The 103,547-nt window shown below is 73.6% G+C and carries 92 protein-coding genes and 1 pseudogene; 46 read left to right on the top strand and 47 right to left on the bottom strand.

Going from position 1 to position 103,547, the window contains the following annotated elements; genetic code table 11:
- Positions 1 to 121 precede the first annotated feature (121 nt).
- The 5 genes from ABT158_RS32575 to ABT158_RS32555 all read right to left on the bottom strand — a co-directional run bounded on the left by ABT158_RS32575 (position 122) and on the right by ABT158_RS32555 (position 9,830).
- Positions 122 to 2,086, bottom strand: coding sequence for a glycosyl hydrolase family 8 (locus tag ABT158_RS32575; protein ID WP_352359987.1), 1,965 nt, complete (start codon positions 2,084 to 2,086; stop codon positions 122 to 124).
- A gap of 375 nt (positions 2,087 to 2,461) precedes the next feature.
- Complete coding sequence (locus ABT158_RS32570; RefSeq protein WP_352359985.1) at positions 2,462 to 3,067, bottom strand: DUF305 domain-containing protein; 606 nt, start codon at positions 3,065 to 3,067, stop codon at positions 2,462 to 2,464.
- 85 nt (positions 3,068 to 3,152) lie between these two features.
- Entirely contained in the window at positions 3,153 to 3,554 is a 402-nt protein-coding gene (locus tag ABT158_RS32565) for a DUF6153 family protein (RefSeq protein WP_352359983.1), read from the bottom strand.
- 153 nt (positions 3,555 to 3,707) lie between these two features.
- Positions 3,708 to 4,166 carry a hypothetical protein gene (locus ABT158_RS32560; RefSeq protein WP_352359981.1) on the bottom strand — a complete coding sequence of 153 codons (459 nt, stop codon included), beginning with the start codon at positions 4,164 to 4,166 and terminating at the stop codon, positions 3,708 to 3,710.
- Positions 4,167 to 4,331: 165 nt separating this feature from the next.
- Positions 4,332 to 9,830, bottom strand: coding sequence for an ATP-binding protein (locus ABT158_RS32555; protein WP_352359979.1), 5,499 nt, complete (start codon positions 9,828 to 9,830; stop codon positions 4,332 to 4,334).
- A 347-nt stretch (positions 9,831 to 10,177) separates the two neighbouring features.
- Here ABT158_RS32555 and ABT158_RS32550 point away from each other — a divergent pair, with 347 nt between their 5' ends.
- On the top strand, positions 10,178 to 11,008 hold the full coding sequence (locus ABT158_RS32550; RefSeq protein ID WP_352359977.1) for a glycerophosphodiester phosphodiesterase: 831 nt from the start codon (positions 10,178 to 10,180) through the stop codon (positions 11,006 to 11,008).
- A 198-nt stretch (positions 11,009 to 11,206) separates the two neighbouring features.
- Here ABT158_RS32550 and ABT158_RS32545 read toward each other — a convergent pair whose 3' ends face one another.
- A complete protein-coding gene (locus tag ABT158_RS32545; RefSeq protein ID WP_352359975.1) occupies positions 11,207 to 12,622 on the bottom strand; it encodes a sensor histidine kinase in 1,416 nt (471 codons plus the stop codon).
- Positions 12,623 to 12,965: 343 nt separating this feature from the next.
- Between ABT158_RS32545 and ABT158_RS32540 the strand changes: the two genes are divergently transcribed.
- From ABT158_RS32540 to ABT158_RS32530, 3 genes are read left to right on the top strand one after another with little or no spacing between them, the layout of a single operon-like run.
- A complete protein-coding gene (locus ABT158_RS32540; protein WP_352359973.1) occupies positions 12,966 to 13,943 on the top strand; it encodes an ABC transporter substrate-binding protein in 978 nt (325 codons plus the stop codon).
- Complete coding sequence (locus ABT158_RS32535) at positions 13,940 to 14,716, top strand: ABC transporter permease (RefSeq protein WP_352359971.1); 777 nt, start codon at positions 13,940 to 13,942, stop codon at positions 14,714 to 14,716. Before ABT158_RS32540 ends, ABT158_RS32535 begins: the two co-directional genes overlap by 4 nt.
- Positions 14,713 to 15,519 carry an ABC transporter permease gene (locus ABT158_RS32530; RefSeq protein ID WP_352359969.1) on the top strand — a complete coding sequence of 269 codons (807 nt, stop codon included), beginning with the start codon at positions 14,713 to 14,715 and terminating at the stop codon, positions 15,517 to 15,519. Before ABT158_RS32535 ends, ABT158_RS32530 begins: the two co-directional genes overlap by 4 nt.
- A gap of 3 nt (positions 15,520 to 15,522) precedes the next feature.
- On the opposite strand, the gene ABT158_RS32525 is transcribed toward ABT158_RS32530, so the two are convergent.
- The 5 genes from ABT158_RS32525 to ABT158_RS32505 form a co-directional block, all read right to left on the bottom strand.
- A complete protein-coding gene (locus ABT158_RS32525) occupies positions 15,523 to 16,515 on the bottom strand; it encodes a nitrilase-related carbon-nitrogen hydrolase (RefSeq protein WP_352359967.1) in 993 nt (330 codons plus the stop codon).
- 1 nt (position 16,516) lies between these two features.
- Positions 16,517 to 16,960, bottom strand: coding sequence for a hypothetical protein (locus ABT158_RS32520; protein WP_352359965.1), 444 nt, complete (start codon positions 16,958 to 16,960; stop codon positions 16,517 to 16,519).
- 3 nt (positions 16,961 to 16,963) lie between these two features.
- Positions 16,964 to 18,373: an aldehyde dehydrogenase family protein gene (locus ABT158_RS32515; RefSeq protein ID WP_352359963.1), complete on the bottom strand. Its 1,410-nt coding sequence runs from the start codon at positions 18,371 to 18,373 to the stop codon at positions 16,964 to 16,966.
- Between the two features lie 149 nt (positions 18,374 to 18,522).
- On the bottom strand, positions 18,523 to 19,977 hold the full coding sequence (locus ABT158_RS32510) for a serine/threonine-protein kinase (protein ID WP_352359961.1): 1,455 nt from the start codon (positions 19,975 to 19,977) through the stop codon (positions 18,523 to 18,525).
- 147 nt (positions 19,978 to 20,124) lie between these two features.
- Positions 20,125 to 21,126: a hypothetical protein gene (locus ABT158_RS32505; protein ID WP_352359959.1), complete on the bottom strand. Its 1,002-nt coding sequence runs from the start codon at positions 21,124 to 21,126 to the stop codon at positions 20,125 to 20,127.
- Between the two features lie 152 nt (positions 21,127 to 21,278).
- Between ABT158_RS32505 and ABT158_RS32500 the strand changes: the two genes are divergently transcribed.
- Positions 21,279 to 24,248 carry a S8 family serine peptidase gene (locus tag ABT158_RS32500; protein ID WP_352359957.1) on the top strand — a complete coding sequence of 990 codons (2,970 nt, stop codon included), beginning with the start codon at positions 21,279 to 21,281 and terminating at the stop codon, positions 24,246 to 24,248.
- Here the strand turns inward: ABT158_RS32500 and ABT158_RS32495 are convergent.
- Positions 24,241 to 25,110 (bottom strand): SDR family NAD(P)-dependent oxidoreductase, encoded by an 870-nt coding sequence (locus tag ABT158_RS32495; RefSeq protein WP_352359955.1) that lies wholly within the window; start codon positions 25,108 to 25,110, stop codon positions 24,241 to 24,243. The two genes, ABT158_RS32500 and ABT158_RS32495, sit on opposite strands and share 8 nt — an antisense overlap.
- Positions 25,111 to 25,230: 120 nt before the next feature.
- Here ABT158_RS32495 and ABT158_RS32490 point away from each other — a divergent pair, with 120 nt between their 5' ends.
- Both ABT158_RS32490 and ABT158_RS32485 read left to right on the top strand, forming a co-directional pair.
- Entirely contained in the window at positions 25,231 to 26,148 is a 918-nt protein-coding gene (locus ABT158_RS32490) for a LysR family transcriptional regulator (RefSeq protein ID WP_352359953.1), read from the top strand.
- Positions 26,149 to 26,186: 38 nt separating this feature from the next.
- Positions 26,187 to 26,867 carry an HAD family hydrolase gene (locus tag ABT158_RS32485; RefSeq protein WP_352359951.1) on the top strand — a complete coding sequence of 227 codons (681 nt, stop codon included), beginning with the start codon at positions 26,187 to 26,189 and terminating at the stop codon, positions 26,865 to 26,867.
- Between the two features lie 59 nt (positions 26,868 to 26,926).
- On the opposite strand, the gene ABT158_RS32480 is transcribed toward ABT158_RS32485, so the two are convergent.
- Positions 26,927 to 28,513 carry an FAD-dependent oxidoreductase gene (locus tag ABT158_RS32480; RefSeq protein WP_352359949.1) on the bottom strand — a complete coding sequence of 529 codons (1,587 nt, stop codon included), beginning with the start codon at positions 28,511 to 28,513 and terminating at the stop codon, positions 26,927 to 26,929.
- A 91-nt stretch (positions 28,514 to 28,604) separates the two neighbouring features.
- Here ABT158_RS32480 and ABT158_RS32475 point away from each other — a divergent pair, with 91 nt between their 5' ends.
- Positions 28,605 to 29,195: a helix-turn-helix domain-containing protein gene (locus tag ABT158_RS32475; RefSeq protein WP_352359947.1), complete on the top strand. Its 591-nt coding sequence runs from the start codon at positions 28,605 to 28,607 to the stop codon at positions 29,193 to 29,195.
- Positions 29,196 to 29,292: 97 nt separating this feature from the next.
- Here ABT158_RS32475 and ABT158_RS32470 read toward each other — a convergent pair whose 3' ends face one another.
- The gene (locus tag ABT158_RS32470) at positions 29,293 to 29,748 is read right to left on the bottom strand and encodes a VOC family protein (RefSeq protein ID WP_352359945.1); all 456 of its coding nucleotides are present in this window, start codon (positions 29,746 to 29,748) and stop codon (positions 29,293 to 29,295) included.
- A gap of 306 nt (positions 29,749 to 30,054) precedes the next feature.
- On the opposite strand from ABT158_RS32470, the gene ABT158_RS32465 reads away from it, so the two are divergent.
- The 8 genes from ABT158_RS32465 to ABT158_RS32430 all read left to right on the top strand — a co-directional run bounded on the left by ABT158_RS32465 (position 30,055) and on the right by ABT158_RS32430 (position 38,686).
- Positions 30,055 to 30,453: a hypothetical protein gene (locus ABT158_RS32465; protein WP_352359943.1), complete on the top strand. Its 399-nt coding sequence runs from the start codon at positions 30,055 to 30,057 to the stop codon at positions 30,451 to 30,453.
- A gap of 187 nt (positions 30,454 to 30,640) precedes the next feature.
- Positions 30,641 to 31,750, top strand: coding sequence for a S1 family peptidase (locus ABT158_RS32460; protein WP_352330681.1), 1,110 nt, complete (start codon positions 30,641 to 30,643; stop codon positions 31,748 to 31,750).
- Positions 31,751 to 32,014: 264 nt separating this feature from the next.
- Complete coding sequence (locus ABT158_RS32455) at positions 32,015 to 33,025, top strand: cucumopine synthase-related protein (RefSeq protein WP_352359942.1); 1,011 nt, start codon at positions 32,015 to 32,017, stop codon at positions 33,023 to 33,025.
- On the top strand, positions 33,022 to 34,131 hold the full coding sequence (locus ABT158_RS32450; protein ID WP_352359940.1) for an NAD(P)/FAD-dependent oxidoreductase: 1,110 nt from the start codon (positions 33,022 to 33,024) through the stop codon (positions 34,129 to 34,131). Before ABT158_RS32455 ends, ABT158_RS32450 begins: the two co-directional genes overlap by 4 nt.
- A gap of 116 nt (positions 34,132 to 34,247) precedes the next feature.
- Positions 34,248 to 35,384, top strand: a complete 1,137-nt coding sequence (locus ABT158_RS32445; protein WP_352359938.1) for a 2,5-dihydroxypyridine 5,6-dioxygenase NicX family protein — start codon at positions 34,248 to 34,250, stop codon at positions 35,382 to 35,384.
- 26 nt (positions 35,385 to 35,410) lie between these two features.
- Complete coding sequence (locus ABT158_RS32440) at positions 35,411 to 36,634, top strand: cytochrome P450 family protein (RefSeq protein ID WP_352359936.1); 1,224 nt, start codon at positions 35,411 to 35,413, stop codon at positions 36,632 to 36,634.
- 149 nt (positions 36,635 to 36,783) lie between these two features.
- Complete coding sequence (locus ABT158_RS32435; RefSeq protein WP_352359934.1) at positions 36,784 to 38,097, top strand: cation:proton antiporter; 1,314 nt, start codon at positions 36,784 to 36,786, stop codon at positions 38,095 to 38,097.
- Between the two features lie 40 nt (positions 38,098 to 38,137).
- Entirely contained in the window at positions 38,138 to 38,686 is a 549-nt protein-coding gene (locus tag ABT158_RS32430) for a GNAT family N-acetyltransferase (RefSeq protein ID WP_352359932.1), read from the top strand.
- A gap of 15 nt (positions 38,687 to 38,701) precedes the next feature.
- Here the strand turns inward: ABT158_RS32430 and ABT158_RS32425 are convergent, their stop codons facing one another.
- From ABT158_RS32425 to ABT158_RS32410, 4 genes and pseudogenes are all read right to left on the bottom strand, one after another.
- Positions 38,702 to 38,899, bottom strand: coding sequence for a hypothetical protein (locus tag ABT158_RS32425; RefSeq protein ID WP_352359997.1), 198 nt, complete (start codon positions 38,897 to 38,899; stop codon positions 38,702 to 38,704).
- Positions 38,900 to 38,960: 61 nt separating this feature from the next.
- Positions 38,961 to 39,155, bottom strand: a pseudogene (locus ABT158_RS32420) (hypothetical protein); the annotation flags it as partial.
- Positions 39,156 to 39,361: 206 nt separating this feature from the next.
- Positions 39,362 to 40,399, bottom strand: coding sequence for a trypsin-like serine peptidase (locus tag ABT158_RS32415; RefSeq protein ID WP_352359930.1), 1,038 nt, complete (start codon positions 40,397 to 40,399; stop codon positions 39,362 to 39,364).
- Between the two features lie 194 nt (positions 40,400 to 40,593).
- Positions 40,594 to 41,379 (bottom strand): SAM-dependent methyltransferase, encoded by a 786-nt coding sequence (locus tag ABT158_RS32410; RefSeq protein WP_352359928.1) that lies wholly within the window; start codon positions 41,377 to 41,379, stop codon positions 40,594 to 40,596.
- 47 nt (positions 41,380 to 41,426) lie between these two features.
- Here ABT158_RS32410 and ABT158_RS32405 point away from each other — a divergent pair, with 47 nt between their 5' ends.
- Complete coding sequence (locus tag ABT158_RS32405; protein WP_352359926.1) at positions 41,427 to 42,764, top strand: MFS transporter; 1,338 nt, start codon at positions 41,427 to 41,429, stop codon at positions 42,762 to 42,764.
- A 45-nt stretch (positions 42,765 to 42,809) separates the two neighbouring features.
- Here ABT158_RS32405 and ABT158_RS32400 read toward each other — a convergent pair whose 3' ends face one another.
- The 10 genes from ABT158_RS32400 to ABT158_RS32355 are packed head-to-tail and all read right to left on the bottom strand — an operon-like array spanning position 42,810 to position 54,027.
- Complete coding sequence (locus tag ABT158_RS32400) at positions 42,810 to 43,964, bottom strand: aminotransferase class I/II-fold pyridoxal phosphate-dependent enzyme (protein ID WP_352359924.1); 1,155 nt, start codon at positions 43,962 to 43,964, stop codon at positions 42,810 to 42,812.
- Positions 43,951 to 44,703 carry a class I SAM-dependent methyltransferase gene (locus tag ABT158_RS32395; protein WP_352359922.1) on the bottom strand — a complete coding sequence of 251 codons (753 nt, stop codon included), beginning with the start codon at positions 44,701 to 44,703 and terminating at the stop codon, positions 43,951 to 43,953. The genes ABT158_RS32400 and ABT158_RS32395 overlap by 14 nt, the downstream gene beginning before the upstream one ends.
- 11 nt (positions 44,704 to 44,714) lie before the next feature.
- Positions 44,715 to 45,986: a class I SAM-dependent methyltransferase gene (locus ABT158_RS32390; protein ID WP_352359920.1), complete on the bottom strand. Its 1,272-nt coding sequence runs from the start codon at positions 45,984 to 45,986 to the stop codon at positions 44,715 to 44,717.
- Positions 45,987 to 46,004: 18 nt separating this feature from the next.
- Entirely contained in the window at positions 46,005 to 46,988 is a 984-nt protein-coding gene (rfbB, locus tag ABT158_RS32385; protein WP_352327799.1) for a dTDP-glucose 4,6-dehydratase, read from the bottom strand.
- 30 nt (positions 46,989 to 47,018) lie between these two features.
- Complete coding sequence (locus ABT158_RS32380; protein ID WP_352359918.1) at positions 47,019 to 48,374, bottom strand: nucleotide disphospho-sugar-binding domain-containing protein; 1,356 nt, start codon at positions 48,372 to 48,374, stop codon at positions 47,019 to 47,021.
- Positions 48,375 to 48,379: 5 nt separating this feature from the next.
- Complete coding sequence (locus ABT158_RS32375) at positions 48,380 to 49,732, bottom strand: condensation domain-containing protein (RefSeq protein ID WP_352359916.1); 1,353 nt, start codon at positions 49,730 to 49,732, stop codon at positions 48,380 to 48,382.
- Positions 49,729 to 50,817 carry a 4-hydroxyphenylpyruvate dioxygenase gene (gene hppD, locus ABT158_RS32370; RefSeq protein WP_352359914.1) on the bottom strand — a complete coding sequence of 363 codons (1,089 nt, stop codon included), beginning with the start codon at positions 50,815 to 50,817 and terminating at the stop codon, positions 49,729 to 49,731. Before hppD ends, ABT158_RS32375 begins: the two co-directional genes overlap by 4 nt.
- A 3-nt stretch (positions 50,818 to 50,820) precedes the next feature.
- On the bottom strand, positions 50,821 to 51,033 hold the full coding sequence (locus ABT158_RS32365) for an MbtH family protein (RefSeq protein ID WP_352359912.1): 213 nt from the start codon (positions 51,031 to 51,033) through the stop codon (positions 50,821 to 50,823).
- Positions 51,034 to 51,043: 10 nt separating this feature from the next.
- Entirely contained in the window at positions 51,044 to 52,783 is a 1,740-nt protein-coding gene (locus tag ABT158_RS32360) for an amino acid adenylation domain-containing protein (RefSeq protein WP_352359910.1), read from the bottom strand.
- Positions 52,784 to 52,809: 26 nt separating this feature from the next.
- A complete protein-coding gene (locus tag ABT158_RS32355) occupies positions 52,810 to 54,027 on the bottom strand; it encodes an NAD(P)/FAD-dependent oxidoreductase (RefSeq protein WP_352359908.1) in 1,218 nt (405 codons plus the stop codon).
- A 148-nt stretch (positions 54,028 to 54,175) separates the two neighbouring features.
- On the opposite strand from ABT158_RS32355, the gene ABT158_RS32350 reads away from it, so the two are divergent.
- From ABT158_RS32350 to ABT158_RS32335, 4 genes are all read left to right on the top strand, one after another.
- A complete protein-coding gene (locus ABT158_RS32350) occupies positions 54,176 to 55,489 on the top strand; it encodes an extracellular solute-binding protein (protein WP_352359906.1) in 1,314 nt (437 codons plus the stop codon).
- Between the two features lie 141 nt (positions 55,490 to 55,630).
- On the top strand, positions 55,631 to 57,097 hold the full coding sequence (locus ABT158_RS32345; RefSeq protein WP_352359904.1) for a multicopper oxidase family protein: 1,467 nt from the start codon (positions 55,631 to 55,633) through the stop codon (positions 57,095 to 57,097).
- Between the two features lie 18 nt (positions 57,098 to 57,115).
- On the top strand, positions 57,116 to 57,523 hold the full coding sequence (locus ABT158_RS32340; RefSeq protein ID WP_352359902.1) for a DoxX family protein: 408 nt from the start codon (positions 57,116 to 57,118) through the stop codon (positions 57,521 to 57,523).
- 61 nt (positions 57,524 to 57,584) lie between these two features.
- Entirely contained in the window at positions 57,585 to 58,037 is a 453-nt protein-coding gene (locus ABT158_RS32335; protein ID WP_352359900.1) for a DUF1579 family protein, read from the top strand.
- Positions 58,038 to 58,104: 67 nt separating this feature from the next.
- Here ABT158_RS32335 and ABT158_RS32330 read toward each other — a convergent pair whose 3' ends face one another.
- Positions 58,105 to 58,812 (bottom strand): TetR/AcrR family transcriptional regulator, encoded by a 708-nt coding sequence (locus ABT158_RS32330; RefSeq protein WP_352359898.1) that lies wholly within the window; start codon positions 58,810 to 58,812, stop codon positions 58,105 to 58,107.
- Between the two features lie 100 nt (positions 58,813 to 58,912).
- Here ABT158_RS32330 and ABT158_RS32325 point away from each other — a divergent pair, with 100 nt between their 5' ends.
- Positions 58,913 to 59,851: an NADP-dependent oxidoreductase gene (locus ABT158_RS32325; protein ID WP_352359896.1), complete on the top strand. Its 939-nt coding sequence runs from the start codon at positions 58,913 to 58,915 to the stop codon at positions 59,849 to 59,851.
- 96 nt (positions 59,852 to 59,947) lie between these two features.
- Positions 59,948 to 60,319, top strand: coding sequence for a DoxX family protein (locus tag ABT158_RS32320; protein WP_352359894.1), 372 nt, complete (start codon positions 59,948 to 59,950; stop codon positions 60,317 to 60,319).
- A 6-nt stretch (positions 60,320 to 60,325) separates the two neighbouring features.
- Here the strand turns inward: ABT158_RS32320 and ABT158_RS32315 are convergent, their stop codons facing one another.
- A complete protein-coding gene (locus ABT158_RS32315; RefSeq protein WP_352359892.1) occupies positions 60,326 to 61,609 on the bottom strand; it encodes an acyltransferase family protein in 1,284 nt (427 codons plus the stop codon).
- A 239-nt stretch (positions 61,610 to 61,848) separates the two neighbouring features.
- Between ABT158_RS32315 and ABT158_RS32310 the strand changes: the two genes are divergently transcribed.
- Both ABT158_RS32310 and ABT158_RS32305 read left to right on the top strand, forming a co-directional pair.
- Positions 61,849 to 62,634, top strand: coding sequence for a tryptophan 2,3-dioxygenase (locus tag ABT158_RS32310; protein ID WP_352359890.1), 786 nt, complete (start codon positions 61,849 to 61,851; stop codon positions 62,632 to 62,634).
- Positions 62,631 to 63,842, top strand: coding sequence for a kynureninase (locus ABT158_RS32305; protein WP_352359888.1), 1,212 nt, complete (start codon positions 62,631 to 62,633; stop codon positions 63,840 to 63,842). Before ABT158_RS32310 ends, ABT158_RS32305 begins: the two co-directional genes overlap by 4 nt.
- A gap of 65 nt (positions 63,843 to 63,907) precedes the next feature.
- Here the strand turns inward: ABT158_RS32305 and ABT158_RS32300 are convergent, their stop codons facing one another.
- From ABT158_RS32300 to ABT158_RS32290, 3 genes are read right to left on the bottom strand one after another with little or no spacing between them, the layout of a single operon-like run.
- The gene (locus ABT158_RS32300) at positions 63,908 to 65,587 is read right to left on the bottom strand and encodes a CoA-transferase (protein WP_352359886.1); all 1,680 of its coding nucleotides are present in this window, start codon (positions 65,585 to 65,587) and stop codon (positions 63,908 to 63,910) included.
- Positions 65,584 to 66,348 carry an enoyl-CoA hydratase/isomerase family protein gene (locus ABT158_RS32295; protein WP_352359884.1) on the bottom strand — a complete coding sequence of 255 codons (765 nt, stop codon included), beginning with the start codon at positions 66,346 to 66,348 and terminating at the stop codon, positions 65,584 to 65,586. The genes ABT158_RS32300 and ABT158_RS32295 overlap by 4 nt, the downstream gene beginning before the upstream one ends.
- Positions 66,348 to 67,025 (bottom strand): FkbM family methyltransferase, encoded by a 678-nt coding sequence (locus ABT158_RS32290; RefSeq protein ID WP_352359882.1) that lies wholly within the window; start codon positions 67,023 to 67,025, stop codon positions 66,348 to 66,350. Before ABT158_RS32290 ends, ABT158_RS32295 begins: the two co-directional genes overlap by 1 nt.
- Positions 67,026 to 67,237: 212 nt before the next feature.
- Here ABT158_RS32290 and ABT158_RS32285 point away from each other — a divergent pair, with 212 nt between their 5' ends.
- Positions 67,238 to 68,107, top strand: coding sequence for an arylamine N-acetyltransferase family protein (locus ABT158_RS32285; RefSeq protein ID WP_352359880.1), 870 nt, complete (start codon positions 67,238 to 67,240; stop codon positions 68,105 to 68,107).
- A gap of 21 nt (positions 68,108 to 68,128) precedes the next feature.
- On the opposite strand, the gene ABT158_RS32280 is transcribed toward ABT158_RS32285, so the two are convergent.
- Positions 68,129 to 68,536 carry a VOC family protein gene (locus tag ABT158_RS32280; protein WP_352359878.1) on the bottom strand — a complete coding sequence of 136 codons (408 nt, stop codon included), beginning with the start codon at positions 68,534 to 68,536 and terminating at the stop codon, positions 68,129 to 68,131.
- Between the two features lie 95 nt (positions 68,537 to 68,631).
- Here ABT158_RS32280 and ABT158_RS32275 point away from each other — a divergent pair, with 95 nt between their 5' ends.
- Positions 68,632 to 69,657: a helix-turn-helix transcriptional regulator gene (locus ABT158_RS32275; RefSeq protein WP_352359876.1), complete on the top strand. Its 1,026-nt coding sequence runs from the start codon at positions 68,632 to 68,634 to the stop codon at positions 69,655 to 69,657.
- A 10-nt stretch (positions 69,658 to 69,667) separates the two neighbouring features.
- On the opposite strand, the gene ABT158_RS32270 is transcribed toward ABT158_RS32275, so the two are convergent.
- Together ABT158_RS32270 and ABT158_RS32265 are read right to left on the bottom strand one after the other, a co-directional pair.
- Complete coding sequence (locus ABT158_RS32270; RefSeq protein ID WP_352359874.1) at positions 69,668 to 70,333, bottom strand: nitroreductase; 666 nt, start codon at positions 70,331 to 70,333, stop codon at positions 69,668 to 69,670.
- Positions 70,334 to 70,347: 14 nt separating this feature from the next.
- On the bottom strand, positions 70,348 to 71,757 hold the full coding sequence (locus ABT158_RS32265) for a serine hydrolase domain-containing protein (protein WP_352359872.1): 1,410 nt from the start codon (positions 71,755 to 71,757) through the stop codon (positions 70,348 to 70,350).
- A gap of 222 nt (positions 71,758 to 71,979) precedes the next feature.
- Between ABT158_RS32265 and ABT158_RS32260 the strand changes: the two genes are divergently transcribed.
- Positions 71,980 to 72,855, top strand: coding sequence for an alpha/beta fold hydrolase (locus tag ABT158_RS32260; protein WP_352359870.1), 876 nt, complete (start codon positions 71,980 to 71,982; stop codon positions 72,853 to 72,855).
- Between the two features lie 11 nt (positions 72,856 to 72,866).
- On the opposite strand, the gene hemC is transcribed toward ABT158_RS32260, so the two are convergent.
- Positions 72,867 to 73,802 carry a hydroxymethylbilane synthase gene (gene hemC / locus ABT158_RS32255; RefSeq protein ID WP_352359868.1) on the bottom strand — a complete coding sequence of 312 codons (936 nt, stop codon included), beginning with the start codon at positions 73,800 to 73,802 and terminating at the stop codon, positions 72,867 to 72,869.
- Between the two features lie 132 nt (positions 73,803 to 73,934).
- Between hemC and ABT158_RS32250 the strand changes: the two genes are divergently transcribed.
- The 8 genes from ABT158_RS32250 (at position 73,935) to ABT158_RS32215 (ending at position 83,445) form a co-directional block, all read left to right on the top strand.
- Positions 73,935 to 75,167, top strand: a complete 1,233-nt coding sequence (locus tag ABT158_RS32250; RefSeq protein ID WP_352359866.1) for a hypothetical protein — start codon at positions 73,935 to 73,937, stop codon at positions 75,165 to 75,167.
- 143 nt (positions 75,168 to 75,310) lie between these two features.
- A complete protein-coding gene (locus tag ABT158_RS32245) occupies positions 75,311 to 75,754 on the top strand; it encodes a hypothetical protein (protein ID WP_352359864.1) in 444 nt (147 codons plus the stop codon).
- Positions 75,751 to 77,796, top strand: coding sequence for a M48 family metalloprotease (locus ABT158_RS32240; protein ID WP_352359862.1), 2,046 nt, complete (start codon positions 75,751 to 75,753; stop codon positions 77,794 to 77,796). Before ABT158_RS32245 ends, ABT158_RS32240 begins: the two co-directional genes overlap by 4 nt.
- 127 nt (positions 77,797 to 77,923) lie before the next feature.
- On the top strand, positions 77,924 to 78,592 hold the full coding sequence (gene catA / locus ABT158_RS32235) for a type A chloramphenicol O-acetyltransferase (protein WP_352359860.1): 669 nt from the start codon (positions 77,924 to 77,926) through the stop codon (positions 78,590 to 78,592).
- 141 nt (positions 78,593 to 78,733) lie between these two features.
- The gene (locus ABT158_RS32230; RefSeq protein WP_352359858.1) at positions 78,734 to 80,185 is read left to right on the top strand and encodes a flavin-containing monooxygenase; all 1,452 of its coding nucleotides are present in this window, start codon (positions 78,734 to 78,736) and stop codon (positions 80,183 to 80,185) included.
- Positions 80,178 to 81,362 (top strand): saccharopine dehydrogenase family protein, encoded by a 1,185-nt coding sequence (locus ABT158_RS32225; RefSeq protein ID WP_352359856.1) that lies wholly within the window; start codon positions 80,178 to 80,180, stop codon positions 81,360 to 81,362. Before ABT158_RS32230 ends, ABT158_RS32225 begins: the two co-directional genes overlap by 8 nt.
- Positions 81,359 to 82,537 carry a serine hydrolase domain-containing protein gene (locus ABT158_RS32220; RefSeq protein WP_352359854.1) on the top strand — a complete coding sequence of 393 codons (1,179 nt, stop codon included), beginning with the start codon at positions 81,359 to 81,361 and terminating at the stop codon, positions 82,535 to 82,537. Before ABT158_RS32225 ends, ABT158_RS32220 begins: the two co-directional genes overlap by 4 nt.
- Before the next feature lie 26 nt (positions 82,538 to 82,563).
- Complete coding sequence (locus tag ABT158_RS32215; RefSeq protein ID WP_352359852.1) at positions 82,564 to 83,445, top strand: PaaX family transcriptional regulator C-terminal domain-containing protein; 882 nt, start codon at positions 82,564 to 82,566, stop codon at positions 83,443 to 83,445.
- Between the two features lie 79 nt (positions 83,446 to 83,524).
- Here the strand turns inward: ABT158_RS32215 and ABT158_RS32210 are convergent, their stop codons facing one another.
- Entirely contained in the window at positions 83,525 to 84,700 is a 1,176-nt protein-coding gene (locus ABT158_RS32210) for a saccharopine dehydrogenase family protein (RefSeq protein WP_352359850.1), read from the bottom strand.
- Positions 84,701 to 84,754: 54 nt separating this feature from the next.
- Here ABT158_RS32210 and ABT158_RS32205 point away from each other — a divergent pair, with 54 nt between their 5' ends.
- Positions 84,755 to 85,213, top strand: a complete 459-nt coding sequence (locus tag ABT158_RS32205) for a hypothetical protein (RefSeq protein ID WP_352359848.1) — start codon at positions 84,755 to 84,757, stop codon at positions 85,211 to 85,213.
- On the opposite strand, the gene ABT158_RS32200 is transcribed toward ABT158_RS32205, so the two are convergent.
- Complete coding sequence (locus ABT158_RS32200) at positions 85,210 to 85,503, bottom strand: helix-turn-helix domain-containing protein (RefSeq protein WP_352359846.1); 294 nt, start codon at positions 85,501 to 85,503, stop codon at positions 85,210 to 85,212. The genes ABT158_RS32205 and ABT158_RS32200 overlap by 4 nt on opposite strands.
- Before the next feature lie 42 nt (positions 85,504 to 85,545).
- Between ABT158_RS32200 and ABT158_RS32195 the strand changes: the two genes are divergently transcribed.
- Entirely contained in the window at positions 85,546 to 86,235 is a 690-nt protein-coding gene (locus ABT158_RS32195; protein ID WP_352359844.1) for a DUF4097 family beta strand repeat-containing protein, read from the top strand.
- Positions 86,236 to 86,404: 169 nt separating this feature from the next.
- Here ABT158_RS32195 and ABT158_RS32190 read toward each other — a convergent pair whose 3' ends face one another.
- A complete protein-coding gene (locus tag ABT158_RS32190; protein ID WP_352359842.1) occupies positions 86,405 to 87,061 on the bottom strand; it encodes an SAM-dependent methyltransferase in 657 nt (218 codons plus the stop codon).
- A gap of 191 nt (positions 87,062 to 87,252) precedes the next feature.
- Here ABT158_RS32190 and ABT158_RS32185 point away from each other — a divergent pair, with 191 nt between their 5' ends.
- The 4 genes from ABT158_RS32185 to ABT158_RS32170 all read left to right on the top strand — a co-directional run bounded on the left by ABT158_RS32185 (position 87,253) and on the right by ABT158_RS32170 (position 89,779).
- Complete coding sequence (locus ABT158_RS32185) at positions 87,253 to 88,074, top strand: hypothetical protein (RefSeq protein ID WP_352359840.1); 822 nt, start codon at positions 87,253 to 87,255, stop codon at positions 88,072 to 88,074.
- Positions 88,071 to 88,448, top strand: coding sequence for a GntR family transcriptional regulator (locus ABT158_RS32180; RefSeq protein ID WP_352359838.1), 378 nt, complete (start codon positions 88,071 to 88,073; stop codon positions 88,446 to 88,448). Before ABT158_RS32185 ends, ABT158_RS32180 begins: the two co-directional genes overlap by 4 nt.
- 190 nt (positions 88,449 to 88,638) lie before the next feature.
- Positions 88,639 to 89,247 carry a hypothetical protein gene (locus ABT158_RS32175; RefSeq protein WP_352359836.1) on the top strand — a complete coding sequence of 203 codons (609 nt, stop codon included), beginning with the start codon at positions 88,639 to 88,641 and terminating at the stop codon, positions 89,245 to 89,247.
- A 121-nt stretch (positions 89,248 to 89,368) separates the two neighbouring features.
- The gene (locus tag ABT158_RS32170; protein ID WP_352359834.1) at positions 89,369 to 89,779 is read left to right on the top strand and encodes a VOC family protein; all 411 of its coding nucleotides are present in this window, start codon (positions 89,369 to 89,371) and stop codon (positions 89,777 to 89,779) included.
- 240 nt (positions 89,780 to 90,019) lie between these two features.
- Here the strand turns inward: ABT158_RS32170 and ABT158_RS32165 are convergent, their stop codons facing one another.
- Positions 90,020 to 90,316 carry a hypothetical protein gene (locus ABT158_RS32165; protein WP_352359832.1) on the bottom strand — a complete coding sequence of 99 codons (297 nt, stop codon included), beginning with the start codon at positions 90,314 to 90,316 and terminating at the stop codon, positions 90,020 to 90,022.
- A 275-nt stretch (positions 90,317 to 90,591) separates the two neighbouring features.
- Positions 90,592 to 90,711, bottom strand: a complete 120-nt coding sequence (locus tag ABT158_RS32160) for a hypothetical protein (protein ID WP_352359995.1) — start codon at positions 90,709 to 90,711, stop codon at positions 90,592 to 90,594.
- Positions 90,712 to 90,792: 81 nt separating this feature from the next.
- Here ABT158_RS32160 and ABT158_RS32155 point away from each other — a divergent pair, with 81 nt between their 5' ends.
- Positions 90,793 to 93,486 carry an AfsR/SARP family transcriptional regulator gene (locus tag ABT158_RS32155; RefSeq protein WP_352359830.1) on the top strand — a complete coding sequence of 898 codons (2,694 nt, stop codon included), beginning with the start codon at positions 90,793 to 90,795 and terminating at the stop codon, positions 93,484 to 93,486.
- Positions 93,487 to 93,611: 125 nt separating this feature from the next.
- On the opposite strand, the gene ABT158_RS32150 is transcribed toward ABT158_RS32155, so the two are convergent.
- A complete protein-coding gene (locus ABT158_RS32150) occupies positions 93,612 to 96,797 on the bottom strand; it encodes an ATP-binding protein (RefSeq protein ID WP_352359828.1) in 3,186 nt (1,061 codons plus the stop codon).
- Between the two features lie 95 nt (positions 96,798 to 96,892).
- On the opposite strand from ABT158_RS32150, the gene ABT158_RS32145 reads away from it, so the two are divergent.
- Positions 96,893 to 98,200, top strand: a complete 1,308-nt coding sequence (locus tag ABT158_RS32145) for an FAD-binding oxidoreductase (RefSeq protein ID WP_352359826.1) — start codon at positions 96,893 to 96,895, stop codon at positions 98,198 to 98,200.
- Positions 98,201 to 98,231: 31 nt separating this feature from the next.
- Here ABT158_RS32145 and ABT158_RS32140 read toward each other — a convergent pair whose 3' ends face one another.
- The 4 genes from ABT158_RS32140 to ABT158_RS32125 form a co-directional block, all read right to left on the bottom strand.
- Entirely contained in the window at positions 98,232 to 99,074 is an 843-nt protein-coding gene (locus ABT158_RS32140; protein WP_352359824.1) for a methyltransferase domain-containing protein, read from the bottom strand.
- A 520-nt stretch (positions 99,075 to 99,594) separates the two neighbouring features.
- On the bottom strand, positions 99,595 to 100,584 hold the full coding sequence (locus tag ABT158_RS32135; RefSeq protein ID WP_352359822.1) for a CU044_5270 family protein: 990 nt from the start codon (positions 100,582 to 100,584) through the stop codon (positions 99,595 to 99,597).
- Positions 100,581 to 101,147: an RNA polymerase sigma factor gene (locus ABT158_RS32130; RefSeq protein WP_352359820.1), complete on the bottom strand. Its 567-nt coding sequence runs from the start codon at positions 101,145 to 101,147 to the stop codon at positions 100,581 to 100,583. The genes ABT158_RS32135 and ABT158_RS32130 overlap by 4 nt, the downstream gene beginning before the upstream one ends.
- A gap of 161 nt (positions 101,148 to 101,308) precedes the next feature.
- Positions 101,309 to 101,698, bottom strand: coding sequence for a MerR family transcriptional regulator (locus ABT158_RS32125; protein WP_352359818.1), 390 nt, complete (start codon positions 101,696 to 101,698; stop codon positions 101,309 to 101,311).
- Between the two features lie 57 nt (positions 101,699 to 101,755).
- On the opposite strand from ABT158_RS32125, the gene ABT158_RS32120 reads away from it, so the two are divergent.
- Positions 101,756 to 102,994: an MFS transporter gene (locus tag ABT158_RS32120; RefSeq protein WP_352359816.1), complete on the top strand. Its 1,239-nt coding sequence runs from the start codon at positions 101,756 to 101,758 to the stop codon at positions 102,992 to 102,994.
- Positions 102,964 to 103,503 (top strand): AAA family ATPase, encoded by a 540-nt coding sequence (locus tag ABT158_RS32115; protein WP_352359814.1) that lies wholly within the window; start codon positions 102,964 to 102,966, stop codon positions 103,501 to 103,503. The genes ABT158_RS32120 and ABT158_RS32115 overlap by 31 nt, the downstream gene beginning before the upstream one ends.
- Positions 103,504 to 103,547: the final 44 nt, after the last annotated feature.

Raw genomic sequence — 103,547 nt, 5'->3', positions numbered from 1 at the left:
GGGGGGTGCCGCGCGGCCGGGCCGCCGGCCGGCCCCCCCGGCCCCGCCCCTGTTCGCCCCGCGCGGGGGGCCCCGCCCCGCCGCCCCCGGCCCCCCCCCACGGCTCGGGTTCCGCCGCCGGTCAGGGCACCCAGTGGTTGCCGGTCACCGTGATCATGACCTGCAGCTGGATGCTGGCCGAGTAGTAGCTGCTCGCGTCGATCGGGGTGCCGACCATCTTGGTCCAGAGCGCGTCGAGCCAGGCCTGGCTGCCGGAGTCCGTCATCGCCGCCACCGCGAACGGGGCGAAGAAGGCGGCCTCGCTGCCGCTGGAGATCTGCGTGCCGTTCATCTTGTAGCCGATGGCGATCTTGCCGGGGTCGCCGCCGGTCTTGCTCTTGATCCAGGAGTTGAGCTTCCTGGCCGAGGCGAGCGACTTGGCGTCGCCGCTGGTCACGGCGTCGTCGGCGATGCGCCACGGGGTGCGGCAGGCGTTCCACCAGTACTGGCCGTCGTTCGGGTCCTCCAGCACCTGGCCGGGGGCCGGCTTGGCGGTGGTGTTGGTGTTGACCACGAAGTCCGGCAGCAGGCCGGTGGCGGAGGCGTAGTTGTTCTGAAGGGTGGTGATCAGGTTCTGGTGGGCGGTCCTGATCGTGTCCCAGGCGCTGTTGCCGGTCGCCTTCCTGAAGGCCCTGAAGTGGTCGACCATCCAGTCGGAGGTGCGGGTGATGTAGTAGTACTGGTCGCCCGAGCTGCTCCAGTCGCCCAGCTTGAGCAGGTTCGTGGACGGGTTGATCTCGTCCTTCTTGATGGCGTTGATGTGCTTGATCGCCAGGTCGAGGTAGTTGTACGTGCCCGCGCTGCCCCACTGCCGGTGGGCCAGGAGCAGGCCGTAGGCGACGTCCATGTCGCCGTCGGTGGCGCCGTCACTGCCGTCGACGCTCTTGCAGGCGGTGTCCTGCTCGGCGGCCAGCAGGTCGGGGTTGATGGACGACGGGTGGGCGAGCATCCACTTGACCATGCCGTCGAAGATCTTCTTGGCGTCGGGGTCGGCCCCGGCCATGGTCGCGACCACCACCATGCCGTAGCCCTGGGCCTCGGCCACGTACGGGTGGTCGGCGTCCGGAGAGATGACCTCGTACCAGCCGTTCCCGCAGTTCTGCCGGACGAAGGCGGCCTTCCACCGCTTGTAGTAGTCGACCACCCGCGCGTCCAGCGTGGCCTGGTCGCCGGAGGGACGCAGCATGCCCGCCGCGTACGGGATGGTGTGGCTGCCGAAGGGCACCGCGGGACCGCCCCCGCTGCCGGGCTGGGTGGTCGCCGTGACGGCGCCGCCCGCCGCCGACTGGTTGCCCGCCGCGTCGCGCGCCTTGACGGTGTAGCTGTAGGCGGTGGCGGGGGTCAGGCCGGTGTCGGTGTACGTGGTGCCCGTCACGGTGGTCACCAGGGTCGAGCCCCGGTAGACGAGGTAGCCGGTGACGCCCACGTCGTCGGTGGCGGCGTCCCAGGCCAGAGAGACGCTGGTGGAGGTGGTGCCGGTCGCGCGCAGGTTGCCCGGGACGGAGGGCGGGGTGGTGTCGGTTCCGCCGCCGCCGCCGCTGCCGTAGACCTCCAGCTCGTAGAGCGAGTAGCCGTACGTCGTGCCGCGGGCGGTGCCGTACATGCGCACGTACCGGCCGCTGCCGCTGACCGTCAGGTCGTCGGTCGCGCCGTTGCCTGAGGTGGTGGCGTAGACGTCGGTCCAGGTGGCGCCATCCGGAGAGGTCTGGATCTTGTACGACTTGCCGTACGCCGCCTCCCAGGTCAGCTTCACCCTGGAGACGTTGTACGTGTCGCCGAGGTCGACCCTGATCCATTCGGGGTCGTGGCCCTCGACGCTGGCCCAGCGGGTGGAGGCGTTGCCGTCCACCGCCTTGGCCGCCTCGAAGCCGCTGCCCTCGACCGAGGAGGCGGTGACCGGTTTGCCGCCCGACAGGAGCGTGTCGGCGCTGGAACCGGCCGCGGCGGTGGCCGGCGGCGCCAGGGGCGCGGCCGCCATCAGGGCCGCGACCAGGGCCGTGACGAGCAGCGACGACCGCCGGGGTCGCCGCTCAGAACGTCTGATCATGCGTTGATCCTTCGGATAGGGGGTGCCATGGGGCCATCCGCAGGTGGACCGTGATCGGCGAGCAGGCGTTAGGAAAGTTTCCTAACGCTCATAGCGGACGGTAAACAAGAACACCCTCATCCGCAACCCTTCCCCTCAAACCAACCCCGCCGTTCACCTCCCCGACACGAACACACCACCAGAAACCAGACAAACCCCCGCTTGGACGGGGCCTGCCTTCAGAAGCCGCATGACGATGGGGACGGGCCACCTCGGACGGGCGGCGATCTCGGGGGCCCACCCGCCGACCTTCGGCGATGCTCTGCCGGGTCAGCCGGCCTCCGGACAGCGCCCGGCGCCGCCCGGACGGCGCATGCGTCCGGGCGGCGGGTGGCGTCAGAGACGTTCGAGGAGCTTGCGGAGCTGGGCCACCTCGGCCTGCTGCGTGCTCTCGATGGCCTTGGCCAGCTCCTTGGCCTGCGGGTTCACCCCGCTCGCCTGCTCGGTACGGGCCATCTCGATCGCTCCCTCGTGATGGGCGATCATCTTCTCGGCGAAGAGCCGGTCGAAGGCGCCCCCCTTGGCCCCGTCGAGCTTCTTCATGTCCTCGGCGGACATGATCCCGGGCATGTCATGCCCCATGCCCCCGGACGGGACGGGCTTGCCCCACTCGGTCAGCCAGCCCTTCATGGTCTGGATCTCCGGGTCCTGGGCGGCCTTGATGTCAGCCGCGAGCTTCTTGATCTCGGGGTCCTTCGCCCGCTGCGGGGCGAGGTCGGCCATCTCGACCGCCTGCTGGTGGTGCGGGATCATCATCTGGGCGAACATGACGTCCGCGTCGTTGAACGACTGCTGCGACGGCTGCGCACCGGCGCTCTCGGTGGCGCCGGCGGTCGTGGCCCCGGGCGCGGCCGTGGCGGCGGTGTCGTTCGCGCCGCACGCGGTGAGCAGGACGAGCGCGCCTGCGGCGGCGGCGAGGCCGATCTTACGGTTGGTGGACATGCTGATGTGCTCTCTCGTTCGCTGGAACTGCGGGCAGGCCGATGCGCGCGGATCGCCGTCGAGGGCGTCCGGGCGAAGGGCCGGCCTATATGCGCAGGATCGAGAGACGGGCCAGCCGCAGGGACGTCGGTCGCGGCGGCGGCCGTGCGACGGGCCGGAAGGCCGGGCCCGCACCGGCGCCGCCGACGGCCCGCCGCCGCACCCCGACCCACAGGGCCAGCAGCACCACGACGAGCAGCGAGGTCAGGACGGCCAGGCACACCCCGGCCGGATCGAGCCCCGGCATCCCATGGCCGGGCGCGAGCCCCGCCAGGGCCGCGACGGCGGCAACGGGGGCGACGGGGATCTCGTGCGCGACCGCCAGGCCGTGCCGGGCGTTCGCCATGTCATGGCGGGCGTTCACATGGCCGAGCGTGTGCATCCCGCACACGCCGAGGGCGAGGACGACGAGCAGGAGTGCACGCGCACCCCGCCGCAGGATCCCCACCGGCCCTCCCCCGTCGCTCCGGCTCTTACGAACGTGCAGGATACGGGAGCCGCCCACCTCGGGCAACCTGAACCCGGTACGGGTATGAGCGAGCCGAGACCGCAGTTCCCAGGTCGGCCAGGAACGCTCCGAGCGGCAGGAGGCTTCAGTGTGTCAGAAGAACTGGCCGAGGCGGAACGGACGTACCACGAGCGGGACCTCGGACCGGCTGATGACCTTGACCTTCCTGAAACCGGTCAGCCAGTCAGCCGTCACCTTGACGCATTTCAGGCGCACCTCGTGCTCCCCCGGCGGCGCGTACCGGGAGATGACGACGCCCTTCTTGCCGAACCCCCTCCCGCCCAGCCCGATCCCCACCTCGCGGAACATCCGCCACGACCCCTTGACGGGGAACGCCGTGGACCCGACGACGGCGTGGTTGGCCTGGGTGGGGCAGTGGATGAGCAGCCGGATGGCGTCGTTCTGGTGCGGCGCCGCCGGCGAGACCCGGAAGGACGTGAGCTTCTGCCAGGAGGTGTCCCCGTCCGGCCCGGTGGCCGCCGCGGCGACGGCGGCGGGTCCCCCGGTGACGATCGCGACGGCGACCGCTGCCGCCCATGTGATCGACAGCATCGTTCCCCTCACGCTGAGTGACCAGATGCTTCCCATAATGGCCACTTCGCCCCAGCAGGGGAGCACGCCACGCCGGACGCGGCGAACGGGCCGCTCGCCGCGCCGGGGGTCACCGCCCGGATGCGGCCCGCGCCCCCGGACCGACGGCCCGGGGGCGGGGCGGGCTCAGGAGCCCTGGTGCAGGCGGGCGATGCCGCGTTCGATGGCCTCGATGATCCGCGGACGCAGCTCGGCGGCGCTGATGATCGCGTCGACAGACCCGACCTCGACCGCGCGCTGGATGTTGTGCACCCGGTCGAACTCCGCGGCCACCTCGCCCAGCTTCTCCGCCCGTACGGCCGGCTGGACCTCGGCCAGGCGGGCGTTGAGCGCGGCCCGCTCGGCGCCGCTGGCCGCCGCGACCTGCCGCTGCAGCTCGCTCACGCGCGGGTCGGTCGCGGTGCGGTTGTTCACCTCGCCGGAGAAGACCACCGCCGCGGCCGGGGCGCCGCCGAGCACCGAGGCGAACGAGCCCTCCAGCGCGAGCACGGTCATGTTCGGGTTGAGCGCCTTGGAGAACACCACGAACGCGCCGCCGTGGTAGCGGGAGATGACGCAGAACACGATCGGCCCGTCGAAGTTGACGATCGCCCGGCCGATCTCCGCGCCGTACTCCAGCTGGAGCTTGCGCATCGACTCGGGCGAGCCGTCGAAGCCGGACAGGTTCGCCAGCACCACCAGCGGCCGGTTGCCGGAGGCCGCGTTGATCGCCCGCGCGGTCTTCTTCGACGAGCGCGGGAACAACGTGCCGGCCGTGTACGAGTCGGGCCCGTCGGCGGGCGGGAAGCCGCGCCGCGGCACCGGCCGTGACTCGATGCCGATCAGGCAGACCGGCCGGCCGCCGATGTGCACGTCCTGGACGGCCGAGGTGTCGGCGTCGGCCATGCCCGCCCAGCGTTCCAGCACCGGGTGGTCCTGGTCGGACAGGGCGCGCATCACGGTGCGGATGTCGAAGGGCTTCTTGCGGTCGGGGTTGTGCTCGGCGGAGAAGATCTGGCCGACGGTGGTGAAGTCGCTGCCCGCCACGGTGTGCGGGTAGTCGCGGACGTCCCGGTCGGCCGGGTCGGCGGTCGGGGCCCGCCTGGGGCCGCTCTCGCCAGGGACGACGTAGGTGTGGTCGTAGTGGGCCATCAGCACGTCGCGGGCGGCCGGCAGGTCGGGCGCCCAGTACTGGGCCTGGCCGTTGGGCCCCATGACGCGGTCGTAGCCGCCGATGCCGAAGTTGTCCTCGGCCGACACGCCGCCGGAGAAGTCGAGGGACTGCTTGCCGGTGAGCACCATCGCCGAGTCGGGGGTCATCACCAGGATGCCCTTGGTGTGCATGAGCATCGTCGCCTCGGCGTTCCAGTACGGCTGCGCCCCCACGGTGATCCCCGCGACCACGATGTTGATCTCGCCGCCGGCCTGGGTGAAGGTGACGATGCGCTTGAGCGCCGCCGCCACCCAGTCCATGTTCTCGGTGCCCGAGGTCATCGAGATCCGGGCGCCGGCCGACAGCGCGAACCACTCCAGGGGCACGCGCATGCGCTCGGCCAGGTCGAGGGCGGCGATCACGCGCGAGCACTCCGGCTCCGACAGCGCGCCCAGCGCCTTGGTCGGGTCGCCGAGCAGCACCACCCGGGTGACGCCTTCGGGGTGGCGGGCGGTCGGCGTGGTGACCACGCCGGCCACGATCGCCGCGGAGTTGTTGCCCTTGGGCCGGTCGACCGGGACCAGCACGCCGTCGGCGTCGAGGTCGTGCTCGACGAAGCGGCCCTGCGGGCCGGCGAGCAGGCCGGTCAGCTCGTAGGGGTAGGCGTTGCCGCGCCGGGCGGCGCGCAGCACCTTCTGGCGGTAGTCGTCGAGCGGCTGGACCGGCTCGTCGGACGGCTTGCCGACGTGCAGGCTGGCGCCGTGGCCGGGGCCGAGGGTGATGCGCACGGCGACCTCGCTCAGCTCGCCCGAGGGGGTGCGCTGGCGGGCCACGAACTGGACCTCCTCCAGCCCGGCGCCCGCCGTGGTCGGCAGGATGCGCTGGACCAGCATGTTGAGCTCGTCGGTGGTCAGCTCGGTCGAGGGCCAGACGTACATCATGATGCGGTTGGTGTCGAAGCGCTTGTTCTGGGGGCGCTGCGCCTGGATGTTGCGGATCGCGTCGAGGCCGGCGTTGAGCGCGTCCTCGACGGCGGGCAGCGCGACCAGGCGGCCGTCGGCCTCGCGCAGCGGGGTCAGGTCGCGGACCTGGCCCATGGCGATGAGCCGCTCGTCGGCCGGGTTGCTCTTGGCGACGGCCTTGAACAGGTAGAGCTCCTCGTCGACCGAGGGCAGCCGGGTGAGGTCGAACTCCTGGAGCCGGTGCAGTTGCAGGCGCTGGGCGATCTGCGGGTGCAGGCCGCGGATCAGGCGGTCCTCGGCGAAGCCCGCGCCGTCGGGGCGGAAGGTGAAGTGGTGGTGCATGACCGCGCCGCTGGTGCCCACGACGGTGGTGGTGATCCGCCGTACGCCCGCGATCTGCGGGCGCTCGGCCAGGACCTGCCCGAGCCGTACGGCCATCTCCTCGGCGTCGGGCTGGTCGTCCCAGGTGAGGTAGAGGTCGGCGACGAGCCCGCGCCCGCCCGCCCCCTCGGCCAGCGCGCCGACGGCGTCGACGGCGGCGGGCAGGGCGGCGATGTCGACGGCGGTGGTGACCAGGCGGGTCACGCCGCGCGGGCCGGTGTGCTCGGCGGTGACGAACCGGCAGCCCGCGGTGTCGCGGGTGGCGACCTGCGCCAGCCCGCGGTTGCCGTAGTAGCGCCGGGTCAGGACCTCCAGCAGGGGCGCGAGGTCGCGTTCCGGCCGGCCGATGCGCTGGCCGAGCAGCCGGACGAGCGGCTCGGAGCTGGCCACCATGGCCTGGATGCGCTCGGCGCGGTCGGGCGCGTCGGGGTCGCGGTCGAGGTGGCGCAGCTCGTCGCGGACGGCGGCGTAGACCTTGGCGCGGTTGCGCCGCAGCAGCGGCTGGGCGAACCAGCGGAACACGACGCCGCGGGCCAGGTCGGCGACCACGGGGAAGCGCACCTGCGTGGCCTCGACCAGGTGCTCCAGGGCGAGCCCGGCCCGCTCGCCGAGCGACTCGCGCGGCGGCGCGCCGGCCAGCCAGGTGCGCAGCAGCTCCGACACGACGGCGACGCCGGCGGTCATCCGCTGCTGGGCCAGGAAGATCCGGAAGACCGCGGCCTCCAGCTCCGGGGTGCGGTCGAGCTCCTCGACGCCGTAGTGCCTGAGCATGCGCCGCAGCTTGGCCTGGAACGCCTCCGGCAGGCCGGCGCGCTCGACGTCGAGGCTCTGCAGGTAGCTGTGGAAGTACTCGCGCGGGCTGTGCACCGGGCTGCCCGGCTCGACGTCGAGCTCGCCGCCCGGCTTGTTGCGGCTCAGCTCGGACAGGTCGGCGAAGACGGTGAGCAGGTCGAGCTCGCCCTCGATCACGCGGTCGTCGAGCTCGGCCCGCGCGGCCAGGTAGCCCGACAACATGCGGGTGCGCTCGTGGCGGTCGGCGTCGAAGCCGAGCAGCAGCTCGCGCAGGTCCTGGACGCCGCGCTCGGCCTGTTCGGCGGCGGAGGCCCGCGGCGGGGCGGCGGGCAGGTCGATCTCGTGGGCGCCCGTCGTGGCGGCGGCCTGCTCGGCCTCGGCGCCGGCGAGGGGTTCCAGGCGCATCAGCGGCGCGCCGGCCTCGACCTGGCTGCCGACCGAGACGCCGCACTCGCGGACGCGGGCGCGGAACGGCGCGCGCAGCACCGTCTCCATCTTCATGCTCTCCAGCACCAGGATCGGCGCGCCCGCCTCGACCTCGTCGCCGGCCGACAGGGGCGTCGCCACCACCAGCGCGGGCGCGGGCGAGCGGACGACGCCGCCCTCGTCGCGGCTGATGCGGTGGGTGACGCCGTCGACCTCGACCAGGTGGATCGGGCCGTGGGTGGCCGACATCAGGCGGAAGCGGCGGCCGTTGACGGTGATGCGGCCGCTGTGCTCGTCGAAGCGGTCGATCTCGACGTCGAGCGGGTGGGAGCGGTCGCCGTCGGAGATGCCGACGCGGAAGCGCCGCTGCCCGGCCCTGGCCACCGTGAGCCGGTAGCCGGCGCCGCGGAGCTTGAGGGTCAGCGGGCGGCCGGTGTCGTGCTGCACCTGCGGGCGCCCGCCGTGGGCGGTGGCCAGCAGCCGGTTGCGGCTGACCTCCTCCTCGTCCTGGTACGCCTCGATCGCGGCGGCGGCCAGGGCGACCGCGGAGTGGCGGTGGCTGACCAGGCGGCCCTCGGCGCGTACGCGGTCGATCCAGCCGGTGTCGGCGACGGCGTCGATCACCTCGGGCTGGTCGAGCAGGTCGAGCACGAAGCTCTTGTTGGTGGCGCCGCCCTCGATGATCACGGTGGTGGCGGCCATCGCGCGGCGCAGGCGGGCCAGGGCCTGCTCGCGGTCGCGGCCGTAGGCGATGATCTTGGCGATCATCGAGTCGAAGTCGGCGGGAATGGTGTCGCCCTCGCTGACGCCGGTGTCGACGCGGATGCCGGGCCCGGCGGGCAGCACCAGGCGGGCGATGCGGCCCGGCGCGGGGGCGAAGTCGCGGTCGGGGTCCTCGGCGTTGAGCCGGGCCTCCACGGCGTGGCCGCTCTCGGCCGGCTGCGGGCCGTCCAGGCGGCCGCCGGCGGCGACGTGCAGCTGCAGCCGGACCAGGTCGGTGCCGGTGGTCAGCTCGGTGATCGGGTGCTCGACCTGGAGCCGGGTGTTGACCTCCAGGAAGGCGAACATCTTGTCGCCGGGGTGGTAGAGGAACTCGACGGTGCAGGCGCCGCGGTAGCCGACGGCCACGGCGAGCCGCGCGGCCGACGCCTTCAGCTCGTCGGTCTGGTCGCCGGTCAGGACCGGGGAGGCGGACTCCTCGATGATCTTCTGGTTGCGCCGCTGCACCGAGCAGTCGCGCACGCCCAGCGCCCACGCGGTGCCCTGGCCGTCGGCGATGACCTGCACCTCGACGTGGCGGGCGCCGGTGACCAGGCGCTCCAGGAAGACCACGCCCGAGCCGAACGCGCGCTCGGCCTCCTGGCTGGTGCGCTCGTAGGCGTCGGCCAGCTCGTCGGCCGAGGCGACCATGCGGATGCCGCGCCCGCCGCCGCCCGCGGTCGCCTTGAGCATCAGGGGGTAGCCGATCTCGTCGCCGGCGCGCAGGGCGTCGGCGAGCGTGGCCACCTCGCCGCGGCTCCACGGCGCGACGGGGACGCCGACCTCCTCGGCGATGAGCTTGGCGCCGATCTTGTCGCCGAGCCGGCGCATCGCCTCCGCGCTGGGCCCGACGAAGGTGACGCCGATCTTCTCGCACAGCTCGGCGAAGGCCGGGTCCTCGGCGACGAAGCCCCAGCCGACCCACGCGGCGTCGGCCCCGGTCTCGATCAGCGCCCGCTCCAGCACGGCGTGGTCGAGGTAGGGGCGCGCGGAGGCGGGCCCCAGCGGGTAGGCGACGTCCGCCTCGCGGACGAAGGTCGCGTCGCGGTCGGCGTCGGTGTAGAGCGCGATCGTCTCGATCCGCTTGCCGGTCTCCGCCGAAAGATCCCGGACGGCGTGGATGAGCCGCATCGCGGCCTCTCCGCGGTTGACGATGGCGACACGATTGAACACCGGTTGAGCCTCCCACGTACCCCGTACAAGTAGGCGAAGTCCGGGGTTGTCCCGGAGCCTCGCCTGTCACTGTCTCTACCGTGCTCGATCACCGCCGCGTGTACCAATGTCCGCATAGTGCACGCCGGGGCTCCTGCTTTGTGCGGATCCCACAAAAACAGACCCCGCCACAGGGTTCGAGCGCCGGTTCCCGTGGCAGCCTGCCACAAGCCGTCACGGTACCGACGACTGTACCGGCGACCCGGGTCACGCCTGCGCAGCCCTCGCCCGCCGAGCCGCTTCCCCAGGACGGAACGTCCATGAATGTGGCAGAGTGCGAGCAACTACAAGATCGAAAGGTGCGTGCCTTGGCCGTCCCCCTCGCCGCCTCCCTCGCCGCCCTGACGCTGGCCTCCTCGCTCACCTCACCGTCCGCGGCCCAGGCCGCCGCCCAGGCCGTCGCACTGCCCGCCGCACTGCCCGCCTGCCCGCAGATCTTCGGGCACGGCGGCTACCCGACCGGCGCCAACGCCTGGGAACGGGACCAGGTGCGCCAGCCCAACAACCCCACCGCCGTGCGGCGTTACAAGGGCTGGGGCGCCTCCGGCGTCGAGGCCGACCTCCAGCTCACCAAGGACGGCACCAAGGCCGTCATGTGGCACAACACCTCGACCTGGGGCCTGTCGGGCACGAAGAAGAACATCACCGAGATCTGGTGGGCGGCGGGCGACACCGCGCTGAAGGGCCGGACCATCGTGCGCGGCCTATTCAAGGGCGAGACCGTCTACACCTTCCGCGAGTGGCTGGCCGCGATGAGGTCGGCCGGCATGATCGGGCTGGTCGAGATCAAGCCCGAGGCCCGCCAGTCGCTGCTCAGCTCGAACGCCACGATCAAGGCGCAGGCGTGGAACGAGGTGCTCGGGCCGGTCAAGGAGAACCACCAGTCGCAGGAGATCATCCTGTACTCCCACGACAGCGCGATCGCCGCCGAGCTCAGGAGCCGCGTGACCGCCGCGGGCCTGGGCCAGGTGCTGACCGGCGGCCCGATCTGGCCGGAGGTGACCAAGTGGGAGGAGCCGCCGCCCTCCTGGACCCTGAACGAGAACGCGTGGAAGTCGGCGCTGGCGAGCGGGGCCAAGCGGGTGGCCACCGATTACACGCCGGAGTTCAGCGCGTGGCTGAAGGGCAAGTGCCAGTGACCGCGTCCTGAGGCACGCGGGCGAGGGCCGGGCGGCGGCGCACCCCTGAGGGACGCGGGCGAGGGCTGGGCGGCGGCGCACCTTTGAGGGACGCCGCCGCCCTGCGAGCCCGGCCGGGTCCGTGGCGCCGGGGTCGGCGGGCGGTCGCTGGCGCGCGTCCGGGCCGGGTCCGTGGCGACAGGGATCGGCGACCGGTCGCTAGCGCGGCTGGGCGTCCGGGCCGGGGGCGGGCAGCGGGAGGCGCAGGGCGAAGCAGGGGCCGTCCGGGGTGTCCTCGATCTCCAGGTCGCCCTGGTGGGCGCGGGCGATGGCGCGGGAGATGGCCAGGCCGAGCCCGCTGCCCCCGGGGTCGCGCCGGCGTCCCTCCGACAGGCGGACGAAGGGGTCGAACACCCGCTCACGGTCGTCGGGCGCGACGCCCGCGCCGTCGTCGCGGACCGTGACCACCGCCTGGCCGTCGCGGCGCTCCACCCGGACCTCCACCACCGTGCGGGTGTGCCGCTGGGCGTTGACCAGCAGGTTCGTCAGCACCTCGCCGAGCTGGACGCGGTTGCCGAGCACCTGGAGGTCCTCCTCGACGTGCACGCGGATCAGCAGCCCCGCCCGCCGGCTCGCGACCTCCTCGCGGACCAGCTCGCCGAGCCGCACCGGCTCCCGGTCGTGCGGGGAGGCCGTGCGGACACGGGCCAGCAGCAACATCTCCTCGATGATCGCCTGGAACCGGTCGGCGGTGGACAGGGCGTCGCTCAGGGCGGCGCGGGCGTCCACGTCGGGGTAGGTCAGCGCCTCCTCCAGCCGGGCGCGCAGGCCGGTCAGCGGCGTGCGCAGCTCGTGGGAGACCATGGAAGAGAAGTTGCGCTGCTGCTCGACCGCCTCCTCCAGGCGGGCCAGCGTCCCGTTGGCGGTGCGCGCGAGCTCGGCGACCGCGTCGCCGCCGGGCGGCTCGGGCACCCGCTTGCTCAGGTCGGTGACGGTGATCTCGGCCATCCTGGCCCGCATCGCCTCGACCGGACGCAGCGTGCGCCCGATGAGGAACGCGGCGATCCAGGTCAGCAACGCGCTGACGGCCAGGCCCGCGGCGACGATGATCAGCTCCAGGCGGTGGCCGGACAGCAGCGGCGGCTCCACCCGGGCGGCGTAGACGACATGGGACGCGCCATGCCACAGCAGCCGCTCCTCCTGCGGCGAGGGCCGGGTGGCGGTGAACATCAGGCACTCGTCCCCCCGGCAGGTCACGCCGTTCCGGATGCGTTCGCCGGAGGGCGGCCAGAGCGTGCTGATGGGCGGCCTGCCCCGCGCGGCGCGGTTGGCCGCGACGACGTTGCCGCGGGCGTCCACGAGCTGGATGAGGTCGACGTACGACGTGGTGACCGGGGGCGGGAAGGTGGTGCCCATCGAGCCGATCCACTCGGTGGTGGCCCGCTGGGTGTCGGCGAAGACGTCCTGCCGCATCCTGTCGCGGATCAGCAGGTCGAGGGCGACGCCGATCGCCGCGCAGACGATGAGCGACAACACGGCGGTCGCCAGGATGAGACGCGCCTGGACCGAGAGCCGAAGCGGCCGCAGGGCCCCCACCCCCTCACCGGTCTCGCCCGGGACTCCTGCCGCCCACATGCTTTCAACCCGGCTCTCATGGCACGCCCAAGGAGCGGCAATGACCGCGTCGGCGGCGACAAGCAGTTCAGCAATTGATCACACAATGGCGAGAGATATACACGAATAACCGATTTACCGTGACTTATACCGACCGTCAGGTCCGTCAATACAAATGCCTGGTTTGTTTCATGGCGGCGGCCGCGATTCCTGCTGTACGATCGCCATTCATGGCAGCGGGGCTTTCCGGTGGCGTCGAATGGGTCGGGGGCCGGGCGATTCGGGCCCGCGCCCGGCCGTGCGCGCGCCGCGATTCTCCCCCTGCCCGGCCAGGAATCGCGCCGGCCCGTCAGGAGAGAGCATCGTGAAGATCGCACACGCCGCCGCCGCGCTGGCCCTCGTCGCCGGCCTCGCGGCCTGCGGCGGCGGCGCGGCCCCCACCCCCACCAGCGGCTCGGGACGTTCCGGCGGGCTGGAGAAGACCCAGCTCCTCGTCGGCGTGGTGCCGGTGCCGTCGGCGGCGCCGCTGTTCATCGCCGAGAAACGCGGTTTCTTCAAGGCCGAGGGCCTGACCGTCAAGACCGAGATCATCCAGGCCCCTCAGGCGGTCATGCCGAAAATACTCAACGGCAGCATGGACGCGTTCCTGACCTCCTACGTCTCGCTGCTGTCCATCAACGATTCCGGCGCGGCCAAGCTCAAACTGTTCCAGCACAGCCAGGAGTCGGCCCCCGGGATCGCGGGCGTCGTCGTGCCCAAGGGGTCGCCGGTCAAGTCCGCCACCGACCTCAAGGGCAGGACGGTCGCGGTCAACGTGCTCAAGGCGCTGGGCCAGACGGTCACCAACGCCCACCTCCAGCAGGCCGGGCTCGCCCCCGACGCCGTCAAGTACGTGGCGATGCCGTTCAACGAGCAGCTCGGCGCGCTGGCCTCGGGCAAGGTCGACGCCGCCTGGCTGGTCGAGCCGTTCCTGACCGCCGCCAAGAAGGCGGGCGGCACCGAGGTGATCGACACCATGTCGGGCCCGACCGCGGGCATCCCGATCGACGGCTGGGGCGTGTCCGAGTCCTGGCTGGCCGCCAACCCCCGCACCGCCGCCGCCTTCCACCGGGCCCTGGCCAAGGCCCAGGCCGTCGCCGCCGCCGACCGCAAGGCGATCGACGCGGTCATCCCGACGTACACGCAGATCGACGCGGCGAGCGCGGCGGCCATGAAGCTCGGCGTCTTCTCGATGGAGCCGCCCCGGGAGGGCTTCCAGAAGCTGGCCGACCTGCTCGTCGGCTACGGCTACCTCAAGAGCAGGCCCGACGTCGGCACGCAGATCGCGACCGGCCTGGAATGATCACGCGGGGCGGGCGGCTGGTCCTCGGGGCGGCGGGGGTCGCCGGGGCGCTGGTCCTGACCGAGGCCGCGGGCCGGGCCGGGCTCATCGACCCCGGGGTGCTGCCGTACGCCTCCGACGTCCTGGCCGCCGCGGCCGGGCTGGCGGCCGACGGCGCCTTCCACGCGCAGGTGCTGGCCACGCTCGGCGCTTGCGCGGCGGGCCTGCTGATCGCGATCGCGGTGGCGGTGCCGGCCGGGCTGCTGCTCGGCACGGTGCCGGTGGTGGAACGCTCGGCGCGGCCTCTGGTGGAGTTCCTGCGGCCGATCCCGTCGGTGTCGCTGATCCCGCTGGCCATGTTCCTGTTCCCGGACAGCGCCGACGCCAAGACCTCGCTGATCGTCTACACCTGCTGCTGGCCGCTGCTGGTCAACACCATGTACGGCCTGTCCGACGTCGACCCGCAGGCCAAGGAGACGCTGCGCAGCTTCGGCTTCGGCCCGCTGGCGGTCGTGCTGCGGGTCTCGCTGCCGAGCGCCGCGCCGTTCGTCGCCACCGGCGTGCGCATCTCCGTCGGGGTCACCCTCATCGTCGCCGTCAGCGTGGAGCTCATCGCGGGCGGCGACGGCATCGGCACGTTCCTGCTCCAGGCCGGCAGCGCCAACCACGTCGACCGGGTGCTGGCCGGCACGCTGTGGGCGGGCCTGCTCGGGCTGGCGGCCAACCTGCTGGTCACCACGGCCGAGCGGCGGCTGTTCCGCTGGCACCACGCCCGCGCGCAGGTCGCGGCGTGACCCGGCCGGGGCCGGGCGGGGCCGGGGCGGCCGTCCGGCGGTGGGCGCGCCGCCACTGGCTGCTGCCCGTGGTGGCGGTGTCGTGGGAGCTGGCCGCCCGGCAGGCGGCGGCCGTCTACTTCCCGCCGCCCAGCACGATCCTGGCGCGGCTGCGCGAGATGTGGTTCTCCGGCTCGCCGGGCCGGCTGTTCCTGACCGACGAGGCGGTCGCCGACCTGCTGCCCAGCCTCGGGCGGCTGGTGACGGGCTGGGCGCTGGCCGCGCTGGCGGGGGTGGCGCTGGGCCTGGCGCTGGGCCGCCTGGAGTGGCTGGCGGCGCTGGCCGAGCCGCTGCTGCACCTCGGCCGCTCGGTGCCGCCTGCGGCGCTGCTGCCGGTGTTCCTGCTGCTGTTCAAGATCGGCACCCCGATGCAGCTCGCCTCGATCGTGTACGGGGTCGTGTGGCCCGTACTGATCAACTCGATGGACGGCGGCCGCCACGTCGACCGCGGCTACCTCGACACCGGCCGGGTCTTCCGCCTGTCGGCGGCCACCCGGCTGTTCCACGTCGTCCTGCCCGCGGCCGCGCCGAAGATCCTGGCCGGGCTGCGGCTCAGCGTGTCGCTGGCGCTGATCATGATGGTGATCTCCGAGCTGTACGGCAGCAGCGAGGGCATCGGCCACCGCCTGCTGGAGGCGCAGAGCCAGTTCGACATCCCGGCCATGTGGGCCGGCATCGTGCTGCTGGGCGTGCTCGGCGTGGCGCTCAACTCGATCTTCCTGGTGGCCGAGCGGGGGCTGCTGCGCCGCTACGCCCGCGCCTGACGCTCACCCCTCGCCGTGCAGGCGTTCGATGACCTCGCGCTGCCGGGCGAGGTGGAAGCCGCGGTCCGGGGCGGCGTCCAGGTCGGCGGGCCGTTCGACGTCGTGCGCGGCGTACTCGCGCGCCCACAGCCCGGTCTTGACCCGGCTGGGCAGGTTCGCCATGCCGGGCCGGCGGCGGGCGCGGCGCAGCGCGGCCAGGTCCAGCTCGGCGGCGGCGACCAGCGTCTCCCCCGGCCCGGCCTGGGCCAGCGCGCGGCCCTCGTGGTCGATCACCTCCGAGCCGCCGTTGACCGAGTCGCCCGGGATCGCGATGCCGGACAGCCCGGCGGTGTTGGCCGAGACGACGAAGGCCAGGTTCTCCACCGCGCGGGCGCGGCGGGCGACGGCCTTGGGGGTCAGGGCGGGCGAGTACGCCTCGGAGGTCGGGTTGCAGAACACCTCCGCGCCGCGCAGCGCCAGCGCCCTGGCCAGCTCGGGCACCAGGATCTCCTCCGAGGCGAGCGCGGCCAGGTTGCCGATCTCGGTGCGCGCGACCGGCAGCACGCCGTCGATGCCGTACCGGTCGAGGTAGCGTTCCCACACGTCGTACGGCGTGGGCGTGAACAGCGAGTGCAGCCGCCGGTAGCGCAGCACCGCCTCCCCCGCCGGGGAGAGGATCACGCACGCCTGGAAGTACAGGCCGGGGAAGTGCTCGTCGCGCTCGTAGGCGTTGACGCACAGGAACACGTCGTCGGCGGCGGCGATCGCGGCCAGCGCCCGGTACTCGGGCCCGTCCACGTCGAGGGCGGCTCGCTCGCGCCACTCGGCCGGGCCCTGCCCGGCGGGGAAGCCGGTCAGGACGTACTCCGGCAGCACCACCAGCCGCAGGGCGGGGCCGAGCCACGCCTTGCTGCCGCCGACGCGCTCCGCCACGCGCCCGACGGCGGCGGCCAGGTCGGCGCGGTCGGTGACGGCCCGCGCCTCGATCTGGAGCGCCAGGGCGGTGCAGGCGGTCATGTCAGGCGGTCCTGTGCTCGTCGATCAGCGTGCGCCGGACGCACTCGCCGTTCCTGATCCACTGCCAGGTGCGGCTGCGCGAGTCGCCGTCCGGGCTCAGCACGATCAGCTCGAACAGCCGCAGGTCGTCGCCCTCGGCCTTGAAGCGCCAGGTCAGGTAGATGGTGCTGTCGTCGAGCTCCCAGAACCGGCCGGTCAGCCGGTCGGTGTCGAACGCGCACCGGCCGCCGCCCAGGTACGTGCCGGGGAACTCGTGCACCTCGGTGCGGCCGTCGTCCCAGCGGTAGCGGTTGGTCTGGTGGTAGCCGGTGTCGTCGACGATCGCGCAGGTCATCTCGACGTGGTGGCGGTCGATCACGGCGCCGTCCTGGTCGACGTGCACGTACTCGCCGGCCCACTCGCCCTCGTGGCGGGCCAGCAGCGGCATCTCGGCACGCAGTCCCATGCTCTATCCCTCCCTCGGGTGCCACCACGGGTCGGCGGCCCCGGACCGGTTGATCAGGTACGCCCTGCGGCGCAGGAACCGGCCGATCGAGGCGGCGCCCATGCGCGAGCCGCCGAGCCCCGACAGGCCGAAGGAGTTCTTCTCCCCCTCGTGGACGAGCGCGGTCAGCGCGGCGTCGTTGACGCTGACCGCGCCGGCGTCCAGCCGGGCCGCGACGGCCAGCGCCTCCTTCTCGGTGGCGGCGAACACGGCGGCCGACAGCCCGTACGCGCTGTCGTTGGCCAGCGCCACCGCCTCCTCCGCCCCGGACACGGCCATGACCGGCAGCACCGGCCCGAACGTCTCCTCCGTCATGACCAGCATGTCGTGCCGCACCCGCGACAGCACGGTGGGACGGCACCACAACCCGCCGCCGTGCCGCTCGATCGCGCCGCCCGTGTGGGTCAGCGCGCCCTTGGCGGCGGCGTCGGCCAGGTGGGCCGCGATCACGCCGGCCTGCGCGGGGTCGATGATCGGCCCGATGGGGCCGCCCTCGCAGGTCAGCCGGGTCCGCGCGGCCCTGTCGGCGAGCAGGCCGAGGAACGTGTCGTACGCGCCGCGCTCGACGTAGACGCGTTCGACGGACTGGCAGGACTGCCCGGCGTTGGCCGTGCCGCCCCACAGGACGGCCTCGGCCGCCCGTTCCAGGTCGGCGCCCGCCAGCACGATCGCCGGGTCCTTGCCGCCCAGCTCCAGGTGGGCGGGGACGAACGCGCGCGCCGCGGCCTCGGCCACCCGGCGGCCGGTCGGCACGCTGCCGGTGAACACGACGGTGTCCACCAGGCCGACGAGCTGTTCGCCGGTCTCGGCGGCCCCCTCGACCAGCCGCAGCGGCAGCTCGGCGGGGACCAGCCGCATCAGCGGCTCGATGAAGCGCGGCGTCACCTCGCTCGGCTTGACCAGCACCGCGCAGCCGGCCGCCAGCGCGGGCACGGCGTCGATCAGGGCGAGCAGCAGCGGGAAGTTCCAGGGGCTGATCACCCCGGCCAGCTCGTACGGCACCGCGTCGCCGCCCACCGCGATGCCCGGCAGCGCGGCCGGCCGTTCGGGCGGGGGCGCGAGCAGGGCGGGGGCCTGGCGCGCCCAGCGTTCGGCGAGCCCGGCCGTGAGCTGCCGTTCCAGCCTGGACTCGGCCTCCCGGCCGGTGTCGGCCACCAGCGCGGCCAGCAGCTCGTCGTCGGCCGCCAGCCCCCGGCCGAACGCGGCCAGCACCTCGCCCCGGTCGGCGGCCCGGTCGGGGGCCCGCCAGGCGGAGGCCATCGCGCGCAGCCCGGCCGCGATCTCCGCCAGCCGGCCGGGACCGACGGGCGCGAGCGGCCGCTCGGCGCGCCCGGTGAGCGGGTTCCTGACGACGTGCCCGGTCGAAGGCGTCACGAGGCCCATTCTGAACACGTCGACCGTCGCGGTGTCCAGCCGTACGCCACCCCGAATGATCTTCGATGCCGGGGAGCCGCTGCGGGTGCGCGCGGCCGGTTGCGAGGCGTGGATCGCCGACGGCCGGGGCGGCGCGCTCTTCGGGCCGGTCAGCCCTGGAGGAGTGCCGCGATCGTGGCCAGCAGCGCGATCGGCCCCATGACGGCCACCGTCACCACGGTCGCGCTGCGGCCGGGCAGGAGGCGGGCCAGCACGCGCGCGGCCCTGCGCCGCGCGGGCCCCGCGCCGGGCAGCGCGAACAGCCCCAGCGTGAACGCGCCGGCGGCCAGGGCCTCGGCGTGGCTGGTGCTCGATCCGGCCGCCTCCAGCAGGCCCGCCACGCCCAGGCCGCAGGCCAGCGACAGGAGCAGGTTGCCCATGGCCACGAGCGCGGCGCGGGAGGGCGTCGGCCGCTCCTCGGACAGGAAGTGGTCGGCGACGCGCAGCGCCAGCGAGAGCGCCACCGCCAGCAGGCCGCCGACGACCGGCGTGACGACGGTCGTGGCCGACAGCGTCACCAGCGCCAGCACGCCGACGAACGCGCTGCTGGTCACGAAGCGCCGCAGGTCGAACGGCTCGGCGGGGGCGGCGGGCTCGGGGGCGGGCCGCGGGCGTTCCCACTGCCGGTCCGCGTGGACGGTGGGGGCGGGCGGCGCCGGCTGCTCGTGGTGGCCGCGCGGCGCGTACTCGACCGGCGGCAGCAGGGCGGAGACGGCGTCCATGGTGAGCGTGCTGGCGCCGGGCCGTTCGGGCGGGAGCGGACGGCCGCCGGGGTCGAGCGCCCCGGCCTGCCGCAGCAGCTCCCGGGCGACGGGCCGGGCCGCCGGGTCGACCCGCAGCGCGCCGGCCAGCCAGCCGCGCAGCCACGCGGGCGCCTCGTCGAGCCGCGCCCGTCCCTCCATGGTGTTGAAGCAGACGGCCTCGAACGACCCGGTGCCGAACGGCGGCAGCCCCGTGGCGGCGAAGAACACCGTCGAGGCCAGCGCGTGCACGTCGGCCGCCGGGGTGACCTGCGAGGCCCGGATGATCTCCGGCGCCAGGTAGCCGGGCGTGCCGACGAACATGCCCGACTGCGTCAGCCGGGCCGCGTCGACCAGGTGGGCGATGCCGAAGTCGATGACCAGCGGCTCGCCGCCGACCAGCATGACGTTGGCCGGTTTGAGGTCGCGGTGGATCACGCCGGCCGCGTGGATGTCGACCAGCGCCTGGCACAGCCCCCGCGCGAGCCTGACGACCGCGTGGGCCTCCAGGGGGCCGTCGGTCAGGACGGTCTGCTCCAGCGTGCGCCCGTCGGCGAAGCGCGTCACGACGTAGGGCCGGTGGGCGTCGAACTCGGCGTCGACGACCTCGGCGACGTACCGGCTGCGCACCCGGCGCATGGTCTCCACCTCGCGCACCAGGCGGTCGCGCGCCTTGAGGTCGGCGGCGACGTGCGGATGCAGCACCTTGATCGCGACCTGGCGACCCGCGTCGTCGAGACCGAGGTGGGCGACCCCCATGCCGCCCTCGCCGATCTTCCTGATCACCCGGTAAGGGCCGAGATGCTCCTGCGTCTGAGCACTCATCCTCGACGTCATCCTCCGTGTTCCCCCGTGGTTCCCCCGCTGGCCGTGCACCGGCGCGCGGCGAGGAACATTCTCCCGCAGCGCACCCCCCGAGATGCACAGTAAGCGAAGATCGAGCGAAGTGCGGCGATATGGAAGGCGATGGAATCAGAGCCAGCCGCGGGCGGCCGCCTCCGCGCCCGCCTGGAAGCGGCTGGTCACGCCGAGGCTCTCCACCACGGCGGCGATCTTGCGGGTGGCCGTCCTGGGGCTGACGCCGAGGTGGCGGCCGATGGCCTCGTCCTTGAGCCCGGCGTTGAGCAGGCGCAGCACGAGCAGGTCCGCCTCCGCCGGGCGCTCCTGCGCCGCCGCCTGCGGCAGCCCGGCCAGCGGCCGGCCGCGCTCCCAGTAGACGTCGAACAGCTCGACCAGCGCGTCCAGCAGCCGCGAGGGGTGCAGCAGGGCGATGTTGTCGTAGACGCCGTCCACCAGCGGGAACAGGCCGATCCTGCGGTCGGCGATGCGCAGTTTGAACGGCAGGTGCGCGACGAACCGGGACCGCTCGCCCTCCTCGGCCAGCCGGATCAGCGTCTCCAGGCGGCCCGGCCGGTCCAGGGACTCGGCGCAGTAGACCACCCGGATGTCCACGCCGCGCGCCAGCAGTTGCCGGGTGCCCTCCAGCTCCGACTCGTTGGTGTCGTGGGAGTCGTCGGGGCGGCCCACGTACGGCGGACGGTCGAAGCCCAGCAGTTCCACGCCGACCGTCCGCTGCAACTCGGTGATCACCCGCTTGACGGCCTCCTCGCCGGCCAGCACCTCCACCACCCCGGCGGGCCCGGAGCCCATCCGGCCGGAGTGGTAGAGCTGGGCGAAGTCCGACACGACCGTCCGGACCGCCGCGAGCCGCGCCTCGGTCTCCAGGCGCCGGCGGTCCACCAGCCACTCGATCGCCGCCTCCGGCGGCACGGCCTCGTACCGGCCGGGGCCGGTGCGGCGCAGCAGCCCGGCGTCGGCCAGGCGGGCCAGGCCGGCGCGCACCCGGGCGGGGCCGGTCTCCAGCGCGGCCGCGGCCTCGGCCGGGCGCAGGCCGGGGCGGCGCAGCAGCAGCCGGTAGAGCCGCTCGTCGAAGTCCGACAGGCCCACCGCGCCGAGCACAGAGCCGTCCGCCACAAAGCACCTTCCGAAAATGTCGTTTTTGGTCACGTGGCCGAAAATGTCAGCACTATATCTCGACACTGATCTCCACTGGACGCTTGACTCCAAGGCGGCCCTCCGGTGATCCTCCCCGGACGGGTGACCAGGCTCGTCCCCCTTGAGGAGCAATGTCCCGCAACACCCGCGTTCACCGCGCACTGGCACTGGCCGCCGCGCTGGCGGTCACCGCCGCCGTCCCGGCCGTGGCCGGGCCCGCAGCTGCCTCCACACTGGCCTCCACGCTGGCCGCCGCCCCCGCCGCCGGCCCGTCCCCCTACGTCGTCACCCTGACCGAGTCGCCTCTGGCCACCTACGACGGCGGCGTCACCGGCATCGCGCCCACCAAGGGCGGCAAGGGCAGGAAGGTGGACACCACCAGCCCCCACGCCAGGCGCTACCGCGACCGCCTGACCAGCCGGCAGGACGAGGTGGCCCGCAGTGTCGGGGCGTCCGCCACCGCCCACCACGTGGTGGCCTCCAACAGCTTCACCGCCGACCTCACCCCCGCCCAGGCCCTGCGCCTGCACGCCACCCGGGGCGTGCTCTCGGTCACCCCGGACGTCCTGCACAAGGCCCTGGACGACCGCAACTCCACCGACTTCCTGCGCCTGTCCGGCGACCGCGGCCTGTGGGCCGCCCTCGGCGGCACGGGCAAGGCGGGCAAGGGCGTGGTCGTCGGCGTCGTCGACACCGGCATCTGGCCGGAGAACCCGTCCTTCGCCGGCCCCGCCCTCGGCACGGAGCCGCCCGCCGCCGCCGACCCGTACCGCCCCTACGTCAAGGACGGGGCCACGGTCATGCAGAAGGCCGACGGCTCCACGTTCACCGGCCTCTGCCAGACCGGCGAGCGCTTCACGACCGACCTGTGCAACGGCAAGCTGATCAGCGCCCGCTACTTCGGCGAGCAGTGGCTGCGGCAGACCCCGCCGCAGCAGCGCGACGACTTCGCCTCACCGCGCGACGCCCAGGGCCACGGCTCGCACACCGCCGGGACCGCGGCGGGCGACCACGACGTCCCGGCCGCCGCGAACGGCATCGACTTCGGCACGGTCTCCGGCGTCGCGCCGGGCGCGGCGATCGCCGTCTACAAGGCGCTGTGGCAGGGCAAGGACGGCGGCACGACGGGCGGCTTCAGCTCCGACCTCATCGCGGCCATCGACCAGGCCGTGGCCGACGGCGTGGACGTGATCAACTACTCGATCGGCAGCGCGATGTCGGAATCGTCGGCCGACGACCCGATCCAGCTCGCCTTCCTGGCCGCCGCCCAGGCCGGCGTCTTCGTCGCGACCGCCGGTGGCAACTCCGGCCCCGACGCCTCCACGCTGGACAACACCGCGCCCTGGACGACGACCGTCGCCGCCGGCACGATCGCGCCCCGCCGGGGCGAGGTCCGGCTCGGCGACGGCGCCGCCTACCGGGGCATCAGCACCTCGGTCGTCGCGCCGCTCGGACCCGTGCCGCTGGCCACCGCCGTGTCGGTGAAGGCCGGCCAGGCGGCCGACGCCGACGCCGAGGTGTGCGCGGCCGGCTCGCTCGACCCGGCCAAGGCCGCCGGGAAGATCGTCTACTGCGCGCGCGGGACGACGGCCCGCGTGGAGAAGTCGGCCGAGGTCAGGCGGGCCGGCGGCGTGGGCATGGTGCTGGGCAACCCGACCCCGCAGTCCACCGACGCCGACCTGCACGCCGTGCCGACCGTGCACGTGAACGCCCCCGACGCCGGGCGGATCGCGGCGTACGCGGCCACGCCCGGCGCGACGGCCACCCTGCTCCCGGCCCCCTCCGACGGCGTGGCCTACCCCGAGGTGACCAGCTTCTCCTCGCGCGGCCCCGCCCTGTCCGCCAAGGGCGACCTGCTCAAGCCGGACGTCACCGCCCCCGGCGCGGCGATCCTGGCCGCCGTGGCGCCGCCCGGCAACGACGGCAAGGACTTCGACTTCTACTCCGGCACCTCGATGGCCACCCCGCACATCGCCGGCCTGGCCGCCCTCTACCTCGGCCGGCATCCCCAGATGTCACCGATGGCGATCAAGTCGGCCATGATGACCACCGCCTACGACACCAGGACCCCGGACGTCTTCGCCCAGGGCGCCGGGCACGTGGACCCGTCCCGCATGTTCACCCCCGGCCTGGTCTACGACGCCGGGACGGAGGACTGGTACGGGTTCCTGGAGGGCCTTGGCGTGGCCACCGGCACCGGCGTCGCGCCGCTGGCCGCCTCCGACCTGAACTACCCGACGATCGCGGTGGCCGAGCTGTTCGGCTCGCGCACGGTCACCCGCCGGGTGACGGCGCTCACGCCGGGCGTCTACCACGCCTCGATCGAGGTGCCCGGGTTCAGGGCGAAGGTCAAGCCGTCCACGCTGGTGTTCAAGGAGGCCGGCCAGGCCAAGGAGTTCACCGTCACGCTGGAGACGCTGCCCGACGCCACCGGCGAGACCGCCACCGGGCGGCTCACCTGGACCGGGGCGGGCATCAGCGTGCGCAGCGCGATCGTGGCCACGCCGCTGAGCGCCAGGGCGCCCGCCGAGGTGCGCGGCGCGGGCGCGGCCGGCTCGCTCTCCTTCGAGGTGACGCCGGGGCTGAAGAAGTTCCAGGTCACCCCGTACGGGCCGGTCTCGGGGGCCGAGACGCCCGGCACGGTCGGCCAGGACGAGGTGTGGGGCCGCGAGATCCCGATCACGGTGCCCGAGGGCGCCAGGGCCGCCGCGTTCCGCATCAAGGCGGTGAACCCGGAGGCCCAGGTGGGCGGCCTGCTCGTCTACGAGGGCCCCGGCGGCCGCGAGTTCGAGACGTGGCTGTCCAGCCCGGACGGCGACCACCGCGCCGCACTGTCCCGCCCGCGGCCCGGCAGGCACACCCTGATCGTGCTCAGCCTCGGTGACCTGCCGGGGACGACGTCCACGGCGTTCACCACCCAGACCGACATCGTGGAGGCGGGCCACGCGCGCGGCGCGCTCACCGTGACGCCGGCCCGCCCGAAGGTGACCGCCGGCACGCCGTTCACGCTGACCGCGTCCTGGACGGGCGCGACGCAGCGCGTCAACACCGGCTACGTCGAGTACCCCAACGGCGCCGGGACGATCGTCACGATCAACTAGCCGCCCGCCGCTCCGGCCGCTGCTCCGGCCGCCACGGGAGAACCCGTCCGAACCGGACGAGTTCCCCGTAGTGGCCGGGGTCCACCGGGCCGAGGGCCAGGTCGAGCAGCGGGACGGCGGCCTGCTCCGGCGAAGGCGCGCCGCTGACGTCCCACCACAGGCCGGACGTCGGCGTGTTGATCATCCCGGGGCAGACGGCGGCCAGCAGGATCCCGCGGCGGGCGTCGTCCTCCCGCCGTTGTCCGGCCAGCGCCCGCACCGCGGCGACCTGCCAGACCTTGGACGGGATGTTGACGAAGCCCGGCCAGGACCGGGCGCGGGCGCTGCCGTCCTTGACCGCGTCGCGCCAGGCGGCCACCTGCGCGTCCACCTCCTCCAGGGTGGTCAGCCCGTCGAAGCGGTCGTGCAGGACGGGGGCCACGTGGTGCAGCGTGCCGAGCGAGCTGCCTACCACCAGGAGCCTGCCGCCGTCCCGGACCAGCGGGGCGAAGGCGCGCAGGAGCCGGGTGGTGCCGAAGTTGTTCACCTCGGTGTAGGCGTCGATGAGGGCGCGCATGTCGTCGTCCGGGCCGACGCGCATGACGGCGTTGCCGGCGACGACGTCCACGCCGCCGTGCCGTTCGCGCAGCAGCCCGGCCAGCTCGGCGGCGGCCTGCGGGTCGGCCACGTCGAGCAGCTCGCCGCGGACGCGGGCGCCGGTCGCCGGCATCGCCGCCGCGGCCTCGGCCACCCGGGCGGCGTCGCGCCCGGTGAGGTAGACGGTGTCGTCCGGCGTCATCCGGCGGGCCAGCCCTGCGACGAGGGCCAGCCCGAGCCCCTGCGTCGCGCCGGTCACCAGGGCGACCTTCGGGGTGGTGCTCATTGTCGCTCCTTCGGGAAGTGCTTGTGCGGGCCGGTGCGCGCTCCCGGCACCGGTCAGGTTAGGAGCGGCCGGAGGCATTCGGGTAGCGAAAGTTCCTCAAGTCCGGTATGCGTGATCGTCATGGCCTTCACCGACGCGTCGCTCACCGCCCTGCGGGTCTTCCGCGAGGTCGCCGAGCGGGGCACGCTCACCGCGGCGGCCACCGCCCTCGGCTACACGCAGTCCGCCGTGTCCCGGCAGATCGCCGCGCTCGAACGCGCGGCCGGGGCCCGCCTGCTGGAGCGGCGGCACGACGGCGTGCGCCTGACCGCCGCCGGACGGCTCGTGCTGCGCCGCGCCGCGGCCGTCGTGGACGAGGTCGACGCCGCGGCCAGGGAGCTGGCCGGGCTGCCCGGCGAGCCGGCGACCGTCCGGTTCGGCTGGTTCGCCGCGGCGGGGGCCGCGCTGGTGCCCCGCGCGCTGGCCGAGCTGCGCCGCACGCGTCCGTCCATCGCGGTCACCGGGCGGGAGGACGGCAGCTCGGCCCTGGTCCGCGCGTTGCGGGCCGGCACGCTGGACCTGGCCCTGCTCAGCTCGGCCCCGCCGTTCCGCGCCCCGGACGCCGAGACGCCGCCGCTGGAGATCGAGATCCTCACCGAGCGCGGCCTGCGCGTGGCCGTCCCCGCCGGGCACCCGCTGGCCCGGGGCGAGTACGTGGACGTCGCCGACCTGCACGGCCGTCCCTGGATCGCCAGCCCGGCCGCCCCTGCGGGCGAGAGCCCCACCCTGGGTGTGTGGCCCGGCCTGGACGAGCGACCGGAGACGGTGTTCGTCGTCCGCGACTGGCTGGCCAAGCTCGCCCTCGTGGCGGCCGGCTGCGGGCTGACCACGGTGCCGGCGTCGATGGGCCCGGCCGTGCCGGAGGGCGTACGGGTGCTGCCGGTGCGGGGCGGGCCGCGCGAGCAGCGGCGGCTGCTGCTGGCCCGCCTCCCCGGCCCCGTCCCCGGGCCGGTCGCGGACCTGGCGGGCGCGCTGCGCGCCGCCGCCGTCGGCTCCTGAGGCGGCCACCGGTTATGGTGTGGCCTGTGATCCGTGCCGTGGTGGTTGATGTCGACGACACCCTGTGCCTCACCGAGGCCGCGTGCTTCGAGCTGGAGAACGAGGTCCTCGGCCGGCTCGGCCACGGGCCCATGTCGAGGGCGGTGCACGTGGCGACCTGGGGCCGGCCGCTGCACGAGGCCATGCCGCTGCGCTCGCCCGGCCTCGACCTGGCCGCCTACCTGCCCCTGCATCACGCCGTGCTGCGCGAGTACGTGGCGGCCGGGCTGGTCGACGTCGTCCCGGGGGAGAACCTGCGCGCGATCGACGAGCTCACCGCGGCCGGGCGCGCGGTCATGCTGCTGACCTCGCGCGACGAGGCCGAGATGGAGCACCTGATGGCGCCGGGCCACGCGCTCGACGGCCGGATCGCGGCCGTCTACCACGCCGGCAACACCCGCTTCGGCAAGCCCGACCCGCGCGCCTTCGACGAGCTGCTGGCCGCCACCGGCCTGGCCCCCGACGAATGCCTCTACGTGGGCGACTCCCCCACCGACGCCGCGGCGGCCACCGGCGCGGGCCTGCGGTTCGTCGCCTGCATGCAGAGCGGGCTGCGCCGGCCCGCCGACTTCGCCCCGCACCCGGTCGACGCCTTCATCGACGCCTTCCCCGATCTGACCGGCGCCGTCGCCCTGCTGGAGGAGGCCGCCCGCGGCCCGCTGACGACGGCCCTCGACTGACGCGTCCCGGCGTCTGGACAAGGGGGCCGGGGCGGCGTGGAGCCGAGGGTATGAGCGGGTCAGCCGCGCCGCCGGATCCTCAGCACGTTGTCGACGCGGACGGCCGGCGTGCCGCCCGGGGCGGTCTGGGCGCGTTCGAACTCCTCGGCCCGCAGCACCTCCCACTCCCCCTCGGCCAGCTCCAGAGCGTCCAGCACCTGCTGCGGGGTGGGCAGCTCGGCGCGGGCCTCGGGCTCCCACGGCGGGGGGCCGGCGTGCCCGAGCACCAGGAGCTGACCGCCGGGCGCGACCGCCGCGGCGGCGGCGCGCAGGACCTTCTCGCGCGACAGCTCGGCGGGCGAGTGCAGGTAGCTCGCGGTGACCAGGTCGTACTCGCCCTCGGGGAAGGACTCGGCCAGGTCGTGGCGCTGCCAGTCGACGCGCTCGGCCACGCCCGCGTCCGCGGCGTGGGCGGCGGCGCGGGCCAGGGCCACGCCGGAGATGTCGGCGGCGGTGACCCGCCAGCCGCGGCGGGCCAGCCACACGGCGTCGGCGCCCTCGCCGCAGCCCAGTTCCAGCGCGGTGCCGGGGGCCAGGTCCGCGACCTCCTCGACCAGGCGCACGTTGGGGTTGCCGCTCCAGATCCGTTCGGACTGCCCGTAACGCTCGTCCCAGAACTCTTCGCCGGAGAGTGGCGCGCCGGCGGCGGCCGCCACCGCGCGGCGGGTCTCCTCCTCGATCAGGTCGGCGTTGATCGCCGCCGCCGCCCTGACCCCCGCGGCCGCGGCGCCGATGACGTTCTCGCCCAGGTTGGCCACGTTCCCGGCCACCCACACGCCGGGGACGCCGGTCCCGCCGGCCGGGTCGGCGGGCACGTGGACGCCCATGACGTGCCCGTTCATGAGCTGCTCGGCCGTCTCGACGCCGAGCCCGGCCAGCAGGGCCGAGCGGGCGGTGAAGCGCGGGGCGACCACGAAGGCCCGGCACGGGACGACGTCGCCGTTCTCCAGGGTGACGCCGGTGAGCGGGCCGGAGTCCGGCGACAGGCCGGCGACCCGCCCTTCGACGACGGTGACGCCGCGCGCGGCCAGCCTGGCGCGGTCCTCCGCGCCGAGCGGCGGGGCGGTGTGCGTGAAGAGCGTCACGTCGTCGCTCCACTGCCGCCACAGCAGCGCCTGGTGGGCGGCGATCGAGCCGGCGGCCAGCACGCCGATCGGCTGGTCGCGCACCTCCCACCCGTGGCAGTACGGGCAGTGCAGCACCTCCCGGCCCCACCGCTCGGCCACGCCGGGCAGGTCGGGCAGCTCGTCCACCAGGCCCGTGGTGACCAGCAGCCGGTCCGCCACGACCGCGGACCCGTCGGCCAGGCGCACGCGGAAACCGCCGTCGTCCAGGCGTTCGGCCGCCACGGCTGAGCCGGTGACGAGCTCGCCGCCGTACCCGGCCACCTCGTCGCGGCCGGCGGCCAGCAGGTCGAGCGGCGGGGTGCCCTCCCGGCCCAGGTAGGTGTGCACGCCGTCGGCCGGGGCGTTGCGCGGCCGGCCCTCGTCGATCACCAGCACCCGGCGGCGGGCCCGGCTCAGGGTCAGGGCGCCGCTGAGCCCGGCGGCCCCGCCGCCGACGACCACCACGTCGTACTTGTCCACCAGGTCGTACTTGTCGTCCATCGCGTTCCTCCAGAGATGTGCCGATGGCACACTGTGCGTTCCGCGCGACGCGGTTGACAAATGTCGTTGCCGAAATGGCAAGCTGGGCCGCATGGACGAGACACCGGATCTCGACGAGGTCCTGCGGGCGGTGGGGCCGCGGCTGCGGGCGTTGCGGCAGCGGCGGGGCGTGACGCTGACCCAGCTCGCCGAGGCCACGGGCATCTCGGTCAGCACGCTGTCGCGGCTGGAGTCGGGCGGCCGCCGGCCCACGCTGGAGCTGCTGCTGTCGCTGGCGCGCGCCCACCAGGTGCCGCTGGACGAGCTGATCGACGTGCCGCCGACCGGCGATCCGCGGGTGCACCTGCGGCCGGTGTCGCGGCACGGCATGACGTACGTCCCGCTGAGCCGGCGTCCCGGCGGGATCCAGGCGTACAAGCAGATCTACCCGCCGGGCTGGCCCCACGGCGAGTACGAGCAGCGGGCCCACGAGGGCTACGAGTGGCTCTACGTCCTGTCCGGGCGGCTGCGCCTGCTGCTCGGCGAGCACGACGTGCTGCTGACGGCGGGCGAGGTGGCCGAGTTCGACACCCGCGTGCCGCACGCGTTCGCCAATCCCGGCCCCGATCCCACGGAGGTGCTTGCCCTGTTCGGGCGGCAGGGCGAGCGCATGCACGTGCGCGCCCGCCCCACCTCTCGATGAACCACCTCTCGATGAACCACCGCCCGATGAACCACCGCCCGATGAACCACCGCCCGATGAACCACCGCCCGATGAGCCGCCGCCCGGGAGGCGCCGGTCAGGAGGTGCCGAAGCCGTCCAGCTGCTCGCGCTCCTCCGGGGTGGCGAGCTCCTGGAAGACGGTGATGTGCAGGCCGCCGGGCGTGTCGAGGCGGGCGTTGAGCGACTGCCAGGGGGTGAGCGTGGGCGGGGCCACCTCGTCCGCGCCGGCCGACACCAGGCGGGCGGTGGTCGCACGGGAGTCGTCCACCTCGAAGGCGACCCGGAGCTTGGGCGCCACCTGCCGCCCCACCTCGACGTCGTCGATCATCTTCTTCTGCGCCGGGTTCGCGATCTCCAGGGTGGCCCGGCCCGCGTCGAGGATGGCCACGCGGGCGCCGTCGCCGGAGGAGTAGGCGGCCTGCTCGGGCAGGCCGAGCACGTCGCGGTAGAAGGCCAGCGCCGCCTCGTAGTCCTCCGCCTCGACGACCAGCCGGAGCTGTCGGACGGCCGGGGCGTCGGGGTGGTCGTTCATGGGGTTCTCCTCATTCGATGCGGACGATCTCCCCCGCCAACCCGCGCCGCGGCCGGCGAATTCCCCTCCAGCCTCGGTCAGGCCGCGGTGAGGGCCTTGACCAGGTCGTCGAGGACGACACCGGCGGCCGGCGGGGCGCCGCGGGTGCTCCAGACGTAAGCCTTGCCTGTTCGAAGGCAAAGAGACCGTCTGTCAGGACCACCGTCCGGACCCGGCGACGGCCGCCGGGAAAGCCGCGTGAAGTGCGAGAGGGTGGTCTCAGGCCAGTGCCGGCCGGCGCAGGGTCGGGTAGTCGGTGTAGCCGGTGTGGTCGCCGCCGTACCGGTGCTCGATGCGGACGGGGTTGAGCGGGGCGCCGGCGGCCTGCGCGGCGATCACGAGTCGGCCGCCGCGAGCCACCGGCGCGGCCTGGAGATCGCCCGCTCGACCGGTGAGCCCCGGACCCTGGCGCTCTCCCTGGAGGGGCTGGCCGGAGCGGCGGCGCTGGCCGGGGCGGCGGAGCGGGCCGCGTTGCTGCTCGGCGCGGCCGACGGGTTGCGCGGCAGCGTGGGCGCCCCGCTGCCGGCCGCCGAACGCGGCGACGTGGAGAGGATCACCGCGTCCGCCGTCGCCGTGCTGGGCCGGGACGTCTTCGCCGCGACGTTCCTGCATGGCACAAACAACTTTCTTGACATCGCCGAAAATGCCGGGTCGAACTTTTCATGAGTCCTGCTCGGGCCGATGCGATCTCATTCTCCGGAACATAGAGCCAGGTCAGCGGCGCACCTGAGGCGGTTACGCCTCTTCCTTGATCTATTACTCCCGGTCAAAAAATCAGTATGACAGCCCCTTGCCTCCCTTGGGGATTTTGTTCATATTTGCGGGCAAGTCACCCCACCCTCAGGAGGCTCCATTGAGCATCCATGGCTTACGGATCCGGCGCGCCGCACTGATCGTCGCCACCGCCGGACTCCTCACCGGCGCGGTCACGGGCGTACCCGCCCAGGCGTCGCCCGCGCCGGCCCAGCCCGCCGCCGACCCGGCCGCCGCCGCGGCCAGGCTGGAGGGGCAGCTCGGCGCCCGCACCGCCGGCTCCTACTTCGACCAGGCACAGGGCAAGATGGTGGTCACCACCACCGATCCGGCCGACGCCGAGGCCATCACCGCCTCGGGCGCCGTGCCGCGTGTCGTGTCCCGCAGCGGCCCCGCACTTGAGGCCATCATGTCCTTCCTCGACCGCACGGCCGCCGTCCCCGGCACCGCGTGGGCCGTCGACCCGGCCTCCAACCAGGTCGTCGTCTGGGTGGACAGCACCGTCGCGAGCAGCGCGCGCACCAAGGTCCAGATCGCGGTCCAGCAGGCCAACACCCAGGCGGCCGCCGCGCAGGGCCAGAGCGCCGAGGCGGCCACGCCCGCGGTGCGCGTCGAGAACGAGCCCGGCAGGTTCAGCCTCTTCATCCAGGGCGGCGACGCGATCTACGGCGGCCAGTACCGCTGCTCGCTGGGCTTCAACGTGGTCAGCGGTTCGACCTACTACTTCCTGACCGCCGGCCACTGCGGCAACATCGCCTCCACGTGGTACGCCAACTCCGCGAAGACCACGACCCTGGGCAACACGACGGGATCCAGCTTCCCGGGCAACGACTACGCCATCGTCAAGTACACCAACACCAGCATCGCCCACCCGGGCGGCGTGGACCTCTACAGCGGCTCGCGGGACATCACCAGCGCGGGCAACGCCTACGTCGGCCAGTCCGTGCAGCGCAGCGGCAGCACGACGCACGTGCACAGCGGTTCGGTGACGGCGCTCAACGCCACCGTGAACTACGCCGAGGGCACCGTACGTCAGATGATCAAGACCAACGTCTGCGCCGAGGGCGGCGACAGCGGCGGCGCGCTGTTCTCCGGCGGCGTCGCGCTCGGCCTGACCTCCGGCGGCAGCGGCAACTGCTCCAGCGGCGGGACGACGTTCTTCCAGCCGGTCACCGAGGCGCTGAGCGCCTACGGGGTGAACGTCTTCTGATCGGCCGCTGACCGCGGACGAGCCGATCTCCGTGCGGGCCGCGTGCAGGCGCGGCCCGCACGTTCGCGTAAAGGAACCTATACAAAACAGACAAAACGTCCTAATGTGGGCATCGCCCCAGTCGGCAACGACTGGGGCGCCAAACTTCCTCCGCCGGCGCGCGCGACGACCGCCCACGGCGCCCTCTTTCCGGACAATTCCCCTTACGGCCGCCGTCCGACCCCCTCCATTACGGGCCGTAACAGCTGTGTTACTGTCCGCGTTATGAACAAATCGGCCACTGAGCGGCAGATCGAAATTCTCTGGCCCACCATCGGCGTATCGGTCACAGCAGACCTTGACGGACGCAACCGCGACCTCGCCGACGCGTTGTGGCGGACCCTGCCCTACCGCAGCCTGCAAGGCCACGCCCTCGTGGCGGGCCACCACCTCTACCATCTGGCCCCGATGCCCGAGTTGCTGCACGTCCCGGGCGTCCACAAGATCGACCGGCGGATCGCGCCCGACGGATCGGTGTTCTGCTCCCGTCTCCAGCACCTCGGCATCAAGTACGGCCCGCTGAGCGAGCCCATGCCCGCCACGCCCATCGGCACCGTCCGCGAGGAGGACCTCGACGCGCTCGCCGAGGCCGGGAAGGCGGTCTGGCAGTCGGTGTACTCCGGCGGCGAGCCCGTGATCGTCGAGGTGCGCAAGGCCGGCGACGGCGGCGGCCACCAGCTGCGCCGCCCGACGGCCCGGCACACCGAGGCCGAGCAGCTCCTCGCCGAGCTGCACGAGGAGATCGAGCGCATCTGGCTCGACCCGCCCCAGGAGCTGGTCGACCTGCACGAGGGCCGCATCGCCTCGGGCGCGGGCAGCTTCGGCACCACGCTGACCACGATGCTGTTCGTCAACGGCGAGACCCGCCCGCTGGGCTACTGCTGCTACTCCGGCCTGGTCAGGGCCGCCCAGCAGCAGCAGCTCCCGCTGGAGTTCCTGCAGCAGATGGCCCGCATCATGGCCGCCACCCCGGCCGAGTTCCTCGGCTACTGCGGGCTGAACAAGCTGCACCAGTTCACCGAGCGCGCGCTGGAGGTCGCCGACCAGCTCCAGGACCGCGAGGACTTCGTCGCGCTCATGAGCCACATGGCCCTGTACGTCAACTGCCTGGGCGCCTGGAACCTCCAGCTCTTCCCGTGGCAGGTCGACGAGCACCTGCGCGCGGACGGCTCGGTGGCGCCGATCTCCCGCTCGATGCTGACTCCCTTCGAGGGCGGGACGGTGGCCCCGGCATGAGCCAGGCCGACCGGGCCGAGGTGGTGGTCATCGGCGGCGGCGTGATCGGCCTGTCGATCGCGGCCCACCTGGCCGAGGCGGGGGTCGAGACCGTCGTCCTGGAACGCGACGACCTGGCCTCCGGCGCCTCGCGGGCCACCGCGGACGTGCTGCGCGCCTACTTCTCCGGCGACCCGGTCAGCTCCGCCATGGCGGTGCGCAGCCTGTCGGCCTACCAGTCGTTCCCGCGCTGGCCCGGCGCCGAGCTGCCGATGCGGCAGGTGGGCTACCTCGTGCTGTTCACCGAACGGGAGCAGGTGAACAGGTTCGAGGCCGAGCTGCCGGCGCAGCGGGCCGCGGGCGTGGACGTGTCGCTGATCGGCGCGGAGGAGGCCAGGCGGCTCAACCCGCTGGTCGAGGAGCCGTCGCTGCTGGCGGCCGCGTGGTCGCCGCAGGCGTTCGTGAGCGACACGGCCGCCATCGTGGAGGCGTACGCGGAGGGCGCGGCGCGGGCGGGCGCCTCGCTGCGCACCGGCTGCCCGGTCACCGCCGTCGATCCGGCCACCGGGCGGGTCGAGACCGCGGACGGCACGCTCACCGCGCAGGCGATCGTGTGCGCGGCCGGGGCCTGGTCGGGCTGGATCGCCTCGGCGGCGGGCGTGGACCTGCCGCTGACCGGGCCGGCGGTGCAGGAGCTGCTCACCACCGGCCCGCTGCCCGAGGTGCCGGACATTCCGGTCACCCTGCACGCCGCCAGCGGGCTGCTGATCCGCCGGCGCGGCGACCGGATCCTGATCGGCATGGGCAACCCCGGCACCGACCGGGACGCCTGGTTCGTCAAGGCCAGGGCCCAGCTCGCCACCACCTACCCCGGCCTGGACCTGTCCGGGCTGGAGACGGCGGTGCGCGGCCCGAGAGACGCCAGCCCCGACCGGTCGGCCTTCATCGGCCGGCTGCCCGGATCGCCGGCTTTCCTGTACGCCACCGGGTTCTCCGGCCACGGGCTGTGCAACGCCCCGGCGGCCGGCGAGCTGGTCCGTGACCTGTACCTGGGCCACGACCCGGCGGACGCGTTCGGCTTCGACCCGATCGAGCTGTCGGCCGGGTCGCGGCGACGCTCGCGCTGACACCGCACCCGCAGTCGTGCCGCCCGCGCCGGCGCCGCATCCTTTCCGTGATCGAGGCGTGGCGTTGCCGCGGGTTGGCACGGCAGCGGGTACGACCGGCACCGGGGGAGACAACGATGACCACGAATCCGTACGCCACGGCGCCCGTCGGCTACGCGGCCGAGCCGACGGCCGCGCCGTACTCGATCGTCGAGCTCATGCCCGGCGCCCGCAACCTCGTGCACTACCTGCGGGTGGCGCCGGGCGAGCGGGTGCTGGTGCTGGCCGAGCACACCGTCGACCCGGTGGTCGTCCAGGCCATCGCGGCCGCGGCGGCCTACCGTGACGCCGACGTGCACATCCTGTCGGTGGCGCCGTTCAGCCCGGGCGGCTGGGACAGCGGGGCCGGGCATCACGTCGAGCGGGCCGCCGTCGGGGCGTCCGACGTCGTCATCGCCTGCACCTGGTGGGGCGAGGTGCACACCGCGCCGCTGTTCTTCGACGAGATCGCGGCCTTGCCGGTCAGGTTCGCGTCCCTGCACATGAGCGCCACGGCCGGCGCGCTGCTCACCGGCGCCCGCCTGCCCAACGAGGTCTTCTACGCCCTGGCGCACCGCACGCTGGAGAAGCTGGCCGCGACCACCAGGCTCCGGGTCACCTCGACGACCGGCACGGACCTGACGCTGTCCGGGCTGACCCTCATGCCGGACGCCGAGCCGCCGGGCCCCGGCCAGTGGCGGCCCTTCCCGTACGGCGGCGTCAACTTCTGGCCCGCCGACACCGAGGGCGTGCTCGTCGTCGAGGACTGCACGGTGACCGGCGTGCCCGAGGAGCCGCTGAGCGTCCACCTGGCCGGCAACGTCGTGCAGAAGATCGAGGGCGGGGCGGCCGCCGACCGGCTGCGCCGCTTCTCCCCCGGCGGCTTCTACCTGCGGCACGCCCTGATCGGGCTGAACCCGAAGGTGCGGGTGGCGGGCGGCAGCCAGTTCGAGCGGGAGAAGCACGCCGGCGCGTTCTACTGCGGGCTCGACGCGCTCACCGACGGCGTGGCCGTCACCACCGCGCCCGGCTTCGCCCACTGCGACTGCCAGGTGGACCGGCCCACCCTGTACGCCGACGACGAGCCGCTCGTCCTCGACGGCCGGCTGCTGCTGCTCGACGACCCCGAGATCCGCCGGGTGGCCGAACGCTTCGGGCCGCCGGACGTGATCCTCGACGACAACCCGGTCATGGTCCTCCCCCGCCGCTACAGCGGGGCGACGTCGAGCCGATGACCGCCCGACCGCACCAGACAGACAGGATGACCATGGAACCCGAGTTCGTCCTCGACCCGGCCACCCTCGACCTGCACGACAGCGACGAGCGGCTGCGCCGGGCCGGCCCGCTCGTCCCGGTACGGGTCGAGGGCGTGCTGGCCTGGGCCGCCACCAGCCACGCGACGCTGGAGGCGGTGCTGTCGCACCCGGCGATGACGCGCGACATCCGGTACTGGGACCCCGAGGCCCGTGCCGCGGCCCCTCAGGGCACGTCGCTGATGCGGCTCGTCACCGACGCGTCCATGCTCAACGCCGACGGCGAGGACCACCGACGGCTGCGCGGCCCGCTGGTCAAGCTGTTCAGCGCGCGCCAGGTGCAGCGGATGGAGCCGTGGATCACCTCCATCGTCGGCGACCTGCTGGAGGACCTGGCGACCAGGCCGCCGGACGAGCCGGTCGACCTGCGCGCCGAGTACGCCTACCCGCTGCCGTTGCGCGTCATCGTCGAGATGCTGGGCGTGCCCGACTCCCACCGCGAGCGCCTGCGCGCGCTCACCGACGAGGTGGTGCAGCTCGACCAGAGCCCGCCGGACAGCCCGGAGGGTCGCAGGGCGCTGTTCGAGCTGGTCGGCGAGATCATCGAGGTGCGGCGCGGCACGCCCGGCGAGGACCTGACGAGCGAGCTGATCGCGCTGCACGCCCAGGGCCGGCTGGACGACGCCGAGCTGCGGGACACCGTGCAGGTGCTGCTGATCGCCGGCCACGTCACGACGATCAACCTCATCGCGCACGCCGTGCGCGCCCTGCTGGGCCGGCCCGAGCAGCTCGAACTGCTGCGCTCGGGGGCCGTGCCGTGGAGCGCGGCGGTGGAGGAGGCGCTGCGCTGGGAGTCGCCCAACGCCTACTTCCCGATGCGTTACGCCATGGAGGACCTGGAGATCGAGGGCGTCCGGCTGCGGGCGGGCGAGGCGGTGCTGGCCTGCTTCTCCGCCGCCGGGCGCGACCCCGAGCGGTTCGGCGAGAACGCCGCCGACTTCGACGTGACCAGGCCGGCCGTGCCGCATCTGGCGTTCGGGCACGGGCCGCACTTCTGCCTGGGCGCGCCGCTGGCCCGGCTGCAGGCCGAGGTGGCGCTGCCGGCCCTGTTCGCGACGTTCCCCGGCATGCGGGCCGCCGGGCCGCTCGACGACCTGCCCCGGCTCACCTCGCTGCTGGACAACGGCGTGCGCGCCCTGCCGGTGCTGCTCGGCCCGCGCGCCACCGGCTGAGCTCCGCCGGTTTCTCCGTACGTGCGGATCTTCATGGGCCGGTTTCTCGGAAAGTGCCGCATGTGAACGGGTCCGTTGCGGCAGGCGCGCCGGGCGTTCTTTGCTGAGTATCCGGGTTCGGAAACCAGGATCGACCTCCAGGGGTATTCATGCAGACGCCCATCGCCCCCATCGGCGCGCACGGCATGCTCGTGTTCCTGTCGCAGATCGGCTTGATGCTCGCCCTCGCCCTGGCACTCGGCGCGCTGGCGGCCCGGTTCCGGCTGCCCGCCGTGGTGGGCGAGCTGTTCGCCGGGGTCGTGCTCGGGCCGTCGATCCTGGCGCACGTCGCGCCGGACCTCCAGCGCTGGCTCTTCCCCGCCGACCCCGGCCAGTTCCACCTGCTGGACGCCGTCGGGCAGGTCGGCGTGCTGCTGCTGGTCGGGCTGACCGGCATCCACATGGACCTGAACCTGGTGCGCCGGCGGGCGGCCACCGCGGCCGGGGTCAGCATGGGCGGCCTGATCATCCCGCTCGGGCTCGGCATCGCCACCGGGTTCCTGCTGCCCCGGATGATCGTCCCCGACGGCACCGACGCGACGGTGTTCGCGCTGTTCATGGGCGTGGCGATGTGCGTGAGCGCGATCCCCGTGCTGGCCAAGACGCTGATGGACATGCGGCTGCTGCACCGCAACATCGGCCAGCTCACGCTCACCGCCGGGATGATCGACGACGCGTTCGGCTGGTTCATGCTCTCGATCGTCAGCGCCATGGCCGTCAACGCGGTCAGCACCGGCACCGTGGTCACCTCGCTGGCCTACCTGGTGGCCATCGTCGTGGTGGCCCTGACCGTCGGGCGTCCGCTGGTGCGCGGCGCGATGCGGCTGGCGGCCCGGTCGCCCGAGGCGGGCCCGACGGTCGGCACGGCGATCGTGCTGATCGTGCTGGCCTCGGCCGGGACGCACGCGCTGGGCCTGGAGTCGGTCTTCGGCGCGTTCGTGATGGGCATGCTCATCGGCGGCGCGGGACGGGTGGACCCGGCCCGGCTGGCGCCGCTGCGCACGGTGACGCTGTACGGCTTCGCCCCCGTCTTCTTCGCCACCGCCGGGCTGCGGATGGACCTGACCGCGCTGACCCGCCCGCCGGTGCTGCTGGCCGGGCTCGCGGTGCTGGCCGTCGCGATCGCCGGCAAGTTCGTCGGCGCGTACGCCGGCGCCCGGCTGAGCCGGCTCAACCGCTGGGAGGCGCTGGCCCTGGGCGCCGGGCTCAACGCGCGCGGCGTGATCGAGGTCGTGGTGGCCATGGTCGGCCTGCGGCTGGGCATCCTCAGCGTCGAGGCGTACACGCTGGTGGTGCTGGTCGCGATCGTCACGTCGCTGATGACGCCGCCCATCCTGCGCGCGGCGATGGCCCGGGTGGAGCAGACGGCCGACGAGGAGATCCGCGAGACGGCCCACCGCGCCTGGACCACCACGGCGAGCTGACGCGGACGACGCCTCCCGCGGCACGCCCTAAGGTGGCCCCATGTCCGAAATGCCGTCACGGGTGGAGCTGCACCCGCTCACCCTCTCCGACCAGGACGAGTTCTGCTCGCTCGTCCGGGCCAGCGCCGAACTGCACGGGCCGTGGATGCAACTGCCCTCGACCGCCGAGGAGTTCCGGACCTGGATGCGCCGCTTCGACGACGGCAGCAACCTGGGCTTCCTGATCCGCGTCAGGGAGACCGGCGCCGCCGCCGGCATGGTCAACATCAACTCGATCATCCGGGGCCGCTACCAGGGGGCGTCCATCGGGTACGCGGCCTTCGCGCCGTCCGCGGGGCGCGGCTACATGACCGACGGGCTCACCCTGGCCCTGCGGCACGCGTTCGGCGACCTGCGGCTCCACCGCCTGGAGGCCAACATCCAGCCGGCGAACAAGGCGTCCCTGGCCCTGGCCCGGCGGCTGGGCTTCCGTTACGAGGGGCTGTCACCCGACTACCTCTACATCGACGGCGCCTGGCGCGACCACGAACGCTGGTCCATCACCGCGCCGAGCCCCTGGCAGCCCGATCCCTCCCTGCCGGAGATCTGACCGCCGGAGGGGGCGTCAGGGCGACGGCAGCACCCGCGTGGCCGTCACGAGGTCGTGCAGGGCGGCCCGGTCGCGGCGGGTCAGCACCAGCACGACCGAGGCCCCGGCCAGGGCGTACGCCGCGACCAGAAGCGGCATGGCGACGGCCGAGTCCGGCTCGCGGACCAGCCGGGAGACCGCCATGTGGGCGCACTGCCACGGAAGCAGCTTCACCAGGGCGCGCCACGATCCGCGCCACGCCGGGCCGCCCCCCACCGGCCAGGGCCACGACGAGGCCCGCCCGCCGCTTGCCCCACGTGGCCTGCCGCCGCCCCGCCTCCCCGATGACCAGGTACGCCCCGACGGGCAGCACGCTCAGCGCGGTGATCAGCAGGTCGGTGCCCAGGGCGCCGAGCCCGCCGAACCCCGCTCCGGCGCGGCTCAGCGGGACGAACACCCCGGCCAGCGCCGTCAGCCAGGCGGCGATCACGAGATAGTCCCAGCCGGCCGCCACCAGCCTCGGACGTAACGCCGCCCGGCCGCCTGGCGTCCGCTTCCGCTCGTTCAGCAACGCATCGCCTCCATGACCCGCACACTCAAGGGAGCCCGATCTTCGCACGACGGCGACCAGGCGGAGGACGAGGGGGCGCCCCGCACATCACTCACCAGCGGCTACCGGGCACCGGGTCCGCCCGGTCAGCCGGAGACGTACGTGATGGAGCCGGTCCAGCGGTTGGCCGCGTCCCGGTAGACCTGGAACAGGCCGGTGTCGAAGTACGGGGAGATGCCGGTGTCGTACCGCCCGTCGGCGTCGGTCTCGGCGACGCTGATCGTCAGGCCGGTCAGGTAGCCTGCGCGGGTCTCGGCGTCGTACCCGGTCACCCACGCCGCCCCGGGTGCGGCGGTGAACGGCGAGTCCACGCCGACGGGCCGGTCCGCGCGCAGGCCGGAGGGCTTGACCGCGAACGTCGGCCCGGTCGAGCGTTCGAGGTTCCGGCCCGGGTACGGGGCCGAGCCGTCGGGGTGCGGCCCGGACGGGTGGCCGAAGACGTCGGCCGCGGCCGGGAGCGGCTGGTTGGCCGCGATCCCGAGGCCGCCGACGTTGTCGCCGAGGCGGCCGACGGTGGTCAGCGTGTCCGGGGCGGACGGGACGACGCCGCTGTAGACGGTGGCGAAGGCGTAGTCGCGGTCGAAGTCGTGCAGGTCCTCGAAGTCGTAGTGGGTGATGCCCTGCTTGCCGACGTACAGGCCGTAGGGGGTGGCGCCGTCGGAGTAGGCCGGGACGAAGGCCCACTTGCCGAGCGCGCCCATCGGGGCCTCGATGTCGAACACGCAGTGGCCCGCGGTGGCGACCAGGTTGCGGTAGTTCGACTGCACCGAGGTGCCGGTGCACCAGTGGGGCAGGCCGTCGCTGCCGATGAAGAACACCTTGCCGGACGTCACGACCTCGTCGCCGGGCGGCGGGTTCTCGGCCCCGATCGGCGGGGTGCTGACCGCGGGCCCGTCCGGGACGACGCCGGTGGACAGGCGTTCGCCCCCCGCCGCCGCGGCCAGGACGGTGTACGGCGTGGCGGCCCGCAGGTTTGCGGCGTCGTCGGCGAGCCAGAACCCGGCCACCTCCCTGGCCTTGTCCACGACGGTGGCCAGCGGGACCGTCGCGACGGTGGCCGCCCGCGCGGGCCCGGCCACGACGACGGGGGCCAGCAGGCTCAGCGCGGCGGCTGACGCGATCATTGCACGCCTCAAGGACATCTCTCCGTCCGGTGGAGCCGGCCGGACGGCCCGGCCGGCGAACACCAAGATCGTAAGCACGGCAGGCGACGGGTGCCCACAAGTTTTAGATCACATGTTCGAAACGGTCCGCCGACCGGCACACGTATGGCCCACCACCCGGAGGTGATGGGCCAGGTCCGGGGAAGCCGCGCGGGTCAGGACCGCTTGCGGCCCACCGCGCACAGGTGGTAGTCGCCGTCGATCGGGGACGGGTCGGTGTCGGGGTCGGGACGCCACTCGCGGGTGTTGACGATGCCCGGCTCCAGCAGGTCGAAGCCGTCCAGCATGGAGGCGAACACCGACCGCCTGCGTGCCGTGAACGGCGAGGTCGCGTTGCGGTAGACGGCGCTGACGTCGTCGGCCTTGCTCGGCATGGTGTCGGGGGCGACGTGCGTCAGCACGATGTGGCTGCCCGCGGGCAGCAGGTCGCGGTAGCGGTGGACGAGGCCCACCGGGTCCTCGGCGTCGGTGACGAAGTGCAGCAGCGAGACCACCAGCAGCGCGACCGGCCGGGAGAAGTCCAGCACCTTCGCCGCCCGCTCCATGACGGCCTCCGGCCGCCGCAGATCGCCCTCCTGGACGGTGACGTCGGGCGAGTGGCCGAGCAGGGCGCGGGAGTGGGTGAGCACGACCGAGTCGTTGTCCACGTAGACGATCTTCGCGCCCTCGATCACCTCGTGCACGTGGCCCGCGGTCGGCAGCCCCGACCCGATGTCGAGGAACTGGTCGACGCCCGCCTGCCGCAGGTGGCGCACGGCGCGCTGCAGGAAGGCCCGGCTGTTGCGGGCGTCGCCCCGGATCTCGGGGATGATCGACAGCACCTTCTCCGCGGCGGCCCGGTCGGACGCGAAGTTGTCCTTACCGCCGAGGTAGTAGTCGTACATCCGCGCCACGTTGGGCACCGCGGCGCTGACGCCCGGCGGGACTCGGTCACTCATCATGTGCCAAACCTAGACGATCTAGGGCTGACGTTGGGATGATCTCTGCCATGTTAGGTCTCGACCCCGCGACGGGCATCAGCAGGACCAACCTCTGGGCATGCATGGGGCTCGGGCTCCTCGGCACGGCGGTCATCACGTTCCTGCCGGCCGCCCAGCCGTACCTGCTCACCGACGCGCTGGGGCTGTCCGGCGACGACCTGGGCCGCACGACCGGCTACCTCCAGGTCGCCGCGGAGGCGGCGCTCATCCTGAGCCTGGCCTGGTACGGCGCGCTCGCCGACCGGATCGGCCGGCGGCCGGTCGCGGTGGCGGGGCTGCTGCTGTGCGCCCTCGGCGCGGCGCTCTACCCGTTCGCGGGCAACGTCGCCGTCCTGGTCGCCCTGCGGGTCGTGTTCGCCCTCGGGATCGCCGCGCTGAACGTCACCATGTCCGCGATCACCGCCGACTACGTGCGCGACCGCGCGCGCGGCAAGGCCTACGGCTGGCTCGGCCTGTTCAGCGGCATCGGCGCGGTGATCGCGGTGCTGGTGCTGGTACGCCTGCCGAACATGCTGGAGGGCGGCGGCATGGCCCCGGCCACGGCGGCCAAGGTGGGCTTCCTGGTGGTCGCCGGGCTGGTGCTGCTGGGCGCGCTGGCCCTGCGCGGCACGCTGGCCCCCGGCCTGGCCACGTCCGCCGAGCCGCCCGCCGGGCACTCGGCCGGTGAGCGGGCCGGTGAGCGGGCCGGGCTGGGCCGGCTGGTCGTCGAGGGCGTGCGGCTGGCCCGCGACCCCGGTGTGGCGCTGTCGTACGCGGCGTCCTTCGTGGCCAGGGCCGACCTGGCGCTGGTGGCGAGCTTCCTGTCGTTGTGGATCGTGGACCACGCCAAGGCCGTGCGCGGCATGTCCGCCACCGAGGCCCTGGCTAAGAGCGGCGCGATCGTGGGCATCGCGTACATGGTGATCGTGGTGGGCGCGCCGCTGTTCGGCTGGCTCGGCGACCGGATGCGGCGGCAGGACGTGGTGATCCTGGCCCAGGCGCTGGCCGGGGCCGCGTACCTGTCGACGCTGCTGGTCAGCGACCCGCTCGGGCCGGGGATGATGCTGGTGGCGGCGGCCGTCGGGCTGGGCGAGATCGGCGTCATCACCACGGCGGGCCCGCTGCTGGCCCAGCAGGTGCCGGCCCGCTACCGGGGCTCCAGCTTCGGCGTCCAGACGCTCTGCGGCGCGATCGGCATCTTCGTCATCTCCGGCGTCGGCGGCTGGCTCTACGACCTGTGGCGGCCGGCGGCCCCCTTCGCGCTGGCGGGCGCGTGCGGCCTGCTGGTCGCCCTGTTCGGCCTGGCCGTGCGCCGCCGGGTGACCCCCGTCCCCGAGGCCGTCCAGGGGACCGTGCCCGCGGCCTGACGGACGACGAGGGCGCCCCCTTCAAAGGAGGCGCCCTCGTCACGGTCAGGCGACCAGCCGGCGGTCGGCCGCCCGGACCGTCTCCTGGACGACGCGGCAGATGCCGGCGATGTGCTCCGCGTTCACCGTGGGCCCGGTCGGCAGGGACAGGACGCGGGCGGCCAGCCCCTCGGCGCGGGGCAGGGGCAGCGGGAAGTGCCTGCCCGGGTCCGACCGGTACGGCTCCACCTGGTGGCAGATCGGGGAGAAGTAGCGGCGCGCGTGCACGTTCTCCACGAGCAGCGCCGCCAGCACCGCGTCCCGCGACACGCCGGCGACGGCCTCGTCCACCTCGATCACCAGGTACTGGAAGTTGGCCCGTTCGCCGGGCGCCTGGCCGCGCACCACGACGCCCGGCAGCCCGGCGAGCAGCTCCTCGTAGACCCGCTGGTTGCGCCGGTTGGCCTCGACGATCGTGTCGATGGCCTCCAGCGAGGTCAGCCCCATGGCCGCGTGGAACTCGCTCATCCGGGCCACCGTGCCGGCCCCGGAGATCTGCCCGGCCGCGTCGATGCCCTGGTTGCGCAGCTCCCTGACCCGCGCGGCCAGGTCGTCGTCGTCGGTGACGATCGCGCCGCCCTCGACGCTGTTGACGAACTTGGTGGCGTGGAAGCTGAAGATCTCGGCGTTTCCGAACGTCCCGATCGGCCTGCCCCGGTAGGTGCAGCCGAGCGCGTGCGCCGCGTCGAACAGCAGGACGAGCCCGTGCTCGCGGGCCAGGCGCTCCAGGGCGTCCACGTCGCACGGGTAGCCGAAGACGTGCACGCCGAGGATGCCGCGGGTGCGCGGGCCGATCAGGCGCTCGACGTGGTCGGGGTCGGCGTTGCCGGTGATCTCGTCGGAGTCGCAGAAGACCGGGACGATGCCGATCCACTCCAGCGCGTGGGCGGTGGCCACCCAGGTGAAGGAGGGGACGATCACCTCGTCGCCCGGCCGCAGCCCGGCGGCCCTGGCCGCGATCTGGATGCCGGTGGTGGCGTTGCAGGTCGCCACGGCGTGCCGGGCGCCGGTCAGGTCGGCCAGGCGCGCCTCGAACTCGCGCACCAGCGGGCCGTTGTTGGTCAGCCAGAGCCGGTCGAGCACGCCGCCGAGCCGTTCCAGCAGGCGCGCCCGCTCCCCCGCGTTCGGCCGGCCGACGACGAGGGGCTCACCGGAGGCCATCGCCGGCCTCCTCGCGCACGCCGACGAACAGCCCGGGGCTGTTGGGCCGGCCGTCGGCCAGCTTGAACGCGGGCCGGAACTCGGCCCGGCAGCCCGCCTTGGCGAACGCCTCCAGGTACTGGTCGCAGGTGAACAGGCTGGAGTACAGGACCTCGGCGAACTCCTTGAAGCCCGAGGCGTCGGCGACCCTGAACCGCACCTCCAGCCGGCTCTTGCCGCCCTCCCTGCGCGAGTGCGTCATGCGGGAGATGACGAGCCCCTCCTCCACCAGCGTGTGGCCGCCGACGTGCCCGTCGAGGAAGTTCTCCGGGAAGTACCAGGGCTCGACGACGAGGACGCCGCCGGGCGCCAGGTGGGCCGCCATCCGGCCGACGGCCTCCACCAACTCGTCGTAGGAGCCCAGTTCGCCGACGGCGTTGCCCATGCAGGTCACGGCGTCGAAGGTGCGTCCGAGGTCGAAGGTGCGCATGTCGCCGGCGTGCAGCGGCACGCCGGGCAGCCGCCGTCCGGCGACCTCCCGCATGTCGGGCGACAGCTCGACCCCCTCGACGTGGTCGAAGAGCTTGGCGAAGGTCTCCAGGTGCGCGCCGGTGCCGCAGGCGACGTCGAGCAGCGAGGCCGCGTGCGGCGACCGTTCCCTGATGATCCTGTCGAGCTCCCGGGCCTCGCCCTCGAAGCTCTTGCCGCGGCTGCGGAAGACGCGGTCGTAGTACTCGGCGTGGTCGGATCCGTATTCCATGCAGATCTCCTTCAGGCCACCGCCGGGACGGGCTCGGCCGTCACGACCCTCGGCTGCGGGATGGGGATGATGAACTTGCCGCCGCGGCGCAGGAAGTCCTGCTCCTTGGAGATGATCTCGTCGGCGTAGTTCCAGGCGAGCAGCAGGTAGTAGTCGGGCTGCTGGTCGCGGGCCTGCTCGGGCGAGCGGCACGGGATGCGGGTGCCGGGCAGCAGCCGGCCGTGCTTGAGGCTGGTGGTGTCGCTGCAGAAGCGCACCTCGGCCGGGCCGAGCTGGCAGAACTGGAGCAGGGTGGTGCCCTTGGAGGGCGCGCCGTACCCGGCGACGGTCAGGCCGCGGCCGGCCAGGTCGCGCACGAGGTCGCCGATCTGCTTGATCACCTGGTGGGCGCGCTCGGCGAAGGCCAGGTAGGCCTCGTCGGAGTCGAGGCCGCTCTGCCGCTCCAGCGACAGCAGCCGGTTCACGGAGGGGCGGGTGGGGTGGGCCGAGCCCTCCCTGGCGGCGAAGACGACGATCGAGCCGCCGTGCACGGCCGCCCGCTCGACGTCCACGATGCGCAGGCCGTGCCGCGCGAACAGATGGCTCAGCGTGGTGACCGAGTAGTACGACAGGTGCTCGTGGTAGATCGTGTCGAACTGGTTCTCCTCCAGCAGGTCCAGCAGGTACGGGACCTCGATCGCGACCAGCCCGTCGGGGGCCAGCACGGCGGTGGCGCCGTTCAGCACGTTGTGCACGTCGTCGATGTGGGCGAAGCACTGGCGGCCGAGCACCAGCTTGGCCTCGCCCTGCTCGGCGTGGATGCGGCGGCCCTGGTCGGCGCCGAAGAACTCGGGCAGCGTGCGCACGCCGCGGGCGTTGGCGATCTCGGCCAGGTTCTCGGCCGGGTCCACGCCGACGACCCGCTGCCCCTGCTCCTGGAAGAGCGCGAGCTGCAGGCCGACGTTGCTGCCCAGCTCGACGACCAGCTCGCCAGGCGCGAGCCCGGCCCGGCGGGTGCACCAGCCGACGATGCGCCGCATGTGGCCGGTCATCTGGTCGGACTCGGAGGTGACGTACACATAGTGCCGGAACAGCACGTCGGGCCTGATCACGTGCCGGATGGCCATCAGCCGGCAGTTGCGGCACACGATGACGTCCACGGGGTAGGCGGGCTCCTCGGCCGGGAGGTCGGCGGGGTCGAGGAAGCCGTTGGCCAGCGGCACGGACCCGAAGGAGGTGACCTCCAGCCAGTCGTCGCGCCCGCAGACCCGGCACGTGTCAAGACGTCGGACAATGTCCTGCATGGCTTCTCCTCATGATCTTCAGTGGGCGGCCACGGCGAGCTCGCGGTGCTTGAGCGGTTCCCACCAGGACCGGTTGTCCCGGTACCAGGCGACGGTCGCGGCCAGCCCGGTCTCGAAGTCGACCGACGGCGCGTAGCCCAGCTCCCGTTCGATCTTGGAGATGTCGAGGGAGTAGCGCAGGTCGTGCCCCGGCCGGTCGGGGACGTGCTCGACCATGTCCCAGCCCGCGCCGCACGCCTCCAGCAGGCGGGCGGTCAGCTCCAGGTTGCTCAGCTCGCTGCCGCCGCCGATGTGGTAGACCTCGCCGGCCCGGCCGCGGTCGAGGACCATGCGGATGGCCCGGCAGTGGTCGGAGACGTGCAGCCAGTCGCGCCGGTTGCCGCCGTCGCCGTACAGGGGCACCCGGCGGCCTTCGAGCAGGTTGGTGACGAACAGCGGGATGACCTTCTCGGGGAACTGGTAGTGGCCGTAGTTGTTGGTGCAGCGGGTGATCACGACGTCCAGGCCGAGCGTGCGGTGGAAGGCCAGCGCGAGCAGGTCCGAGCCGGCCTTGGAGGCCGCGTACGGCACGTTCGGCGCGAGCGGCGTCTCCTCGGTCCACGAGCCCTCGGCGATGGAGCCGTACACCTCGTCGGTGGAGACGTGCACGAAACGGCCGACGCCGTGCCGCAGGGCCGCCTCCAGCAGGGTCTGGGTGCCCAGCACGTTGGAGCGCACGAAGCCGGTCGCGCTGACGATCGACCGGTCGACGTGCGTCTCGGCGGCGAAGTGCACGATCGCGTCCTGCCCGGCCACCACCTCGTCGGCCACGAGCGGGTCGGCGGTGTCGCCCTGCACGAAGCGCAGCCCCGGGTGGCCGGCCACCGGGTCGAGGTTCTCCAGGTTGCCGGAATAGGTGAGCTTGTCCAGGACGGTGACCCGCGTGCCCGGCGAGTCGCGCAACGTGGCTCTGACGAACTCCGAGCCGATGAAACCGGCGCCGCCGGTGACCAGGATCCGCAATGGTCCGCCTCCTGTCTGAGGGGTCGACGGCTACCGGGCGGCGGCGGTCAGCCGCTCCAGCTCCGCGACGATGTCGGTCGGGCTCGGCGTGGCCAGCCAGTCCTCGTGGATGGCGGCCGCGCCCTTGGTGAACGAGGGGTCCTTCAGCACGCGCAGCAGCTCGTCGCGGATCTCGGCCGCGGACTGCGTCTGGTGGTTGATCCGCACGCCGGCGCCGCGCGTGGTGACGTACCGGGAGGTTCGGGTCGAGGTGAGCTGTTTCTGGCACTGGAGCTGCCAGTCGATGCCGCCCTCGACGGGGGTGCCGACGAGCCGGTTGTGCTCGTCGGTGTCGCAGACGACCTGCGGGACGTTCATGGCCGATGCGGCCGCGAAGGTGCCGATCGAGCCGTGGTGGATGATCGCCGAGCAGGTCGGCAGGAGCTGGTCCAGCGGCACGTAGTCGAACACGCGCACGTTGGCGGGCAGCGGGCGGTCCAGATCGAGCAGCTGGTTGGCGTCCAGGGTGGCGACGACCTCGGCGTCCAGGCCGTCCACGGCCTCCATCAGCTTGGCGGTGCGCCCCCAGTCGCCCTTGAAGAACGTGCGCATCGACACGCCCAGCGAGATCGCCACCCGCGGCCGCTCCGGCGGTCGCCGCAGCCACTCCGGGACGACGCTCGCCCCGGTGTAGGGGACGTACCGGACGGGCAGGCGGCGCACGCCGGGCGTGGGCAGGCTCATCCCGGGCGGGAACGGGTCCACCGTCCAGTCGCCGAGCAGCAGGTTGTCGTCGACGGTCACGCCGTACCTGTCGGCCAGCGGGCCGATCACCCCGGTCATGGGGTTCCGCTCGCCGCTGCCGGCGAACTTGTCCGCGGCCCAGGCGGTGTAGTCGGGGGCCAGCAGCGTACGGGCGTGGGCGGCGCCGCAGACCCGGGCCGCCACCGCGCCGCACGGGAACCACGGGTCCCACAGGACGAGGTCGGGCCGCCACTCGCGGGCGAACTCGACGACGGCCTGCACGTCCTGGCGGGGCTCCGGCGGATGGTAGTTGCGCATGGTCAGCAGCGCGAAGTGGTAGAAGACATCCCAGGGCGGGCGTTCCGCCTCGGTGATGCCGAGCGCGGCGACCAGGCGCTCGGACTCCTCGATCGTCGGGATCAGGCCGGCGAACCCGGGGTAGCCGCGGTCGTGCACCGACAGCGGCTCGGGCGCGCCGCAGGAGACCGCGGTCAGCCCGGCCGCGTTCACCGACCGGTGGAAGTCGGGCACCGAGACCCCGGTGTCGACGCCCGGCGGGGCCGCCACCACCACCTGGTGCCCGGCCGCCTGCAACGCCCAGGCGTAGGGCACGATCGGCAGGAAGTGCGCCGTCGCGGGGAAGACGGTGAACATCACGCGCATGGCGATCACTCCAGAGGCGAGTCGGGGGCGGCCAGTCCGGCGCGCAGGATCTCGCCGAAGTCGGCCACCATCGTCACGATCGTGCTCTCGGTGAACAGGTTGCTGTTGTAGGCGAAGTTGCCGAAGATCTCGCCGGAGGGCGCGATGTCGAAGGTGAGCAGCGCGCCGTCGGGGATGTCGGTGCCGTTGGGCTGGTCCAGCAGGCGTTCGCGGACCTCGGCGATCTCCAGGTCGCCGACGCGCTCGCCGTCCATGCCGGTGGCGAACTGCCAGACCTGCAGCGCGCACAGCGCCTTGCTCTCCAGCGCGGCGTCGGCCATCAGCTCGGGCGCCTCGGCCACGATCTGCAGGAACGGGATCTCGTTGGCGTAGGAGTCCATGCAGGTCCGGCGGGAGCGCTCGACGACCTGCCGGAAGGTGGCGCAGCCGTCGAGGCCGGTGCGCAGCGGCAGGAAGTTGAAGAACGGCCCCACGGTCTCCTGGAACTCCGGCTGCCCGCGTCCGGAGCTGATCACCGGGACGACCAGGTCGGTGGCCCCGGTGATCCGGCTGAGCAGCACGTTGTAGGCGGCCAGCAGCACCATGAACGGCGAGCTGCGCATCGTCCTGGCGTAGCCGATCACCCGGGCGGAGACGTCCTTGGGCAGCGAGAACCGGTGGACCGGGCAGACCTTGGCCAGCCCGGCCGACCTGGCGTGGTCGGTGGGGACGGCCAGCATGCGCGCGCCGCGCAGCCGCTCGGCCCAGAAGTCGCGGGCGGCCTGGGTCTCGGCGCTGCCGGCCTGCTCCTGCTGCCGTCCGGCGTACTCGTGGTAGGGCCGGGGCTCGGGCAGCGGCGGCACGGCGTGGCCGCGGCGCTCGGCGTAGCGGGTGACGATGTCGCGGATGAGCAGCTGCATGGACCAGCCGTCGCCCGCGGTGTGGTGCACGATCAGCGCGAGCACCGCGTCCTCGTCGTCGAACCGGCCGAGGATGGCGCGCAGGTGCGGCAGCTCCTGGAGGCTGTAGGAGCCGGCCTCGACCTCGGTGAGCAGCTCCTCGGCCCGCAGCGCGCGCTCCTCGGGGGCGGCGGCCGGCAGGTCGACCACCAGCAGCCGGGCCGGCGCGGACGGCTGCCGCACCTGGTACGCCTCCCCCTCCCCCCGGGTGATCGTCATGTTGAGCGCGTCGTGCCGGTCGGCGACGTCGTCCATGGCGAGCTGGAGGGTGTCGACGTCGATGTGGCCGCGCAGGCGCCAGCCGACGACGATGTTGTAGCGGGCGCTGAAGGGCCCCTGGGCGTCGCCCTGGTCGAACAGGCGCAGGAAGTGCTGGGTGTAGGACAGGGGGTACCGGATCGCCGGCGGGGAAATGGTCATGCTGCCGCCTCCGTGCGGGCATCGCGTCGGCCGCTGCGCTGGAGCTCCACGGCCCGGTAGAGGGCGCTGATGTTGCCGCTGCCGAAGCTGCGGGCGCCCAGTCGCTCGATGAGTTCGAAGAAGAAGGTGTCGCGGGGGTGGGTGGAGCGGGCGAAGATCTGGTAGAGCTGCCCGTCGTGGTCCTCGTCCACGAGGATGTCGAGCCGGGCCAGGTCCTCCAGCGGGTACTTCACCGGCCGGACCCGTTCGGCGAGCAGGCTGTAGTAGACGTCGGGGGCGGTCAGGAACTCCACCCCGCGGGCCGCGGTGCCCTCCACCGCGGTCACGATGTCGGCGGCGGCCAGCGCCAGGTGCTGCACGCCCGCGCCGCCGTGGTCGCGCAGGAACTCGTCGATGTGGCCGGGCGTCCTGGTCACGTCCGGCTCGATCAGCGTGAACGTCACCTCGCCGCAGCCGCGGCTGCGCACGACCTTGGTGGTCATGGCCTGCGAGCCGACGGCGATGCGCTCGGCGAAGGTGAGGTCGAAGCCGAGCACCCGCCGGTACCACTCGACGGTGGCGTCGAGCTCCCCGGCCGGGACGCACACGGCCAGGTGGTCCACCTCCCGCAGCCCGAGGGCGGAGTCGGCCGGCCGCGGCCCGGTGTCGCGGAAGCCGGGCAGCGCGCGCTCCTGCGCCCCGGCCGGGCGCTGCACGAACGTGTGCAGCACGTCGCCGAAGCCGTGGACGGCGGCCGTCACGAAGCCGTCGCGCCCGGCGGGGGCCGAGACCGGACGGGCGCCGCGCCGCACCGCCTCGTGGTAGGCGGCCGCGGCGTCGGGCACGCCCAGCGCGATGTCGGACACGCCGTCGCCGTGCCGGTCGAGGTAGCCGGCGCCGGGATGGTCGGCGGCCAGCGGCTGGGTGAGCACGAACCTGATCCGGTTCGCGCCCAGGGCCGCCGCGCGGGCCCGGCCGTCCTGGGCCGTGGCGTAGGCCGTCAGGCCCAGGGAGCCGGTCAGCCGGGCGGTCTCGCTGTCCAGGTCGCCGACGTAGAAGCCGATGTGGTCCAGGCGCAGATCGTCGAAGATCGTCGTGGTGGTCATGGGCTATCCGGCGTCCGTCCGGGCGGCGAGACCGCGCGGGCGCAGGTCCGTCCAGTGGGCGGTGACGTACTCGGTGCAGGCGTCGCGGACGGCGGGGCCGAAGGCGACCTCCCATCCCGCGGGCACGTCGGCGAAGGCGGGCCACAGGCAGTGCCGGCCCTCGTGGTTCACCAGCACGCGGAAGGCCGCGTCCCGGTCGTCGAATGGGTTGCTCATCTCGTCCCTCTCACTGGGTGCGCGCGCCGGCCTCTAGCCACTCGTCCAGGCCTGCCACGGTCGCCGCGTCGAACAGGTCGCCGATGGACAGGTTCACGCCGAGCGCCGCGCGGATCCGGCTGACCAGCCGCATCGCCAGCAGCGACTGGACGTCCAGGTCGAAGATGCTGTCGTCCACGCCGACCCGCTCGACGCCGAACACCTCGGCGAACACCGTGCACAGGACCTCCTGGCGGGGGTTCTGCGGCGCGCGGTAGGCCGAGCCGGGCTCGGTGTCGGGGTCGGGCAGGGCCGCGCGGTCCACCTTGCCGTTGGCGGTCAGGGGCAGCGCGTCCAGCACGACGAACGCGGTGGGCACCATGTAGTCCGGCAGCGACGTGCGCACGTGGGCGCGCAGCGCGGCGGGGTCGGGCGCCTCGGCGGCCGGCACGACGTAGGCGACCAGGCGTTTGTCGCCCTGCCGCGACTGCCCGGCCACGACGGCGACGTGCGCCAGCCCCGGATAGCCGGCCAGCACGGCCTCCACCTCGGCCAGCTCCACCCGGAAGCCCAGGATCTTGACCTGGTCGCCGGCCCGCCCGATGAACTCGATCTGCCCGTCGTCGTTCCGCCGGACCAGGTCGCCGGTGCGGTACATGCGCTCGCCGGGCCCGCCGAACGGGTCGGCGACGAAGCGCTCGGCGGTCAGGTCGGGACGGCCGTAGTAGCCGCGGGCCACTCCCCTGCCCGCGATGTACAGCTCGCCCTCCAGGTCGCCGGGGACCGGGCTGAGGCGGTCGTCGAGCACGTAGAGCCGCACGCCTTGCATCGGGCCGCCGACGGGCACGGTCGTGCCCAGCTCGGTACCGGCGGTCAGGGGCGCGTGGGTGGAGAACAGGGTCACCTCGGTCGCGCCGTACATGGCCCGCACGGTCGTCCCCGGGCAGGCGGCCAGCACCTGGCGGACGGCGGCGGGCACGATCACGTCGCCGCCGGTGAGCACCTCGCGGACGCCGGCCAGGCAGTCCGCCCCCTCCTCGGCCACGACGCGGAACAGGCCGGCGGTCAGGTGCAGCCCGGTGATCCGCTCCTCGCGGATCAGCCGGCGCAGGGTGTCGAGGTCCGGCTCGCCGGGCGGCGCGACGACGATCGTGCCGCCGTGCAGCAGCGGCACCCACAGCTCGTACGTCGAGACGTTGAAGGCGTACGGCGCGACCATCAGGACGCGTTCGTGGGCGCCGGTGTCCCAGCAGGGGTCGAGGGCCAGGCCGAGCACGTCCCAGTGGGTGACCGCGACGCCCTTGGGGTGCCCGGTCGAGCCCGAGGTGTAGATGACGTAGGCCAGGTCGTCCGGGCCGGTGGCGACGTCCGGCTCGGTGGCCGGTTGCGCCGCGGTGGCGGGGTCGTCGTCGGCCAGCAGGGTCGCGGGGGCGGCCGGCAGGCCCGCGGCGGCCTTGGCGCGGTCGGCGACCAGGACGGGCGTCCCGGACGAGTCGACGATCCACTGCCGGCGGTCGGCCGGGTAGGCGCTGTGGACGGGCAGGTAGCAGCCGCCCGTCTTGAGGATCGCGAGGAGCGTGACGACCAGCTCGGCCGAGCGCTCCATCAGCACCGCGACCGGCGTCTCGGGGCCGGCGCCGAGCCCGCGCAGGCGGTGGGCGAGGCGGTTGGCCCGCTCGTCGAGCTCCCGGTAGGTCAGCCGCACCGGGCCCGCCGACACCGCGACCGCGTCGGGCGTGCGCCTGGCCTGCTCGGCGACGTGTCCGTGCACAGTTGTAGGCGACATCAACGGGTTCCTCAGTCGTCGTGGAAGATGGCGTGGATGCCGGAGACGCCCGAGAGCATCGTGGCGAAGTCGATCTTGCGGGGGCGGAGCTTGCTGGGGTCGAGGGTCTTCTGCGCCCTGTCCCAGTACTCCTCCTTGTGCCTGGTGCGGTCGTAGAAGAAGCGCACGAAGTCCAGCAGGGAGTTCAGGAACTCGCGGTAGTCCTTCTCGTAGCGGGCCAGCACGGCCTCCTCCGAGGCCGGGTCGGCGAGGATCTCGTCCACCGCGCCGGCCAGCCCGTGGGCGCCGCGCAGCGCCAGGCCGACGCCGGTGGACAGCAGCGGGTCGATGAAGGCCGCCGCGTCGCCCACCAGGGCCCAGCCGGGGCCGTGGAAGCGGGTGCAGGTGTAGGACCAGTCGCGGATGCTGCGGAAGCCGGTGACCCGGGTGGCGCCCTCGGTCAGGGCCCGCACCTCCTCGGCGGCGGCCAGCTCCGAGGCGTACAGGTCCTCCAGGCTCTTGCCGGACTTCTTGTACTCCTCGATCGGGGTGACGTAGCCGACGCTCACCGTGCCGTCGTGCAGGGGGATGAACCAGAACCAGCCCGCGGGGCGGTTCTCGGTGACGGTGTCGCCGAAGCGCGTGCCGCCGTAGCGCTTGCACCCCTGCCAGTACGACCAGACCGCGATGTTGCGCAGGTCGTCGTGGTACTCGATGAGGTCGAAGCGACGGGCCAGCAGGTGCTGCTGCCCGGTGGCGTCGATCAGCAGGCGGCAGCGGGCGGTGCGCTGCTCGGCGTCGCCTTTCACCGTGTACGTGACGCCGGTGACGCGGTCGCCGTCGAACACCAGGTCCTTGACCGTGGCCTCCTCGAACACCGTCGCGCCCAGCTCCCTGGCCCTGGTCAGCAGGAGGGCGTCGAAGTCGGCGCGGCGCACCTGGTAGGCGTACTCGTAGTTGGACGCCTCGGCGAAGCGGAAGTCCCAGGTGCCCTGGTTCCTGCCCCACAACAGGGTGCCGCCGTACTTCTTGACGAACCCCATCTGGTCGAGCCGGTCCTTCAGGCCCAGCTCCTCCAACGTGGGCATGGACCCCGTGATCAGCGACTCACCGATGTGGTAGCGCGGGAACTTCTCCCGCTCCAGCACCAGAACCCGGTGCCCGCGCTGGGCCAGCAGTCCCGCCGTACCCGAGCCGCCAGGGCCTCCGCCGATCACGACAACGTCGAACTCGTCATGAGTGTTGATCACCGTGCTCCTCCGTTTCGCCGCTCTGCGACTCGCAGTCAGGGTCACATTCACGTCGCGGGGCCCACATCCTTTGAATTGCTGTCTGAGCTCACGAAACACCGCATTTCACAAGATGTGCGGCAGGGTGGCCGCGTTCATCATGAGGCGAATGAGAACGGTCATCAGCGTCTGGATCGCCGAGCATCCCCTGCCGGACTACCTGGGCCCGATCAGGAGGATGGCCGCCGACTTCGAGGCCGCGCACCCGGACCTCCGGATCGAGATCACCGGGCACGGCTTCCGCGAGCTGCCCGCCGAGGTGGCCCGCGCGGCCGGCCGGGGCGAGCCGCCGGACCTGGCGGAGTACTACGCCACGGCCACCCGGCTCGCGCTGGACACCCGGTCGCGTTCCGGCGCGCCGCTGTTCACGCCGATCGAGCGCGCCGTCGGGGGACGCGCGGAGATCCTCGGCGAGCCGGTCGTGCTCGCCGACCTCGAACCGGCCGTCCGCGGCCACTACACCTACCGCGGCGAGCTCGTCGCCGCGCCCGCGACGGCGACCACGGCGGTGCTGCTCACCAACGCCACCCTGCTCCGCGCGGCCGGTATCGACGCGCCGCCGCGCACCTGGGAGGAGCTGGAGCGGGCCTGCGCCGCCGTGCGGGCGCTGCCCGGCGGCCCGCCGCACGGCGTCTCCTGGGCCAACCACGGCTGGCTGTTCCAGCAGGCCGTCGCCGGGCAGGGCGGCCTGCTGGCCGACCACGACAACGGCCGCGCCGGCCGCGCCGGACGGGTGGACCTGGCCTCCAAGGAGCTGCTGGCCTACGCCGCCTGGTGGCGGCGCCTGCACGCCGAGGGCCACTACCTGCGCGCGGGCGAACCCGGTGACTGGGGTCCGGCGCTGGGGGCGTTCCTGGGGCAGCGGGTGGCGTTCACGATCGCGTCCTCGGTGGTGACCGGCATGATCGCCGAGCGCGGGCGGGAGTCCGGGTTCGAGGTGACGGCGAGCCCGCTGCCGCACAACGAGAGCCTGCCGCGCGCCGGGCACCTGGTCTCCGGCCAGGCGCTCTGGCTGACCGACGGGCTGCCGCCGGAGCGGCGGGACGGCGCGCTGGCGTTCGTCCAGCACCTGCTCAGCGCGGGCAACGCGGCGCGCTGGCACCGGGAGGCCGGATTCCTGCCGGTCACCGGGGCCGCGACCGGCCTGCTGGAGGAGGAGGGCTGGTTCGACCGGCACCCGGTGCACCGGGCCGCGACCGCCCAGCTGCGCGCGGCCGACGGCTCCCCCGCCGCGCTGGGCGCGGTGCTCGGGGACTTCGCCGGGATCCAGGACCTGATGACGCAGGCCATGACCCGGGTGCTGGACGGCGCCGACCCCGACGACTGCTTCGCCGAGGCGTCGCAGCGGGCTCAGGCCCTGCTCGACGCCTACAACGCCGACTGCCTGGACGGGCGCACCCCGCGCCGCCTGTCGGTGGGCTGAACCACCGCCGCCTTCCGGGCGGCGGCACCGCTCCCACGGCATCCGCCCGTGAAGTGAGCACTTCAGAAGAAGACCGTGCCGGCGGGCGATGCCACGCTCGGACATGGCGATGGGAGTTCCCGTATGTTAAGCCGACGGCGCTTGATCGTTCTCGGTGGCCTGGCAGGAGGCGCCGCGCTCACCCCGGTGTCCCGCGGGCTGTTCGGCGAGCCGGAACAGCAGGCGCAGCAACCGCACATGATGCGCATGCACGACCACGGGGGCCGGGTCCCCGCGGTCCGCACCGGCGCCACCGCGACGCCCTTCAGCGTCGCGATGCCGGTGCCCCCGGTGCTGGCCCCCGTGGCCACCCTGCCGGGCATCGACTTCTACCGGCTGTCCATCCAGCAGGCGACCACCGAGATCCTGCCGGGCGTGAGCACGCCCGTGCTGACGTACGGCGGCCAGTTCACCGCCCCCACCATCCGCGCCCGGCAGGGCCGCAGGGCGCTGGTCACCTTCGACAACAAGCTCGGCCACGAGGCGAACGTGCACCTGCACGGCGGCCGCGTGCCGGCGGCCAGCGACGGGTACCCGATGGACCTGATCGCCGACGGCAAGTCGAAGACCTACGACTACCCGAACGCCCAGGCCGGCGCGACGCTGTGGTACCACGACCACACCCACCACATGGAGGCCGAGCACGTCTACCGCGGCATGCACGGCTTCTACCTGGTCGAGGGCGCCGACGAGCAGCAGCTCGGCCTGCCGTCCGGGGCCTACGACGTGCCGATCCTGCTGCGCGACGCGCTCTTCGACGACCAGGGCGGGCTCGTCTTCGACCCGGCCGACCCCTACAACCGGCCGACGCTGATCGCCAACGGCAAGGCCCAGCCGTACTTCAAGGTCGCGGCCCGCAAGTACCGGCTGCGCCTGCTCAACGGCTCCACGCACCGGATCTTCGAGCTGTCGCTGAGCAACGGCGCCCAGATGACGCAGATCGCCACCGACTGCGGCCTGCTTGCGGCGCCGGTGCCGACGTCCAAGCTGGTGCTCTCCTCGGGCGAGCGGGCCGAGGTCGTGATCGACTTCGGCGCGTTCCCGCTGGGCACGCAGATCACGCTGGAGGACGTGAGCGGGTCCGTGCTCCGCTTCGACGTCGTACGGCGGGCCGTGGACCGCAGCCGCGTGCCCAGCCAGTTGCGCGCGATGGTCCCGCTGGCCGCGGCCACGCAGACCCGGCAGCTCACCCTCAGCCTGGACCCGGTCAACATCCAGGCCCTGATCAACAATCAGGCGTTCGACGCCAATCGGGTGGACATGCAGGTCAAGCGGGGAACCAGCGAGGTCTGGGAGGTCACCAACTCCGACACCAACGTCGGGGGCTCGGGCTTCGGCGTCCCGCACAACTTCCACACCCACCTCGCCCAGTTCCGGATCCTGGACCGCGACGGCACGCCGCCGCAGCCGGGCGAGGCGGGGTGGAAGGACACGGTGCTCATCCAGCCGGGCGAGACCGTGCGCTTCCAGGCCAGCTTCGGCGACTACCTGGGGCGATACGTCTACCACTGTCACATGTTGGAGCACTCGGCCATCGGGATGATGGGCCAGATGGAGATCGTCAACTAGTTCCTCAAGGAGGACTGCATGAGCACCACGAACAGCACGTCCGCCGTCGGCCGGTCCACCGGCCGCGGCGTCAACATCGCCCTCTGGGTCGCCCAGGTCCTTCTGGCGTTCCAGGTCGGCCTGGGCGGTGTGCTCAAGCTCGCCGGCGACCCGACCATGGTCACCATGTTCGAGGACATCGGCGCCGGCCAGTGGTTCCGCTACGTGGTCGGCGTGCTGGAGATCGCCGGCGCGATCGGGCTGCTGATCCCGCGTCTAAGCGGCGTGGCCGCGCTGGCGCTGATCGGCCTGATGATCGGCGCGGCCGGCACCAACGCGATCGTGCTGGGCGGCGTCCCGGTGATCGAGGCCGTCCTGCTGGTCGTCCTGGCGCTGGTCGTCTGGGGCCGCTGGTCCCGCGTCAAGGCGTTCTTCGGCGCCAAGTGAGCTCACCCCCGCCCGGTACGCGATCGGCGTACCGGGCATCGACCTGTCCCGTGGAGGGAACATGACAGAGACCGCCAACCCGCAGAACCAGCTGCCCACCCCCGACCCCTCGCTGCAGACCCTGCAGCCGCTGGTCGGCACGTGGGAGATGACGGGCAAGGACTTCGGCACCGGCGAGGCGACCGGCGGCCGGCTCGTCTTCGAGTGGATGGACGGCGGCTTCTTCCTCGTCCAGCGCGTCGAGATGAGCCACGGCGGCGGCACGATGACCGGTGTGGAGTACATCGGCCACGACCCGGAGAGCGGCGCGCTGCGCTCGCACTACTTCGACAGCACCGGCAACAACTTCGTCTACGTGTGGAAGCTCGACGGGCGCGACCTCAACATCTGGTTCGGCGCGGAGGGCTCGCCGGCCGGGTTCAGCGGCGCCTTCAGCGAGGACGGCCGGACCATCAGCGGCCGGTGGGAGTGGCCGGGCGGCGGCTACGAGGCCACCATGACCCGGGCGGGGTAGCCGGACCGATCTCGTGACGGCCGGGCCCGGCCCCCACGGCCCGGCCGCCGCCCCCCGTCCCGGCTGCTCACCCCAGGTCGTCGCCGGGGCCGGGGGCGGGGCGGGTGAGGCGGACCATGGCCCGGTACAGGGCGGTGGGGGCGGGGGTCGGCTCCAGCGGGGGCAGGTCGGCGCCGGGGGCGGCGTAGGCGCGCAGCATCTGGCCGACGAGGCGGCGCCAGGTGTCCGGGGCGGCGTCGCCGGTGGCGGCGATGACCCCGGCGTTGGCCATCAGCAGGATGACCATGTCCTGGTCGGTGAAGTCCGCCCGCAGCCGGCCGGTGGCCTTGGCGCGCTCGATGAGGTCGAGGAAGCCGTGGTAGGCCGCGGCCCGGCGCTTCTCCAGCGCCTTGGCCGCGGGGAAGGTCATGGCCAGCACGTCGGCGAAGCCGCGGTCGGCGGCCTGCATGGCGCACACGGCCTGGACGTAGCCGACGAAGCCGTGCCAGGGGTCGGGGTCGGCCAGCGCCTCGGCGACGGCGGCGGCGTAGGCGTCCATGCGGTCGGCGAAGACGGCGTTGATGAGCTCCTCGCGGGTGGCGAAGCGGCGCGACAGGGTGGCCTTGCCGACCCCGGCGGCACGGGCGATGCAGGCCATGGAGACGCCGAGGCCGTGGCTGGCGTACAGGCGGCGGGCGGTGGCCACGATGCGTTCGCGGTTGCGCTCGGCGTCGGCGCGCAGGCCCGGCCCGGGCTGCTCGCCGGAGGGTGCGGAGGCGTCGGCGGGATGATCCATGCCTCCATCCTACCCAAGTGGAACGACCTACCCATTTTTCTTGTTACGCTGGGCAGCACGAAACGGGTAGCCCGTTCCACTTTTCTGAGAGGTTCCGCTCATGCGTGCTGTCATGCTGAACTCCGTCCCCGCCGACCCGGCCCTGGCCGACCTGCCCGTCCCGCGGCCGGAGGCCGGCGAGGTGCTGGTGAAGGTCGCCGGATCCGCGGTCAACGGCTTCGACCTGGCCGTGGCCGCCGGCTATCTGCAGCAGATGATGGAGCACCGGTTCCCGCTGGTGGTGGGCAAGGACTTCGCCGGCACCGTCGAGGCGCTCGGCGAAGGCGCCGAGGGCTTCACCGTCGGGCAGCCGGTCTTCGGCGTGGTGATGAAGCCGTTCCTCGGCCCCGGCTCGATGGCCGAGTACGTGACCGTGTCCGCCGGTTACGGCATCGCCCCGCTCCCCGAGGGGCTGGGCGTGGCGGAGGCGGGGGCGCTGGGCCTGGCCGGCACCGCGGCGCTGGACAGCCTCGACGCCGTGGCCCCGGCCGAGGGCGAGACCGTGCTGATCTCCGGCGCCACCGGCGGCGTGGGCGCGCTGGCCGTGCAGCTGGCCGCCGCCCGCGGCGTCCGGGTGATCGCCACCGCCCGTCCCGGCGCCGAGGCCGACTTCGTCACCGGGCTCACCGCCGCCAAGGTCGAGCTCGTCGACCACGACGGCGACCTGCCCGCCCAGGTCCGTGCGCTGGCCCCGGCGGGCGTGGACGCCGTGCTGCACCTGGCGGGTGACGGCGCCGAGCTGGCGGGACTGCTGCGCGGCGGCGGCCGGCTCGCCTCGACCCTCGGCCTGACCCAGGACGCCGTCCAGGACGCCGCGATCATCGTGCACACGGTCATGGCCGACCCGAACCCGCGGACCCTGAGCGAGCTGGCCGCCCGGGTCGCGGCCGGTGCGCTGCGCGTGCCGGTCACCGCCACCTACCCGCTGGAGCAGGCCCCCGAGGCGTTCGCCGCCTTCCGCGCGGGCACGCTGGGCAAGATCGCCGTCACCTGCTCCTGACGTCCCCGGGCTGAAGGCCCGGGACCGTCCTCACCCCTCGACCGGCCACGCCGGGGCCCCTCGCCCCGGCCACCCCCTTCCGCGAAGGAACCCGTGATGAACATCGCCCTGTGGATCGTGCAGGCCGTGCTGGCCCTCCTGTTCGGGCTCGCCGGACTCACCAAGTCCACCCAGCCCAAGGAGAAGCTGGAGCCCAGGCTGCCCTGGGCCGAGGACTTCTCCGCCGGCGCCGTCCGTCTCATCGGCCTCACCGAGCTGGCCGGCGCGCTCGGGCTGATCCTGCCCGCGGTCACCGGCGTCGCGCCCGCCCTGACCCCGCTGGCCGCGGCCGGCCTGGCCGTGGCGATGGTGCCGGCCGCGCTCGTGCACGTCCGCCGCAAGGAGCCCGGCGCGATCGCCGTCAACGCGATCCTGTTCCTGCTGGCCGCGTTCGTCGCCTGGGGACGCTTCGGACCGCACCCCTTCTGAGCAGCCCTAGACCGGGACGCGCGGGCTCTCGGCCGGGCGGCGCGGCTCGGGCTCGGCGCGGCGGGCCACCAGGCGCTCGCGCAGCCGCATCGCGGGCAGCTCGACCAGGTAGTAGCTGACCGTCGCGACGGCCACCGTGCCGACGAGCACGACCGCCAGCAGCTCCCAGAAGCCGGACTTGCCCATCACCATCGGCATCGGCACCGGCGGCGCGCCGAAGACGCTGCCGTTCTGCAGCCAGAGGTACTGCAGGATGAAGTGCCACAGGTAGACGCCGTAGGAGATGCGGCCGAAGAAGCGCATCGGACGGTTGGTGAGCACCGCGTCGATGACCTTCGAGTGCACGCCGGGCACCACCACCGGGGCGATGACCAGCAGCGCGAAGATCAGGAACAGCACCATCTCGGCCATCGCCTCGGGCACGGTGGCGTAGTCGGCCATGCCGGGCTTGCCGAACGGCCGGATGCAGTTGATCACGTAGACGACGGCCGCGCCCAGCCAGAACAGCAGCGGCCGGCGGGCCACCAGGCGGTAGAAGGCGGGCGTGGTGTCCTTGGCCTCCGCGTACGCCGACAGGATGGCCAGGCCCATGCCGATGGCCAGGAACCCGGTGAAGCCGATCACCCAGAAGTACTCGTACGGGAAGGGGCCCATCGACTCCAGGTGCGTGTACGCGGTCCAGGCCAGGCCGACGAGCACGAAGACGCCCAGCGGGACCAGCAGGCGGCGGGCCTTGGCGCCGGGGTCGGCGGCCTTCCTGGCGTACCGGTCGAAGATCCAGGCCAGGATGGGCAGCGCCAGGTAGAAGGTGACCTCGGCGGGCACGGTCCAGGTGGGCTCCAGCCCGGCGTAGCCCGCCTCCGGGCCCGGCACGTAGTAGTGCATGAGCAGCAGGGGGCTGAGCACGTACCAGAGGCCGTCGACGCTCTTGAGGTTGAGCAGCAGCAGCGCCGCCACGGCCACCAGCCAGTACGCGGGCAGGATCCGCAGCATGCGCTTGATCAGGTAGCCCTTGAGCTCAGGACGCGGCGTGCCGACGATCGTCGCCCTGGCGAACGGCCGGTACAACAGCAGGCCGGACATCACGAAGAAGGGCGGCAGCAGCACGTTGAGACCCTGGATCAGCACGGGCCAGATGCCGACGGACGGTTTGTCGTAGAAGCCGATGACGCCGGCGGCGAAGGCGACGTGCACCACGATCACGCCCAGTGCCAGATATCCGCGCAGCCCGTCGAGCCGAGGGGCACGTTTGCCGGCGCCGCTCCTCTTGATGATCTCCGGTGAGGTCATGGCATGTTTCCTCGCAGTTCGCTCGCTGATGGGGCTCGGCGCCCCCTCGGCGCCATCGTCACGCGCGGCCGCGGGCGGCCGCATCTCGTGTCGTGCTGAATTCCCCGTGCCGCCGGACGGCCTTTTCCACATCTTCCGGAATGCGTTTCCGGCGAATTGCAGGAAGCGGTCCCGGCGGGGCAGGTAGCTGCCCGCGAACGGCCTGTCGCCCGTTCCCCGGGGCGCGCATCGTTGGGGCCATGAGAGAAGACACCGTCCTGACGTACTCGTCCTACCTGGCGCTGGAGGAGATCCTCACGGCGCAGCGACCGGTTTCGGAGAGCCATGACGAGACCCTGTTCATCATCGTCCACCAGGTGTACGAACTGTGGTTCAAACAATTGCTGCACGAATTCGCCGAGCTGCAACTCGAACTCGCCGGCGGATTCACCGCGCACGCCATGCGGACTTTGCACCGGTCCTTGAAGCTGATGCGGCTCGCGGTCTCCCAGATGGACGTCATGGAGACGATGACGCCGTTCCAGTTCGCCGCCTTCCGCGGCAAGCTGGGCACCAGCAGCGGCTTCCAGTCGGCGCAGTTCCGCGAGATCGAGGCGGTGCTGGGCCGGCGCGACGAGCGCATGCTGCTCGGCCAGGCCGAGGGCACCCCGGCCCGCGCCCGGATCGAGGCGGCGATGGCCAGGCCCACGCTGTACGACTCGCTGCTGACGTACCTGTACCTGCGCGGCTACGAGGTGCCGCAGGACCGGCTGCACCGTGACGTGCGGCTGCCGCTGGAGCCGTCGGAGTCGCTGCAGGACCTGCTGCTGCGCGTCTACCGGGACGACACCGGCGCGGCCCAGCTCTGCGAACGGCTGGTGGACCTGGACGAATGCCTCCAGGAGTGGCGGTACCGGCACCTGAAGATGGTCGAGCGCACCATCGGCGCCCGGCCGGGCACCGGCGGCTCCAGCGGCGGGGCGTACCTGCGGGCCTCGCTGACGCCGTCGTTCCCCGACCTGTGGGCGGTCAGGAGCATGGCATGAACGACATCTCGGGACGTCTGGCGCCGCACTACTCGGCCTTCCGCGCGGCGGACCGGCTGCTGCTCACCGGCCACTCCCACCAGGCCTGGCCGGACGTGGCGCTGGCCGGGCAGATCGAGGCGTTCGACGACGCCGCCAGGGACGTGGACGACAAGTGGGCCGCCGCGTTCAGGAAGGCCGACCGGGTCAGGGAGGGGTTCCGGCTCTTCCTCAGCGACCCGTACGCCGAGCTGGCCCTCGGGTCCAGCACGCACGAGCTGGTGCTGCGCTTCCTGTCGGCGCTGGACCTGCGCGGCCGGCCCCGGCTGGTCACCTCCGGCGGCGAGTTCCACACGCTGCGGCGCCAGCTCGCCCGGCTGGCCGAGGAGGGGGTGGAGGTGGTGGTCGTCCCGCCGGAGCCGGTGGGCACGCTGGCCGCGCGGCTGGCGGACGCGGCCGACGGGCGCACGGCCGCCGTCCTGGTCTCGGCGGTGCTGTTCGAGACGGCCAGGATCGTGCCGGAGCTGGACGCGCTCGCCGCCGTCTGCCGCCTGCGGGGCGCCGAGCTGCTGGTGGACGCCTACCACGCGCTCGGCGTCGTACCGTTCTCGACGGCGGGCCTGGACTCGGCCTGGGTGGTGGCGGGCGGCTACAAGTACCTGCAGCTCGGGGAGGGCAACTGCGTGCTGCGGCTGCCGGCGCACGCCGACCGGCTGCGGCCGGTGGTGACCGGGTGGTACTCGGAGTTCGCCGAGCTGGCCGAGGACCCGCGGGCGGGCGGCCGGGTCGGCTACCCGGCGGGGGCGGCCCGGTTCGCGGGGGCGACCTACGACCCGGTGAGCCACTACCGGGCGGCCCGGGTGTTCGACTTCTTCGCCGCGCAGGGGCTGACGCCGCAGGTCCTGCGGGCGGTGTCGCTGCGGCAGCGCGGGCTGCTGGCGGCGCGCTTCGACGAGATCGGCGCGCCCGCGCACGTGGTCAGCCGGGACCTGGACGCCGCGCCCGGGGAGTTCGGCGGGTTCCTGGCGCTGCGCTCGCCGTACGCGGGGCGGCTGCGGGCCGGGCTGGCGGCGCGGGGGGTGCAGGCCGACAGCAGGGGCGAGTACCTGCGGCTCGGGCCGGCGCCGTACCTGTCGGACGCGCTGCTGCACGCGGCCATGGACCGGCTCGCCGCCGAGATCCGCTCACTGCCGTCCGGCGCGACGTCCGGGGCGAGGCGGGCGGCGTGAACCGGAGGGGGCGGCGGCGCACAGCCGGGCACCCGCCCCCGGCTCGGCCTTGCACGCGGCGGCGGTCAGGGGCGGAAGAGGGCCGGGTCCATGGGGACGAGCGACGGCGAGACGCGGACCGGGAAGCCGATCTGGTCGAGCACGTCGCGGCGCAGGTCCACGCCGGGCGCGAGCTCCACCAGCTCCAGGCCGCCGGCGGTGACGTCGAAGACGGCCCGCTCGGTGACGACGCGGGCCCACTGCCCGCGCCGCACGCCCTCGCCCAGCCGGTACGTGACGTGACCGGCCCGCGGCACCAGCTTGCGCACCCGCCCTTCGGCCAGGATCCGCAGCCCGCCGTCGGCGCAGCTCACCCGGAGGCCGTCGGTGGTCAGCGTGCCGGCGAAGACCAGCCGCGTGGCGTTGTGCGCGATGTCCACGAACCCGCCGGCGCCGGGGTTGGCCGCGCCGAACCGGCTGACGTTCACGTTGCCCTCGGCGTCGATCTGGGCGAAGGCGAGCGCGGCGAACGGGCAGCCGCCGCCGTCGATGAAGTCGAACTGAGAGGGCCCGTCGAGCAGCGCCCGCGGCGAGTAGTTCGCCGAGAACTGCCAGCCGCTCATCACGATGCCGCCGAACGAGCCGTGCTCGGTGGTGAACAGGTGCTCGTCCAGGCGGCCGTCGTCCAGCAGGCCGTCCTCGGCCATGGCCAGGACGGCGTCGGAGGAGGCGCCGAACCCGAAGATCGAGGTCTCCCCCGGCCTGACCTCCCTGGCGACCCGGCGGGCGATCACCTTGTCCGGGCCGGACGGCAGCCGCGGCACCCGCGCGACGGCGTCGGGCACGTGCCGGAGGTAGCCGGGGTCGTGCCGTACGCCGGTGGTCATGGGCGCGTCCGGAACCACGACGACCCGGTCGACGAGCGCCCCTGGCACGCGCATCTCGCGCGCGGGCGACGCGCCGGCCGGCACGATCCGCGACACCTGCGCGATCACGGTGCCGCCGCACGCCTTCACCGCGAGGGCGATCGCCAGCGCGCTGGAGAACAGCGGCTGGTCCTCGAAGGACAGGTTGCCGTCGGGGTCGGCGGCGCTCGCCCGGACCAGTCCGGCGTGCAGCGGCCAGGACGGGTAGAACAGGTACTCCTCGCCGCCCAGCTCGACCAGCTCCACCAGGTCCTCCTGGGCCAGGCGGGTGAACCTGCCGCCGCCGTGCCGGGGGTCGGCGTACGTGCCGAGGCCCACGCGGGTCAGGTAGCCGGGGCCGCGCCGGGCCACCTCGCGCAGCCAGTGCATGGCGGCGCCCATCGGCCAGCTGTACGCCTCGACGAGGTCGTTCTGGATCAGCTCGGTCAGGGCGGGGCGGGCGCCGGTCACCGGGTGGCGGGGGTTGATGAACGAGGCGGACACGATGCGGCGCATCAGGCCCTTCCTGGCCACGTGGTCCATGCCGCCGATGCCGACGGCGTCCCCGGTGGCGCAGGGGAAGTAGAAGGTCAGCTCGCGCGGGGCGCCGGTGGCGGCGAAGCGCTCGCCGAGCGCGGCCAGCAGGGCGTCGGGGGTGAGCCAGCCGATGACGCCGGTGCTGGCGACGGCCTGGTGGTCCTCGATGAGTGCGACGGCCTCGGCCGCCCCGCACACCTTGCCCGTCCGTCCGCCCGCGACCGTCTCAGAGGACCGGTCCGGGGCCTGGTCCGGGGCGTGGCCCTGGTCCGGGGCCTGGTGCAGGTCCGGGGCCTGGTGCTGGTCCTGGTCCGGGCCGGTCATGGGCGGGCTCCGAAGCGGGCCAGGCTCTCGCGGGCCGTGGCGGAGGCGCAGTCGGCGCCGAACATCCAGGCCGTGCGCGCGTCGAGCGTCTCGGCGGGCCCGCTCACCGCGTCGGTCAGCGCCCGTTTGGCGGAGGCGACCGCGTGCGGGGGCAGCTCGGCGAGCCCCGCCGCCACCTCCAGCGCGCACGCCAGCGCCTGCCCCGGCGCGGTCAGCTCGTCGGCGCCGCCGATCCCGTGCAGTTCGCGGCCGGTCAGCGGGCGGTCGCCCCAGACCAGCCGCCGCGCGGCGACCGGCCCGACCCGGGCGGCCAGGCTCTGGATGCCCCAGGGCGGCACCCAGCCGAGCCGCACCTCCGGCAGGTGCCAGCGGGCGTCCTCGGCGGTGACCACCACGTCGCAGCCGGTGGCCAGCAGGAAGCCGCCGCCGAGCGCGAAGCCCTCGACGGCGGCCACCACGGGGATGCCGAGATGCTGGACGGCCCTGGCCACGCGCCCGGTGTCGGCCTCGTGCCGCACCATGCCCTCACGCGTCATCCCGGACAGCTCCTTCAGGTCCGACCCCGCGCAGAACCCCGGCGGCGCGCCCGTCAGCACGGCGGCGCGCACTCCGGGGTCGTCGTCCAGCTCGGCCAGCGCGGAGCCGAGCGCCGCGACCAGCCCGGACCCGAGCGCGTTGCGCACGCGGGGCCGGTCGAGCCGCAGGACGGCCACCGCCCCGCGGCGCTCGCACGCCAGGCCCCCGTCCGACGGCCGGTCCATCAGAACGGGGTGGGCCAGGGGGCCAGCCAGGCGACGTCCACGACGCCGGGACGCAGGTGCGGCCAGGCGGCCACCTCGCGCCAGCCGTGCGCCGTCATGTGCTCGGCGATGCTGTCGAGGGTCGAGCCGCCGCTGTAGCGGGCCGTCACGCTGCCCTCGACGACGGCGAGCCGCAGGCGGCTCAGGTCGGTCCCGGCCAGCACCTCCAGCTCGGCGCCCTGGGCGTCCACCACCAGCACGTTGCAGCCGTGCTGCACCTCGCTGACGGGGATCACCGGGACGACGTCCTGCCGGACGACGGCCATGGGCAGCAGCGGCGGCAGCATGCTGGACTGCTTGTCGTAGGGGGTGACGTTGAGCGTGGCCTGGCCGCGTTCCCGGCCGGCGCACGCCGCCACGACCTCGCGGGCCGGGTGGCCGTGCTCGGGCTCGGGCAGCCCGGCGGCCAGGTGGTGCAGCCGGAGCTGCTCGCGCAGCGCGGGCAGGTGGTCGCCGTTGGGCTCCATCATGACCAGGCGGCGGAACCCGCATCTGGTGAGCGCCTCCACCTCCTGGCCCCGGTGCGCGCCCACCTGGATCGCCCCTTCGGCCGGCAATCCCAGCTTGTCCAGCAGGTCGGGCAGGTGATCCTCCCATCGGGCGCTCACCCGCTCCGGTGCGACAGTCTGGTTGCGCATCTGGTCGTCTCCTCCCGGTGAACCGCTCAGGGCAGCGTCATCGTGGTCATCCTCGGTCGCGGCCGCGCGCCGCCGCATCTCGTGGATTGCGCGGTACGTCCGGATCGCCGTCCCGCGTCGCCGTCCCCGCGTCGCCGCCGGGCGAGCAATCCGCGAGGTGCGGGACGGCCGGGCGGCGGACCACGATGGACGCGCGACCGAAGGGAGGGCCCATGCGGCGAACTCGTGACCGTGACCTGAACGCCTACCTCGACCGGCTGGACGTCGGCGACCCCGGCGAGCCGTCGCTCCCGGCGCTGCGCGCCCTGCACCGCGCGCACGTGGAGCGGGTGCCGTACGAGACGTTGGAGGTTCAGCTCGGCCGGCGGATCACCGTGGACCCGCGCGAGTCGGTCGAGCGGGTGCTGCGCGGGCGCGGCGGCTACTGCGTGCAGCTCAACGGGGCGTTCGCCACGCTGCTGACCGCGCTCGGCTACGACGTCACCTGGCATCGGGCGGGGGTGCAGGCCGCCGTCCGGGCGCCCGCCTCGCCGGCGTCGTTCGCGCCGCACCTCGCGCTCACCGTCGCGCTCGACGGGCAGGACTGGCTGGTGGACATCGGGCTCGGCGACGGGCTGCACGAGCCGCTGCCGCTGCGGGCGGGGACGTACCGGCAGGGGCCGTTCGAGTTCCGGTTGTCCGCCTCGGACGTGGAGCCCGGCGGCTGGCGGTTCGACCACGACCCGCGCGGGTCGATCGCCGGGCTGGACGTCGAGCGGGCCCCCGCCGAGCCGGGGGACTTCGTGGAGTGGCATCCGTACCTGTGCACGTCGCCCGAGTCCCGGCTGGTGCGGGCCGCCGTCGTGCTGCGGCGCGACGCGACGGGCGCCGACTGCCTGGTGGGCTGCATGCTGCGGCGGATCGGCGCGGACGGCAGGACCGAGCGGGAGCTGTCCACCCGGCGGGAGTGGTTCGAGGCCCTGGAGGAGGTCTTCGGGCTGCGCCTCGACGACGTCAACGGCGCCGAACGCGAGGCCCTGTGGACCAAGGTCCGCGACGCCCACCTGGCCTGGCAGTCCCGCCGCCGCACCCCCGCCGCCTGACCCGGCCCGCCGGTTTTCCGATCAGCGGGCGGACCTCGCCACGGCCGCCGGGGTGACCGGGGTGACCGGGGTGAAGAAGTTGACGAGATTGCCGTCGGGGTCGCGGAACAGCAGCGACCGGTTGCCCCAGGGCATCGTGGTGGGCTCGTTGACGAAGCCGGTGACGAAGCCGGCCAGGTTCTCGTACGCGCGGTCCACGTCGTCCACCAGGAACTCGACGATGACGCTGTGGTTGTCGGCCGGGCGGGCGGAGCCCGGGGCGAACAGCGGGACGGTGCGGGTGCCCGCGATCGCCAGCGTGGCGGTGGCGGTCCTGATCTCGGCGAAGTCCTCGGTGGACCAGGTCGCCTTGGTCCCGGTGGCTCGCTCGTAGAACCCGGCGAGGCGGGCGACGTCAGCGGTGATGATGCGGATCGAGACGAAGTTCATGACGTTCCTTCAGTGTTCGTACAGCTCTTGGCATCCCGCACGGTACGACTGATACTGGACGGATTCGGTCCACTATTCGCCATAGGCTCGTCCTCATGTCGCCACCCACCGGTCGTGTGCTCACGCTCCTGCAGTTGTTGCAGTCGGGCGGCGTCCGCACGATGGCCGAGCTGGCCGACCGGCTCGGCGTGGACGGCCGCACCGTGCGGCGGTACGTCGGTCAGCTCGTCGACCTCGGGCTGCCGGTCGAGTCGGTGCGCGGCCGTTACGGCGGCTACCGTCTCGCCCGCGGCTACCGCCTGCCGCCGCTCATGCTCGACGACGACGAGGCGCTGGCCGTGCTGCTCGGCCTGATCGCCAACCGGCGGACGGCCGGCGCCGCAGGCGACACCGCTAGCGAGACGGCGGCCGCGAAGATCCGCCGGGTGCTGCCCGAGCGGCTCGTCCGCAGGCTGGACGCGCTCATGGAATCCCTCGCCTTCACCGGCCCGCCCGGCGGGCCCGCCGGCCCGGACGCCGCCGTCCTGCTCACGATCGCCGACGCCGTACGCCACCGCCGGCCCGTCTCGATCCGGTACGCCGACCGCGCCGGCCGGCGCAGTGACCGCACGCTGCACCCGTACGGGATCGTCAGCCACGCGGGCCGCTGGTACGTCACCGGCGAGGACCCCGGCCTCGGCGAGGACCGGACCTTCCGCCTCGACCGCGTCGCGGACGCCCGCGCCCTGCCCGGCTCGTTCGAGCCGCCCGCTGGACGCGCCGCGCAGGATCCGGCGCAGCGCGTCCTGTCGGGGTTCGCCACCGCCTCCTACCGGCACGAGGTGACCCTGCGGATCCACGGGACGGCCGAGCGGATCCGCACCCGCCTGCCCGCCGCCGTCGCCACCATGCAGGAGATCATCGACGAGCCCGCTCCCGACACCGCCGGGGAGCCCACTGGGGAGGCCGGTCCGGCGGGCGAGCGCTGGTGGCGGGTCGAGCTGCGGGCCGAACGGCTCGACTGGCTGCCCGGCGTGCTCGCCGCGCTCGACCGCCCGTTCGTCATCGAGCGTCCCGACGAGCTGCGCGACCTCGTCCTCGCCGTCGCCGGCCGCCTCGCCTCCCGCGCCCGCCGCCCCTGACCGCCCGGCGTCACACCCCGACGAAGCTCACCGTCTCCGCCAGGTCCGCCCGCCCGGTACGCAGCCGCGGCACGCCCTCCCTCTCGAAGCCCACCGCGACCCCGCAGAGCAGGACAAGCCCGTCATGGGCGCCGACGGTCGTGCTGACGGTCTCGCGGTACATCGTCCACATCACCTGGGGGCAGCTGTGCACCCCTTCCGCCCTCAGCAACAACATGACCGTCTGCAGGTACATCCCGGCGTCCGCCCACTGCCCGGGGCCCATCGCCCGGTCGAGGTAGCAGAACAGGACGACCGGCGCCCCGAACGCCGCCGAGTTCAGGGCGGCGATCCGCCGCGGCCGGTCGGGGTCGTCGCGCTCGATCCCCAGCGCCCTGTACCGCTGGTCGGCCGCGGCGGCGAACCGGTCCAGGTACGGCGAGGTCAGCTCGGCCGGGTACATCGGGTACTCCCGCTCGTCACCCGGGTCTCCCGCCAGCGCCCTGGCCGTCGCCCGCCGTTTCAGCTCGGCCAGCGGCTCGCCGGCCACGACGTACAGCCGCCACGGCTGAAGATTCCCGCTCGACGGGGCCCGCGTCGCGGCGGTCAGCACGCGTTCGAGCACCTCCTTGGGGACCGGCTCGTCGCTGAACGCCCGCACCGCCCGGCGGCTGTCCACGGCCTCGTACACGTCCATGCCTTCTCGCCCTCTCACCTCGACCTGCCCGTGCGGGCCGCGGCGAGCAGCCGTGCGGCCGTCACCGCCGCGCCCGCGACCGCGGCCGTCACCAACCAGGTCATGAACGTCGGATACAGATAGACCACCTGGATCCACATGATGTCGCCACCCCGCAGGAGCACCCGCATGATCGGCACGATCATGACGCACAGCGCGAGCGGGGCCAGATGCGGCAGCAGCCGCCACCGCCGCCACCCGACGCACCCGACGGCCCAGCGCCGGGAGCGGGCCACGCCCCGTACGGCCAGCCCGATGGTCGCGAGGGTCAGCAGGACGAACAGGAGGTCGGTGACGAGGTAGGGCGGCGCGGAGGGGATCTCGGGTGTGCCTCCCTCGATCAGGGCGACCAGGCCGTCCATGAGGGCGCCGGCGTCGCCGAAGGCCGTCCCGGTGTTCGCCATGACCGCGACGCCGTACCCGCGCGTCGGCATCAGCAGCTGGGCGGCCGTGGAGGTGAACAGGTCGCCGTCGTGCCGGACGACGGGCGTGCCGCGCGCGGTCTCGCCGATCTCCCAGCCGAGGGCGTACTCCCCGTCCTGCTCGGACGGCGTGCGCATCTCCTTGACGCTCTGCGGGGAGAGGATGCCGTCGTTCTGCGCGATCAGCCATCGGGCCAGGTCGCCGGCGGTGCTGAGGATCCCGCCCGAGCCGTTGCCGAACCCGGGCGGCTCCGGCACGGCGACGGCCCGGCCGAGCACGACCAGATGGCCGCGGGCGCTGCCGGGCAGGTCGCGGTCGGTGTCGACCGTCCTGCTGTGGCGCATGCCGAGGGGCGTGAAGACGTTCTCGTGCAGGTACGCCGCGAACGGCCGCCCGCTCACCACCTCGACCAGCCGCGCGGCGACCTGGTAGTTGGTGTTGTGGTAGCTGAAGGCGGTGCCCGGCTCCGCGGCGAGCCGCGCCGTCCTCAGGCGGGCCACGGCGCCTTCGAGCGTGCGGGGCTGGGGCAGGCTCTTCTCGTGGAAGGCCGAGTCGGCCATGCCGGAGGTCTGGTTGAGCAACTGCCGCACGGTGATCCGGGCGGCCCTGGGGTCGGCCATGGTGAACTCGGGCAGGTAGCCGCGCACCGGCCCGTCCAGCTCGACCTGGCCTTTCTCCACCAGTTGCAGGACGGCGAGCGAGGTGAAGGACTTGCTGACCGACGCCACGGCCATGGGCGTGTCCGCCGTCACCGGCTCGCCGGCGGCGGTCCGGCCGTACCCGGCGGCGTGGACGACCTGCCTGCCCTTGGTGATCGCGACCGCGACCCCGGGCAGCCCGGTCGCCTCCCGGTACCTCGTGACGAAGGCGTCCACCGACGAGGGCGCGAGGTCCTGGGGCGCGGCCGGGCCGGACGCGAGCGGCAGGGCGAGGCAGAACACGGCGACGATGTCTCTGAGCACCCGCCCAACGCTACGGATCACCCGCGTGCCGCGACCATGGCGAAGTCCCTCCCGCTTCACCTGCGGAAAACCGCCATTCCCTCGCAAAAGCCGGGCGGGCCCGCAAGCACTTCGCCCCGGACGCCCTCTTGCCCGACCCCGCTGACCCGGCTGGCGATTCGTCTGTTCCGCCGGAGATGAAACCCGTGATGGGCGGGTGCCGGTGACGGCTACCGTGGCGGAGTGCACACAGTGATCACGCGAGACGGCCGCGCCCTTGCCGTGGAGCAATGGGGCGTCCCCGACGGAACACCCGTGTTCTACCTGCACGGCACCCCCGTGGGACGCCTGGCCCGCCACCCCGACGACTCCCTGTACACCAGGCTCGGCATCCGGCTGATCACCTTCGACCGTCCCGGCCTCGGCGGCTCGACGCCGCTGCCCGGGCGGCGCGTCGTGGACGGCGCGGACGACGTCGCAGCCGTGGCCGACGCGCTCGGCCTCGGCGAGTTCGCCGTCTACGGGGTCTCCGGCGGCGGGCCGCACGCGCTGGCGTTCGCCGCCCGCCACCCCGGCCGGGCCGTCCGGGTCGCCACGCTGGCCGCGCCGGCCCCGCGCGACGCCGAGGGGCTGGACTGGACGGCCGGGATGATGGAGGGCAACCGGCGCAGCGCCGCCGTCGCCCTCCAGGATCGCGACGCCATGATCGCCCACCTGGGGGCGGACTCGTCCGGGCCGCCGCAGTTGCCGCCGTTCGAGGCCGCCGTCCTGACGCGTCCCGAGGTCAGCGCCATGTTGGCGGCCGCCTACGCCGAGGCGGTCCGTCCCGGCCTCGGCGGCTGGGCCGACGACGTCATCGCCATCTTCGGCAGCCCCTGGGGGGTGGACCCGGCCGCCGTCACCGTTCCGGTCCGGCTGTGGCACGGCGAGCTGGACGGGGTCGTGCCGGTCGCGCACGCCCGCTGGCTCGCCGCCCGCATCCCCACCGCCACCCTCACCGTCCAGCCCGACGCCGGGCACGCCGGGCACTTCGACGCCACCCCCGCCACGCTGGAGTGGCTGCTGCACGGCGACGACCCCCTCCGCGACGAGGACGCGGTGGCGGCCGTCACGACGTAGGCGGCCCGCCCTCAGTGCGGGATGGTGTCGATCAGTTCCCGGGCGCCCTGGCGGAGCAGCGCGACCGCGACGGAGGTGCCGAGCGTCGCCGGGTCGAGCGGGCCGGCCCACTCGTGCGCGTCGAGCACGCGCTTGCCGTCGGGGGAGAAGACGCGGGCGCGCAACGACAACCGGCCGTCGCGCTCGGCGCGGGCGTAACCGGCGATGGGCGAGTTGCAGTGGCCCTGGAGCACGTGCAGCAGCATGCGCTCGGCTGTGATCTCCCGCCACGTGTCGGCATGCCCCAGACCGGCGACCGCGTCGACGGTCGCCGGGTCGTCCTCCCGGCACTGCAGGGCCAGCACGCCCGCGCCGATCGGCGGGCACATCGTCTCCAGCGACAGCGCCTCGGTGATGCGTTCCGGCCGGCCGATGCGCTCCAGCCCGGCCACCGCCAGCAGCAGCGCGTCGGCCTCGCCCGCGTCCAGCTTCTCCAGGCGCCGGTTGGCGTTGCCGCGCATCGGCACGCAGCGCAGCTGCGGGTGGGACGCGGCGAGCTGGGCCACGCGCCGCACCGACGACGTGCCGATCCGGGTGCCCTCGGGCAGCGCGTCCAGCTTCAGGCCGCCGGGGTGCACGAGCGCGTCGCGCAGGTCGTCACGCTTGAGGAAGGCCGCGAACACCGTGCCGGCCGGCAGCGGGCGGTCGGCGGGCACGTCCTTCATGCAGTGGACCGCCAGGTCGGCCCGGCCGGCCAGGAGCGCCTCGTCGACCTCTTTGGTGAAGGCGCCCTTGCCGCCCAGCGCCGACAGCGCACCCTGCCACCGGTCGCCGGACGTGGTGACCGGGACGACCTCGGTGCGGATGCCGGGATGCCGGTCGGCCAGCTCCCGCCGTACGCGCTCGACCTGGGCGAGCGCCATGGGAGAGGAACGCGTCACGACGCGGATCAGCTCGGGGACGGCCATCCCCCGATCGTAGGGCGTCATGTCCGTGCCGCGCGGGCTGATTCCGGAGCTCGCCATGCATGGCCCGCCGAGGGGATGGCGGCTTAGGGTACGGATCACCAATTGTCACGGGGGAAGAGGACGGGGACGTACATGATGGCCAATGATCCGGCGCGGCCGACGCTGATGACGCGGATGGTCGCGGCGTACAAGGGCGAGGTGCGCGCGGACGAGCTGGAGGCGTACCGGCGAGCCGGGGGCCTGGTCTACACCGAGCTGGAGCGTGCCGAGGAGCTGCGGTTACGCCTGGTCCAGGACGGCGTCAACCTCTGGCACGGCCCGCAGTCCGCCTCCGGGCAGCTGCTGTGCACCTGGAACGCGTTCGTGCTGCAGACCATCGGCGAGCAGCTGCTCGACTCCGACTACAGCGCCGACCCGCGCACCGCGGGCTACGTGCCGCCGGTCACCAGCCGGCAGGTGGCCGCCTGCTTCGCCCAGGTGGAGGGCTGGGTGTCGCGGGCCCGGCAGGCGGCCGGCAACACCCGCTACCTGGTCGAGACAGAGCTCCAGCTGCCCGCCGACCTGCCCGAATGGGCCGAGGCGGACCCGTGCCCGCTGCCCCATCTGCACGGCATGCTGGCCGCCACCCGCGCGATCCGCCGGCACGCCGAGGTGGCCTTCGGCGTGTTCGAGCAGACCGTCGCCGACGACCACGACCACCAGGCCGACCTGCAGCGGCTGCGCCAGCTCGTGGCCGAGGCCGCCACCGCCGCCGACTACGCCGAGGGGCTGCTCAAGGCCGATCCGAAGCCGAGCCTGCACGAGGCGATCGAGCAACGGCTGCAGCGGTCCCTGGAGCTCTACTACCACGTGGGCCAGCTCATCGCCATGCCCAGGCACATCGCCACCTACCAGAGCACCGTCACCAGGCCCGCGGCGACGTACCGGTCCCTTGAGGCGAACCTGCGTGACCTCGACCCCTGGTGCCTGACCGACCCGCAGCGGCGGGACTACTGGCAGGCCGACCCCAAGGCCCGGCAGGCCGTCAAGGAGATGTGGGAGTACGACCCCGACCCGGCCGCCACGCTGCACATCCAGGCGCAGATCGACGCCGCCTTCCGGGACGGCGCCATCGCCTACGCCGTCGACGTGGCGGGCCAGCCGCTCGGCAGCTACTACTGCTGCCCGTTCCCCGCCATCTATTCGGTGCGCAGGCCGGTGGTCATCGCGGGCACGCTGCTGCGGCCCATGCAGCGCTTCACCTTCGAGGCGTCCGCGGAGGAGATGGCGAGCGGCGGGCCGTTCCGGCGCGAGATCATCGTGGCCGACTTCAAGCCGACCAACGAGGTCGACTACTGCGACCCCGACGGGCTCCACGGCGACTAGTCATCGGACGGGCCACGGAGAAAAAGCAGCGAAAAAGCGGCGGAAATGCGGCGGAATCCGGGGCGGGCCGTCGGTATCCGAGGACGCCCGGCCTCGGAGCTGCCTATATTTCAGGCAACGGAATTCTCCTGTTGGAGGCCCAGGTGTCCGATGTGTTCGCCAAGGATCTCAGCCGCCGGGTCGTGACCAGGATCGCCCCCGCCGAACTTCCGCTGTTCGACCAGACCTGGGACGCGCTCGGCGGCAGGACCGGGCCGAGGTCGCATCGGGATCCGCTCGGTTTCGGGTTGCCGGGAGTGGACGAGCTGCTGGTGACGGCGATCGTCTCCGGCGTCGTGACCACGGTGCTCGCGGACGTGGGCAAGGACGTCGGCTCGTGGACCGGCCGGCTGATCGGCCGGTTGCGCCGCCGTCCGCGGGAGCTGCCCGAGGTGCGGCCGGCGGGCCCGGCGCCGTTGCCGCCGGCCCGGCTGACGGAGATCCGCAAGGTCGCCTACCAGAAGGCGCGCCGGATGGGCATGTCGCAGGCGCAGGCCGACGCGCTGGCCGACGCGGTGGTGAGCGAGCTGGCCCGCAACCCGTCATGAGGGGCCGGCTCCCGTCGGCCACCACGTCCGCGTTCGTCCTGCTGATCAGCCTGGCGTTCGCGACGACCGCGATCTACCGGCCGGGGATCTTCGACCTGCTGTCGGCGCAGGGGGCGGAGGTCCCGGCGAAGGTCAGGGAGGCGTGCCAGCTCGCGGCACTGAAGGGCCTGGACGATCCGGCGTGCGAGGTGATGAGCCGCGGCGCTCACCAGGATCTCCGGCTCGGCGTGCTGCTCTGTTTCGCGACGCTCGTCCTGCTCACCGGGCTGCAGTACTGGTTCGGCCCGGCCTGGCGGATCCGCCGCCGGCGGCTGCGTCCGGTCGGCGGCGAGGTCGGCGAGGAGTTGCGGCGGATGGCGGCGGAGGTGCTCGGCGGCCGCCGGGTCGTCTTCCTGCTCGACGTGCTCGACCCCGCGGTGGCCGGGCTGGCCTTCGGCCGGGCCGGGCGCCGGTACGTGGTGATCAGCCGGGGCACCTGGATGTCGTTCGAGCGCGACCGGCCGCTGTTCCGGGCGGTGGTGCTGCACGAGCTGGCGCACGTGCGCAACAGGGACCTGACCATCACGGCGGTGACGCTGGCGATGTGGCGGTCGTACGCCGCGGTGATCCTCGTGCCGGGCCTGCTCGCCGCCGTGAACGGGGTGTTGTCGGGGCAGGCGCCGTTCCTGCGGTCGGAGCTGATGCCGTTCGGGGCGCGCGCGGCGCTGTCGTGGTTGTTCGCCGCCCAGATCGCCGGGCTTGCGGTGTTGTCGTGGCTGACCCGTTCGGTGGTGCTGCAGTCGCGTGAGCTGATGGCCGACGCCCGTGTGCTGTCGTGGGAGCGGGACGCGACGCCGCTGCGCCGCGTGTTCGAGCAGGCGCCGTCGCCGCGCCGGTGGCCGGTGTCGCTGCGGGTGCGCACCCATCCGCATCTCGCCGTCCGGCGGGCCGCGCTGGAGGACGAGGAGCCGCTGGTCCGCCAGGGTTTCGTCTTCCCGCTGGCGCTGGGCGGCTGTTTCTCCCTCACCATGGACCCGGCCACGTCGCTGACCGCGCAGGGACGCACCAACACGCTGCCGTGGCCGGCGGAGGTGTTCGCCCTGCTGCTGGCCGTCGCGCTGGGGTTGCGGGCGTTGCGGGCCGTGTCGGCGCGCGGCGACGCCGTGCACGTGCCGCTGGGCCTGGCCGTGGGGCTGGCGGGCGGCTGGGTGCTGGCCCCGAGCAGGATGACCGACCATGCGCTGGCGCCGTTCCCCGTGTCGGTGCAGCTCGCCGGGCTGGTGGTGCTGGCGGTGGCGGGCCTGCTGCTGGGGGTGTGGGTGCGGTGGGTGGCGCGGGTGTGGGCGCCGCGGGTGCACGGGCTGCGGTCGGCGCTCGGGCCGCTGCTGCTGATCGCGGTGGTCGTGACGCTGGGCGCGCGGGGGTTCTACGACCTCCAGGCCGACATCATCATCGCCCACGTCCAGAAATATCCCGCTGTTTCCGACCCGCTGGCCCAGGTCCTGATCAGCGCGCAGATCATGCTGGACTCCCGCCTGTCGGCGGGCGTCCTGCTGCTGCTCGCCGTCGTCCTGCTCATGCTGGCCCCGATGGCGGTACGTTTCGTCACCCTCGGCGAACCCCGCCCGCCCGCGCCCCGGCGCACCGGCCGCGTCGCCCTGGCGGTCGGCTGCGCGGCCGCCGCGGCGCTGGTCACGGCGACGGTGTCGGGCGCGGTCAACGGCTACGTCTTCCAGAGCTCCGGCACCGCGTTGTCGGGCGTCATCGCGACCGGAGCCGCCGCCGGCGCCGCTCTGGCGGCCTGCGTGGCCGGGTTGTCCGGGACGTCGCCGGTCGCGAAGGGCATGCTGACGGGGCTGGTCGCGGCGGTGCTCTACGCCCTGGCGCTGGAGCTGGTGTGGCTGCCCTTGCGGACGGCGCTGCCGTGGCTGATCCACATGATCATCCTGGAGCGCATGCTGGCGGCCGCGCTGATCGCCGCGCTGGCCACGGCCCTGCTGGCCCGCCTGCTGCCCGTCCGCGGCGAGCCGGCCCCGGCCGCCGGCTTGCCCGCGCCGGGGTGAGCCCGCCCTTCCGGAAGGACGGTCTTCGAGCCGGCCGACCTCCGCCTCACCGGCCGTGTTCATGGCGGGCGACCGTATCCGCCGGGGCCGACAATCCGTCCGGCCCGGCGGTTGGGATGATGAGGGCATGGACGCCCCCATCCCGATCGACACCGATGCCTGGCCGCGCCGGCAGCACTTCGAGCACTACCGCCGGGCCGTCCCGTGCACGTATTCGATCACGGTGGAGATCGACGTCACCGCGTTCGCGGCGGCGCTCGGCCGGTCGCGACGCAAGTCCTACCTCGCGCAGGTCTGGGCGATCGCCACGGTCGTCAACCGGCACGACGAGTTCAGGATGTGCCTCACCGCCTCCGGCGAGCCGGCCGTCTGGCCCGTCGTGCATCCGGCCTTCACGGTCCTCAACCCCGAACGCGAGACGTTCGCGTGCGTGTGGGCGCCCTACGACCCCGACTTCGCCGCCTTCCACGACGCCGCCGCTCCCCTGCTCGCCGAGCACGCCCGCGCCACCGAGTTCTTCCCGCAGGGGTCGCCGCCGTCCAACACGTTCGACGTGTCGAGCCTGCCGTGGACGTCCTTCACCGGGTTCAACCTCAACATCGGCGGCAACTGGGACCATCTCGCCCCCATCTTCACCCTCGGCCGGTACACCGAGCGCGACGGCCGGGTCCTGCTCCCCCTCGCACTCCAGGTGCACCACGCCGCCGCCGACGGGTTCCACTCCGCCCGGCTCGTGAACGAGCTGCGGACCCTCGTCGCGGACCCGTCGTGGGTCGACGGGAGCCCGGCCTCCTGAACCAGCGCTGACCTCCGCCCCCGCGCCGGCCCTTGCGGGCACGGGCCGGGGCGCGCTTCGCCATACCCCGAGACAATCGTTCGGAATTGCTACGATCGTTTCCCATGCGATAGTTTTGTATGCGAAAGAGAGGTGGCGTTCATGACGAGCGAAGCCGACACGGCCGATGCCCGGCGACACGTCGACGTACTGATCATCGGTGCCGGCCTGTCCGGCATCGGCGCCGCATGGCATCTCCAGCGGCGCCCCGGCAGGACCTACGCGGTGCTGGAGGCCCGAGACCGTCTCGGCGGCACCTGGGACCTGTTCCGCTATCCGGGCGTCCGCTCGGACTCCGACATCTTCACCCTCAGCTACGCCTTCCAGCCCTGGCGCGGCCGCAAGTCCCTGGCCGACGGCGACGCCATCCGCCGCTACATCGAGGACACCGCCCGCGACCACGGCATCGACCGGCACGTCCGGCACCGGACCAAGGCCCTGTCCGCCGACTGGTCCTGGGAGCGGCGCCGATGGACGGTGCGCACCACCCGCGGGACCTGGACGTGCTCGTTCCTGTACGTCTGCGCCGGCTACTACGACTACGACCACGGCCACCAGCCGGAGTTCAAGGGCGCCGCGGACTTCGGCGGCCGGTTCGTGCACCCGCAGTTCTGGCCGGACGACCTCGACGTGACCGGCAAGAACACCGTGGTGATCGGCAGCGGGGCCACCGCGGTCACCCTGGTGCCGGCGCTGGCCGAGCGGGCGGGGCACGTCACGATGCTGCAGCGCTCCCCGACCTACCTGACCTCCCTGCCCGACGTGGACCCGGTGGCGGGCCCGCTGCGCCGCCTGCTTCCCGCGCGTACGGCCCACCGGCTGCTGCGCGCCAAGAACGTCCTGAGCAGCCAGCTCACGTACTGGCTGAGCCGGCGCTACCCCGAGCAGACCAAGCGGCACCTGCGCAGGGGCATCCAGCGCCACCTGCCCGACCCCGCCCTCCTCGACCGGCACTTCACCCCCCGGTACCAGCCGTGGGACCAGCGGCTGTGCGTCGTCCCCGACGGCGACCTGTTCCGCGAGGTGGCCGCCGGGCGCGTGTCGATGGTCACCGACCGGATCGCCCGTCTCACCGAGCACGGGATCGAGCTGGAGTCCGGGCGCACGCTTGAGGCGGACGTGATCGTCTCCGCGACGGGCCTGTCGCTGATCCCCCTCGGCGGGATCGCCGTGTCGGTGCAGGGTCGCCCGGTCGACCTGGCGGACACCACCGCCTACCGCGGGCTGATGCTGAGCGGCGTGCCCAACCTGGCCTTCTGCGTCGGCTACACCAACGCGTCGTGGACGCTGCGGGCGGAGCTGTCCTCCCGGTACGTCGTCCGGCTGCTCGACCACATGCGGCGGCACGGCCTGACCACCGCGATGCCCGCGCTTCCGCGCGACGTCGCCCGCCGTCCGCTGCTCGGCCTGACCTCCGCCTACGTCCAGCGCGCGGCGCACCTGTTCCCGCAGCAGGGCGACCGCGCGCCGTGGACGGCCGGCCAGAACTACCTGACCGACCGGCTGCGGTCGGCGTTCCTCGACGTCCGCAAGGGGATGATCTTCGATGGGTGAGCAGTACCGGGTGGTGGCCCTGGGCGGCGCCGGCGCGATGGGCAGGCCCGTCGTCGAGGCGCTGGCCGGACGGCCGGACATCGCCGACCTGGTGATCGCCGACCGCGACACCGCCGCCGCCGCACGGCTGTCCGTCAAGTACGCGAACGCCTCGGCCGCGACCGTGGACGCCGCCGACCCGGTCCGGCTGCGCGAGCTGTTCCGCGACGCCGACCTGGTCGTCAACACCACCGGCCCGTTCTTCCGGCTCGGCGTGCCGATCCTGCGGGCGGCGATCGAGAGCCGTACCCACTACGCCGACATCTGCGACGACTGGGAACCGACCCTGGACATGCTCGCCATGGACGCCCAGGCGCGGGACGCCGGCGTGACGGCCGTGATCGGGGCCGGCGCGAGCCCGGGCACCAGCAACATGCTGGCCGCATTGGCGACCCGTGAGCTGGACGCCGTGGAGAGCCTTCACACCGCCTGGCCGGTGGACGTCCCGTTCGTCGGCGACGACCCCGCCGACGCCTCGGCGGGCGGGCAGTCGGCCGCCGTCGTCCACTGGATGCAGCAGTTGTCCGGCACGATCCGCGTCTGGGCCGGCGGCGCGCCCGCCGAACGGCCGCCGCTCGAACCGGTCAGGCTCGACTACCCGGGGCTGGGCCCCGGCACCGCCTACACCGTCGGCCATCCCGAGCCGCTGACGCTCCCGGCGACCTGCTCGATCACCGGCGACTCCGCCTGCGTCATGGTGGTCAGGCCGGAGACGGCCGCGTACCTGATGACCCTGCGCGAGGAGATCGACCGGGGCGGGCTCTCCCTGGAGCAGGCCGCGGCCGCGATCGAGCGCCCGACCGCGGGCCGCTTCGCCCGCTCCGCCGTGCGCCGGCTCTCGCTGCGCGGCCCCGGCTCGCTGCCGCCCTTCTTCGCGCTGGCCGCCGGCGTCCGGAACGGGCGGCCGTGCCGGATCGGCGCGCGGCTGATCGGCTCGCCGCGCGGGATGGCCAGGGCGACCGGGATCCCGCTGTCGCTGGCGGCGGCGCAGATCCTCGACGGCTCGGTGCGCGCCCACGGCGTCCATCCCCCGGACGCCGTGCTCGACCCGGAGAGGTACTTCGCGGAGCTGGCCGTCCACTGCGACCCGCCGCGCACCGGCCGCGACGAGGTGGTCACCGTGGACCGGACCCCGTGACCGGCGCCGATCGCCCGCTTCCCGGGGTCCGCGGCGAGGTCGGGCCCGGGTGGGAGCCGGTCCGCCGCGCGTTCGCCGCGATCACCGGCAGGCCGGGCGAGCGCGGCGCGGGGCTGCACGTCATCCACCGCGGCCGGGCCGTCGTCGATCTGTACGCCGGGAGCGACGCGTCCGGCCCCTACGGCCCGGACACCCGGCAGGTGATCTTCTCGGCCTCCAAGGGCGTCGCGGCCGCCTGCCTGGCGGTGCTCGCCGACCGCGGGCACCTCGACCTCGACGCGCCCGTGGCCAGGTACTGGCCCGAGTTCGCCCGCCGCGGCAAGTCCGGGATCACGGTCGCGCACCTGCTGAGCCATCAGGCCGGGCTCATCGCGCCGGAAGGCGGCGCCACCCTCGGGGCGGTGCTGGAGGGGCGTCCGCTGGCCGACGTCCTGGCCGCCGAGCCCGCGCGCTGGCCGCCGGGACGGCCCGGGTACCACGCGGTCACCTGGGGGACGCTCGCCGACGAGCTCGTCCGCCGCGTCACCGGCGGACGGCTCGGCGAGGTGCTCGACGCGTGGGTGTGCCGGCCGCGCGGCCTGGCGATCGGCATCGGCGGCGCGGCGTCGGGCCCGCCGCCCGCGCCCGTGCACGCCGCCACGCGCGTCCCGTTCCTGGTCCGGATGACCACCGCGGTCTTCGCCCGGCCCGGGACGCCGTTGTGGGCGGCGATGACGGTGGGGGGTGCGCTCACCGAGCCGCCCGACCGGTGGGTGGCCCGTCCGGAGACCCTCGCCGCCCACCTGCCGGCGGCGAACGCCGTGGCCACGGCCCGCTCCCTGGCCCGGCTCTACGCGCTGCTGCTGCCCGGCGCCGGATCCGCGCCCGGCGACGAGCCGCCGCTCGTCGGCGAGGGGACCTGGCGGGCGGCCGTCCGGCCGCGTGCCGCCGGGCGCGACCGGGTGCTGGGCGTGCCGTCGGCCTTCGGGTGCGGGTTCGCGCTGCCCAGCCGCGCCTGGCGCCTGGGGTCGCCCACGGCCTTCGGCCATCCGGGCATCGGCGGCGTCCTCGGCCTCGGCGATCCGCGCCGGGGTCTCGCCCTGGCCTTCCTGCCGCGGACGATGCCCGCCGACGCGCTGGCCGACCCCCGTCACCGCACCCTGCTGGACGCGGTGGCCCAGGTCATCGGCGGCTAACGATCGGATTCGATACGATAGTCGGCATGGACGTCCATGTCCCCACCCGGATGCTCGTCGAGGCGCTCGTCCGCACCGATCTCACGGTCGACGCCGGCGAGCTCTACGCCACCGCCAACCTGCTGGACATGAACGACCAGCAGGTGCGCCTGTGCATCAAACGGCTGGTCGCCGAGGGGCGGTTCGTCCAGGAAGGGCGGGGGCGCAAGGCGATCCTGCGCGCCACCGGCAGCACCGGACGCGCGATGGGCCTCGACGTCGAGTTCGTCACCCACGCCTACCGCCAGGACGCCGGGCTCGCCCCCTGGGACGGCGCCTGGCATCTCGTCGCCTTCACCGTCCCGGAGAGCGCCCGGCCCGCGCGCGACGCGCTGCGTGCCGCGCTCACCCTGCTGGGCGGCGCCCCCGTCCACGGCGGCCTGTACGTCAGCGCCAATCCGTGGGAGCCCTACGTCGAGGAGCACGCCCGCCGCCTGGACGTCCTCGGCCACGTCACCTTCCTGACCACCCGGGACCTGCGCCGGGGCGAGGAGAGCGATCCCGTCGCGCTCGCTGCGGCCATGTGGCCGCTGGGCGAGATCGCCGAACGTTACGAGCGGCTCGCCGCGGTGGCCGAGCCCCGGCTCCGGTTCCTCCAGGAGCACGCCGAGCCGCCGGACGAGCCCGGGTCGTCCGAGCCGCGGCGGCTGACCATCGCGGTGGAGCTGGCCGCGGAGTTCACCCGCGCGATGGAGGCCGACCCGCTGCTCCCCCCTGAGCTGCTCCCCCGCCCCTGGCCCGGCGCCCGGGCCCGGGCGCTGGCCGCGCGCTGCTGGTCGCTGCTGGAGGAGCAGACGGGCAAGGACGCCGGCGCCGTCCGCCTGTTCGGCCTCTACGGCGGCCTGAGCCGTCTGGCCGCGGGCGCCTGACGGGCCGTCACGCCGTCACGCCGTCACGCCGTCACGCCGTCACGCCGTCACGCCGTCACGCCGTCACGCCGTCACGCCGTCACGCCGTCTCCACGGCGACCTGCACCGAGCCGCCGGTCCGCCGGGCCAGGTCGGCGAAGAACCGCCCGTGGTCGATCGCCGCCTCCGGCGGGTGGACGCCGGGCCGCGCCCCCGGGTCGTCGATCAGCTGCGCGAGGCCCAGCGCGGCCGGCACTCCCGTGGCCTCGGCCATGCCCTGGAGCAGCGGCGACGTGCCCGTCAGGTGGGCCAGGACGGTCGCCGGCCGCCCGTCCGCCACCCCCGTGGCGACGGCGAAGAACGCGGGCAGCGAGCCGGGCCCCTTGAAGCCGAAGGCCCGTACGGCGGCGCGCAGGGCCCGCCACATGGTGGGCCTGGTCAGCTCGGCGGCGGCCGTCGCGGGCGTGAGCCTGCCCCGGTCGATGTCGCGGCGCAGCACGTCCAGATAGGCCGCGGTCCCGGGGGTGACGACCATGAGACCGGCCGACTCCCCCGCCACCCGGTAGCTGCGCGCCAAGGTCACCGGCTCGGGGTGGCCCACGGTGTACGCGGTGCCCTCGCGGCCGCCCGGCAGCGCGAGCCCGACCGGCCGCAGGGGTGGCCGGCGTACCGGGCGACCGCCGGCGATCTCCGCGATCGTGCCGCTGACGTGCCGCATCCAGTGCACCACGGCGGGGATCGGGCGGCCGTCGGGCCCGCTCAGGCCGGCCCGGCCGGCGTCGGAGCCCGGCACGTCGGCGGGCCAGGCGGCGTAGAGGTCCGTCACGGTGTCCAGGCGGGCCGCCGCCCTGGCCGCGAGCAGGTTGCTGATCCCCGGGCTGGCGCCCATGCCGACCACCGCGCGCACGCCCGCCGCGCGGGCTTCGGCGTCGAGGCCGAGCATCTCCGACGTGGCCTCCCAGTCGTCGCAGACGTCCAGGTAGTGGGTGCGGGCGGCGATCGCGGCCCGCAGCACCGGCGGCCCCGGCCGGTGGTGCGTCCCGAGCATGTTGAGGACGACGTCGGCCTCGGCCAGCGCGGCCGCCAGGGCACGTCCGCCGGTGACGTCGCGGACGCCGAGCCGGACCGGGACGCCCTTCAGCTCTCCGGCCAGGGCGCGGGCCGCGTCGAGGTCGCGGCCGGCGACGACGATCTCCCGGACCCCGCGCAGACCGGCCGCCACGCGCACCGCGACCCGCGTCACCGCTCCGGGTCCGCCGAGGGCGAGCACTCTCATGGGACTTCCCAAAGGATCGTGACTGAATCTATCGAATGATCTACGATAGTTGACATGATGAACATAACAGCCCCTCCGCTGTTCCGCGAGAGGCCGGCGACCCGGGTGATCGCGGTCGAGGCGCTCAGCACGGTGCCGTTCATCTCGACCGCCGTGCTGTACGGCTCGCCGGCCGGCACCGACGCGTTCGAATGGGCGCAGCTGGCGGGGCTCGCGATGGTCGTCGCGCTCCATGTCACCGCGCTGCGCGCCTGGCGTCTGGCGATCGTCGGCGGCCTGCGCCCGGCGGCGGCGTCCGGCCACCAGCTCAAGGACGAGCGCCGGCTGCGCCTGCTGGTGCTCGGCCTGCCGATCGTCGTCGCGGCGCTCCTGCCGATCCCGGCCGCCTGGCGCTCCTTCTGGTTCTGGTTCACCCTGCTCAGCGCCGCCACCGGCGCGGTCTCGGCCGTCCGGCTGCTCGTCATGCTGCTCGGACGCCCGGACGCCCGGCCGCGGGGTCGCGCGCGGAGCTAGATCCAGCCGCGTTCCCGGGCCTCCAGGCCCGCGTGGAAGCGGGTCACGGCGTTCAGGTCGCGCATGACGGCGTGGATGCGGCGCTGCACGGTGCGCAGCCCGAGCCCCAGGGTCCGCGCGATGGCCTCGTCCGTGAGGCCGCCGGCGAGCAACCCGAGCAGCTCCCTGGTCGGCTCGTCGGGCTCGTCGGTGCGCGGCGCGACGGGCGCGAGCTCCCCACCGACCGCACCCCCTGGACGGGCGAGCCGTCGTCGGAGGTGAGGGTTCTCCCGGGGACCGGTCGGGGGCATCCCTGATGCAGGCCGCGGGGAAGGCCGGGCAGGATTGACGGCATGAAGATCACTGCGATCGCGGGCGGCCTGCTGGCCTCCGCGGTGCTCCTGACCGGGTGCGGCCTGGACGCCATCGGCAAACCGAAGAACGAGGAGACCAGCACGTACCAGGTCAAGGAGAAGGTGCAGCGGCTTCACCTCAGAAGCGGCAGCGGGAACGTGACCGTCACCGAGTCGGATGCCGCCCATGTCAGCGTGACGGAGAGGCTCTACTGGAGCAACGAGAAGCCGCGGGCCACGCACAAGGTGGAGGGCGGCACGCTGTCCGTCTCCTACGACTGCGAGAAGTCGTGGGGCAACTGCGGGGTCGAGTACCAGGTGGAGGTCCCCAAGGGGGTGCCGGTCGACCTGGACACCGGCTCGGGCGATCTGACGCTGAGGTCGCTCACCGGCCCTCTGGACCTGGAGGCCGGCTCCGGCGACATCAAGGGTGACGGCCTGGGCTCCAAGAAGCTGCTGATCAAGGAGGGATCCGGCAAGGTCACCCTGAAGTACGCGGTCGCGCCGGAGAGCGTCGAGCTGTCGGCCGGGTCGGGCGACGTGGTGCTCACCGTCCCCGACGAGACCTTCGACGTGAAGGCCGTCACGGCCTCCGGTGAGGCCAACGTCTCGGTCAAGAAGGACGGCTCCTCGCCACGCAAGATGTCACTGACCACGGGCTCCGGAGACATCACGGTCTCCACCGGGTGACCAGCGCCCGCGCGGACCGACGCGAGCAGCAGGTTGCAAGCCTCGACGCCACGATCCGGATGTGGAGTCTGGCCTGAGCGACTCATTGCTTGCGCGGTCCCCGAGTCCGCAGGCGGACGGAATCTTCAGGCTGGTTGCCTGTTCGGCAATCCGCGGCAACCCACCGGGTTCAAGCCTGGGGGCCGGTGTCCTTGAGTACGTCGTAGCCGACGAAGTGGAACATGCGCTCGCCGAGAGCCAGCGGCTGCGGCCGGCCCGTGAAGCGATGCACCCCCACGCCGAACCCCGCCTGCGGGTCGGACAGCCACTTCCGGTCGAATCCTCGCTCCTCGAACCAGGCGCAGATCCGCGGAACCCGGTCCGGCGCGCGGCGGTGCCGCGTCCAGATGACGGTGGCGCCGGTGGCGCACAGCTGTGGGCAGAAGCCGATCGTGCGCTCGATGTCCTCGTCGGTGATGTTGCCGAACATCCCGCAGGCCAGCACGATGTCGGCGGGCACCATGTCCTGGTAGTGGTCGGTGAGCGCGGCGTCAGCCGTCACCACCTCGACCTGGTCCAGCCCGGCGGCCGCGGCCGCAGCCCGGGCGACCGCGGCGTTGCGTGGATCCAGTTCGACCAGGCGCGCCCGGACATCGCCACGACGGGGATGATCGGCCATCACGCCGAGAAGGTCACGGCCCTGCCCCGAGCACAAGCTGATCACCTTCAGCGGACCGGGCGGGCGAGCGTCCAGAGCCGGCCGGAGCTGGTCCTGGACGACCCGCAGTCGCCGCGCCAGGACGGAGTCGTCAAGGTCGTATTCGTCGTGCCAGGTCTGCCAGTCCATGACCGCACCCTACGGTCGGCCTGTCGAACAGTCCCAGCGAATATCGCAACCGGGTCCGTCAGATCTTGGCCCAGGTGGGGACCGGAACGACGGGGCTTGCGTCCTCGGGAGGGCGAGCGTCCCGGGCGTTGACTTTGTCGCAAGGTATGACGCACCATGTTGCTACAAAGCTTGCGACAAAAGGAGGAGGCATGACGAACGCTTCCATGTCCGACGCCGGACCGCCGCCGGCCGACGTCCGGTCCGCCGAGGCCTGGCTGCGGCGGCACGGCCTGAGCGACGGCCCGCCGACGCCGTTGCTGGCCACGCGCCTGGCGGTGCGGCGGCGGGTGCGGCTGCTGGGCAGCGTCCTTCTGGCCGCGCTGATCGTCGCGGCCTCCCTCGCGCAGGTCGCCGCCCTGCCCGGAGCCTCCGGCGGGTCCGGGTCGGATCGGCTGGTGCCGATGTCGGCGCTGGGTGGGTCGATCGTCGCGCTGCTGCTGACCCAGGCCCTGCTGGACGCCTGGGTGCGGCGCGTCGACCGGCGCGCCGGGGCCGCACTGCCACGACGGGTGACCCATCCGGTGCAGCTCGGCTGGGCCGCCCTGCTCGGACGGCCCTACGCCGTCATGGCGGGCGCCACCTTCGCCTGCGCGTTCGCGCTGGGGGTGAGCGCGCTGGCCGTCACCGAGGGCACCGCGCGGCACGCCGCCGTCGTGCTGCTGGTCGCCGTGACCGGAGTCGCCCTCGGCACCGTCCTGCAACTGCGCGAGATGCTGGCCCGTCCCGTCGTGGCCGAGGACGAGGTCTCGCTGACGGCCGACGTCGTCATGCGGATCGAGGACGCCCGCGAGAGCTCCGCGCCGCCCGTGTTGTGGGCGCTGCCGGTGGTGCTGTTGTCCGGGTTCGCGCCCGGGTGGTGGAGCGCCGCCTCGGTGGGCTTCCTGGTGCTGGGGGTGCTCGCCCTGGTCGCCGTCCAGGTCAGGACGCCGTCGTACGCGGCCACGGCGCGGCGCGCGGTCGGCCTGCGATGATCGTCATCGATGCGGGCTCGCCGGTCCCGCCGTTCGAGCAGTTGCGGGCCCAGCTCGCCCGGCAGATCCAGAACCGTACGCTGGCCGTGGGCGCCCGGTTGCCGACCATCCGCCACCTGGCGGCCGACCTCGGCCTGGCCGTCAACACGGTCGGCCGGGCGTACCGGGAGCTGGAGGAGGCGGGGCTGATCGAGACGCGCGGGCGGGCGGGCTCGTTCGTGTCGGCCGCGGGCGAGGAGGGCCGGGAACGGGCCCGCCAGGCCGCCGCCGACTACGCCGCCGTGATCGCCAGCGTCGGCCTCGACGCGGCCGAAGCGCTCCGCATCGTGCAGGCGGCCCTGACGTCCGGCGCGGTGGCACCGGCCTCGCCATGACCGCACCCCGGCCGCGGGGTCACGCCATCGGGCCCTGCTGCCCGGGGGCACATTACGCCGATGGCCGGGACGCACCGGGTGGGATCGGCGCGACGGGCCCTTGTGGCGAGTGCAGCGGCCTGCCCCACTCGGCTCCTTTTGAGAAAGGTGATCCATACGTTATGAGTTGGGTAAGACGCGGCAGCCCCAGATGCAGACGTCGGGTCGAGGGGTAGAAGCGGAGGAAGAACTGGGTTCACCGCTGCCGGCGATGCCTCTACGGGTGAGCACAACCGGAATCAACGCGGGGCAGACATCGCCGGAGGAGCTGATCATGGCCACCAAAACGGTCGACGTCACATTGGCGTCCATTCAAAACAAAAGCCCTTTCGGCGTGTCGCCGACCGGCGCCATAAACGTGCGAACCGTCCGCGCCATAGACGACGAGGAAATCTATCAGAACGAGAATCTCTATCTGCGCCTGGACCGCGAAGAACCGATGCACCCGAGCGGAGCCAAGTATATTCCAGCAGGTCAGAGCCTCACTTATGACGTGACCAGACGGCTCGACGTCTCCTACTACGGGCTGGACAGCACGGTCAACCAGATGCTGATCTTCTATCGGGACCTGACGGAATACATAGTGGTAACCGGCCATGTCTACGAGGAGCCATATCAAGGCAGCTACAACCGCCAGGTACGCTACGACGAGATCGACGGATTCCAGGCGATCACGGTTGACTACAATGCCATGTATCAGGATGTCATGGCCAAACTTCTCGTCACCTACACGGTGAACCTGGTCTCTTCGTCCGAATAGGCGGACGCGCTCACAGCGGCATCACCGGCAGGAACGCGATGCCCGCCGTCAACGCCCACCGATCGGCCTGCGGGCCCGTCTCGACGTTCCGACCTCTTTGCTCTTGTGGCAGGATCGCGGGATGCTGCGACTCACCGACTTCATCATCGACTGCCCGGATGCAATGAAACTGGCGGCCTTCTACTCCGCGGTGACGGGGCGCCCGATCAAGGAGGGCAGCCACGAGAGCTGGGCCGGCATCCAGTTCGGCGAGATCGAGCTGGCCTTCAACCCGGTGGAGGAGTACCGGGCCCCGCAGTGGCCCGACAGCGAGCACCCCAAGCAGTTCCACCTCGACTTCGAAGTCGACGACATCGAGGCCGAGCAGAGCCGCGTCCTGGCCCTCGGCGCGTCCCTGCAGCAGGACTTCATCGGCCCCAACGGCTACGGGTGGCGCGTCTACACCGACCCCGTCGGCCACCCCTTCTGCTTCTGCCGCAACAAGGGTGTCGTCTGGACCGACCAGGGCCCTGTCTGGCCCACGCGCGCCTAATAGTGCTTTGTCGGTGGCTGTTGTGGTGTGACGGCTTCAGCTCTGATGGCGGGGGGCATGTGCCGGTCCAGGTCGCGAGCTCGCGCATGACCTTGTGGAGGGTCACACCGGCGCAACCGCCTTCTGGGACGAGCCCCAGCGTGGTGACGAACAGGTGCGCGGCGGTGACAGGAGCGGCGTGGCGGCCCGGGCCGGCCCGGGATCGGCCTTCGAACTGACCGGCCCGCTCTCGTCGTCGGGTCACAGCGCGATCCACACGCCCGGCATCTCGTGGGCGACGACGGTGTCGGCCGTGGCCGCGCTCGCGCCCTTGGCCGCGAAGTTCACCGCCACGCTCGCGACCCCGCTCGCGGGCACCGCGCCCACCCCCGCCACCTTGACGGTGGTGGCGGCCCCCGCCGCGATCGACACGTGGCTCAGCACCTGGATCCGGACCCCGTAGAACTGGCCCGGTCCGGGCTGGACCGACGCGGCGGCGGCCGGGGGCGCCCCCGTCACCACGAGGATCCCGGAGAAGACCAGGATGAGCGTTGACAACCATCGATTGACCACGCCGGCTTCCTGGCTGAGGATCACTCCGTGTTGCGCGGCTGACCCTACCAACGGCCCTGAGCTCGTGAAATACGGCGAAAAATAGAGATTTTCCGTCTATCAATCGCCGTACAGCGGTTCGTCCGCCTGCAACTTCGGCGGTAGCCACCGTCCCCCATCGGGGGTCGTCCGGGCCACGACGTACAGGTGGCCGACACGAAGCCGGCGGGCTGGTGTACGGGGTTACCGGAGCAGGGAGGCGAGGTCGTCCGTGTGGGTGATCAGGAGGCCGAGGGGCGCGCCGGCGAGGGCGTCTGCGAGTCGCCGCCGAAGCAGCGGCACGGTACGGCCGCGCCCCGCCGTACGACGAGGGCGGTGGCGACGGTGCAGCAGCCGAGCAGCGCCGCCGCTCATGATCCGGATGGTGCGTCCGCCGGCTCAACGATTTCTCCATGCCGTCTCCATGACTACCCTCGAAGATCATGTTGATTCGGTTGCTTGGGCCGGTGGAAGTGGAACGCGAGGCACGGATCCGCCAGGTACGGCCTCCGCAGGTCGCGCTCGCACTGGCCGCGCTGGCGTGGGAGGTGGGCCGGGTCGTCCCGGTCGAGGCGCTGCAGGAGAGGATCTGGGGCCAGCAGGTGCCCGACGGCGCCAGGAGGACCCTCTACACGATCATCACCCAGCTCCGCCACGACGTGCTGGGCGACGACGGCGACGTGCTGCGCCGGCTCGGCGGCTACCTGCTCGACGTGGACGAGACGGCGGTGGACCTCGTCCGGTTCCGCGGTCTGGCCGAGCGGGCGGCGGCCGTCCCGGAGCCGGAGGCGCCGCTGGGCGAGGCGCTCGGGCTGTGGCGCGGCGAGCCGCTCATGGGGCTGCCGGGCGAGTGGGCCGAGCGGGCGCGCCGCGCTCTTCGTGACGAGCACAAGGAGGTCTGCCTGCGCTGGGCGCGCGCCGTGACCCGCGCCGATCCGGGAGCGGCGGTGGCGGCGCTGTCGCCGCTGGCCGAGGAGTACCCGCTGGACGAGCCGGTGAGGGCCGCGCTGATCGAGGCGCTGCACGAGTGGGGCAGGACCGCCGAGGCGCTGACCCGCTTCGCGGACGTGCGCGCCCTCCTGGCCGAGGAACTGGGCGTCGATCCTGGGCCCGAACTGCACCGCGTCCACCAGCGGATGCTCCATCCCGATCGGGGCGCCCGCGCCGCCGAGCCCGTGGCGCCCGCCCAGCTCCCGCTCGACCTCGGCTGCTTCGTCGGCCGGGCCGCCGAGCTGGAGCGGCTGGACGGCGAGCGGGCCCCCGTCCGCGTGATCCACGGCCCTCCGGGGGTGGGCAAGTCGTCGCTGGCCCTGCACTGGGCACACCTGCGCCGGGAGCGCTACCCCGACGGCCAGCTGCACGCGGACCTCGACGCGAGCGACGCCGCCGCGGTGCTCCCCCGCTTCCTCGGCTCGCTCGGCGTGCCGGAGGGACGGGTGCCCGCCAGCCTCGACGCGCAGATCGGGCTGTTCCGCAGCCTGCTGGCCGGCCGCCGGGTGCTGGTCGTCCTGGACGACGCCCGCGACGCGGCCCAGGTGCGTCCCCTGCTGGCGGGCGCGCCGGGCTGCCTGACGCTGATCACCACCCGCTCCGACCTGTCCGGCCTGTCGGTGACCGCGGGCGCGTCGCTGCTGCGCCTCGACGTCCTGCCGGACGGCGACGCCCGCGGGCTGCTGTCGGCGCGGCTGGGCGCGGCACGCCTGGCGGCCGAGCCCGAGGCCGCCGCGCGGATCGTGCGCCGGTGCGGCCACCTGCCGCTGGCGCTGGCGATCGTCGCGGCGCGCCTGTCCCGTAAGACGGAGCTGTCGCTGGCCGATGCCGCCGCCGATCTGGCGCGTCCGGGGCTGGAGCCGTTCGCCCACGCCGATCCGGCCATCGACCTGCCTCAGGTGCTCGGACGTTCCTACCACGACCTGCCGGAACCGGCCGCCCGCCTCTTCCGGCTGCTCGGCCGCGAATCGGGCGTGCACCTGCCGCTCGCGGCGGTGGCGAGCCTGGCCGGGCTGCCGGTCGACCGCGCGCGGGAGACGGTCGAGCGGCTCGACCACGCCAACCTGGTCGAGCTGCGCGCGGAAGGCCGCGTACGCCTGCACGACCTGCTCCGGGTCTACGCGGCCGAGCAGGGCCGCGCGACCGACGACCAGGAGGTGCGCCGGGCGGCGACGCACCGCCTCCTCGACCACTACGTGCACACCGCCCTGGCCGCGAGCGAGGCCTGCTACCCGCACCGGGAGCGGCTGCACCCGCCACCGCCGGTCGCCGGCGCCGTGGTACAGCGCTTCGCCGGCGCGACGCAGGCGCTGCGCTGGTTCGCCGCGGAGTCGCTGCCCCTGCCCGCGCTGCTCGCCGAGGCCACCGGCGCCGGGCTGGACCGGCACGCCTGGCAGCTCGCCTGGGCGTTCACGGAGTTCATGCAGCGGCGCGGCCCGTGGGCCGAGATCCTCGGCGTCCAGGCGGTGGCGCTGGCGGCGGCCGAGCGCCTGGACGAGGGGCTGGCCGCGGCGCGCTGCCACAACGCCATGGCCCGCGCCCACGTCAAGCTGGGACACGACCGGGAGGCGGTGGCGCACTACGAGCGGGCGCTGGAGCTGCACCGCCGGTTCACCGAGCCGGTCCTCGAGGCGCACGTCCACCTGGGGCTTACCGTCCCGCTGAGCCGGATCGGGCCGGGGCGGGAGCTGGAACACGCCGTACGGGCGATGGAGCTGTTCAGGCAGGGCGGCGACGTCGTCGGCGAGGCGCGGGCGCTGAACAACGCGGGCTGGTGGCGCGCCCAGCGCGGCGAGTACGAGCAGGCGCTGGCCGACTGCCGCCGGGCGCAGCGCCTGCTGGCCGACTTCGGATACCCGCAGGGCGAGGGGCACGCCTGGGACAGCGTCGCCTACGTCCTGGACGCCATGGGCCAGCACGCCGAGGCGGTGGCCTGCTACGAACGCGCCGCGGAGTTGCTGCGGGGCTGCGACGACCTGTATCCCGCGGCGGAGACGCTGGTCAGGCTCGGCGAGACGCACGCGCTGGCCGGCGAGGCCGAGGCGGCGCTGGACGCGTGGAAGCGCGCGGCGGAGTGGTTCGACGAGTTCGGCGACGCCCGCGCGGAGGAGGTCAGGGATCGGGCCAGGGCGTTGAGGAACCACTGAGACTCCGCTGAGGCGGGCGGCGCACGCCGGCGTGCAGGCGGCGCTGCGGCGCGCTCCCACGACTCGCGCCGGGTGGGCTATCTGAGCGCCGACCGGCTGCTCGGCGTGGTCCTGCGCAAGGTCCGCTAGCCGCCCGCCGGTGCCGGCCGAGCGGCGGCGGCGTGGGCGCGGGCGGCGTCCTCGTCGCCGAGACGGCGGGCCAGCTCGGCCAGCACGAGACGGGTGGAGCCCCAGCAGGCGGTGCCCATGCCGGCCACGACCAGCAGGTCCGCGTACGGAAGCAGCCGGTCGTAGAGCGCCCGCGGGTCGGGCACCCCCAGGCGGGCGGCGACCAGGCCCCAGACAGGCACGAGGAAGTCGGCCACCCAGTCGTCGGGGACGTCGGTCCCCCACCGCGCCACCAGCTCGTGCGCCAGCTCGATGCGGCCGGACTCGACGGCGGCGAGCACGGCGACGGGCCGCAGCGGCACCAACCGCGGCTCCTCCGCGGCGGCCACCAGCTCCGCCACGACCTCGGCCACCCGCCCCTGGCCGCGCCGGCAGGTGAACGTGGTCACCAGCCGGTGGAACCGGCGGCCCCACATGGTCGGGGCGAACCGCATGTCGCCGAAGCGGGCGAGCAGGTCCTCGGCCTCCTCCCACCGGCCGTCGAGGGTGGCGCGCGGCGTCTGGGCGATGCGCACCATCGACTCCAGCTCCGGGCGCGGCGATCCGGCCAGCAGCGCCTCGCAGCGGGCCAGCTCGCGGTCCCAGCCGGGCAGGTCGCCGTCGCGCAGCAGGCAGGACATGAGGGAGACCCGCGCCAGCACCTCGCCGCTCACCGGCAGGCCGGGCAGGCTCGCCAGTTCCTCGGCGATCGCGCGCCGCGCGGCGTTGCCGCCGGGGCGGAACGCGGCGAGCAGGTAGTTGTTCATCGTGCGGGCCAGCAGCGGCGTGTCACCGGTCCGCCTGGCCAGGGCGACCGCCTCGGCGGCGTGGCGTTCGCCCTCGGCGCCGCGGGGACCGTAGTGCAGCTCAAGGGCGAGGGTGCCCAGAAGGGTGGCGCGGTCGGCGTCCGGCAGCGGGCCGTCGAGCAGCTCTTCGACGACGGCGACCAGGCCGGGGTCGACGACGCCGTACGGACGCCAGTTCCACAGGGCCGGGCCGCCGATGGCGGTGACCGCGGAGATGAGCGCCTCCCGGTCGCCGGCGGCTCTGGCCAGGCCGATCGCCTCCTCCCAGTCGCGGTGCGCGTCCTGGGGCCGACCGGCGGCGCGGTGGGCGTGGCCGAGCTCGGTGAGCAGGCGGGCGCGTTCGGCGTCGCGGCCGGGTTCGAGCGCCGACAGGGCCAGCGTCCAGAAACCGGCCGCCTCGGTGTGGGCGAGCTGCGCGCCGGCGTGCCGGGCGGCGCGGGAGGCGTGCCTGACGGTCCGGCCCGCGACGTCGAGGCGGCCCGCCTGGGAGAAGTGGTGGGCGAGCGTGGCCGACCGCGACTCGGGCAGGACGCCTTCCAGCGCCTCGCCCGTACGCAGGTGCAGGCGTGAGCGGTCGAGCCTGCCGAGCCCGGCGTACAGGGCCTCCTGGACGAGGGCGTGCGAGAAGCGGTAGTCGGGCCCGGCGGGCGGCTCGGTCAGCAGGCCGGTGGCGACGGCGGGCTCCAGAGCGGCCATCACCTGCTCGGCGGTGCTGCCGGTGACGCTTTCCAGCAGGGCGGCGTCCACGTCGCGGCCGGCCACGGCGGCGGCGGCGAGCAGGACGCGGGTCTCGTCGGGCAGGCGCGCGACGCGCCGCTCGATCACGTCACGGGCGCCGCTGGGTACCGTGCGCTCGCCGCGCGGCAGGCGCAGCACCTCGCCCAGGTAGAAGGGGTTGCCGCCGGTCCTGTCGAGCAGGTCGCCGATCAGGCCGGGCTCGTCGGCGACCTGCTTGGCCCGCAGGAAGGCGGCCACGTCGGCGGAGGTGAAGGGCGGCAGCTCCAGGCGCTCGCCCGACCGGGTCAGCGCCGCCAGCGTCCCGCGCAGCTCGCCGGGGTGGTCGCCGGGCTCGGGACGGCAGGTGACCAGGACGAGCAGCGGACGCCGCAGCGCGGACTCGGCGACGAACTCCAGCAGCCGCAGCGAGGACACGTCGGCCCAGTGGAGGTCTTCGAAGACGACGGCCAAAGGCGTCTGGGGCCGGGTCAGGACGTCCAGGACCTGCTCGTACAGGCCGAACAGATCCTGCTCGGGGTCGCGGGCGTGGCCGGACAGCAACCCGGTGGCATCGCCCGCCTCGCGCAGGATCTGCGTCCAGGGCCAGAAGGCCGAGGCGGCGCGGTCGGCGCAACGTCCCCACGCGATCCGGAACCCGCGCGCGGCGGCCAGGTCGGCGGCGGCCCGGACGAACCGGGTCTTGCCGATGCCCGCCTCCCCCATGACCAGCACGGCCCCGCCGTCGCCGCGCCGCGCGGCGCCCAGCCGCCGCGCCACCAGCTCCAGTTCGGCCGAGCGGGCGATGAGGGCCTCGCCCGCCGGTTCGGGAGCGGCCGGGACGAACGGCGCCACCGGCTCGGGCGCCAGCGGACGCAGCTCGGGCGCCTGGTCGAACACCGCGCGTTCCAGCTCCCGCAGGTCGGGGCCGGGACTCAGCCCGAGGTCGGCCGACAGCCGCTCACGCACCCGGCGCAGCGCGGCCAGCGCGTCGGCCTGCCGTCCGGCCCGGTAGAGCGCGCGCACGAGCAGCGACCAGGCCCGCTCCCGGTACGGCTCGGCCCCGACCAGCGCCTCCAGGCCGGGGATCAGCGGCGCGTCCTCCCCCAGGGCCAGGCGGGCGTCGAAACGGTCCTCCAGAGCGGTGACGCGGATCTCGGCGAGCCGCGCGGCGACCGGCTGGGCGAACTCCTGAGCGGCGAACTCCCCCAGCGGTTCGCCCCGCCACAGCCCGAGCGCCCGGTCGAGCAGCTCGACGGCCCGGCCGGGCGCGCCGCCCGCCAGCGCCGCGCGGCCCTCACCGGCCCAGGAGGCGAACCGCCACAGGTCCACCTGACCGGGCGCGACGGCGAGCAGGTAGCCCGGCTCATGGGTGAGCAGGACCCGCGGCGGGGTACGCGGCGGCCGGTCGGGCTCCAGCACCCGGCGCAGGTGGGCGATGTACGCCTGAAGAGTGCGGGTCGCCCCGGCGGGCGGCTCCCCCGCCCACAGCTCGTCGATGAGCCGGTCGAGCGACACCACCCGGCCGGGCTCCAGGGCCAGCATCGTGACCAGGGCACGCTGCTTACGCGTACCGAGATCCAGCACGCCCTGCCCGCCGGTGACCTCAAGCGGCCCGAACAGCCGGAACTCCAACCCTGCCATGTCCGTCCCCACCCTACGGCACCTCAACTCGACCTCAGCTCGACCCCAGCCCCCACCCGACAAAGTGGAGCCATCGACGAGAGAGGCGTGAACACATGAACATCGGGGACGAACTGCGCGGAGTGGTCCGGGGCACGGTGCTCGCAGCCGGCGACGAAGGGTTCGAGCAGGCCCGGCGGCCCTGGAACCTGGCGATCGACCAGCCCGTGCGGGCCGTGGTCGAGGCCGCCGACGCCGAGGACGTGGCCGCGCTCGTCCGGCACGCCCACCTGGCAGGACTCGCCGTCACCACCCAGCCGAGCGGCCACGGAGCCACCGGCGACACCGGTGAGGCGATCCTGCTGCGCACCGCCCGCCTCGACCACCTGCACGTGGACCCCGCCGAACGCGTCGCCCGCGCGGGGGCCGGGGTGAAGTGGGGCCGCGTCCAGGAGGCCGCGAGCCCGCACGGGCTGACCGGACTGGCCGGCAGCAGCCCGGCGGTGACCGTCACCGGCTACACGCTGGGCGGCGGCCTGAGCTGGTTCGGCCGGCGGCACGGCTGGGCGGCCGGCGGCGTCCGCGCCTTCGACATCGTGGACGCCACGGGCACCCGCGCCCGGATCACCGCCGACGACGACCCCGAGCTGTTCTGGGCCCTGCGCGGCGGCGGCGGCGACTTCGCGATCGTCACCGCGCTCGAATTCGACCTGCACCCGGCCCCCGCTCTCTACGGCGGCCGCCTGTTGTGGCCCGCCGCGATGGCCCCCGCCGTCCTGGAGGCCTACCGCGAGATCACCGCCACCGCGCCCGACGAACTGACCCTCTGGTACGACCTCCTGCAGTTCCCCGGCGCCGCCCCGATGGTGGCCGTGGACGCCACCTACCTGGGCGCGGGCGGCGACGCCGAGACCCTGATGCGGCCACTGGAGAAGATCGCCGGACGCCTGTCCGACTCCCGGGCCGTGCTGCCGGTCGCCGGACTGGGCGCCATCACCGCCGAACCCACCGACCCCGGCCCCGGCATGTCCCGCGCCGAACTGCTGACCGGGCTGACCGACGACGTGGCCGCCGTGCTGCTGGAGCAGCCCATCGACCCGTTGCTCAGCGTCCAGGTCCGGCACCTGGGCGGCGCGCTGGCCCGGCCCTCCGGCATCCCGGCCGGGCAGCTGGCGGAGCCGTACGCGCTGTACCTGTTCGGCATCCCCGGGCAGGACGGGGGCGCCGCCGTACGCGAGCGCATGGACCGGCTGACGGGGGCGCTGGTGCCCTGCACGTCGGGGCGCAAGCCGTTCACCTTCCTGGCGCCGGGCGAGCGCGCCGCCGCCGCCTTCGCCCCGGGCGACCTGGCCCGCCTCCGGGACGTCAAGCGGTCCCGCGACCCCCGCGGCACCTTCCGCAGCAACTTTCCCGTCCTCGCCTGACGATCATCGGTGAGCCGCGGCTCACCGCGGCTCACCGCGGCTCGGGCTGTTCCGGGCGGCGTCCCCATGCCGAGATCAGCGGCGCGAGGGTGAGGTCGAGCTCGCCGGCCTCGACGGCGGCCAGGTGCGCGTCGATCTCGGCGTCGTCGGCCAGACCGGCGGCGAGCAACTCGGCGCGGACCATGCGCACCGTCGCGGCCTCCAGCCGGTCGCAGGCCACCCCGCCGACCGGGAAGCAGCCGGCCGCCGCGACGTCGGTCAGGCCAGCCGCACGCAACGCCCGCGGCAGCGTCCGGCCGAAGCGCAGGTCGGCGCCACGACGGGTCATCAGCTCCCGGACGGCGCGCCGCAGCCGGTTGGCGCGCTGCTGTGCCGGGCCGGTCTCGTCGAGGCAGGCCAGCGGCTGCAGCTCGGTGTCGGCGTCCTCGATCAACAGCCAGCCACCGGGGCGCAGCGCCGCCACCATCGTGGCCAGCGCCCTGGCCCGATCGGGCACGTGGACGAGCACGAGCCGGGCGTGCACCAGGTCGAACGTGCCCGGCTGCGGCGGCGGGTCCGCGACGACGTCGTGCCGGAGCACCTCGTACCCGGCGTGCGGGTCCAGCCAGGTGGGGTTGATGTCCGTGGCCAGCACGTGACCGGTCGGCCCGACGGCCGTGACGAGCGCCTCGGGGATGCCGGGGCCGCCCGCGCCGACTTCCCAGCAACGCCGGCCCGCCGTCACGCCGAGCCGGTCGAAGTGCCCGCGGGTGACGCCGTCGAACAGCTCGGCCAGCCAGGTGAACCGCTCGCCCGCCTCCGCCCGTGCGTTGTCGAGCAGGTAGCGGTGATCCGGGGCGGACCCGGGGCCGGCGAAGGGCTGCGATGAACTCATGCGTACATCTTCACGATCTTCCGCGTGCCGTGTCAGCACGACATCGGCTGAAATCAGGCACGACGCCCTGGGTTCGCTCCATCGCTGCATTCGTCGCGCACGCGGTCAGTCGCCGTACCGCGAGTTCGGCCGGCAGCCGCGCGCCGTCGTCCAGCACCACGTCGTCGGACTCCGCGCGTGGCGAGTGGTTCTCCTCTGCCTCGTCCCGGCTCAGACGCGCCGGGCGGGCGCCCAGGAACACGAAGGCCCCCGGGCACCCGCGCCGGCACGCGGGAGAAGTCCTCGGAAGCGGGGTGCGGGTGGAGCATCGCGGCCAGCCGTCGCGCGCCCCCCAGCTGTTCGATCGTGTCGCGCGCGAAGGCGGTCTCCGCGGGGCCGGTGACGGTGACCGGCAGCCCGGCGTCGTAGTCGATCTCCGCTGTGGTGCCGCTCGGAGGCGGAGCCGAACTCCTCGACGTCTCGCACGTGCGCGCATGGACCAGACGGGAGACGGCCTGACGCGTGTCCAGGCCCAGGAGGGTCATGGCCGCTCCCCGGCCTGGTCCACGACGCCGATCGCGACGCGGGTGGAGACCGACCAGGTCGTTCCCTTCTCGATGCTCCACTCCAGATGAGGAGGAACGGGGACCTCCTTGCCGTCCTTGAAGGTGTACATCAGGACGCCGTTCGGCTTGGGGTAACGCTCCTCATGGTCGGTGATCGCCGTCTCCCGCCGCGCCCGGTAGGCGTAGGTCGTGGGGTCCAGGAGGATTTCGACCTTGCGCCAGCCTTCGGCGACTTGAGAGACCGACAGCGCCGGGCGTCCCTCGGTGTCGGTCGCCGTCTCGTCCACCGTCACGCCGGGCAGCTTGGCTATCGCCTTGAAGATCGCGGCCTCGTGCTCCGGTGAGACGAGGTTCTGGCTGAGGGTCACGGCGAAGCGCAGGAAGATCCACTCGTCGTCGGCAGGGACCTGCCCCTGGTAGAGCTCACGGTATTCGGCCAGGAGCGCGTCAGGGTCGGTCGGCAGCGAGGCCAGCAACGCGTAGGTGTTCTCCGGCGCCCTCTCACCGGGATCGGAGGTCTGCAGCTTGCCGTTCACCAGATAGCCCACCCGCTTGCCGTCGGCCCGGGTCCAGAGCGGTTCGACCGTGTCGGGCAGCGGTGTCTGAGGGGTGAGCCGTTCGCCCTGGTCGATACCCTTGTCCCAGCCCACGTCACGGTTCTCGGTGTAGATCCACTGGTCGCCGCGGGGCGGCGTGAACTCCTTCTCCTGTACGGCCGCCGCGATCCTGGTCAGCACCACCTGAGCGTTGGCGGCGGGCAACGTGCGCTCTCCCTGGAACACACTCACCCCGGTCGTGACGATCACGGCGCCGGCGGCCACCGCCAGCGCCCGGATCGCCCATCCGCGCCTGGAACGTGGGCGGCCGGCGCGGGCCAGGAGAGCCGCCCGCGCTGCGGCTTGGGCGTCGGGGGCCGGCGGCGCCGGGCGCGCCCAGTCCTCGCGCAGCCTCTCGAGGTCGTTCATGATCCGTCCTTTTCCAGTGCGGCTTGGATTCTTCTGCGGGCCCGGTGCAGTCGTGAGCGGGCCGTTCCGGCCGGGATGCCGAGCGCGCTGCCCGCTTCCTCCGAGGTCAGCTCCGCCCAGGCGACCAGGAGCAGCACGTCCCGATCGCGATCGGCGATCTCGGCGAGCGCCGCGGCCAGCCGGGACGTGCGGGCTCCCGCGTCGACGGCCCCGGCGACCTGATCGGCGTGGTCCTCCACGGGGCTGTCGGCGCCCGCCTTGGCCAGGGCCCGGTACTGGCGTACTTCGGCGCGATGATGGCGGGCGATGAGGTTAGAGGCGATGCCGTACAACCAGGGCCGCGCGTCGGCGCGGGAGACGTCGTAGCCTGCCCGTTTGTCGAAGGCGATGAGGAACGTCTCCGCGGCGACGTCGTCGGCCAGGCCCGCGCCTAACCTGCGCGCGGCATAGCCGTGGATCTCGGGGTAGTAGCGGTCCAATATGGCGGCGAAGCGCTCCGGCTCCCGCCTGGACTGTTCGATGATCACGGCGTCCGCTGCTCGGGCCGGCAGCGCGCGTGACATCGAGGTCACCTCTCGATCCCTGGGTTCACACCGGTTCTTCACCGATCACGGGACAAGTGTTCACGACGTCCACTCACCACAGCCTGCAGGGAGCCGGCATTCGTCGGCGGGGACCGAGCCGCCCCTGAGGGCCACGCCGCGGCCGGTGTGGCGGGTGCCGTTCAGGCGTCGAGTGCGGCCAGGGCCCGGCGGGTGACGTCGGCCGGGGCCGCGGCGATGACGTCGTCGAGCGCGTCCATGGAGGTCTGGAGGTCGGTGATGGCCTGGGCGATGCGGGCGCGCTCCCGGTGGAGGTCGGCGAGCAGGTCCGAGCAGGTGGGGACGAGGCGGTCGCCGGCGTCCCGCAGGCACGGCAGGACGGTCATGATCGTCGAGGTGTTCAGGCCGGCGGCCAGCAGGCTGCGGATGCGGCGGACGACGGCGACGTCCTCCTCGACGTACTCCCGGTAGCCGCTGGGGCGCCGCTGCGGGTGGAGCAGACCCTGCTCCCCGTAGTAGCGCAGCAGGTGGACGGCCACGCCGGTCCGCCGGGACAGCTCACCGATGCGCACGACGACACCCCGCTCGCCTTGACTCTCATATCAATGTGAGACTTTAGCGTCTACGGCATGAAGATGGACAAGGGTTTCGCGACGCTCGCGGCATTGTGCTCAAGCGTCTTCGTCGTGGGCACCTCGGAGTACCTGATCGCCGGGCTGCTGCCCCAGGTCGGAGCTGATCTTGACGTCTCCGTGGGCACCGCCGGGCAGGCGGTGACCGCGTACGCGCTCGGCGTGGTGGCCGGAGGGCCGCTCATGGCCCTGCTGACCTCGCGGCTGCCGCGCAAGGGGCTCGCCGTCGGGCTGATGCTGCTGTTCGCGGCGGGCAGCGCGATCAGCGCGGCGGCGCCGACGTTCGGCCTGCTGCTGGTGGGCCGCGTGGTGTCCTCGCTCAGCCACGCCGCCTTCCTGGCTCTGGCGCTGGTGACGGCCACCCGGGTGGTCCCGGCCGAGCGGACCGGCTCGGCCATCGCCACCGTGGCCTCCGGCTTCACCGTGGCCACGCTCCTCGGAGTGCCCCTGGGGGCACTGCTCGGGGAGAGCGCCGGTTGGCGGGCTCCGTTCGCCGTGCTGACCGTGCTGTCCCTGGTGGGCACCATGCTCCTGGCCGCCGTCCTGCCCCGGCAGGAGGCGCCGTCCACGCGACTGCGCGACGAGGTACGCGTGGTGACGCGCCGGCCGGTCATGCTCGCCATCGCCACCACGGCGGTGGGCTTCTCCGGGGTCGCCACGGTGTTCACCTACATCGCCCCGCTGCTGATCCGCGTCTCCGGCTTCTCCGCCGCGGCGGTCTCCGGTCTGCTGCTCGCCTACGGGGCGGGCAGTTTCATCGGCAACCTCGCCGCCGGCAGGCTGACCGACAGGTCGATGAGCGCCACCGTACGGGGGGTCTTCGGCGGGCTGGCGGGGACGCTCCTGCTGGTCCCGTTCGCCGTGGTGTGGCAGCCCGCCGCCGTGGCCGCGGTCCTGGTGCTCGGCCTGCTGGCCACCGCGACCATCGCCCCGTTGCAGGGGCTGATCCTGCACCACGCGGGCGCCGCCCCGAACCTGGCGGCCTCCGCCAACGTCGGCGCCTTCAACCTCGGGGCCGCGGCCGGCTCGGTCATCGGCGGCGCGCTCGTCGCCGCCGGCGCCCTGCGGTGGACCGGCCTGGCGGGCGCCGTACTGAGCCTGATCGGCCTGGCCCTCACCTACCTCGTCCTCCCCCGGCCACGGAGGTCGCCGCGTTCCTTCAGAACTCCCCGCAGGACGGGCGGCACCCCCAGTACTGTCGGACGGTGCTCATCGGCTCACCGAACACGGTCCTGATCGTCATCCGAGGCAACTCCGGAGCCGGCAAGTCCACCGTGGCCCGCACCGTGCGGGAGACGTATGACCAGCGCGGCCTGGCCCTCATCGGTCAGGACGTCGTACGCCGGGAGATCCTCCGCGAGCGCGACAAAGCGGACGGCGTGAACATCGGGCTCCTCGACGTGATGTGCCGCCACACCCTGAACGCCGGCTACCACGTCATCCTGGAAGGCATCCTCGCCCGGTGCCACTACGGAGAGATGCTGCAGGCGCTGTTTCGCGACCATCGAGGCACGAGCCACGGCTACTACCTGGACGTCTCCCTGGAGGAGACGCTCAACAGGCACCGGACGCGGCCTCAGCGCACCCTGTTCAGCTTCGACGACATGCGGCGCTGGTACCTCGAACGGGACGTCCTGCCCGGCGTGACGGAGACGATCATTGACCAGAGCAGCACCCTGGCCCGGACCGTCGGGCTGATTCTCCAGAACGCGGGTCTCGTGACAGGCGAGGCGACCCGCCTGTGAGCCGCTGAGGGCGCCGGATGGCCTTTTGCGGGTGGGGAGTTTGG

The organism is Nonomuraea sp. NPDC001636 (genome assembly GCF_040298265.1).
Taxonomy (GTDB): domain Bacteria; phylum Actinomycetota; class Actinomycetes; order Streptosporangiales; family Streptosporangiaceae; genus Nonomuraea.
Note: the sequence above shows the minus strand (reverse complement) of the source record. Positions and strands in the feature narration are given on the sequence as shown.

Excerpts from the sequence above, each read along its gene's own strand:
- ABT158_RS32135 (WP_352359822.1), bottom strand. The coding sequence starts at position 100,584 with ATGAACGACCTCGAGAGGCTGCGCGAGGACTGGGCGCGCCCGGCGCCG.
- ABT158_RS32130 (WP_352359820.1), bottom strand. The coding sequence starts at position 101,147 with ATGTCACGCGCGCTGCCGGCCCGAGCAGCGGACGCCGTGATCATCGAA.
- ABT158_RS32190 (WP_352359842.1), bottom strand. The coding sequence starts at position 87,061 with ATGGACTGGCAGACCTGGCACGACGAATACGACCTTGACGACTCCGTC.
- ABT158_RS32545 (WP_352359975.1), bottom strand. The coding sequence starts at position 12,622 with ATGTGGGCGGCAGGAGTCCCGGGCGAGACCGGTGAGGGGGTGGGGGCC.
- ABT158_RS32500 (WP_352359957.1), top strand. The coding sequence starts at position 21,279 with ATGTCCCGCAACACCCGCGTTCACCGCGCACTGGCACTGGCCGCCGCG.
- hemC (WP_352359868.1), bottom strand. The coding sequence starts at position 73,802 with ATGGCCGTCCCCGAGCTGATCCGCGTCGTGACGCGTTCCTCTCCCATG.
- ABT158_RS32175 (WP_352359836.1), top strand. The coding sequence starts at position 88,639 with ATGCAGACGTCGGGTCGAGGGGTAGAAGCGGAGGAAGAACTGGGTTCA.
- ABT158_RS32560 (WP_352359981.1), bottom strand. The coding sequence starts at position 4,166 with ATGCTGTCGATCACATGGGCGGCAGCGGTCGCCGTCGCGATCGTCACC.
- ABT158_RS32230 (WP_352359858.1), top strand. The coding sequence starts at position 78,734 with ATGACGAGCGAAGCCGACACGGCCGATGCCCGGCGACACGTCGACGTA.
- ABT158_RS32155 (WP_352359830.1), top strand. The coding sequence starts at position 90,793 with ATGTTGATTCGGTTGCTTGGGCCGGTGGAAGTGGAACGCGAGGCACGG.
- ABT158_RS32210 (WP_352359850.1), bottom strand. The coding sequence starts at position 84,700 with ATGAGAGTGCTCGCCCTCGGCGGACCCGGAGCGGTGACGCGGGTCGCG.
- ABT158_RS32400 (WP_352359924.1), bottom strand. The coding sequence starts at position 43,964 with ATGGCCTCCGGTGAGCCCCTCGTCGTCGGCCGGCCGAACGCGGGGGAG.
- ABT158_RS32185 (WP_352359840.1), top strand. The coding sequence starts at position 87,253 with ATGACGAACGCTTCCATGTCCGACGCCGGACCGCCGCCGGCCGACGTC.
- ABT158_RS32380 (WP_352359918.1), bottom strand. The coding sequence starts at position 48,374 with ATGCGCGTGATGTTCACCGTCTTCCCCGCGACGGCGCACTTCCTGCCG.
- ABT158_RS32350 (WP_352359906.1), top strand. The coding sequence starts at position 54,176 with ATGAGAACGGTCATCAGCGTCTGGATCGCCGAGCATCCCCTGCCGGAC.
- ABT158_RS32315 (WP_352359892.1), bottom strand. The coding sequence starts at position 61,609 with ATGACCTCACCGGAGATCATCAAGAGGAGCGGCGCCGGCAAACGTGCC.
- ABT158_RS32415 (WP_352359930.1), bottom strand. The coding sequence starts at position 40,399 with ATGATCGCGTCAGCCGCCGCGCTGAGCCTGCTGGCCCCCGTCGTCGTG.
- ABT158_RS32215 (WP_352359852.1), top strand. The coding sequence starts at position 82,564 with ATGGACGTCCATGTCCCCACCCGGATGCTCGTCGAGGCGCTCGTCCGC.
- ABT158_RS32300 (WP_352359886.1), bottom strand. The coding sequence starts at position 65,587 with ATGACCGGCCCGGACCAGGACCAGCACCAGGCCCCGGACCTGCACCAG.
- ABT158_RS32325 (WP_352359896.1), top strand. The coding sequence starts at position 58,913 with ATGCGTGCTGTCATGCTGAACTCCGTCCCCGCCGACCCGGCCCTGGCC.
- ABT158_RS32200 (WP_352359846.1), bottom strand. The coding sequence starts at position 85,503 with ATGCCCCCGACCGGTCCCCGGGAGAACCCTCACCTCCGACGACGGCTC.
- hppD (WP_352359914.1), bottom strand. The coding sequence starts at position 50,817 with ATGACCACCACGACGATCTTCGACGATCTGCGCCTGGACCACATCGGC.
- ABT158_RS32225 (WP_352359856.1), top strand. The coding sequence starts at position 80,178 with ATGGGTGAGCAGTACCGGGTGGTGGCCCTGGGCGGCGCCGGCGCGATG.
- ABT158_RS32470 (WP_352359945.1), bottom strand. The coding sequence starts at position 29,748 with ATGAACGACCACCCCGACGCCCCGGCCGTCCGACAGCTCCGGCTGGTC.
- ABT158_RS32195 (WP_352359844.1), top strand. The coding sequence starts at position 85,546 with ATGAAGATCACTGCGATCGCGGGCGGCCTGCTGGCCTCCGCGGTGCTC.
- ABT158_RS32270 (WP_352359874.1), bottom strand. The coding sequence starts at position 70,333 with ATGGACGTGTACGAGGCCGTGGACAGCCGCCGGGCGGTGCGGGCGTTC.
- ABT158_RS32280 (WP_352359878.1), bottom strand. The coding sequence starts at position 68,536 with ATGAACTTCGTCTCGATCCGCATCATCACCGCTGACGTCGCCCGCCTC.
- ABT158_RS32570 (WP_352359985.1), bottom strand. The coding sequence starts at position 3,067 with ATGTCCACCAACCGTAAGATCGGCCTCGCCGCCGCCGCAGGCGCGCTC.
- ABT158_RS32445 (WP_352359938.1), top strand. The coding sequence starts at position 34,248 with ATGACCACGAATCCGTACGCCACGGCGCCCGTCGGCTACGCGGCCGAG.
- ABT158_RS32520 (WP_352359965.1), bottom strand. The coding sequence starts at position 16,960 with ATGGGACTGCGTGCCGAGATGCCGCTGCTGGCCCGCCACGAGGGCGAG.
- ABT158_RS32490 (WP_352359953.1), top strand. The coding sequence starts at position 25,231 with ATGGCCTTCACCGACGCGTCGCTCACCGCCCTGCGGGTCTTCCGCGAG.
- ABT158_RS32295 (WP_352359884.1), bottom strand. The coding sequence starts at position 66,348 with ATGGACCGGCCGTCGGACGGGGGCCTGGCGTGCGAGCGCCGCGGGGCG.
- ABT158_RS32455 (WP_352359942.1), top strand. The coding sequence starts at position 32,015 with ATGAACAAATCGGCCACTGAGCGGCAGATCGAAATTCTCTGGCCCACC.
- ABT158_RS32480 (WP_352359949.1), bottom strand. The coding sequence starts at position 28,513 with ATGGACGACAAGTACGACCTGGTGGACAAGTACGACGTGGTGGTCGTC.
- ABT158_RS32365 (WP_352359912.1), bottom strand. The coding sequence starts at position 51,033 with ATGAGCAACCCATTCGACGACCGGGACGCGGCCTTCCGCGTGCTGGTG.
- ABT158_RS32240 (WP_352359862.1), top strand. The coding sequence starts at position 75,751 with ATGAGGGGCCGGCTCCCGTCGGCCACCACGTCCGCGTTCGTCCTGCTG.
- ABT158_RS32525 (WP_352359967.1), bottom strand. The coding sequence starts at position 16,515 with ATGACCGCCTGCACCGCCCTGGCGCTCCAGATCGAGGCGCGGGCCGTC.
- ABT158_RS32410 (WP_352359928.1), bottom strand. The coding sequence starts at position 41,379 with ATGATGAGTGACCGAGTCCCGCCGGGCGTCAGCGCCGCGGTGCCCAAC.
- ABT158_RS32450 (WP_352359940.1), top strand. The coding sequence starts at position 33,022 with ATGAGCCAGGCCGACCGGGCCGAGGTGGTGGTCATCGGCGGCGGCGTG.
- ABT158_RS32140 (WP_352359824.1), bottom strand. The coding sequence starts at position 99,074 with ATGAGTTCATCGCAGCCCTTCGCCGGCCCCGGGTCCGCCCCGGATCAC.
- ABT158_RS32475 (WP_352359947.1), top strand. The coding sequence starts at position 28,605 with ATGGACGAGACACCGGATCTCGACGAGGTCCTGCGGGCGGTGGGGCCG.
- ABT158_RS32430 (WP_352359932.1), top strand. The coding sequence starts at position 38,138 with ATGTCCGAAATGCCGTCACGGGTGGAGCTGCACCCGCTCACCCTCTCC.
- ABT158_RS32145 (WP_352359826.1), top strand. The coding sequence starts at position 96,893 with ATGAACATCGGGGACGAACTGCGCGGAGTGGTCCGGGGCACGGTGCTC.
- ABT158_RS32205 (WP_352359848.1), top strand. The coding sequence starts at position 84,755 with ATGATGAACATAACAGCCCCTCCGCTGTTCCGCGAGAGGCCGGCGACC.
- ABT158_RS32250 (WP_352359866.1), top strand. The coding sequence starts at position 73,935 with ATGATGGCCAATGATCCGGCGCGGCCGACGCTGATGACGCGGATGGTC.
- ABT158_RS32305 (WP_352359888.1), top strand. The coding sequence starts at position 62,631 with ATGAACGACATCTCGGGACGTCTGGCGCCGCACTACTCGGCCTTCCGC.
- ABT158_RS32535 (WP_352359971.1), top strand. The coding sequence starts at position 13,940 with ATGATCACGCGGGGCGGGCGGCTGGTCCTCGGGGCGGCGGGGGTCGCC.
- ABT158_RS32120 (WP_352359816.1), top strand. The coding sequence starts at position 101,756 with ATGAAGATGGACAAGGGTTTCGCGACGCTCGCGGCATTGTGCTCAAGC.
- ABT158_RS32435 (WP_352359934.1), top strand. The coding sequence starts at position 36,784 with ATGCAGACGCCCATCGCCCCCATCGGCGCGCACGGCATGCTCGTGTTC.
- ABT158_RS32285 (WP_352359880.1), top strand. The coding sequence starts at position 67,238 with ATGCGGCGAACTCGTGACCGTGACCTGAACGCCTACCTCGACCGGCTG.
- ABT158_RS32375 (WP_352359916.1), bottom strand. The coding sequence starts at position 49,732 with ATGACCATTTCCCCGCCGGCGATCCGGTACCCCCTGTCCTACACCCAG.
- ABT158_RS32150 (WP_352359828.1), bottom strand. The coding sequence starts at position 96,797 with ATGGCAGGGTTGGAGTTCCGGCTGTTCGGGCCGCTTGAGGTCACCGGC.
- ABT158_RS32440 (WP_352359936.1), top strand. The coding sequence starts at position 35,411 with ATGACCATGGAACCCGAGTTCGTCCTCGACCCGGCCACCCTCGACCTG.
- ABT158_RS32495 (WP_352359955.1), bottom strand. The coding sequence starts at position 25,110 with ATGAGCACCACCCCGAAGGTCGCCCTGGTGACCGGCGCGACGCAGGGG.
- ABT158_RS32575 (WP_352359987.1), bottom strand. The coding sequence starts at position 2,086 with ATGATCAGACGTTCTGAGCGGCGACCCCGGCGGTCGTCGCTGCTCGTC.
- ABT158_RS32310 (WP_352359890.1), top strand. The coding sequence starts at position 61,849 with ATGAGAGAAGACACCGTCCTGACGTACTCGTCCTACCTGGCGCTGGAG.
- ABT158_RS32330 (WP_352359898.1), bottom strand. The coding sequence starts at position 58,812 with ATGGATCATCCCGCCGACGCCTCCGCACCCTCCGGCGAGCAGCCCGGG.
- ABT158_RS32395 (WP_352359922.1), bottom strand. The coding sequence starts at position 44,703 with ATGGAATACGGATCCGACCACGCCGAGTACTACGACCGCGTCTTCCGC.
- ABT158_RS32180 (WP_352359838.1), top strand. The coding sequence starts at position 88,071 with ATGATCGTCATCGATGCGGGCTCGCCGGTCCCGCCGTTCGAGCAGTTG.
- ABT158_RS32340 (WP_352359902.1), top strand. The coding sequence starts at position 57,116 with ATGAGCACCACGAACAGCACGTCCGCCGTCGGCCGGTCCACCGGCCGC.
- catA (WP_352359860.1), top strand. The coding sequence starts at position 77,924 with ATGGACGCCCCCATCCCGATCGACACCGATGCCTGGCCGCGCCGGCAG.
- ABT158_RS32275 (WP_352359876.1), top strand. The coding sequence starts at position 68,632 with ATGTCGCCACCCACCGGTCGTGTGCTCACGCTCCTGCAGTTGTTGCAG.
- ABT158_RS32335 (WP_352359900.1), top strand. The coding sequence starts at position 57,585 with ATGACAGAGACCGCCAACCCGCAGAACCAGCTGCCCACCCCCGACCCC.
- ABT158_RS32290 (WP_352359882.1), bottom strand. The coding sequence starts at position 67,025 with ATGCGCAACCAGACTGTCGCACCGGAGCGGGTGAGCGCCCGATGGGAG.
- ABT158_RS32320 (WP_352359894.1), top strand. The coding sequence starts at position 59,948 with ATGAACATCGCCCTGTGGATCGTGCAGGCCGTGCTGGCCCTCCTGTTC.
- ABT158_RS32390 (WP_352359920.1), bottom strand. The coding sequence starts at position 45,986 with ATGCAGGACATTGTCCGACGTCTTGACACGTGCCGGGTCTGCGGGCGC.
- ABT158_RS32405 (WP_352359926.1), top strand. The coding sequence starts at position 41,427 with ATGTTAGGTCTCGACCCCGCGACGGGCATCAGCAGGACCAACCTCTGG.
- ABT158_RS32170 (WP_352359834.1), top strand. The coding sequence starts at position 89,369 with ATGCTGCGACTCACCGACTTCATCATCGACTGCCCGGATGCAATGAAA.
- ABT158_RS32510 (WP_352359961.1), bottom strand. The coding sequence starts at position 19,977 with ATGAGTGCTCAGACGCAGGAGCATCTCGGCCCTTACCGGGTGATCAGG.